The organism is Sporosarcina sp. P25 (assembly GCF_002743235.1).
GTDB classification, from domain to species: Bacteria; Bacillota; Bacilli; order Bacillales_A; family Planococcaceae; genus Sporosarcina; species Sporosarcina ureae_B.
The window spans coordinates 1-115,343 of record NZ_PDYV01000003.1 but is presented as its reverse complement, the minus strand read 5'-3'; the positions used below and the strand labels follow the sequence as shown (position 1 = coordinate 115,343).

119 protein-coding genes, 1 other RNA gene and 1 pseudogene (1 of these 121 running past the window's edge) are annotated in these 115,343 nt (G+C 41.8%); 103 read left to right on the top strand and 18 right to left on the bottom strand.

The window, feature by feature from the left end; all coding sequences use genetic code 11:
• The 7 genes from CSV70_RS03955 to CSV70_RS03925 form a co-directional block, all read left to right on the top strand.
• Nucleotides 1-383 carry the 3' portion of a ReoY family proteolytic degradation factor gene (locus CSV70_RS03955; RefSeq protein WP_085133399.1) on the top strand. The gene continues 178 nt to the left of window position 1, outside the view, so the window shows 383 of its 561 coding nt (coding positions 179-561); its start codon lies beyond the left edge, outside the window; its stop codon occupies nt 381-383.
• An 85-nt stretch (nt 384-468) separates the two neighbouring features.
• A complete protein-coding gene (locus CSV70_RS03950; RefSeq protein ID WP_158232264.1) occupies nt 469-918 on the top strand; it encodes a DUF2487 family protein in 450 nt (149 codons plus the stop codon).
• Between the two features lie 317 nt (nt 919-1,235).
• Complete coding sequence (locus CSV70_RS03945) at nt 1,236-1,739, top strand: QcrA and Rieske domain-containing protein (protein WP_085133401.1); 504 nt, start codon at nt 1,236-1,238, stop codon at nt 1,737-1,739.
• A 22-nt stretch (nt 1,740-1,761) separates the two neighbouring features.
• Entirely contained in the window at nt 1,762-2,436 is a 675-nt protein-coding gene (qcrB, locus tag CSV70_RS03940; protein ID WP_029053030.1) for a menaquinol-cytochrome c reductase cytochrome b subunit, read from the top strand.
• A 51-nt stretch (nt 2,437-2,487) separates the two neighbouring features.
• Nucleotides 2,488-3,255, top strand: a complete 768-nt coding sequence (locus CSV70_RS03935; RefSeq protein ID WP_085133402.1) for a menaquinol-cytochrome c reductase cytochrome b/c subunit — start codon at nt 2,488-2,490, stop codon at nt 3,253-3,255.
• Nucleotides 3,256-3,347: 92 nt separating this feature from the next.
• Nucleotides 3,348-3,959 (top strand): lipoprotein heptaprenylglyceryl N-acetyltransferase LhaT, encoded by a 612-nt coding sequence (gene lhaT / locus CSV70_RS03930; RefSeq protein ID WP_199171591.1) that lies wholly within the window; start codon nt 3,348-3,350, stop codon nt 3,957-3,959.
• 66 nt (nt 3,960-4,025) lie between these two features.
• Entirely contained in the window at nt 4,026-4,694 is a 669-nt protein-coding gene (locus CSV70_RS03925) for a zinc metallopeptidase (RefSeq protein ID WP_085133403.1), read from the top strand.
• Nucleotides 4,695-4,737: 43 nt separating this feature from the next.
• Here CSV70_RS03925 and CSV70_RS03920 read toward each other — a convergent pair whose 3' ends face one another.
• The gene (locus CSV70_RS03920) at nt 4,738-5,577 is read right to left on the bottom strand and encodes a YitT family protein (protein ID WP_369802565.1); all 840 of its coding nucleotides are present in this window, start codon (nt 5,575-5,577) and stop codon (nt 4,738-4,740) included.
• Between the two features lie 198 nt (nt 5,578-5,775).
• Here CSV70_RS03920 and CSV70_RS03915 point away from each other — a divergent pair, with 198 nt between their 5' ends.
• The 14 genes from CSV70_RS03915 (at nt 5,776) to CSV70_RS03850 (ending at nt 19,086) form a co-directional block, all read left to right on the top strand.
• A complete protein-coding gene (locus tag CSV70_RS03915) occupies nt 5,776-6,114 on the top strand; it encodes a nucleotide pyrophosphohydrolase (protein WP_085133405.1) in 339 nt (112 codons plus the stop codon).
• Nucleotides 6,104-6,904 (top strand): 4-hydroxy-tetrahydrodipicolinate reductase, encoded by an 801-nt coding sequence (gene dapB, locus CSV70_RS03910; protein WP_099626431.1) that lies wholly within the window; start codon nt 6,104-6,106, stop codon nt 6,902-6,904. Before CSV70_RS03915 ends, dapB begins: the two co-directional genes overlap by 11 nt.
• Nucleotides 6,905-6,929: 25 nt before the next feature.
• Nucleotides 6,930-8,069: an N-acetyl-alpha-D-glucosaminyl L-malate synthase BshA gene (gene bshA / locus CSV70_RS03905; protein WP_099660781.1), complete on the top strand. Its 1,140-nt coding sequence runs from the start codon at nt 6,930-6,932 to the stop codon at nt 8,067-8,069.
• Complete coding sequence (locus tag CSV70_RS03900; RefSeq protein WP_099660780.1) at nt 8,066-9,244, top strand: CCA tRNA nucleotidyltransferase; 1,179 nt, start codon at nt 8,066-8,068, stop codon at nt 9,242-9,244. Before bshA ends, CSV70_RS03900 begins: the two co-directional genes overlap by 4 nt.
• Nucleotides 9,222-10,205: a biotin--[acetyl-CoA-carboxylase] ligase gene (locus CSV70_RS03895; protein WP_099628146.1), complete on the top strand. Its 984-nt coding sequence runs from the start codon at nt 9,222-9,224 to the stop codon at nt 10,203-10,205. Before CSV70_RS03900 ends, CSV70_RS03895 begins: the two co-directional genes overlap by 23 nt.
• A gap of 245 nt (nt 10,206-10,450) precedes the next feature.
• Nucleotides 10,451-11,290, top strand: a complete 840-nt coding sequence (panB, locus tag CSV70_RS03890) for a 3-methyl-2-oxobutanoate hydroxymethyltransferase (RefSeq protein WP_099660779.1) — start codon at nt 10,451-10,453, stop codon at nt 11,288-11,290.
• A complete protein-coding gene (gene panC / locus CSV70_RS03885) occupies nt 11,287-12,168 on the top strand; it encodes a pantoate--beta-alanine ligase (protein ID WP_332308445.1) in 882 nt (293 codons plus the stop codon). Before panB ends, panC begins: the two co-directional genes overlap by 4 nt.
• Entirely contained in the window at nt 12,161-12,544 is a 384-nt protein-coding gene (gene panD, locus CSV70_RS03880) for an aspartate 1-decarboxylase (protein ID WP_083035608.1), read from the top strand. Before panC ends, panD begins: the two co-directional genes overlap by 8 nt.
• Nucleotides 12,545-12,791: 247 nt before the next feature.
• Complete coding sequence (gene dinG, locus CSV70_RS03875) at nt 12,792-15,563, top strand: ATP-dependent DNA helicase DinG (RefSeq protein WP_099628147.1); 2,772 nt, start codon at nt 12,792-12,794, stop codon at nt 15,561-15,563.
• A gap of 72 nt (nt 15,564-15,635) precedes the next feature.
• Nucleotides 15,636-16,115 (top strand): cell wall elongation regulator TseB-like domain-containing protein, encoded by a 480-nt coding sequence (locus tag CSV70_RS03870; protein WP_099628148.1) that lies wholly within the window; start codon nt 15,636-15,638, stop codon nt 16,113-16,115.
• A 37-nt stretch (nt 16,116-16,152) separates the two neighbouring features.
• Entirely contained in the window at nt 16,153-17,346 is a 1,194-nt protein-coding gene (locus CSV70_RS03865; protein ID WP_099628149.1) for a pyridoxal phosphate-dependent aminotransferase, read from the top strand.
• Between the two features lie 44 nt (nt 17,347-17,390).
• Entirely contained in the window at nt 17,391-18,098 is a 708-nt protein-coding gene (locus CSV70_RS03860) for a DnaD domain-containing protein (protein WP_085133414.1), read from the top strand.
• Between the two features lie 8 nt (nt 18,099-18,106).
• Nucleotides 18,107-18,754 (top strand): endonuclease III, encoded by a 648-nt coding sequence (gene nth, locus CSV70_RS03855; protein WP_085133415.1) that lies wholly within the window; start codon nt 18,107-18,109, stop codon nt 18,752-18,754.
• Nucleotides 18,751-19,086 carry a YpoC family protein gene (locus tag CSV70_RS03850; RefSeq protein ID WP_099628150.1) on the top strand — a complete coding sequence of 112 codons (336 nt, stop codon included), beginning with the start codon at nt 18,751-18,753 and terminating at the stop codon, nt 19,084-19,086. Before nth ends, CSV70_RS03850 begins: the two co-directional genes overlap by 4 nt.
• A gap of 44 nt (nt 19,087-19,130) precedes the next feature.
• Here CSV70_RS03850 and CSV70_RS03845 read toward each other — a convergent pair whose 3' ends face one another.
• Nucleotides 19,131-21,854, bottom strand: coding sequence for a transglycosylase domain-containing protein (locus tag CSV70_RS03845; protein ID WP_099628151.1), 2,724 nt, complete (start codon nt 21,852-21,854; stop codon nt 19,131-19,133).
• Nucleotides 21,855-21,878: 24 nt separating this feature from the next.
• The gene (gene recU, locus CSV70_RS03840) at nt 21,879-22,490 is read right to left on the bottom strand and encodes a Holliday junction resolvase RecU (protein ID WP_099626440.1); all 612 of its coding nucleotides are present in this window, start codon (nt 22,488-22,490) and stop codon (nt 21,879-21,881) included.
• Nucleotides 22,491-22,692: 202 nt separating this feature from the next.
• Between recU and CSV70_RS03835 the strand changes: the two genes are divergently transcribed.
• The 5 genes from CSV70_RS03835 (at nt 22,693) to CSV70_RS03815 (ending at nt 28,819) form a co-directional block, all read left to right on the top strand.
• Nucleotides 22,693-23,070 (top strand): YppE family protein, encoded by a 378-nt coding sequence (locus CSV70_RS03835; RefSeq protein ID WP_099626441.1) that lies wholly within the window; start codon nt 22,693-22,695, stop codon nt 23,068-23,070.
• Nucleotides 23,063-25,327: a DEAD/DEAH box helicase gene (locus CSV70_RS03830; RefSeq protein WP_099628152.1), complete on the top strand. Its 2,265-nt coding sequence runs from the start codon at nt 23,063-23,065 to the stop codon at nt 25,325-25,327. The genes CSV70_RS03835 and CSV70_RS03830 overlap by 8 nt, the downstream gene beginning before the upstream one ends.
• 184 nt (nt 25,328-25,511) lie before the next feature.
• Nucleotides 25,512-27,707, top strand: a complete 2,196-nt coding sequence (locus CSV70_RS03825; protein WP_085133421.1) for a 5'-nucleotidase C-terminal domain-containing protein — start codon at nt 25,512-25,514, stop codon at nt 27,705-27,707.
• A 159-nt stretch (nt 27,708-27,866) separates the two neighbouring features.
• The gene (locus tag CSV70_RS03820) at nt 27,867-28,220 is read left to right on the top strand and encodes a hypothetical protein (RefSeq protein ID WP_085133422.1); all 354 of its coding nucleotides are present in this window, start codon (nt 27,867-27,869) and stop codon (nt 28,218-28,220) included.
• A gap of 230 nt (nt 28,221-28,450) precedes the next feature.
• Nucleotides 28,451-28,819 (top strand): DUF488 domain-containing protein, encoded by a 369-nt coding sequence (locus tag CSV70_RS03815; protein ID WP_085133423.1) that lies wholly within the window; start codon nt 28,451-28,453, stop codon nt 28,817-28,819.
• A 71-nt stretch (nt 28,820-28,890) separates the two neighbouring features.
• On the opposite strand, the gene CSV70_RS03810 is transcribed toward CSV70_RS03815, so the two are convergent.
• The 3 genes from CSV70_RS03810 to CSV70_RS03800 all read right to left on the bottom strand — a co-directional run bounded on the left by CSV70_RS03810 (nt 28,891) and on the right by CSV70_RS03800 (nt 30,642).
• Entirely contained in the window at nt 28,891-29,571 is a 681-nt protein-coding gene (locus tag CSV70_RS03810; protein WP_233191754.1) for a DUF3169 family protein, read from the bottom strand.
• Complete coding sequence (locus tag CSV70_RS03805) at nt 29,571-29,774, bottom strand: helix-turn-helix transcriptional regulator (RefSeq protein ID WP_099628153.1); 204 nt, start codon at nt 29,772-29,774, stop codon at nt 29,571-29,573. The genes CSV70_RS03810 and CSV70_RS03805 overlap by 1 nt, the downstream gene beginning before the upstream one ends.
• A gap of 421 nt (nt 29,775-30,195) precedes the next feature.
• The gene (locus CSV70_RS03800) at nt 30,196-30,642 is read right to left on the bottom strand and encodes a DUF4385 domain-containing protein (RefSeq protein WP_099628154.1); all 447 of its coding nucleotides are present in this window, start codon (nt 30,640-30,642) and stop codon (nt 30,196-30,198) included.
• Nucleotides 30,643-30,767: 125 nt separating this feature from the next.
• On the opposite strand from CSV70_RS03800, the gene CSV70_RS03795 reads away from it, so the two are divergent.
• The 3 genes from CSV70_RS03795 (at nt 30,768) to gpsB (ending at nt 32,921) form a co-directional block, all read left to right on the top strand.
• Nucleotides 30,768-30,989: a transcriptional regulator gene (locus CSV70_RS03795; protein WP_085133426.1), complete on the top strand. Its 222-nt coding sequence runs from the start codon at nt 30,768-30,770 to the stop codon at nt 30,987-30,989.
• Between the two features lie 280 nt (nt 30,990-31,269).
• Nucleotides 31,270-32,544 carry a ribonuclease H-like domain-containing protein gene (locus CSV70_RS03790; protein WP_099628155.1) on the top strand — a complete coding sequence of 425 codons (1,275 nt, stop codon included), beginning with the start codon at nt 31,270-31,272 and terminating at the stop codon, nt 32,542-32,544.
• A gap of 77 nt (nt 32,545-32,621) precedes the next feature.
• Entirely contained in the window at nt 32,622-32,921 is a 300-nt protein-coding gene (gene gpsB / locus CSV70_RS03785) for a cell division regulator GpsB (protein WP_085133428.1), read from the top strand.
• Between the two features lie 55 nt (nt 32,922-32,976).
• On the opposite strand, the gene CSV70_RS03780 is transcribed toward gpsB, so the two are convergent.
• Nucleotides 32,977-33,651, bottom strand: coding sequence for a DNA-3-methyladenine glycosylase family protein (locus CSV70_RS03780; RefSeq protein WP_158232368.1), 675 nt, complete (start codon nt 33,649-33,651; stop codon nt 32,977-32,979).
• Between the two features lie 38 nt (nt 33,652-33,689).
• Nucleotides 33,690-35,951, bottom strand: a complete 2,262-nt coding sequence (locus tag CSV70_RS03775; RefSeq protein ID WP_099628157.1) for an ATP-binding cassette domain-containing protein — start codon at nt 35,949-35,951, stop codon at nt 33,690-33,692.
• Between the two features lie 390 nt (nt 35,952-36,341).
• On the opposite strand from CSV70_RS03775, the gene rnpB reads away from it, so the two are divergent.
• The 3 genes from rnpB (at nt 36,342) to CSV70_RS03760 (ending at nt 39,950) form a co-directional block, all read left to right on the top strand.
• Nucleotides 36,342-36,717, top strand: an RNA gene (rnpB, locus tag CSV70_RS03770) — RNase P RNA component class B.
• Nucleotides 36,718-36,858: 141 nt separating this feature from the next.
• Nucleotides 36,859-37,986 (top strand): THUMP domain-containing class I SAM-dependent RNA methyltransferase, encoded by a 1,128-nt coding sequence (locus CSV70_RS03765; protein ID WP_085133431.1) that lies wholly within the window; start codon nt 36,859-36,861, stop codon nt 37,984-37,986.
• Nucleotides 37,987-38,048: 62 nt separating this feature from the next.
• Complete coding sequence (locus CSV70_RS03760) at nt 38,049-39,950, top strand: ATP-dependent DNA helicase (protein WP_099628158.1); 1,902 nt, start codon at nt 38,049-38,051, stop codon at nt 39,948-39,950.
• 59 nt (nt 39,951-40,009) lie between these two features.
• Here CSV70_RS03760 and CSV70_RS03755 read toward each other — a convergent pair whose 3' ends face one another.
• Nucleotides 40,010-40,468, bottom strand: a complete 459-nt coding sequence (locus tag CSV70_RS03755) for a chemotaxis protein CheX (protein ID WP_099626455.1) — start codon at nt 40,466-40,468, stop codon at nt 40,010-40,012.
• A gap of 257 nt (nt 40,469-40,725) precedes the next feature.
• Between CSV70_RS03755 and CSV70_RS03750 the strand changes: the two genes are divergently transcribed.
• The 9 genes from CSV70_RS03750 to CSV70_RS03710 all read left to right on the top strand — a co-directional run bounded on the left by CSV70_RS03750 (nt 40,726) and on the right by CSV70_RS03710 (nt 49,381).
• Nucleotides 40,726-44,319, top strand: a complete 3,594-nt coding sequence (locus CSV70_RS03750; protein WP_099660778.1) for a dynamin family protein — start codon at nt 40,726-40,728, stop codon at nt 44,317-44,319.
• Complete coding sequence (locus CSV70_RS03745; protein ID WP_099660777.1) at nt 44,316-45,140, top strand: sulfurtransferase; 825 nt, start codon at nt 44,316-44,318, stop codon at nt 45,138-45,140. The genes CSV70_RS03750 and CSV70_RS03745 overlap by 4 nt, the downstream gene beginning before the upstream one ends.
• A gap of 6 nt (nt 45,141-45,146) precedes the next feature.
• Nucleotides 45,147-45,746: a metallophosphoesterase family protein gene (locus tag CSV70_RS03740; RefSeq protein WP_099628162.1), complete on the top strand. Its 600-nt coding sequence runs from the start codon at nt 45,147-45,149 to the stop codon at nt 45,744-45,746.
• Between the two features lie 222 nt (nt 45,747-45,968).
• Nucleotides 45,969-46,757: a glutathione-dependent disulfide-bond oxidoreductase gene (yghU, locus tag CSV70_RS03735; RefSeq protein ID WP_099628163.1), complete on the top strand. Its 789-nt coding sequence runs from the start codon at nt 45,969-45,971 to the stop codon at nt 46,755-46,757.
• A 169-nt stretch (nt 46,758-46,926) separates the two neighbouring features.
• A complete protein-coding gene (locus tag CSV70_RS03730) occupies nt 46,927-47,169 on the top strand; it encodes a hypothetical protein (protein WP_099628164.1) in 243 nt (80 codons plus the stop codon).
• Nucleotides 47,170-47,450: 281 nt separating this feature from the next.
• Nucleotides 47,451-47,615, top strand: a complete 165-nt coding sequence (locus CSV70_RS16425; RefSeq protein ID WP_158232367.1) for a hypothetical protein — start codon at nt 47,451-47,453, stop codon at nt 47,613-47,615.
• 198 nt (nt 47,616-47,813) lie between these two features.
• Complete coding sequence (locus tag CSV70_RS03720; RefSeq protein WP_144038236.1) at nt 47,814-48,266, top strand: hypothetical protein; 453 nt, start codon at nt 47,814-47,816, stop codon at nt 48,264-48,266.
• A 365-nt stretch (nt 48,267-48,631) separates the two neighbouring features.
• A complete protein-coding gene (locus tag CSV70_RS03715; RefSeq protein ID WP_099628167.1) occupies nt 48,632-48,841 on the top strand; it encodes a hypothetical protein in 210 nt (69 codons plus the stop codon).
• 219 nt (nt 48,842-49,060) lie between these two features.
• Nucleotides 49,061-49,381: a hypothetical protein gene (locus CSV70_RS03710; RefSeq protein ID WP_099628168.1), complete on the top strand. Its 321-nt coding sequence runs from the start codon at nt 49,061-49,063 to the stop codon at nt 49,379-49,381.
• A 321-nt stretch (nt 49,382-49,702) separates the two neighbouring features.
• Here CSV70_RS03710 and CSV70_RS03705 read toward each other — a convergent pair whose 3' ends face one another.
• A complete protein-coding gene (locus CSV70_RS03705; RefSeq protein ID WP_099628169.1) occupies nt 49,703-50,104 on the bottom strand; it encodes a reverse transcriptase-like protein in 402 nt (133 codons plus the stop codon).
• A 109-nt stretch (nt 50,105-50,213) separates the two neighbouring features.
• On the opposite strand from CSV70_RS03705, the gene CSV70_RS03700 reads away from it, so the two are divergent.
• Nucleotides 50,214-50,411, top strand: coding sequence for a zinc-finger domain-containing protein (locus tag CSV70_RS03700; RefSeq protein ID WP_099626468.1), 198 nt, complete (start codon nt 50,214-50,216; stop codon nt 50,409-50,411).
• A 52-nt stretch (nt 50,412-50,463) separates the two neighbouring features.
• Here the strand turns inward: CSV70_RS03700 and CSV70_RS03695 are convergent, their stop codons facing one another.
• Complete coding sequence (locus CSV70_RS03695; RefSeq protein WP_085133447.1) at nt 50,464-50,700, bottom strand: cold-shock protein; 237 nt, start codon at nt 50,698-50,700, stop codon at nt 50,464-50,466.
• 242 nt (nt 50,701-50,942) lie between these two features.
• Here CSV70_RS03695 and CSV70_RS03690 point away from each other — a divergent pair, with 242 nt between their 5' ends.
• Together CSV70_RS03690 and CSV70_RS03685 are read left to right on the top strand one after the other, a co-directional pair.
• Nucleotides 50,943-51,320 carry a CidA/LrgA family protein gene (locus tag CSV70_RS03690; RefSeq protein ID WP_099626469.1) on the top strand — a complete coding sequence of 126 codons (378 nt, stop codon included), beginning with the start codon at nt 50,943-50,945 and terminating at the stop codon, nt 51,318-51,320.
• The gene (locus CSV70_RS03685; RefSeq protein ID WP_099628170.1) at nt 51,317-52,009 is read left to right on the top strand and encodes an LrgB family protein; all 693 of its coding nucleotides are present in this window, start codon (nt 51,317-51,319) and stop codon (nt 52,007-52,009) included. The genes CSV70_RS03690 and CSV70_RS03685 overlap by 4 nt, the downstream gene beginning before the upstream one ends.
• A 13-nt stretch (nt 52,010-52,022) precedes the next feature.
• On the opposite strand, the gene CSV70_RS03680 is transcribed toward CSV70_RS03685, so the two are convergent.
• Together CSV70_RS03680 and CSV70_RS03675 are read right to left on the bottom strand one after the other, a co-directional pair.
• Nucleotides 52,023-52,562, bottom strand: coding sequence for a transcription repressor NadR (locus CSV70_RS03680; RefSeq protein WP_085133450.1), 540 nt, complete (start codon nt 52,560-52,562; stop codon nt 52,023-52,025).
• 16 nt (nt 52,563-52,578) lie between these two features.
• On the bottom strand, nt 52,579-53,730 hold the full coding sequence (locus CSV70_RS03675; RefSeq protein ID WP_099628171.1) for an IscS subfamily cysteine desulfurase: 1,152 nt from the start codon (nt 53,728-53,730) through the stop codon (nt 52,579-52,581).
• A 108-nt stretch (nt 53,731-53,838) separates the two neighbouring features.
• Here CSV70_RS03675 and nadC point away from each other — a divergent pair, with 108 nt between their 5' ends.
• From nadC to CSV70_RS03645, 6 genes are all read left to right on the top strand, one after another.
• Nucleotides 53,839-54,687, top strand: a complete 849-nt coding sequence (nadC, locus tag CSV70_RS03670; RefSeq protein ID WP_099628172.1) for a carboxylating nicotinate-nucleotide diphosphorylase — start codon at nt 53,839-53,841, stop codon at nt 54,685-54,687.
• Between the two features lie 5 nt (nt 54,688-54,692).
• Nucleotides 54,693-55,802, top strand: coding sequence for a quinolinate synthase NadA (nadA, locus tag CSV70_RS03665; protein WP_099628173.1), 1,110 nt, complete (start codon nt 54,693-54,695; stop codon nt 55,800-55,802).
• A gap of 333 nt (nt 55,803-56,135) precedes the next feature.
• Nucleotides 56,136-57,227, top strand: a complete 1,092-nt coding sequence (gene proB, locus CSV70_RS03660) for a glutamate 5-kinase (protein ID WP_099628174.1) — start codon at nt 56,136-56,138, stop codon at nt 57,225-57,227.
• 19 nt (nt 57,228-57,246) lie between these two features.
• Nucleotides 57,247-58,491: a glutamate-5-semialdehyde dehydrogenase gene (locus CSV70_RS03655; protein WP_099628175.1), complete on the top strand. Its 1,245-nt coding sequence runs from the start codon at nt 57,247-57,249 to the stop codon at nt 58,489-58,491.
• A gap of 19 nt (nt 58,492-58,510) precedes the next feature.
• On the top strand, nt 58,511-59,590 hold the full coding sequence (locus CSV70_RS03650; protein WP_099628176.1) for a branched-chain amino acid aminotransferase: 1,080 nt from the start codon (nt 58,511-58,513) through the stop codon (nt 59,588-59,590).
• A gap of 90 nt (nt 59,591-59,680) precedes the next feature.
• Nucleotides 59,681-60,481, top strand: coding sequence for a DUF6612 family protein (locus tag CSV70_RS03645; protein WP_099628177.1), 801 nt, complete (start codon nt 59,681-59,683; stop codon nt 60,479-60,481).
• Between the two features lie 66 nt (nt 60,482-60,547).
• Here CSV70_RS03645 and CSV70_RS03640 read toward each other — a convergent pair whose 3' ends face one another.
• Nucleotides 60,548-61,843: a replication-associated recombination protein A gene (locus tag CSV70_RS03640; RefSeq protein WP_099628178.1), complete on the bottom strand. Its 1,296-nt coding sequence runs from the start codon at nt 61,841-61,843 to the stop codon at nt 60,548-60,550.
• A 126-nt stretch (nt 61,844-61,969) separates the two neighbouring features.
• Here CSV70_RS03640 and cymR point away from each other — a divergent pair, with 126 nt between their 5' ends.
• From cymR to mtnN, 15 genes and pseudogenes are all read left to right on the top strand, one after another.
• On the top strand, nt 61,970-62,389 hold the full coding sequence (gene cymR, locus CSV70_RS03635; RefSeq protein ID WP_085133458.1) for a cysteine metabolism transcriptional regulator CymR: 420 nt from the start codon (nt 61,970-61,972) through the stop codon (nt 62,387-62,389).
• A 12-nt stretch (nt 62,390-62,401) separates the two neighbouring features.
• On the top strand, nt 62,402-63,550 hold the full coding sequence (locus CSV70_RS03630) for a cysteine desulfurase family protein (protein WP_099628179.1): 1,149 nt from the start codon (nt 62,402-62,404) through the stop codon (nt 63,548-63,550).
• 21 nt (nt 63,551-63,571) lie between these two features.
• Nucleotides 63,572-64,690, top strand: coding sequence for a tRNA 2-thiouridine(34) synthase MnmA (gene mnmA, locus CSV70_RS03625; RefSeq protein WP_099626479.1), 1,119 nt, complete (start codon nt 63,572-63,574; stop codon nt 64,688-64,690).
• A 12-nt stretch (nt 64,691-64,702) separates the two neighbouring features.
• A complete protein-coding gene (locus CSV70_RS03620) occupies nt 64,703-65,368 on the top strand; it encodes a tetratricopeptide repeat protein (RefSeq protein WP_085133461.1) in 666 nt (221 codons plus the stop codon).
• Nucleotides 65,369-65,400: 32 nt separating this feature from the next.
• On the top strand, nt 65,401-67,827 hold the full coding sequence (gene recD2, locus CSV70_RS03615; RefSeq protein ID WP_099626481.1) for an SF1B family DNA helicase RecD2: 2,427 nt from the start codon (nt 65,401-65,403) through the stop codon (nt 67,825-67,827).
• Between the two features lie 287 nt (nt 67,828-68,114).
• A complete protein-coding gene (alaS, locus tag CSV70_RS03610; protein WP_099628180.1) occupies nt 68,115-70,748 on the top strand; it encodes an alanine--tRNA ligase in 2,634 nt (877 codons plus the stop codon).
• A 199-nt stretch (nt 70,749-70,947) separates the two neighbouring features.
• Nucleotides 70,948-71,220, top strand: coding sequence for an IreB family regulatory phosphoprotein (locus CSV70_RS03605; RefSeq protein WP_029054646.1), 273 nt, complete (start codon nt 70,948-70,950; stop codon nt 71,218-71,220).
• Nucleotides 71,217-71,636, top strand: a complete 420-nt coding sequence (gene ruvX, locus CSV70_RS03600; protein WP_085133464.1) for a Holliday junction resolvase RuvX — start codon at nt 71,217-71,219, stop codon at nt 71,634-71,636. Before CSV70_RS03605 ends, ruvX begins: the two co-directional genes overlap by 4 nt.
• Nucleotides 71,637-71,649: 13 nt before the next feature.
• Complete coding sequence (locus tag CSV70_RS03595) at nt 71,650-71,940, top strand: DUF1292 domain-containing protein (protein WP_085133465.1); 291 nt, start codon at nt 71,650-71,652, stop codon at nt 71,938-71,940.
• Nucleotides 71,941-72,061: 121 nt separating this feature from the next.
• Nucleotides 72,062-73,171: an endolytic transglycosylase MltG gene (gene mltG / locus CSV70_RS03590; protein ID WP_233191756.1), complete on the top strand. Its 1,110-nt coding sequence runs from the start codon at nt 72,062-72,064 to the stop codon at nt 73,169-73,171.
• 23 nt (nt 73,172-73,194) lie between these two features.
• Nucleotides 73,195-73,830 carry an O-methyltransferase gene (locus CSV70_RS03585; RefSeq protein WP_099628181.1) on the top strand — a complete coding sequence of 212 codons (636 nt, stop codon included), beginning with the start codon at nt 73,195-73,197 and terminating at the stop codon, nt 73,828-73,830.
• A 21-nt stretch (nt 73,831-73,851) separates the two neighbouring features.
• A pseudogene (gene udk, locus CSV70_RS03580) lies at nt 73,852-74,496 on the top strand (uridine kinase); the annotation flags it as partial.
• 219 nt (nt 74,497-74,715) lie between these two features.
• On the top strand, nt 74,716-75,192 hold the full coding sequence (gene greA, locus CSV70_RS03575) for a transcription elongation factor GreA (protein ID WP_085133468.1): 477 nt from the start codon (nt 74,716-74,718) through the stop codon (nt 75,190-75,192).
• 98 nt (nt 75,193-75,290) lie between these two features.
• The gene (locus CSV70_RS03570) at nt 75,291-76,013 is read left to right on the top strand and encodes a YrrS family protein (protein ID WP_158232366.1); all 723 of its coding nucleotides are present in this window, start codon (nt 75,291-75,293) and stop codon (nt 76,011-76,013) included.
• Nucleotides 76,014-76,085: 72 nt separating this feature from the next.
• Nucleotides 76,086-76,778, top strand: a complete 693-nt coding sequence (mtnN, locus tag CSV70_RS03565) for a 5'-methylthioadenosine/S-adenosylhomocysteine nucleosidase (RefSeq protein ID WP_085133470.1) — start codon at nt 76,086-76,088, stop codon at nt 76,776-76,778.
• 220 nt (nt 76,779-76,998) lie between these two features.
• Here mtnN and sigK read toward each other — a convergent pair whose 3' ends face one another.
• Entirely contained in the window at nt 76,999-77,697 is a 699-nt protein-coding gene (gene sigK / locus CSV70_RS03560; protein WP_085133471.1) for an RNA polymerase sporulation sigma factor SigK, read from the bottom strand.
• Between the two features lie 113 nt (nt 77,698-77,810).
• Here sigK and CSV70_RS03555 point away from each other — a divergent pair, with 113 nt between their 5' ends.
• From CSV70_RS03555 to CSV70_RS03505, 11 genes are all read left to right on the top strand, one after another.
• Nucleotides 77,811-78,326: a YqeG family HAD IIIA-type phosphatase gene (locus CSV70_RS03555; protein WP_099660775.1), complete on the top strand. Its 516-nt coding sequence runs from the start codon at nt 77,811-77,813 to the stop codon at nt 78,324-78,326.
• Nucleotides 78,327-78,328: 2 nt separating this feature from the next.
• On the top strand, nt 78,329-79,429 hold the full coding sequence (gene yqeH / locus CSV70_RS03550; RefSeq protein ID WP_199171588.1) for a ribosome biogenesis GTPase YqeH: 1,101 nt from the start codon (nt 78,329-78,331) through the stop codon (nt 79,427-79,429).
• A gap of 22 nt (nt 79,430-79,451) precedes the next feature.
• Nucleotides 79,452-80,273, top strand: a complete 822-nt coding sequence (gene aroE / locus CSV70_RS03545) for a shikimate dehydrogenase (protein WP_099628185.1) — start codon at nt 79,452-79,454, stop codon at nt 80,271-80,273.
• A 2-nt stretch (nt 80,274-80,275) separates the two neighbouring features.
• Entirely contained in the window at nt 80,276-80,566 is a 291-nt protein-coding gene (gene yhbY, locus CSV70_RS03540) for a ribosome assembly RNA-binding protein YhbY (protein ID WP_085133475.1), read from the top strand.
• A 10-nt stretch (nt 80,567-80,576) separates the two neighbouring features.
• Entirely contained in the window at nt 80,577-81,155 is a 579-nt protein-coding gene (locus CSV70_RS03535; protein WP_085133476.1) for a nicotinate-nucleotide adenylyltransferase, read from the top strand.
• Complete coding sequence (gene yqeK / locus CSV70_RS03530; protein ID WP_099660773.1) at nt 81,136-81,708, top strand: bis(5'-nucleosyl)-tetraphosphatase (symmetrical) YqeK; 573 nt, start codon at nt 81,136-81,138, stop codon at nt 81,706-81,708. Before CSV70_RS03535 ends, yqeK begins: the two co-directional genes overlap by 20 nt.
• A gap of 3 nt (nt 81,709-81,711) precedes the next feature.
• Nucleotides 81,712-82,056, top strand: a complete 345-nt coding sequence (gene rsfS, locus CSV70_RS03525; RefSeq protein ID WP_085133478.1) for a ribosome silencing factor — start codon at nt 81,712-81,714, stop codon at nt 82,054-82,056.
• Nucleotides 82,053-82,793, top strand: a complete 741-nt coding sequence (locus CSV70_RS03520; protein WP_099660772.1) for a class I SAM-dependent DNA methyltransferase — start codon at nt 82,053-82,055, stop codon at nt 82,791-82,793. Before rsfS ends, CSV70_RS03520 begins: the two co-directional genes overlap by 4 nt.
• Nucleotides 82,794-82,861: 68 nt before the next feature.
• The gene (locus tag CSV70_RS03515) at nt 82,862-83,524 is read left to right on the top strand and encodes a helix-hairpin-helix domain-containing protein (RefSeq protein WP_233191752.1); all 663 of its coding nucleotides are present in this window, start codon (nt 82,862-82,864) and stop codon (nt 83,522-83,524) included.
• Between the two features lie 13 nt (nt 83,525-83,537).
• Nucleotides 83,538-84,101 (top strand): ComE operon protein 2, encoded by a 564-nt coding sequence (locus tag CSV70_RS03510; RefSeq protein WP_085133481.1) that lies wholly within the window; start codon nt 83,538-83,540, stop codon nt 84,099-84,101.
• A gap of 17 nt (nt 84,102-84,118) precedes the next feature.
• On the top strand, nt 84,119-86,380 hold the full coding sequence (locus CSV70_RS03505) for a DNA internalization-related competence protein ComEC/Rec2 (protein ID WP_099660771.1): 2,262 nt from the start codon (nt 84,119-84,121) through the stop codon (nt 86,378-86,380).
• A 59-nt stretch (nt 86,381-86,439) separates the two neighbouring features.
• Here CSV70_RS03505 and CSV70_RS03500 read toward each other — a convergent pair whose 3' ends face one another.
• Together CSV70_RS03500 and CSV70_RS16545 are read right to left on the bottom strand one after the other, a co-directional pair.
• Nucleotides 86,440-86,574: a YqzM family protein gene (locus CSV70_RS03500; RefSeq protein WP_029054667.1), complete on the bottom strand. Its 135-nt coding sequence runs from the start codon at nt 86,572-86,574 to the stop codon at nt 86,440-86,442.
• A 171-nt stretch (nt 86,575-86,745) separates the two neighbouring features.
• Nucleotides 86,746-86,910 carry a hypothetical protein gene (locus tag CSV70_RS16545; protein WP_199171587.1) on the bottom strand — a complete coding sequence of 55 codons (165 nt, stop codon included), beginning with the start codon at nt 86,908-86,910 and terminating at the stop codon, nt 86,746-86,748.
• A 102-nt stretch (nt 86,911-87,012) separates the two neighbouring features.
• Here CSV70_RS16545 and holA point away from each other — a divergent pair, with 102 nt between their 5' ends.
• Complete coding sequence (gene holA, locus CSV70_RS03495; RefSeq protein ID WP_099660770.1) at nt 87,013-88,020, top strand: DNA polymerase III subunit delta; 1,008 nt, start codon at nt 87,013-87,015, stop codon at nt 88,018-88,020.
• Between the two features lie 50 nt (nt 88,021-88,070).
• Here the strand turns inward: holA and rpsT are convergent, their stop codons facing one another.
• Nucleotides 88,071-88,322 (bottom strand): 30S ribosomal protein S20, encoded by a 252-nt coding sequence (rpsT, locus tag CSV70_RS03490; RefSeq protein ID WP_085133484.1) that lies wholly within the window; start codon nt 88,320-88,322, stop codon nt 88,071-88,073.
• Between the two features lie 194 nt (nt 88,323-88,516).
• Here rpsT and gpr point away from each other — a divergent pair, with 194 nt between their 5' ends.
• The 26 genes from gpr to recO all read left to right on the top strand — a co-directional run bounded on the left by gpr (nt 88,517) and on the right by recO (nt 115,203).
• Nucleotides 88,517-89,554, top strand: coding sequence for a GPR endopeptidase (gene gpr / locus CSV70_RS03485; RefSeq protein WP_085133485.1), 1,038 nt, complete (start codon nt 88,517-88,519; stop codon nt 89,552-89,554).
• A 53-nt stretch (nt 89,555-89,607) separates the two neighbouring features.
• On the top strand, nt 89,608-90,408 hold the full coding sequence (gene spoIIP, locus CSV70_RS03480) for a stage II sporulation protein P (protein WP_233191751.1): 801 nt from the start codon (nt 89,608-89,610) through the stop codon (nt 90,406-90,408).
• An 83-nt stretch (nt 90,409-90,491) separates the two neighbouring features.
• On the top strand, nt 90,492-92,315 hold the full coding sequence (gene lepA, locus CSV70_RS03475) for a translation elongation factor 4 (protein ID WP_085133486.1): 1,824 nt from the start codon (nt 90,492-90,494) through the stop codon (nt 92,313-92,315).
• 72 nt (nt 92,316-92,387) lie between these two features.
• Nucleotides 92,388-93,527 carry a radical SAM family heme chaperone HemW gene (hemW, locus tag CSV70_RS03470; protein WP_099660769.1) on the top strand — a complete coding sequence of 380 codons (1,140 nt, stop codon included), beginning with the start codon at nt 92,388-92,390 and terminating at the stop codon, nt 93,525-93,527.
• 90 nt (nt 93,528-93,617) lie between these two features.
• Nucleotides 93,618-94,673, top strand: a complete 1,056-nt coding sequence (gene hrcA / locus CSV70_RS03465) for a heat-inducible transcriptional repressor HrcA (protein WP_099660768.1) — start codon at nt 93,618-93,620, stop codon at nt 94,671-94,673.
• The gene (gene grpE / locus CSV70_RS03460; RefSeq protein WP_085133489.1) at nt 94,670-95,251 is read left to right on the top strand and encodes a nucleotide exchange factor GrpE; all 582 of its coding nucleotides are present in this window, start codon (nt 94,670-94,672) and stop codon (nt 95,249-95,251) included. Before hrcA ends, grpE begins: the two co-directional genes overlap by 4 nt.
• Before the next feature lie 38 nt (nt 95,252-95,289).
• Entirely contained in the window at nt 95,290-97,125 is a 1,836-nt protein-coding gene (gene dnaK / locus CSV70_RS03455; RefSeq protein WP_085133490.1) for a molecular chaperone DnaK, read from the top strand.
• Nucleotides 97,126-97,261: 136 nt separating this feature from the next.
• Nucleotides 97,262-98,383 (top strand): molecular chaperone DnaJ, encoded by a 1,122-nt coding sequence (gene dnaJ, locus CSV70_RS03450; RefSeq protein ID WP_085133491.1) that lies wholly within the window; start codon nt 97,262-97,264, stop codon nt 98,381-98,383.
• Between the two features lie 15 nt (nt 98,384-98,398).
• Entirely contained in the window at nt 98,399-99,343 is a 945-nt protein-coding gene (prmA, locus tag CSV70_RS03445) for a 50S ribosomal protein L11 methyltransferase (RefSeq protein ID WP_099628186.1), read from the top strand.
• Between the two features lie 2 nt (nt 99,344-99,345).
• A complete protein-coding gene (locus CSV70_RS03440) occupies nt 99,346-100,086 on the top strand; it encodes a 16S rRNA (uracil(1498)-N(3))-methyltransferase (RefSeq protein ID WP_099628187.1) in 741 nt (246 codons plus the stop codon).
• A gap of 16 nt (nt 100,087-100,102) precedes the next feature.
• Nucleotides 100,103-101,443 carry a tRNA (N(6)-L-threonylcarbamoyladenosine(37)-C(2))-methylthiotransferase MtaB gene (mtaB, locus tag CSV70_RS03435; RefSeq protein ID WP_099628188.1) on the top strand — a complete coding sequence of 447 codons (1,341 nt, stop codon included), beginning with the start codon at nt 100,103-100,105 and terminating at the stop codon, nt 101,441-101,443.
• A gap of 94 nt (nt 101,444-101,537) precedes the next feature.
• Nucleotides 101,538-102,209: a deoxyribose-phosphate aldolase gene (gene deoC / locus CSV70_RS03430; RefSeq protein WP_099628202.1), complete on the top strand. Its 672-nt coding sequence runs from the start codon at nt 101,538-101,540 to the stop codon at nt 102,207-102,209.
• Nucleotides 102,210-102,353: 144 nt separating this feature from the next.
• A complete protein-coding gene (rpsU, locus tag CSV70_RS03425; RefSeq protein ID WP_029054680.1) occupies nt 102,354-102,527 on the top strand; it encodes a 30S ribosomal protein S21 in 174 nt (57 codons plus the stop codon).
• A gap of 870 nt (nt 102,528-103,397) precedes the next feature.
• Nucleotides 103,398-104,555, top strand: a complete 1,158-nt coding sequence (tnpB, locus tag CSV70_RS03415) for an IS200/IS605 family element RNA-guided endonuclease TnpB (protein WP_099628189.1) — start codon at nt 103,398-103,400, stop codon at nt 104,553-104,555.
• Nucleotides 104,556-104,768: 213 nt separating this feature from the next.
• Nucleotides 104,769-106,103, top strand: coding sequence for an NfeD family protein (locus CSV70_RS03410; protein WP_085133495.1), 1,335 nt, complete (start codon nt 104,769-104,771; stop codon nt 106,101-106,103).
• Complete coding sequence (gene floA / locus CSV70_RS03405; RefSeq protein WP_085133714.1) at nt 106,103-107,095, top strand: flotillin-like protein FloA; 993 nt, start codon at nt 106,103-106,105, stop codon at nt 107,093-107,095. The genes CSV70_RS03410 and floA overlap by 1 nt, the downstream gene beginning before the upstream one ends.
• Nucleotides 107,096-107,128: 33 nt before the next feature.
• Nucleotides 107,129-107,653, top strand: a complete 525-nt coding sequence (locus CSV70_RS03400) for a hypothetical protein (RefSeq protein ID WP_099628190.1) — start codon at nt 107,129-107,131, stop codon at nt 107,651-107,653.
• A gap of 47 nt (nt 107,654-107,700) precedes the next feature.
• The gene (locus CSV70_RS03395) at nt 107,701-107,958 is read left to right on the top strand and encodes a YabP/YqfC family sporulation protein (protein WP_085133497.1); all 258 of its coding nucleotides are present in this window, start codon (nt 107,701-107,703) and stop codon (nt 107,956-107,958) included.
• Nucleotides 107,948-109,039, top strand: coding sequence for a sporulation protein YqfD (locus CSV70_RS03390; RefSeq protein WP_099628191.1), 1,092 nt, complete (start codon nt 107,948-107,950; stop codon nt 109,037-109,039). The genes CSV70_RS03395 and CSV70_RS03390 overlap by 11 nt, the downstream gene beginning before the upstream one ends.
• Nucleotides 109,040-109,044: 5 nt before the next feature.
• Nucleotides 109,045-110,007: a PhoH family protein gene (locus tag CSV70_RS03385; RefSeq protein ID WP_198166038.1), complete on the top strand. Its 963-nt coding sequence runs from the start codon at nt 109,045-109,047 to the stop codon at nt 110,005-110,007.
• Nucleotides 110,008-110,085: 78 nt separating this feature from the next.
• A complete protein-coding gene (locus tag CSV70_RS03380) occupies nt 110,086-112,203 on the top strand; it encodes an HD family phosphohydrolase (RefSeq protein ID WP_099628192.1) in 2,118 nt (705 codons plus the stop codon).
• Between the two features lie 15 nt (nt 112,204-112,218).
• On the top strand, nt 112,219-112,692 hold the full coding sequence (gene ybeY, locus CSV70_RS03375) for an rRNA maturation RNase YbeY (protein ID WP_085133500.1): 474 nt from the start codon (nt 112,219-112,221) through the stop codon (nt 112,690-112,692).
• Between the two features lie 4 nt (nt 112,693-112,696).
• Nucleotides 112,697-113,047 carry a diacylglycerol kinase family protein gene (locus tag CSV70_RS03370; RefSeq protein WP_085133501.1) on the top strand — a complete coding sequence of 117 codons (351 nt, stop codon included), beginning with the start codon at nt 112,697-112,699 and terminating at the stop codon, nt 113,045-113,047.
• A gap of 28 nt (nt 113,048-113,075) precedes the next feature.
• Nucleotides 113,076-113,489, top strand: coding sequence for a cytidine deaminase (locus CSV70_RS03365; RefSeq protein ID WP_099626510.1), 414 nt, complete (start codon nt 113,076-113,078; stop codon nt 113,487-113,489).
• Nucleotides 113,470-114,378 (top strand): GTPase Era, encoded by a 909-nt coding sequence (era, locus tag CSV70_RS03360; RefSeq protein ID WP_029054691.1) that lies wholly within the window; start codon nt 113,470-113,472, stop codon nt 114,376-114,378. The genes CSV70_RS03365 and era overlap by 20 nt, the downstream gene beginning before the upstream one ends.
• A gap of 30 nt (nt 114,379-114,408) precedes the next feature.
• Nucleotides 114,409-115,203, top strand: a complete 795-nt coding sequence (gene recO, locus CSV70_RS03355) for a DNA repair protein RecO (RefSeq protein WP_099628193.1) — start codon at nt 114,409-114,411, stop codon at nt 115,201-115,203.
• Nucleotides 115,204-115,343: the final 140 nt, after the last annotated feature.

Sequence of the window (115,343 nt, the reverse complement as noted above, 5' to 3'; positions counted from 1 at the left end):
TTTCTACAACAGAGGTGGACAGTATCCCTTTTCGCTTTTACAAGGGTAACTTGATGACAGCTGATGCAGAAAAGTCGTTTCACGACCTCAGACTGCATCCTGACGAAGATATGTTCATCCAACTGAATTTCAAACACAGCAACAAATGTCCTGAGTATGCGAGTGTGGCGGAAGAGAATCCTTACTTGCCTGAAGATCTGCTGAAGAAAAAGAAAGACCAACAAATAGCAGAAAAGTTGTTGGAAGAGAGCTTTACCTTAACAACGAATGACATGTTGCTGAAGAAAATCGATGAAGCGCTCGACAACGGAGACCGTGAGCTGTTCATTAGCTTGACAGCTATGTTAAATGAGATGAAAAAAGATAAAGACATTAGCCAATGATTTCGCCCTTTGCGGTGAAATCATTGGTTTGCGTTGAAGGGAAATATAGGCTAAACTTTACTGAGTAATGCAAGGAGGAATGACAATGAACTGGGTTCCAAAAGATGTGGATACATATATAAATCAGAAAGAATATATTGATACTGTCGTAGTACCTTTAATAGCGATAGACACACGACCAGAAACGATGAAAAACAGTGCATCCTCTTCTGAGTTTTTGATGAATCTATCAATGTTCATCGAGAAGCAATTTAAAGGGCGTATGATGTTCTTGCCTCCTGTCTCATACACGCAGTCAACAGACTTGCAGCAAATGGCGGATACGTTATCAAAGGATTTGAAGAAATCTTCCTTCACACATGTCTTCTATCTTACAACGGATCCTAAGTGGACGAGCGTGACGGTGAAAGGTAAGGTCGTCTGGCTTCCGTCTATCCCTCTAGAGACAATGGACAACCATCTACGCCAGACGATCATGGAAGACCAGCTACGGCAAGTACTGACACACTTTATGGAAAGTTGGAATGTGCAGTAAGGTTATCATTAATGAAGGCCGGGTTTAGGATTGCAACCACTTTTGGCTTAGAACTTGAACTAAAACAAATTTAATGTCATGATCAATACAGACGCACTCTAAACACCGTCCTCAAAAGGGTCAAGCACTAATCAAGACTTATTTAAAGGTTGATTGCCGTTTGTCACCAAATCTTAATATTTGTCCACAAACTTAAGTACCTACTAAAAGCATTATTGAATTTAGTTTCATATTGATATATCATAGATATGTCCTAGTATTACAATTAGCAAAAGAATGTCCGTGGGACTGACTTTGGAGTAAGAGGAGGGAAATTACTGATGAGCAATAAAGTGTCAAGACGCACGTTCCTAAGTTATACACTAATGGGAACTGGTGGGTTCATGGCCTCTGCAATGCTGATGCCGATGATTCGTTTCGCAATTGATCCCGTTCTGGCCAGTGCCGGCGGTTCCGACATGATTCCAACACCGCAAAAAGAAGCTGATCTTTCGGAAGTACCGGTTCGTGTAGACTATACAATCAAAGATCGACAAGATGCATGGTATACTTCTGACGAATCTAACACGGCTTGGGTCTACAAAGAAGGCGACAAAGTCATAGCACTTTCTCCGGTCTGTAAACACTTAGGGTGTACAGTAAACTGGGAAGGCGACGAGCATAAAAACGAATTTTTCTGCCCTTGTCACGCTGGACGTTATAAGAAAAATGGTGATAACATTCCAGGAACACCACCGCTTGGACCGCTTGATGAGTTTGAAGTAGACGTCATCGACGGATTTGTCTATCTTGGTGGAGTAATACCGAACACATTAGTCTAAAGGGTAAGGGGGTACGACCGCAGTGTTAAATAAAATTTATGATTGGGTGGATGAACGGTTAGATATCACACCAATTTGGCGAGATATCGCTGACCACGAAGTACCTGAGCACGTAAACCCTGCACATCATTTTTCTGCATTCATCTATTGTTTCGGAGGTTTGACGTTTTTCGTAACGGTTATCCAAATCTTGTCTGGTATGTTCCTGACAATGTATTACACACCGGATATTGAAAACGCATGGAAATCAGTTTTCTACCTTCAGAACGATGTTGCATTCGGTGAACTTGTGCGAGGGATGCACCACTGGGGAGCTTCGTTAGTTATCGTAATGATGTTCCTACATACTTTGCGTGTATTCTTTACAGGGTCTTATAAGAAGCCTCGTGAATTGAACTGGATCGTCGGCGTACTGATTTTTGGCGTCATGCTAGGTCTAGGTTTCACAGGATATCTATTACCTTGGGATATGAAGGCTCTATTTGCAACAAAAGTTGGGATTGAGATTGCCGCGTCAGTACCTTTCATCGGAGAACAGATTAAAATCCTTCTCGCGGGTGATTCCACGATTCTAGGTGCACAGACGTTAACGAGATTCTTCGCGATTCATGTATTTTTCCTACCGGCTGCTTTGCTTGGGTTGCTTGCAGCACACTTTATCATGATCAGAAGACAAGGTATTTCCGGACCACTATAAGAACCAATTTTTTGGTTAGGGTCATCTGAAATTTAAGAAGGAGGGAATAACATGCACCGCGGAAAAGGGATGAAATTTGTTGGGGATTCGCGCATCAAGGCTTCAGGCAAGATGTCGAATACACCAAAGGATTACTCAGAATATCCGGGTAAAACCGAAGCATTCTGGCCAAACTTTCTATTGAAAGAGTGGATGGTTGGATCGATTTTCTTAATCGGCTATCTGATCGTTACTCTTGCACACCCGTCACCGCTTGAGCGTCAAGCGGACCCGACGGATACAATGTATATACCGATACCAGACTGGTATTTCTTATTCATGTATCAGCTATTGAAATATGAATTCGCTTCCGGTCCTTATAACGTGATCGGTGCGATCGTAATTCCTGGTTTGGCATTTATGGCATTAATGCTTGTTCCTTTCATGGATACTACGAAAGAAAGACGTCCGTTTAAACGTCCGTTGCCAACAGGCTTCATGATTCTTTCATTCTTAGCTATTTTCTACTTGACTTGGGAATCAGTCGAAAACCACGACTGGGAAGCAGCAAAAGTTCAAGGTGCTATTGTGGACGAAGTTGAATATGATGAAACGGCAGAAGGGTATGAGATTTATCAGGGCTCTTCCTGTATTGGCTGTCACGGTGACTCCTTCCAAGGTGGACTGGGCTTACCGTTAACTAACACAGGTATGACACCTGAAGAAATCATCGAAATTGCTCATGATGGCCGAGGTTCAATGCCTGCTGGTACATGGGAAGGTTCAGATGAAGATCTTCAAGTACTTGCTGAATTTATAGCTGAGCTAGAAACGAAATAAGAAAAAAGAGTCAGGAAACTGACTCTTTTTTTCTATATATTTATCTATAACTAAACTATACATAAAAGTAGTATATTCCGATGGAAGTGGTGATGTTTTTGCGAATGTTATGGGCTCAAATTTGGATGATCCTTTCACATAAATCATTTTTATGGATTCTTCTTTTTATAAATATATTAGGTTCCGTCTACGGATATGATTGGTATATGTGGCAACTGGAAATCACGGAACCGAAATTTTGGATTTTCGTACCGGATAGTCCTACCGCTACTTTGTTCTTTTGTATTGCTATAATAGGCTGGCTACTTAATCGAAACTTCAAATTGATGGAAGCTCTTGCACTCATCACTTTAGTAAAGTATGGCTTATGGGCAGTCGTTATGAATTTGTTGACTCTCGTTGTAACGGGTTCAATTGGTTGGGTAGGCTGGATGTTGATAGGCTCGCATTTCGCGATGGCATTGCAAGGAATCTTGTACTTGCCAAAATATAAGTTCACAGCTTGGCATATTGCAATTGCCGCAATTTGGACACTTCATAATGACGTCATCGACTATATTTTCGGACAAATGCCGATTTACCATGACCTTACGCAATTTAGCCCTCAAATTGGCTATTTCACATTTTGGTTATCTATGGCTTGTATTGCTATTGCAATGTGGAATTATAAGTCAAGACGGGATTTACAGATGATGAAAGCGTAGTAAATAGTTGCAGTAAGACAGTAAACATTATAAAATTAAGGATAGAGAGAAAGGGGAGAACTAGACGTGTTCTGGATTTACTTTGGTATCATTTTATTGCTTCCTATCTATGCGCAATTTAAAGTGAAAAGCACATATAAAAAGTATTCAAAGATTCGTTCGACTTCTGGAATGACAGGTGCTCAAGTAGCGAGGCTCATTTTAGATCAAAATGGTTTACATGATGTAAAAGTAGTGGAAAGCCAAGGCTTCTTAACGGATCACTATAATCCATTGACCAAGATTGTGGCATTGTCCACAAGTAACTATCATGAATCATCTGTAGCAGGTACTGCGGTAGCGGCGCACGAAGTTGGCCACGCTATTCAAGACAAAGAAGCTTATTCATTCTTGCGTTTCCGCCACAGATTGGCGCCCGTCGCAAGTATAACTTCTAACGCATCATGGGTATTTATCATGATCGGGATTATCTTCTCTAGCATGAATTCTTTGCTAGGTATCGGAATCTTGTTGATGGCAGTTGGAGTACTATTCCAAATTGTTACATTGCCAGTAGAATTTAATGCATCATCACGTGCGATGGATCAAATCGTTCAACTTGGTATCATCCGTAATGATGAAGAACCACAGGCGAAAAAAGTATTGAGTGCGGCCGCTATGACATATGTTGCTGCAACTGCAGTAGCTGTACTTGAGCTAGTGCGTTTGATTTCAATCTTTTTAAACCGCGACTAATAAATAGGGAAAATCCTTCTGCTAAAATAGCAGAAGGATTTTTTTAATCACCGATTGGCCGTTTTTGTTCATCCAATGTAAATCCTTCCCCCATTACATCATGTACTTCCATCATGGAGACGAATGCTTCGGGATCTACAGAAGTGATGAGATTTTTTAATCGAATCATTTCATTTTTACCGACTACGCAATAGAGGATTTCACGATTTTCTTTTGAAAAATGGCCATAACCTTTGAACACGGTTACGCCTCTCTCCATGGAATCTGATATTTTACTGGCGATCTCATCCGGGAAGTTCGTTACAATGAATGCACCTCTCGCAGAGTACGCCCCTTCTTGAACGAAATCAATGACGCGTGCTCCAACGAAGAGCGCAACCAATGTATACATCATTGAGCGATAATCTAAATAGACAGCCCAAGATAATAAAATGATAGCGGCGTCAAAAACAAACATCGTTTTGCCCATCGTAATTCCATATTTCTTATGCACGAGTCTCGCTATGATATCGGAGCCGCCTGTTGTCCCACCGCTTCTAAATATAACACCTAGTCCCACACCGATGAAGACGCCAGCAAAGAGCGCGACTAGGAACAAATCGCCTTCCATATGAATATTCACTTGATACTTCATAAACACTTTAATGAAAACCGACACTGCCACTGTACCGATGATGGTATAGATGAAAGAACGTCTGCCAAGCATTTTCCAGCCTATTAAAAACATAGGGATATTCAGCAATAAATTCATCAAAGCAGGGTCCCAATTGAAAGCAAACAGCAGGATTAACGTAATTCCCGTAAATCCACCTTCTGCCAGTTCATGCTGAATCGTAAAGTTCACAAGTCCAAAACTAAATAGCGCTGCACCTAAAATAATCATTAAAATATTCCGTATGCGAATTCCAGCGAACAAACACAACACTCCCCCTACTAATCGGTTTTTTATGTAATCGAGCTCTTGTCCTATGTACGCGCTTATTATCATTCGATAAAACGTGCAATATACATAGTATGTGCTAAATATTATATTTTGACAATAGCCGGAAGAATGCATACGATAGGAAGGGGAGTGATTGTGATGACTAAAACGATGGAACAATTACAACAAGATGTTGATACATACATAACCGGTTTTAAAGAAGGATACTTTCCCCCGATGGAACTCATCGCACGGCTGACAGAAGAGTTAGGGGAATTATCCCGTGAAGTACAGGATCGCTACGGTATGAAGAAGAAAAAATCTACTGAAGCCGTCCGAACGTTGGAGGAAGAAACAGGCGATTTATTATTCGTCTTAATTTGTTTTGCTAACTCACAACAAATCGATTTATCTGAAGCGCTTGATACCGTATTGACAAAGTTCAATACAAGAGATAAAGACCGCTGGACAAAAAAGGAGGAAAAGAATGATGATTAAATTAGCGATAGCAGGTGCACGTGGAAGAATGGGTGGGACTGCTATAGTAGCAGGAACGGAAGCTGCAGATATTGAAATCGTGGCGGTACTTGATTATAAACATGACGGGGAATATTTACATAATGGAACAGTAACTGATACCAAGGACGGAATACCGATTTATACATCGCTTGAAGCGTTGCATGCCGCACACCATCCTGATGTATTACTCGATGTCACGGACCCCGATGCAGTATTTGCTAACGCAAGTCAAGCCTTGTCACTAGGCATGGATGTAGTAATCGGGACATCTGGTTTGACTCCCGAAATGCTCACAGATTTAGAGAACCTTTCCAATGAACAGCAAAAAAGCTGTATCATTGCACCAAATTTTTCGATTGGCGCTGTCCTCATGATGAAATTTGCTCAACAAGCCGCTCGTTACTTGGGAGACGTTGAAATACTTGAAATGCACCATGATCGGAAATTGGATGCACCGTCCGGAACAGCTGTTAAAACGGCTGAGATGATCCGTGAAGTACGTGCAGCTCACATCCAAGGTCACCCAGAAGAACAAGAGAAGCTTAAAGGTGCACGCGGTGCAGATATAGAAGGAATGAAGATTCACAGTATTCGTTTACCTGGATTACTCGCACATCAGGAAGTACTACTTGGTGGTGAGGGGGAGTTGCTCAAGATCCGTCACGATTCATTCGACCGGAAGTCCTTTATGCCGGGTATATTACTATCGATTCGTGAATCTGTTTCTACTCCGCGATTTATTTACGGGCTTGAAAATATTATAGATTAAACTTTTGCAGTGAGGCGGTTAACATATGCAACAAAGAAAATTAAAAGTAGGTGTCATTTGTTACCCATCGCTTGGAGGTTCAGGTGTAGTAGCGACGGAGTTAGGACTTAAAATGGCGGCCAAAGGTCATGAGATGCACTATATTACATCGAGTAGACCTTTTCGATTTTTAGATATCCACCCGAATATCCAGTTTCATGAAGTGACGATTGAAGGGTATGCAGTTTTTAAGTATCCGCCGTACGACATTGCCCTTGCCAATCGCATAGCGCAAGTCATCGAATCAGAACAGCTGGATTTGCTACACGTTCACTACGCCGTGCCACACGCAATCTCCGCTATTTTGGCGAAAGATATGGCGCAATCATCTATTGGCATCATCACGACCCTACATGGCACCGATGTGACAATTCTTGGTCACGACCCTGCATTAAAAAATACTTTGTCTTACGGTATCAATAAGTCCGATCGTGTGACAGCTGTATCCCGTTCATTACGCAATGAAACGATCGAGTTGTTGCAACCGACGACAGAAATTCGAACAATTTATAATTTCATTGATGAAGAAAAGTATTATCCACGTGAAGTGGGACATCTTCGGGAAGAACTTGGCATTGCGTCGGATGAAAAAGTCCTAATCCATATATCTAATTTCCGTAAAGTGAAGCGTATTCCCGATATTATCGAAAGCTTCCGATTGATTAATAAGCAGCATAAAGCGAAATTATTATTAGTTGGTGAAGGCCCAGAAAAATTCGCTTTGGAAGAGTTTGTTACTACTCACGGGTTGCAAGAAGATATTTACTTCTTAGGAAAGCGTAACGATCTGCCCGAATTATTATCAATCAGTGATGTGATGTTGTTACTTTCCGAGAAAGAAGCATTCGGTCTCGTGCTGCTTGAAGCTTTTGCTTGTGGTGTGCCAGCTATAGCAAATGCGATCGGTGGAATTCCAGAAGTTGTTCAAGACGGCGTTAATGGATTTTTAGTAGAACTAGGTGATGTACAAGCCGTCGCCGATCATGTGACACAGTTACTAAGTGATCCCGATTTGCATCAACACATGAAAAGCAATGCTATACGTACCGTACAGGAAGAATTCAGTTCCGAATCGATTGTAGCGCAATATGAAGAATTATATTATGAAGTGGCGGCGATGAAATGACAACTTCTTTCGGTTCAGCAGCAAGTCGGCAAGTAGTTAGGGAATTGCAAGCAGCGGGTTATGAAGCCGTCTTTGTCGGCGGTGCAGTTCGTGATGCCGAGCTTGGTAAAAAGCCGCTAGATATTGACATTACAACTTCCGCAACACCGTCTCAAGTCAAAGAAGTGTTTAGACGGACAATTGATGTTGGTATTGAACACGGTACGATCCTTGTGCTGATGCATGGAGAGCCGATTGAAGTGACGACATACCGTACAGAAGCTACAACTAGCGATGCTTGTTATCCAGTCTATGTAGCATCATTACGAGAAGATTTGCAACACCGTGACTTTACGATCAATGCACTCGCTATGACGGTAGACGGGGAACTCATTGATTTATTTGATGGACTCGAGGATATACAGCGAAAAGTCATCCGTGCTGTTGGGAAGCCTGAAGAACGCTTTCAAGAAGATCCGTTACGAATTTTCCGTGCCTTGCGCTTTTCATCTGTCTTGGATTTTGATATAGAAATGGAAACATTGCATTCGATGAGGACGCTGCTTCCTTCATTGCATCATGTGGCGATTGAACGGATCAAAACAGAGATGGATAAACTGTTTCAAGGACAGAACCCTTCACGAGCTTTTCATTACGGACGTGAAATTAAATTGCCCGAACAGTTTCCTGAGTTATTTGCAGCGTTTGAATCGCTAGATCGCTATACACCATTTCTTCACGCGCGCCATGGCTTTGCTGCAATGCTTGTAATAACGGACACACCCGCAACAGAACTGGCTCGGCTCTTCAAATTATCTAATGAGGAAAAACGCTTCTTGAAACAATGTGAAGAAGCATATGCTATACGCAAGCATCGAGCGTTTGATTCGTGGGATTTCTATATTTATCCAACTGACATACTAGAAGTAGTGGGGAAAATCTTTAACGCAAATCATGAAGATTATGATACAAGCAAAGAGCAAATTGAACAGTATAAAAAACAATTACCGATTCTGCAACGCACAGACCTGTCTTTCACTGGCAAGGATTTGTTAAAATGGTCAGGAAAAAGTGCTGGCAAATGGACAAGTGATTGGATCATGAAAATTGAACGAGCAGTTGTCTACGGACACATTAAAAATGACGCACTGGCGATAAAGGAATGGTTTATCAATGAAATCTCCCGTGAAAAGTGAATTATTGAAACGATTATTTGCCGCACAAGGCGAGCCGATATCGGGTCAAGATATTGCCGATGAATTCGGTCTTTCGCGCACTGCAATCTGGAAATATATTAAAGAACTTGAAGAAGAGGGCTATGAAATCGGGTCACAGCGTAAAAAAGGCTATTATTTAATCGAAGCACCCGATTTGGTCAACAAAGGGAACATCACCGAGTATTTAACGACAGAACGCTATGGTCGGACTATTAAATATTTCACAACTGTGCCCACTACGCAGACAATAGCTCATGAAGATGCGCAAAATGGTGCGGAAGATGGCACATTGATTATTGCGGAAGAACAGACAGCTGGTAAAGGACGTTTAGCGAGACCATGGACATCTAAGGCCAATCGAGGTGTTTGGATGAGTTTGATCATTCGCCCTGACTTGGCGCCTCAATATGCGCCGCAACTGACATTGGTTGCAGCGGTCGCAATTGTTCGTGCAATTGAAGAAGTAGCGGATATTCAACCAGTTATTAAGTGGCCGAACGATATTTTAATCAATGGCAAAAAAGTCACAGGTATTCTGACAGAGCTTCAGTCAGATCCCGACCGTGTCAAAGCAATTATTTTAGGAATGGGTATTAACGCTAACCAGCAACAGTCTGATTTTCCTGAAGAACTGCAAATGATTGCGACTTCATTACGTATTGAAAAAGGGGAAATGATTGACCGTGCACAATTAGTGGCAGCCATTCTTAAGTATCTTGAGCAATATACAGACTTATATGTTGAAAAAGGATTTGCGCCGATTAAAATTTTATGGGAGAGCTATGCTGCGATAACGGGTAAGAAAATCAAAGCGAGTATGGTCCATGAAACAGTTGAAGGTATTGCACTGGGTATTTCCCATGATGGCATGCTGGAACTACGACTTGCAGATGGCACGGTCCGTGGTATTTATTCCGCAGATATTGAAGTTAAGAATTAAAACTATACAGGTTCTTACAGTTTTGATATAGTGTACGCATAGGGCGGTATCAATTTTAGAGCTGCACCTGTTTGGCAAATGAATTATATAAGAAATCTGCCTTGATCTATTTAGACAGGGACGGAGGAAGCAAAATCAAACGCTTACGCAACCCTTCTGTCCAAATTTGGATCAGTAGGGTTTTATTTTGGTTTTTTTGCCTACCAAACGCCTGCTGAAATCAGACGTAAAGGAGAAGATGAACAATGAAAACCACAACAGATTTTTCCAAAATGAAAGCGAACGGTGAAAAAATTAGTATGTTGACGGCATATGATTATCCGACAGCACAAATTGCAGAACAGGTGGAGATTGATGTACTTCTTGTCGGGGATTCCCTTGGCATGGTCGTGCTTGGCTATGATTCGACAGCACATGTAACGCTGGACGAAATGAGTCACCACGGTAAAGCGGTTCGACGAGGTGCAAAAAATACATTCGTTATTGTAGATATGCCATTTGGTACGTATCACGGATCTGCTGACACAACGTTACAGAATGCTTTACGTTTATTCCAGGAAACTTCTGCGAATGCACTGAAAGTAGAAGGAAGCGGTGCAGTCATCGATAAAATCAAGTTGTTGACGACAGCTGGCATACCAGTATGTGCGCACTTAGGATTGCTTCCGCAGTCTGCTGGAGTCAGTGGCGGATACAAAGTACAAGGGAAAACGGCAGCTGCAGCTAAACAGCTAATTGAAGATGCCAAAGCTTGTGAAGAAGCGGGTGCGTTCATGATTGTACTGGAATGTATTCCTTTCCAATTAGCGAAAGAAGTTGCGCAGGCAGTATCAGTTCCTATCATTGGAATCGGCGCGGGTGCTGAAGCAGATGGGCAAGTACTGGTATTCCATGACATGGTGCGCTACGGCAACCACAAACTACCAAAGTTCGTTGAAAGTTACGCAGAAGTCGGTAAAGATATCGAAGGTGCGATGAAATTATATAATCTAGCAGTTAAGGACGGTTCATTCCCTTCTGAAAGCCATCGTTTTACAATGAAAGAAGAAGAACTTGAAGCATTATACGGAGGCAAAACACTATGAATACTAGTGCCACCATGCAAATTGTCCGCTCCATTGCGGAGTTGCAAAACATTCTGAATCCAAGAAAACGTGAAGGGCGCACAGTAGGTTTCGTACCGACAATGGGCTTCCTTCATGAAGGTCATATGGAATTAGTCGAAGAAGCTAGAAGAGACCATGATATTGTCGTCATGAGTATTTTCGTTAATCCTGCTCAGTTCGGGCCGGGAGAAGATTATGAAGCCTATCCACGCGATGAGCAACATGACGCGGAACTGGCTTCTACAGCAGGTGTCGACTATTTATTTATTCCTTCTGTTGAAGAAATGTATCCTCGTAAGAGTGGGATCAGTATTTTGCCTGGTGAACAAGCTTCGCGTCTTTGCGGAGCTTCAAGACCAGGACATTTCGACGGAGTGTTGAAAGTACTATTAAAGTTATTTAGCATCGTGGATCCAGATGAATCTTATTTTGGGATGAAGGATGCGCAGCAACTAGCGATTATCGAAACATTTGTACGTGATTTCAATCTTCGCACATCAATTGCACGTGTACCTACTGTGCGTGAAAATGACGGACTTGCGAAAAGTTCTCGTAATGTTCGTTTGCTTGAACATGAACGAAATGAAGCGAGTGCAATCTACCGTGCACTGTGTCAGGGGAAACGCAGTTATTATGAAGGCGTTCCGCTGCAAGAAGTAGTGAAGATTGTGCGTAAAGCAATTGAAGAAGAAACATCCGGTACGATTGATTATGTTGAAGCACTTGCCTATCCCTCTCTAGAAGAGAATATCAATGATATGGAAGAAGTGATCTTGGCCGCAGCGGTCCAATTTACTTCCGCAAGATTGATAGATAATATTATTATGTCAACTATAAAGGATGAGAAAAATGTTTAGAATGATGATGAATGGAAAATTACATCGTGCTACTGTTACGGAAGCTAATTTGAATTACGTAGGCAGCATTACAATCGATGGAGCATTATTAGAGGCTGCGGGTATGTTGCCGAATGAGAAGGTACAAATCGTCAATAATAACAATGGTGCGCGCTTCGAGACATATATTATCGAAGGAGAGCCAGGAAGTGGTGTGATTTGTGTCAATGGAGCTGCAGCGCGTCTTGTGCAGCCGGGCGACATTGTGATCATTCTTTCTTATGCGTATGTGTCCGACGAAGAGGCACGTACGCATCAACCGACTGTGCTGATTATGGATGAACAGAATCGTGTGAAGGAAGTAATCACCGAAAAGCCAGGCGTCGCGATATTCTAAAAAGTATTGAACCCCCATTTGAGAGTTATTCGAATGGGGGTTTCATTTGTAGAATAAGTAAGTAGGAAGAGGTAGCAATGTCGATCTGCTTTCCAGGCTGGAGCTACAATCCCGAACCACTACCTAAATATCCCTTTCAATTTGTTTGGTATGATGGGTTTCTTTTATGACCACATGCAAGACGTGAGTCGCCGTGGTAAATGTGATACAATTTGCATTAGAAACCAAATAGGAAGTTGATGATGGTATGTCTACAAGCAAATATGCAGTTGTCGATTTGGAAACGACTGGTCATTCACCTTTAAATGGAGATCGGATCATTCAAATTGCCATTGTATTTATTGAAAACAATAAAATAACAGATACATATATGCGTTACGTACATCCCCAGCGCCCGATTCCACCTTTCATTCACCAGCTGACATCCATTGGTGATGAAGAGTTGAAGGATGCTGCCCCTTTTGAGAAGATTGCTGAAGAAGTGGCTGATTTGCTTACGGGATGTATTTTTGTCGCGCACAATACAGACTTTGATGTATCATTTCTACAAAAAGAATTGGTTCGTTGCGGTATGGCAAAATGGCATGGTAAGACGATCGATACGGTAGAACTAGCGAAGATTATGTATCCTACTTTACCTGGCTATCGTCTGCAAGATATTGCTGAATCATTAAATATTTCATTGAAGCAAGCACATCGGGCAGATGATGATGCAGAAGCGACAGCGTTGTTTTTATTGAAGGCTATTGAGAAAATCAAAACGTTGCCTAAAGAGACGCTGAATCGTATGCATGAGCGTTCATTTGCAATGAAATCGGATGTGTCGACATTATTTTATGAAGCGCTTAAGCATGTACGTGGAAAAGACACGTCCAGTGACTATGCACTATTTCGTGGGATCCCCTATTTGCAATCTAAACCAACCACTACATCGTGGCCACAGCCAATAGAATTTCCTGTCGACAATATGGCGAAAGAACGAGTCATGCAGAAAATTCATCCGTCTTATCATGTTAGGGAAAGTCAAGCACACTTGATGGATTTGACATGGCAAGCTTTTGTTGAAAAGAAGCAAATCGCAGTGGAGATTCCAACGGGTGTTGGTAAGACGATTGGCTACTTAGTGCCTGCTTTGATTCGCGCCTATGAAACGAAACAGCCGGTTGTCATTAGTACGTATACGAATCACTTAGTCGACACACTCGCTGAAGAAGTCCAGAAGCTTGAAAAGGCTTTGCAAATGACGATTCCCACGACTGTTGTTAAAGGTATGGCGAATTATATTTCAGTTGGGAAATTTGAAGAACTTTTGCATTTTAACGATGAGGTTTATGATGATTCCATCACAATTATGCAGTTATTGGTCTGGTTAACGGAAACGACGACTGGCGATTTAGATGAAGTCAATGTATCAGGTGGCGGTCAACTGTTTATCGACCGTATTCGTAAGCGTTCAATGCGGGTAAAGAAAGACGAGCGGGTGGCGGATTTTTATACGCATACATTAAAAAACTGTCAGCAGTCGATGGTGATCTTGACGAATCATTCCATGCTGGTGAATGACCAGCAACGTTATGATCCATTATTCCATTCCATCAGTGGATTGGTGATTGATGAGGCTCATCAAATGAACCAAGCGGCAATTCGGACGCATCAACAAGTATTTTCTTATACGAAATGGAAGTATGTAATGAGTCAGTTGAACGGTTTAGCTAGCTGCCAACTATTGTTTGATATTCAGGATATCTTAAAGCGATTTCATTTCAATCATAAAACGTCTACTGAACGTCTTCAATATTCATTCAATGAATTCATGTTGGCATTTGACGAGTCGATGCTTATACTAGCGAACTCCAATTCAACGAACGACAATAAGTCGACAACGAGAACTGTGAAGCCATTATCCAAACGTTTGCGGACGAATGAAATCTTCGACAAAGTGTTGCGTAAGATGAATGAATATATAAGTGTGACCGAAAACTATGCAATGCCCATCCAAAACTTGTCGAATGAATTGACTTTACATGAGCAAGCAGCACTAAGTGAATGGTTTTATTGGATCAATGAAATGAAAATCAAAGCGGGCGAGTGGATAGAATTATTTTTGGAGCAACCAAACAGAAGCACTACCATTTGGATGGAGAAAGACAGCCGAAGTTTACCTGGCAGTTTACAAATTAAAAAAAGTCCAGTAAATGGTTCAGAAGTGATCCGTAATTTTATTGATACGTTTGAAGGCGAAACGGGCATCGTCTGGACGTCCGGAACATTAACGGCGGGACAACAGGACCGTTTTGTGCTAGACCAGGCAGGATTGCCTTCTAGCGTGCCGCTTTATACATTTGAGGCTCCAGCCAACTTCTATGAAGGTGCGCATACATTGATTGTGGAAGATATGCCGGATATTCAGCAAGTTTCAAATGATGAGTACATCGAAGCGGTAGCAGATGCATTGATCCAAACGGCCGTTGCGATTGAAGGACGCGTATTTGCCTTGTTCTTATCTCATGATATGTTGAAGAAGACATATCAAACGGTACTTGACAGCGAGTCATTACAAGAGGAATACATGCTGATCGCACAAGGTGTCAGCTCGGGAAGCCGTCATAAGTTGCTGAAGACGTTTAAGCAGCAAAAGAAAGCTGTATTATTCGGTACGACAAGCTTTTGGGAAGGTGTGGATGTGCCGGGTGAACAATTAACTGCGGTGGTCATCGTTCGTTTACCGTTTACTTCACCTGAGGAGCCATTATTTAAGGCTCGGTCAGAAGCTTTAGTTGCGGAGCATAAAAATGCATTCACCCATCTTGGTTTACCCGAAGCCATACTGCGTTTCAGACAGGGGTTCGGCAGATTGATTCGTTCAACCGATGAACAAGGATTCTTTATCATATTGGACCGACGCATTGATACTAAATCCTACGGCCAATCCTTTTTACAAGCTTTACCTAAATCATTAGTGAAAAAAGTATCTTTGGAAGGTCTAGTTAACGAGATCGAAAATTGTTATAATGAGTGATGTACAAAAAGAAAGCAGGTTAGAAAATGAATCGAAAAAAATCTGCGGTTCATTCGATAGGGAGTGACACTTATGCTCAACTGGATTAAGTTTCTATTCCTATTTTTACTCGCGCTCGGGTTCACGATTACTATAGTCGTTTTCTATCAAGCGGAAAAACCGTTTACTACATCTGAAAACAGAGCGAAAGAAGCCATATTGGCAAATAACGTTCTTGAAAAAGTAGATAAGATGGATCATTTTCATGGTAAAACGTCATGGATTACCGTTTATGGTACAGATAAAAATAATCATGAAAAAATTATCTTCGTGGAAGAAAAGACGACAAAGATTCTGAAAGCTGTATCAATCAAAGATGGTATTACAAAGCGGAAAGCCAAAGACATCATACAAAAAGAGGAGAACGTCGAAAAAGTCCTCAACGCCTCATTGGGTTTGGAAAATGACACCCCGTTTTGGGAAGTCAGTTATCTCGATAACGAGGATTTCTTACACTACGCGTATCTGAATTTTGCAGATGGAAAATGGTTAAAGCGAATATCAAAGTTATAGAGAAAAATGGGATTAGGACAAAAGGAGAGCGGTCAATTTGAGAAAGCAATTAGCGTCCAGAGTAAGTACTTTATCACCATCTACAACATTAGCGATTACAGCAAAGGCGAAAGAAATGAAGGCAGCGGGCATCGATGTGATCGGACTTGGAGCTGGCGAACCGGATTATAATACGCCTCAAAACATTTTGGAAGCAGCATACCAATCAATGAAGGATGGTAAGACGAAATATACTCCAGCTGGTGGTCTCCCACAATTAAAGGATGCCATAATTGACAAATTGAAAAGAGACCAAGGATTGACTTATACGCGCAAGGAAGTGTTAGTCGGTATTGGAGCGAAGCATGTACTCTATACACTTTTCCAAGTGTTGCTTAATAAAGGCGACGAAGTCATCATACCTTCGCCATTCTGGGTGAGTTATCCTGAACAAGTGAAGCTTGCAGAAGGCACACCGGTGTTCGTTGAAGGAACAGCAGCTGAGCAGTTCAAAGTATCAGCCAAGCAAATCCGTGATGCTATCACGGATCAAACAAAAGCGATTATCATCAACTCACCAGGTAATCCAACAGGTATGATTTATTCAAAAGAAGAACTCACAGCGATTGCGGAAGTTTGCCGTGAAAAAGATGTGTGGATCATTTCAGATGAAATTTATGAGAAGCTTGTTTATGATGATAAAGAGCATGTATCGATCGCACAGCTTTCAGAAGATGCAAAAGATCGTACATTCATTATTAATGGTGTATCGAAATCCCATTCAATGACAGGCTGGAGAATAGGATATATCGCGGGTAATGAAGAAGTGGTAAGCGCGATGACGAATCTTGCAAGCCATTCTACATCCAATCCGACGACGACTTCGCAATACGCAGCAATTGAGGCATATAACGGACCGCAAGACACTGTAGAAGTCATGCGAAAAGATTTTGAATCCCGCTTGAATCAAGCGTACCCTAAACTTTCTGCTATACCAGGTTTCCATGTATTGAAGCCACAAGGCGCATTCTATTTATTGCCTGATGTACAGGAAGCAGTAAAGAAAACGGGCTATGCAAACGTAGATGACTTTGCACAAGCATTATTGACAGAAGCTAAAGTGGCTGTCATCCCAGGCATAGGATTCGGTTCTGATACGACGATCCGTCTTTCCTATGCCACATCAATCGATCTGTTGGAAGAAGGAATTACACGTATTGATAAGTTTGTAAGAGATCATTGGAAAGCGTAAAACAGAAGCGACAAACACGTTGCTGATGAGAGGAAGTTTCAAATATGCAGCAAGATGAACGGCTGAAAATTTGGATGGAGCAGGGAAATGTTTCTATTTCCCAGCTCTTTTTTCAGCATTATAAACAATTGTTGATTTCGGATAGTGACGCCATGGTATTATTGCATTTGATCGCATTTCAAGGAGCGGGGAACTATTTCCCAACGCCTACCGATATTGCGAATCGTATGCAACTGCAAGAGAAAGATGTAACGAATTGCTTACAAAGAATGATGCAAAAAGGATTGTTTTCAATTGAACAAAGTACCGATGAAAATAAAGTATTGCATGAAAAATTTTCATTTTATCCTTTATGGAAACGATTGATAGAAGAAGTCGAAAAACAAGCGGTGGAAACAGAAGAAGAAGTGATCAAGCAGGAAGAGGGAGAAATTTTCTCTTTGTTTGAGCAGGAATTCGGCCGCTTCTTATCCCCTATGGAATTTGAAACCATCGGTATGTGGATTGACAAAGATGGTCATTCAACAGAAATCATTCGGGCAGCATTAAGAGAAGCAGTACTGGCGCAAAAAATGAGTTTGCGCTATATTGACCGAATTCTATTTGAATGGAAAAAGAAAAATGTTAAAACCATGCGTGATGTAGAAAAGCAGACTAAAGCGTTTCGTCCAACAACTGTAGCCACAACACCGCAAGTGAAAACTGCGATTAAAGATGTGCCTTTCTACAATTGGCTCGAAGAACGGGAGTAGGTGAAACGATGCTGACAAAAACACAATGGCAAACATGCCTGCAAACGTTCGAAGAGATGTTTCCTGAAGCTCATTGTGAACTCGTTCATAAAAACGCGTTTGAATTGTTAATTGCGACGCTTTTATCTGCACAATGTACGGACGTATTAGTTAACCGTGTGACGGCAGAGCTGTTTAAAAAATATGAGACTCCGGAAGATTATCTTGCCGTACCGATTGAGGAATTACAGCAAGATATACGTTCGATTGGTTTATTCCGTAATAAATCAAAAAATATCCAAGCGCTTAGCCTTCGGTTGATAGAAGAGTTCGGTGGGGAAGTACCCCCTAATCGAGATATCATGATGACGTTACCAGGTGTAGGTAGGAAAACGGCCAACGTCGTCGTGTCGAATGCGTTCGGTGTGCCGGCACTAGCTGTTGATACACATGTCGAACGTGTAGCAAAAAGATTGGGTATGAATCGCTGGAAAGATCGCCCGATTGATGTAGAAGAAAAAATCATGCGTTGGACGCCGATGGAACTATGGACACAGACTCATCATCAAGTGATTTTCTTTGGTCGCTATCATTGCAAAGCGCAAAATCCCAACTGTCCAGAATGTCCATTATTGGATTTATGCCGCGAAGGACGAAAAAGGATGAAATCCAAATGACATATGAACTATTTAAGAAAAACGTGCAACAAGTACTCGATCTATGGCAACAGCAAAAGCCTGAATTAGAAAAGACATATGCTGTAAATGATACGCGTAAAATGGAATTAATACAGCCGGCTATCGATCAGCTAGAGTGGCTAATTGAGCAAAGTGAACAAGTAGAGAACCCACATACTGGAAAAATGCACTACGCACTTGCGCCAAATAATTACGACGAACGGATCGAGTTCATCAAACTTCAAAAAAGCAGCCATTATGCATTAATTCAACTGACTATGCTATATGATGAGATGAAAAAGAAAGCAGCGCGATTACGCGTTCAACAATAAATAAAAGAGCGATTCCACACGTAATTGTGTGGAATCGCTCTTTTTTAATTAGTAGAGGAGTCAGATGATGTATCACCGGCATCGCTAGGGTTTTGACCTTGTCCTGGATTTCCCTGATTTCCCTGATTGCCTTGGTTCCCTGGATTCCCTTGATTTCCTTGACCTTGGTTAGTTTGACCTTGTCCTTGACCTTGACCTTGATTTTGGTCTTGGTTGTTCTGATCGTTAGGTGGGGTATTGCCATCTTGATTGGTCGAACCGTCTGGATCCGATTGATTTGGATTTTCATTCTCGGAATCATTGTCGTTACTTGGGTCGTTGTCTGACTGATCATCTTCATTATTGTTTTGATCATTATTATTTTCATCAGGCTCAACGATTGGTTCGTCTTCAATGACGGGTTCATCAGCGCCTTTTATCGAAAGGGAAGCTGTAGCCGATCCACTTGTATAACCACCCATATTGGCACTGACATGGAATGTGTAGTTCTTACCGTATTCCACACCAGAGTAAGTCGTTTGTTTATCGGAAGTCGTCGTGATACTTTGTGCTCCACCACCATCAACAGAAACACTGACGTTGAATGTAGGACTTCCTAGACTGCTGTATTTATTCGGCACATCATAATTCCATTGTAATTGAATCGTATTGGAATTCGCATCGAATTGTGCGGTTAATCCATCTGGACTCGGAATTGAAACCTTTTCAGGAATTGATGCTTTTTTAGGTAACGTGCCTCTGACGAATAATTCAGTACTGATGAGATTACGAGAAGTGAAAGAACTAGCAAGCATAATAGGATCGCTGCCTTTGACAATCGAAGCTTCTTCGACTGAGTCCGGTTGACTAAACGTGCCAGGGTCTTTTGCGATACTGCTCATGACATCTCTGAATAAATTTTGTGGTACGTAACGTCCGTGATCATAGGTTTTAATCGGTGAGAAATCTCCGTACCCGCCCCATGTAGAAATGGTGTACTCAGTTGTATAGCCTGTAAACCACGTATCAGGTACATAATGACTTTCCATATTATCTTTCTTCATTCTTTCAGCGGGATAATTGGTTGTACCTGTCTTTCCAGCAATGTCCATATTGCTGATATTCGCTCGTGTTCCTGTCGCTCCATATTCGGTAAGGACGTCACGTAATACATCTGTAATCATGTATGCGGTGGAATCTTTCATTGCGGTTACAGGATCCGGACGTAAATTCTTTTCCGTCTTGCCGTCACGCAATATAAGCTTATTTACAGTATGGGGTTTGGTGTAAATACCGCCATTACCGAAAGCGGCATATGCGCCTGCCATTTGAACGGTAGAGAATTCATCTCCACCACCAAGTGCATTGGATGAATCTATATTTTTATACGTAAAGCCAAGTTTATTAGCAAAGGCTTCTGCTTTTTTCGGTCCTACTTTTTCAAACGTCTTGACTGCGGGTATGTTTCTGGACCAATACAGTGCTTGACGCATAGTCAATGTACCGAGGAATTTACCATCTGCGTTACCGATGGCTGTACCTGAACCTTTATAGCTGTAAGGTTCATCTACCACCTTTTGACCTGTAGACCAATCTAATTCTTCAATTGCTGGACCATACGATAAAATCGGCTTAATACTAGAACCGGGTGCACGTTTGACTTCAGCAAAATTCAAGTTTCGCCCCGAATAATTCCGTCCGCCGCCAATAGCCACGATGGCACTTGTTTTCGTGTCGAGCACCGTCATACCGGCTTCCATTTCATCTGATTCATAATAGCTTGGATCATTGATTGCGGCTTCTACTGTTTCTTGTACTTTCGGATCTAGAGCAGTTTGTACGGTGATTCCTTCAGATAGAAGGTCGGTAAAACCAGCTGCTTCGATTTCATCCAGCACAGCATCTACATAAGCTGGGTATTTACCGAATACTTCACGATCTTCTTCCGCCAGTAGAGTGGAAGTGACTGGTACTTTTTTCGCTTCATTCATTTCAGCAGTCGTGATTTTGCCGTGACGCTCCATTAGTGATAGAACAATATTCCGGCGCTTTTCTGCACGTTCCGGGTTTTTAAATGGATTAAAGCCGTTTGGAGATTGTGGCATACCGGCTAGCATGGCCATTTCAGGTAAATCCAGTTCGCTTACTTTTTTTCCGTAGAAATAAGTTGCGCCTGTCCCGATGCCGTAGCGAGTACCTGACATGAGAACTTTATTGAAGTACATCTCGAAAATTTCTTCTTTTGTATATTCTTTTTCTAGTTTATAGGCAAGCCAAGCTTCCTGTGCTTTACGCTTCAATGTTTTTTCGTTCTTCAGAAACGAGTTTTTAATAACTTGCTGTGTTAATGTCGAAGCACCTTGTGATCCAAACCCACTACGGAAATTGGCGATCACGGCTCCTCCAAGACGATAAAAGTCAATCCCACCATGCTTGAAGAAACGAATGTCTTCTGTAGCTAGAATGGCATCTTTCATTTGTTCAGGGATTTCCTTATACGGTACGAATTCTCGTTTCTCTGCACCGAACTTCATGAACACATCGCCGTCTTTTGTCACGAAGTTAGAGGTAAGTGGATCTTTCAACAGCTCTTCGTCCAAGTCAGGTGCTGTACTTGCATAATAAGCAAATAATGAAGCCCCGCCAACTAGTACTAAGAGGAAAAGCGTTGCAATAGCTAAAAGGATTTTCTTCCATAATTGAGTAGGAAGCTTTTTCTGTGGACGCTTTGGTTTCTCCGTCACTTGTTTCTTTCTTCTTGCTGTTCTCGAGTTTATGTTATCACTCATAATATTTCCTGCCTTTCGCTTTCATTAATCTATCTTGCGCTTGATCCAATCCTTTACAGCTTGTATATAATCTAGCCGAGGGTGAAAACCGGTATTGATTTCGATGGATCGTTGTTCTATTTCAGATAATGTAATGGACTTTCGTCCGCCATCTTCCATGCGTTGCCACAAAGGATAAAATTCCTCGAATGGCAATAAGAAATATCGATCCAACAATGTGAAATTGACAATAAAAAAAGCAAGTCCGGATTGGTCGATTACTTGCTTCATATGCTGTACTTGATGCAAATGAATATTTTGCAGTGGCAATGAAGTTTTATTTTTCGTTTCCTTTGCTTCAAAGTCCACATAATATCCATTCCATACACCATTATAGTCAGTTGTCGAAGGTGTACGGAAATACGCTTCAGTGATCACTGCAGCGCTTCTTGCAGGATAGCGGACATTGACGATTTGTATGGGTACCGGCTTTTTATGGATGACGGCTAGACCATGCGCCAAATAGTATTCGTTTGTGTCGTTCAGTTCGTCTTCTAATGATTTACCCCGATTACTGAAGGAGTAGTCATAGGTTTTCTTTTTCGTAGAAGACACGGAAGGATTGAACTTTTTTCCGTTCGGATAACGTATCGCCAATGTGACCACCTCGTACTCTACATCATATCATACCGACTATTAGACGAGTTACCAAAAAGAAAGTTTCCATCGAGTTGAAAGTAGTCGAATTGGTGACGGCTTGGAATGTTTGTTCGTAGAAAGTGGAGCTGAAGTGGAATATCTGATAAAATGAAAAAAAGTACGTTTTTTTTACAATGAATCCTAAAGGAGTTTTATATACATGAGCAAGATAGAAGACACTAAGTTATTGCTGACAATTTGTGATGAATGTGAACAGCGGTTTTATCGTATGAGAGAAACAGATCATGAACCAGATTTCTTTGAAGAAGTGAAGCCGTATGCTGATAATAGCCACCAGGCAATTGCGCAGTGGGCGGAAGAGATGAAAGTGTGGATACAGAAGAAAAAGCCGCGCTATGTGCATGAAGTGCAAGTAGATTCGTTGAAAGACTCGATGACGCAATTCGTCGTGCAGTCTTTCTACAAAGCCACCGGTAAAAAGCGCTTTATTCTTTCTATCCGTGCAGCACGCTATACATTGCAAACTGTTTTGGACGCAATGAACGCGGATCAAGGAGAGGACCATGTGAATGAATAAACAAAGTATACCTGAAACGATTCAAGAACTATTTGCTGATTCACGCTTTGGGCCGAATATCGCCTATATCGAAACGCTAAAGGAGCAAGAAGCCATCCTAGCGGAGTTTCCTCCTATATTGCATTCGTCGATTCGTAAAGCGTTGGCAACGAAGGGAATTACTCAGTTATATAGTCACCAGCGACAAGCATTTGACAAAGTGAGTGAAGGACATTCGATTACCGCCATCACTCCGACTGCCTCGGGAAAGTCACTATGTTATCATTTGCCGGTACTGCAGTCGATTTTGGATGACCCATCTTCACGGGCACTGTATTTATTCCCAACTAAAGCATTGGCTCAAGATCAGCTAGCCGATTTGCATGATTTGATTGAAGCGAGTGGCGAAACCATTTTAAGTCACACCTATGACGGAGATACGGCACCTGGCTTGCGAACTAAGGTTAGAAAATCTGGCCATATTATACTGACAAATCCGGATATGCTTCACTCAGCGATATTGCCCCATCATACTAAATGGATTTCATTGTTCGAGAACTTAAAATATATTGTGGTCGATGAACTTCATACATATAAAGGTGTGTTTGGCAGTCACGTGGCACATGTCTTAAGGAGATTACAGCGTATTTGCCGATTTTATGGTAGTGATCCAATTTTTATTTGTACGTCCGCAACGATTTCAAATGCCAAAAATTTAGCGGATAATCTGACAAATAAGGAAATGGTGCTTATTGATCAAAACGGGGCACCACGCGGCAAGAAACATTTCGTTTTTTATAATCCACCAATTGTCCATGATGTGTTTGGCATACGGAGAAGTGCAGTGCTTGAAGTCCGTGATCTCGGCGCATTTTTATATCAAAAACATATTCAGACGATCATTTTTGCGCGAAGTCGGGTACGTGTAGAAATGCTTGTGACGTATATGAAAGAACTGACAAAGAAAAAGTTATTCGATAAGACGGTAATGGGTTATCGTGGCGGTTATTTACCATCAGAACGCAGAACAATCGAAAGTGGTTTAAAAAATGGTGATATTCGCACCGTGGTCAGTACAAACGCATTGGAGCTGGGGATTGATATCGGGCAATTACAAGCATGTATCATGACAGGTTACCCGGGAAATATTGCCAGTGCTTTGCAGCAAGCGGGGCGTGCGGGCAGACGCCAGGAAGATGCGTTGATTATTTATGTAGCACAATCGATGCCGCTTGATCAATATATTATTCAACATCCGCAATATTTGCTCGGACGGCAGCCGGAAGAAATTCATATTCATCCGGACAATATGCTGATACTGATGGATCATCTGAAATGTGCTTCATTCGAACTGCCATTTAGCTCTACTGAGACGTATGGTGAATTTGAAGTACAGGAATTATTGGCGTTTTTACAAAGTGAAGGCGTCTTATTACAAACATCGGATAAATGGCATTGGATGACCGAGCGTTTTCCCGCTGGAGAAATCAGTTTGCGTTCCGCGTCACAAGAAAACGTCATCATCATTGACCAATCAATTCCAAAAGAGACACGTGTCATAGGAGAGATGGACCGGTTCAGTGCCATGACGTTGTTGCATGAAGAAGCGATTTACTTGCATCAAGGAACGCAATATCAAGTAGAGGAACTGGATTGGGAAGAGAAGAAAGCATACGTTACAGTGGTCGATGTAGATTATTTCACCGATGCAAATCTCGCGGTGGAACTGAAAGTCATCAGTGAAGACAAGCGGATGGAAGACGGGGAGCGTACGCTAGCTTACGGAGACTTAGCAGTACTCGCGATTCCGACGATCTTTAAGAAAATCAAGTTCGATACACATGACAATATTGGATCAGGCCCTATTTCGTTGCCTGCGGAAGAAATGCATACGTCAGGTACGTGGTTAACGTTTGATGTCCCCGAAGGCTGGGAGAAATCCGACTTGACTGACGCGATGACAGCTGCAGCGTTTGCGATTCAATCACTGGTACCGCTATTCATCAAGTGTGATCGAAATGATATCCATGTTGTACCGCAAGTGAAGGCGATTCACATGGAGCGGCCGACATTCTTTATTTACGACAGCTATCCAGGTGGAATTGGTTTAAGTGAAAATATTTATAGTCGTTGGAAAGAATTATTAATGCTCGCAGCGGATCATGTGGCGGAGTGTCGCTGTGAATACGGCTGTCCCGTCTGTATTGGAGCTCAAGAAGCAGGACAAAAGAATAACAAACATCGTGCACATAGCTTGCTAGCAGAGTTGGCAAAGTGAGTAGAAAGAGAGTCGAAGAGAAGTACTTCGACTCTTTTTTATGTAGAAAGAGAAAGTAGTTGGCGGAACCGGTAGAAGTTTCCAAATTCAATAAAAAATATCGACCCTCTATCTAAATAGCAGTGCATTCTGATAATATGAATATGTACAACTATCAGTCTAGTAAAATGAGGGGGTAAAACAGATGAATAAAAGATCAGTTCATAGGTTTGGTGCTACATTTGCTGTCGCTAGCGCTATTGTATTGGCGGGAGGCTCTGTCAGTGCAGCAGAGCAATGGTATACCGACGTATCAAAGGAAAATACGCATTATGAAGCGATTAAAGCGTTGACGGACCAACATATCATTCGTGGCTATTCCGAAAATCAGTTCAAGCCCGGGAATTCCATTGAGCGTCGTCACGCGGCATTAATTTTGGCAAAGTTAGGGGACTTTGAAGAACCAACTAATGTGGCGGATGTATTAAAAAAGTTTAAAGATATTTCAGAAGACAGTTTCTACGCTAAAGAAATGGCGACTCTAGCGAACGCGAATGTATTTAAAGGAGACTCCAATGGGAATTTCAAACCGACAGCTGCCCTAACGCGTCAACAAATGGCGAATGTGCTAGTGAATGCATTGGATCTTGAGAAATACGATACAGGTAAGAAAGTGGAAATTAACTTATCGAATGTAGGAGAGTCACACAGAAGAGGTGTGCAAATCCTTGCGAATCTTGGTTTAACGGATCAACTGAGTAATTTCAGACCGAATGAGCCCGTCACACGAGGTGCATTCTCCTCATTCATTCACCGTGCCAATCAGCTGCAACCAAACGATTACACCTTATCATTGATGCATATGAACGACACACATGCACGTGTAGCGGAAATGCCAAAAGCTATTACCGCTATCAAAGAAGTTCGAAATGAAAAGCCAGATGCTTTGCTTCTTCATGGAGGAGATGTGTTCTCGGGAACATTATATTTCTCGGAGTTTGAAGGACAAGCGGATCTAGAACTGATGAATTTAATGGGTCTAGATGCAATGGTATTTGGTAATCATGAATTTGATTTAGGCGATAGTACGAATGGCCACAAGTCACTGGCGAATTTTGTGAAAGGTGCTAATTTCCCTGTAATCGGAGCGAATATAGATTTTTCCAAAGACCCCGCCTTGAAAAATCTAGTAAGCAAAACAGAATTCACTAGCACGCCGGCATTTGGAGAGATTCATAAAGGCTTGATCAAAGAAGTGAATGGAGAAAAGGTTGGAATCTTCGGATTGACTACTGAAAGTACAGCATTTGTCGCGAGTCCAGGAGCAGTAGAGTTTTTAGAGTATAAAGAGTCAGCTGAAAAAGCCGTAGCCTACTTTGAGAGCCAAGGCGTCAATAAAATTATTTCGCTAAATCATCTTGGATTCGATAGTGATCCATCTGTAGGTAATGATTTGCTTCTAGCTCAAGCAGTTGAAGGCATCGATATTATTGTGGGCGGACATTCACATACGAAATTGTCGGAACCAGTGATAGTTGATAAAAAGGCAAGTGGAGAAAGCAAAGATCCTACAGTCATTGTTCAAGCGGATCAATACTTGACGCATCTTGGAACACTGGACGTAGAATTTGATGATCAAGGTGTCATTACAGGTCATGCTGGAAAATTAATCAGCTTAAAAGACAAAGCGAATGATGTAGAAGCAGCGGAAGCACTTCTCAAATATTCCGGAAAAATTGATGAAACGTTTGGTAAAGAAATCGGAGCGACTTTAGAAGTGGATTTGCCAAACCCGAGAAGTCGTGAAGGAGAGAATTCTACGGATAGTGTCCGTGCGAATGAAACAGCACTCGGTAATTTAATAACGGACGGAATGCTAGAAAAAGCAAAAGAATATGATCCGAAAACGGTAATTGCTCTACAAAACGGTGGAGGAATCCGCAATCATTTAAATAAAGGACAAGTCACGGTCGGAGCAGTAATTGAAGTGCTGCCATTCGGTAATACTTTATCCCTTGTTACGCTTACGGGTGAAGAAATTAAAAATACGCTTGAGCATAGTGTGCGAAATGTACCTAAAGAAGAGGGCGGTTTCTTGCATATGTCAGGAATGAAAATGACATTCGATAGCAGTAAAGAAGTGGGTAATCGAGTTCAGACTATGCAAGTAAAAACGAATGACGAGTTCGTTGATGTAGAGATGGATAAAGAGTATGTGATCACGACAAATGCCTTTACAGCAAGAGGCGGAGATGGTTTTAAAGTGCTTGGTGAAGCATACGAAAATGGCCGTGTGACCGATCTTGGTTTGGATGATTGGGTGAACTTACGGGATCACATGATCAAGCTTGGAACAGTCAAGCCTGAAATTGAAGGTCGAATTGTTGATGTGAATAAGTAATATACATGAATGTAAAAGAGTTGGAGCCCAAAAAGCTTCGACTCTTTTTATGTAAAAAATATTTTTCTTAGGTGTATCCTTTTTACAATATGTAACTATATAGCATATGAAGAGAGAGAAATGCTTCTCTAACATTCGAATCCATTAGGAGGAAATACTATGTATTTATTACTCGATGAACCTTCATTTACTTTGCAAACTACTTTAGTTATGGAAATCGGGCTTAATGAAGCCTTTTTACTGCAACATCTTCATTATCGTTCGCTCATTTCAAAAAATGAACGGGATGGATACAAATGGGTGTACAAAACGTATACGGACTGGAAGGAAGAGATTCCATTTTGGTCACTCAATAAAATACGGCGTACTATTTACAGTTTAGAGTCACAAGGCTATTTGATCTCCAATTCCTCGTATAATAAAATGAAAATTGATAGAACGAAATGGTATCGCGTCGATTATACGAAACCGATTTTTCAAAAACAAAATAGCACGGTGGACGTATCAAGTTGAAACGTCGACGGCACAAATAGAAACGACGGATTTGCTCGGAATTGACAAATGAAGTTGCCCGAACTGAGCATACCAATAACCAATGTACTATTAAATAAATTAAAAATAAAGATATTGTCGAGATGAATCTCGACGTTGCATTTTTGGTAATATATCCTAAAACAAATAATTTGTTAACTTGAAGAATTTAGGGTAGAAGTATTCTGAGAACCGAATAGGAGGAAATCTACATGCCAGTTCAGATCAAACGGGTTTATGAGGATGCAGAGAAAGATGATGGATTGCGAGTTCTAGTGGATCGTCTATGGCCACGAGGAATGAGTAAGGAAGATGCACAAGTGGATGAATGGTTAAAAGAAGTAGGACCGAGCACAGAACTTCGCCAATGGTTTGACCATGATCCCGATAAATTTGAAGGTTTCAAGGAAAAGTATAAAGAAGAATTGAAAAACAATGAAGCACAGCAAGAAGAGTTAGAAAAGCTGAAGGACTGGACAAAAGAATATAAGAAGAATATAACGCTAGTATTTGGAGCGAAGGATGAAAAGAATAATCAAGCTGTAGTATTAAAAGAAATCTTGGATCATCAGCAAGTGTAATGATCGAATACAAAACGCTGTTCAAGGAAACAAACACTTGAACAGCAAATTTCAATATATCGATTGATTTATTATTTATTACGTATTGTCAGCAAATACTGTGCGTTCGTTACAATCAGTATGATTCCTACAATGAAAATAGAGAATAACTGGGAATTACCTGTGCCCACGGAGTACAGAATAAATAACATCAATGCGATGATCAATGACAGATTCATTGTGTTAAACGTTTTATAAAAGCCTTGAAGCATGACGAACCTCTCGCCTTCATCCGAAGCGGCTAGCAACTTCTTGGCAAAGTTTTTTTCAGAAGCCGAGGGTAGATCACGGTCCGGATAAACGGTTTTCATCAAACCGGGGACCAACATAGAAAATAAGATGGATACTAGTAGAACGCCTCCGGAAGTTAGTAATAACCACGTTGGCTGATCGGTGATGATAGAGATCCCAATCGCCATGATACTTACAATTAGCGCAACATTATTACATAAATTCATGTCACTGAATCGTTTATATTGCCAAACATCGCGTTCGTCTTCGTCAACACCTGTCAGTATGAGATGGGCTTTCTTTTTCATTTGAGTAGAACTGATAGCAATAAAGACAAAAAGCAATAAAGTGATGGCGATCAACACACTATTTACTTCTAATCCAATAGGTGGAAAGCCTGCTTTGAAATCAATAGATAATGCGGCATACATTCCAAAAAATCCGACTACTGCTCCTATGAGCGTCCAAATTATCATTCTCATTATAATTCCTCCTCATCAAAAATAAAAATACTTTCAATTGTCTCATCAAAAATATGTGCAATCCGTTTCGCTATAAGCAAGGAGGGCACAAATTCTTCCCTTTCAATTAAACTAATCGTCTGCCTAGATACTTTTGCTCGCTTGGCAAGTTCTGTCTGATTGAGCCCGTCACGCGCTCGTAATTCTTTTAATCTTGTTCTCACTAGCCTCACCTCTTACTGGTATTGTAACGTATGATGTTCACTTTGACAAGTTTAATTGTCAAAGTGACTATTTTACACGTCTTTTGAGGTGTTTATACGATATTCAATTTGGTTATTAATCGATAATAAAGGGGACGAGGTTCATGCTTAAATGATTAGTAGTGAAGATATGTGAAAGTATTTGGTTTATTCCGAGCGTTAATATGATGTCACATCCTTATTTTACGAGTATTTCGGAAGATCAAAAGACGAGAGATTTTGTATGGTGGATGACCAATTATGTGTGGAACCTTCTTACTCGTTCTGTACGCGAGCCATTGGAAAGCTAAAGGTTCCAAGAGAAACGTCAAGTAATCTATGAACTAACTCAATAAATAAAGCGGTGAATGTGTGCTAGACATTCATTGCTTTTTCATGCGTATTACCCATATGCTTTCTGATGTGCTTTTTTCCGCTTAATATACTCTTCATCTTTGCGAATGGCGTCCCATCGTTCTTTGAAAATTTGTGCAGACTCTGCCTTGACAGAATCCATATCGCGCTCTTTTACCGTTCCATCTTCATTATATTTTCTTCCGCTTTTATGATTCGCATAACGACGTGCACGAGTATATCCCATTTGAATGAACTTACGTGCCATATCCATTCCAACAAAGTCATCCTGCTTTCGGTATTCTTCAAAAAGCGCACAAATTTGATCTGCAGACTCTTTTGCGATTTCAGGTGTCTTAAAGCGCCAATGAGGTAAAATTTCACTTTTGTAAGGCTCAACCAACAACACGCCTTGTTCGCCTCTTCCGACTTTATATAATTCGGGGTGTTTGCGTAAGTCTAACGTACTATAATCTACATCATAATCGAATGGCATATATTCACGTCCTTTTTCTTCTACTTTACCCCTAAAAGAATGGGGAAAAACAGGAGAATTCATATATAAAATACTTTACAACAGAACATACATTCTTTATACTGGAACAAAGGGAGGGAACGAACGTGCGGTGTTCATTAGAAAAAGCATTACGATACGATGATATTCTTGAAGTGATTTATGAAGCGAAAGATGGCTCCATTAGCAAGCGGAAAATACGTGTACTGAATTTACATGGCAAAACATTTACAGCGTACTGTTTTCTGCGTAACTCCAAACGGACTTTCCTGATTGATCATGTACTGGCAGTCGTTCCTGTGGGTGTGAAAGAAACGGTTATAGTTTAATCGAATAAATATATAATCAACTCAAGCGATCTGTCCTATTTTCGGGGATACATCGCTTTTTTATTGTTCAAGATATGAAGTAATGCAACGTCAGAAAATCAAATTTCATATAAAACAAGACATTTCATGTATAATTTATATCATAATGATCTTTTTTGAGGTGAAGTTATGATAGACCAGGAGATAACTAAAGTGAAATTTACTTGGTACTATAGACAAGAAGTTCAACATATAGTGGATAGCCAACAAATAGAGGAACAGATAGATGAGTTGAAACGTCATGTCATATGAGCAGAAACTAATGGCGATGAAATCACTTTTGAAGAAGACGACAGTTGTTCAGGAAGTGGAAGAGACGTTCACAACACCACCAGCACCAAGCTATGAAAAACGCTGGTTGACGACGGGTATGGAGAAAATTGAAAATCAATTTGGTGTCGTCTATAAACGTGTTATTCATTATCCGCTCGATACGATGCACGGTGATTTTCGTTTGGGTGATGTGAAGCAGAAGTTGATGAAATGGTCTGAAGCTAACTACTTGCACCCATTATCCCCAAATGCCGGTAAGCTACTATTTTTTGATACGGAGACAACAGGTTTAAAAGGCGCCGGTGCTGTCATTTTTTTAATTGGGCTATTGGAATTAAAGTCCGATGAATTCGTTATGACACAGTACGTGTTGCCGAACCCTGATCATGAAGCGGCATTTCTTTATGCATCAGAATTATGGAGAGAAGGACTTACACTCGTCACATTTAACGGCAAAAGCTTTGATTTCCCCCAACTACAAACGCGTTGGTCATTACATCGGAAGTTGTTGCCGCCACTACCTATCCCACATCAAATCGATTTGTTGCATGGATCGCGCCGTATTTGGAAAGGGCAAATGGAATCATTCAAGTTGACCGAAGTGGAGAGAACACAGCTAGGCTTTCATCGTAAAGACGATATACCTGGACATATGGCGCCTATTATTTATCAAGATGCGGTGAAAAACGGTCGTGCGGAAATTTTAATGAAAGTTATGTGGCATAATGAATGGGATATTCTATCGCTTGTGACGCTGTTTAGTCTTTCGACCGATATCGTCATGGAAGAAGCTAGTCAGCAAAATGCTCAAATTGCAACGAATATCGCTAAATGGTTCCAAGATCTTGGTTTGAAAGATCATAGTTTTATAGAACTTCAACGAATTGCGGAAGTGTACGGGACGAGTTATCCAATGACGCATTATCATCTAGGTTTTTTACTGAAGCGTCATAAAGAATTCGATCGGGCGATTCGGTCATTTGATATTGTCGCAACGCATGGTACAGGCAGGGAACAGCTACTAGCGTATGAGGAACTGGCAAAGTTATATGAGCACCAAGTAAAGGATTATTCGCTCGCATATGAACACATACTAAGTGCGGGTCAACTATTGCAACAATCCAATGAATTTACACAACGTTTCAGCAATCGCATGAAGAAGTCATTAACGAAACGGGAAATGCGAGTAAATAGAAAATTATTTCCTGGGCAAGCGCAAGAAGCGACGGATGAAGAGCAATAGCCTTTTTCAGTAAGACAAAGAATGACAACATATGCTATAATGGCCTTATGGAATCATAGACGGAAGGACGTTTTGTCATGGAATTAAAGCTAGAAACGAAAACGATTTTAGAAAAAGAATTTAAACAAGCCATTCGAGGCTATAAGCAAGAAGAAGTGGACTGGTTTTTGGATGATGTCATCCAAGACTATGAAACATTTAAGAAAGAAATTGCACGTCTACAAGAGGAAAATATTAGATTAAAGTCGGAAGTAAACTCTTCACAAAGACGTTCTGCAACACCGGCTCCTCAAACGACGAATATTGATATCATTCAGCGTATCGCAAATCTTGAAAGAGAAGTATTTGGTGATAAATTGGTTCAGCCTGAAGAGTAAAAAGTAATTTGACATAGGAGAACCGTCACAGTAAAATGTGGCGGTTCTTTTTGGATTATGGAAGTCTATTTCTCGTTTCCATTAATTCCTCCATTGAGTCAAAGTCTTGAACAAAGCCCAGATGAATTGCTTCCCAAAGATAATGGGACACAATCGAGCGATAAGGCATCCATTGAGGGGATTTCTCAACAAGTAATTGACGCCGCTCCGACTTTTCAACGCCATACAGCCATTGTGCAGACCGTTGGATTCCTACATCGTCGATCGCAAGCACGTCTTGGCGGCCGAGTGATAAAATCAAAAACATTTCTGCTGTCCATTTACCAATGCCTTTGACATTAGTTAATTGTTTGAGAATTGCGTCATCATCATAGGCTGCAATATTCCTGAGATCCAGTTCACGATTCACAATTTTATCCGCAAGATCTTTTACATATTCCGCTTTTCTCATAGTTAATCCAACTTCTCTCAACTCTTCTTTAGAAGTGACTAACAATCCGTCAACCGTTATATGTCCTCCAAGCAAATCCAACAAACGTGTGTAGATGGCACTTGCAGCACTGACTGAGATCTGTTGGCCGATAATCGAACGTACAATGGAAGATAAATAATCTGATCGTAACGGAACTTCAAAATCACCAATTAGTGAAATCAACTGTTTAAGCTTTGGATCTGTTGCACATATAGATTGAACTGCTGGATCCTGTGTACGTATATGAAGTTTCTCCAAGTCGCTCACCTCTTCTATTGATGGCAGATGGTAAAGAGTCAGACACCATCCTTTAACCACTTCGCCGTTAGCGTGTCTGCCGACAAGATTTCTTGCGGTGTCCCTTCAAAAAGTATGGTTCCTCCACGTTTGCCACCGCCTGGACCTAGTTCGATTATCCAGTCACTCGCTGCAATGAAGTCTAGATTATGTTCAATGATTAGTACCGAATTTCCTTTGTTTACAAGTTTTTGGAACAATTCGAGTAGTTTACTATTATCGCTCATATGCAATCCTAATGAAGGTTCATCCAATAAATAGATTTGCCCTTCATTCTGTAAGTGACTCGCCAGTTTGAGTCGTTGTATTTCTCCACCGCTCAATGAACTGGTTGTTTGTCCTAATGTAAGATAATCTAAACCAACTTCAGCTAGCATATCCATTCTTTTTACTATCTTGGGCATGACAAAATACTCTTTAGACTCGTCTACTGTCAACTCTAAGATGTCTGCGATGTTTTTCCCTTGGTACATATAGGAAAGAGCCTCATCGGAATAGCGTAATCCATCACAAGATTCGCATACAACAGTTACGGGATCCGCAAATGCCACATCTGGAGTGGTGACTCCTTTCCCATCACATACTGGGCAAGCCCCTAACGAGTTAAAGCTGAATAGTCCAGCAGGCTGTCCCGTTTCTTTCGCGAGGATCTGCCGGATGTCGTCCATGATTCCCATATAGGTAGCTAGCGTGGAGCGACTAGAAATTCCGATACGGCCTTGACTTACTTTGATTAGATCGGGATATTTTGCCGAGAATGCGTCAAAAAGTAGAGAACTTTTACCTGAACCTGACACGCCGCAGACGGTAACGAAAACGTTTTTAGGGATGTCAATCGATACATCCATTAAATTGTTATTATTCGCCCTAGTAATGGTGAAATAATCGTTTGACCGACGTGGATGCTGATTGATTTTCAGCTTGTGATCCAGTTTTGTTAAAGCAGAAGCTGACAATCCATCAGGCTCTCCTTGATAGACAATTTCTCCACCCGCGGCACCTGCACCCGGACCCATTTCCACAATCTCATCCGCTACCTTTATAACGGATAGATCGTGTTCAATGACAATAACAGTATTATGATTAGCTTTCAGACTTCTGAGCATCTGAATGAGCATATCCACTTCTTCCGGATGAAGCCCCGCGCTTGGCTCATCGAAAATATAGGTGATATTGTTTAAGCTGCTACCTAAATGCCGAGCAATTTTCACTCGTTGTGCTTCTCCGCCCGAAAGAGTTCCCATTTTTCTTGATAGACTTAAATAGCCGAGTCCTAAGTCTATCAATTGCTGTACATTCGGGATCGCCTGTTGCGCAATGGACTCACCTAGAGGATCACGTATGTTTTTCAGTTCGGGCAGAAGCTCTGTCAGTTCCAATTTATCGTATTCGGCAATATTAAAACCGTTAATTTTGCACTTCAATACTTCTGGATTCAATCCTGAACCATCACAAGTAGGGCATAATGCATGTGTAGATACTGCCAGTACATCCTCTTGCGAAGTTTGTTTAAGTTTTGTGATATCCCGATTAATATAAAGACGTACGAATCTAGGCAATAAACCATCCCACTCATGATCATGCGGACCATCTTTCGTATGGAAGGGTGCAAACACCCTTTCACCTTCAGGAGGTCCATAGATCAATAAATTATATTGATCTTGTGGATACTCTTTGATTGGCAGATCGGGGTCAAATAATCCACCTGTCATCATCCACCTACCTTGCCAACCAGAAGGGGACAGTGGCTTAAACTTTACAGCGTACTCTCGAAGTGACTGGTCCAGATCAATCATTTTATGTAAGTCAGGGTACACGACTTCGCCGAATCCATTACACTCTGGACATTTGCCAAATGAACTTTGACTCGAGAAATCCGTAGCTGAACCAATGGCAGGTGTCCCGATGCGTGAAAACAAAAGACGAATTAATGGATGAATATCCATATACGTCCCGACTGACGAGCGAGAATTGCCTCCAACAGGCTTTTGTTCCACAACAATAACTGGACTCAAATGCTGCATTAAATCAGCACGTGGCCTTTCATAACGAGGCATCTGGTTTCGTACATACAGCGGATAGTTCAACGTCATCTGTCGTCTACTTTCCGTAGCCAGCGTGTCGAACACAACCGAGCTCTTCCCCGATCCTGATAAACCAGTAAATACCGTGATTTTTTCCTTCGGCAAGTTCAAATCTATATGTTTTAAATTGTTTTCTCGGAGTCCCCGTAAAACAATTTCATCTTTGACTTCTTTCATAATAATAGTCCTCCTTCAAACCATAATTACTAGTCTTGCTAGATGATTTCCCTATTTTGACGAAGTTACACTATACGATTAAATTTGTGTCGTTATTAGTTGGAGAATTGAATAATTACTGTGTAAGAACTTATCTGCGCTCATTAATTCGTAGATGCGCTCATACTTTCGCTTCAACCGCTCTTAACTTCCAATAATCGCTCATACCTCATCCAAATCCGCTCTATACTCAACTCTAACCGCTCACTAACTGTATTTAACCGCTCATTACGCAAAAAAATCTACACTAATTCATTCTCCACATCACGCCAACTAATTAATCTGCCTTATTCCAAACGAATTTATTGTATAACTAACTGATTTGGTGTATACTCAGGAGTGCCATAGAGAGTATTCAGGTAATCGCTGCAACTTCGGTTGTAGAGGAAAGTCCATGCTCACACGGATCTGAGATGACCGTAGTGTTCGTGCTCGGTGAAAAAATAAGCCGGGGCAATGCATTTGCATTGATGGCGGGAATAACTCCTAAGTCTTCGGATATGGACTAGATTCTCTGAAAGTGCCACAGTGACGTAGTCGGCATGGAAACATGTCGAGTGGAACGGGTAAACCCCACGAGTGAGAAACCCAAATTATGGTAGGGGCGTTCTTCCGAAAGAATTCAATGGAGGAAGGAACAGGCAATTGTCTGTAGATAGATGATTACCACTTCAAGTACGAGGCGCGAGCCGTTTGAGTACCGAAGAACAAAACATGGCTTACAGAATACTCTATGGCATTTACCTTACAATTAGCTCTCCTACAGTTTTGGGAGAGTTTTTCTTTTTATAGAAACGAACGAATACATATACCTTTCCAAAGATCGAAAGGACATATTGACCAGAAGTGAAGAATGGAGTGTAGAAACATGAGTGAATACAATTTAGTAGCAACTGCTGCGATGGGACTTGAATCTATCGTCGCGTCTGAAATAAAAGATCTTGGCTACGATTGCCAAACAGAGAACGGGAAAGTCTATTTTACGGGTGACGAAGAAGCGATTGCGAGAACGAATATGTGGTTGCGTGTAGGCGACCGTGTACGAATTATTGTGGGCGAATTCAAAGCCTTTACATTTGATGAGTTATTCGAACGGACGAAAGCTTTGCCCTGGGAAGAGTTCTTGCCGGTAGATGCAGCATTCCCCGTTTCAGGTAAATCGGTTAAGTCAAAATTATTCAGTGTACCTGACTGTCAGGCGATTGTGAAAAAAGCGATCGTTGAACGATTGAATAGTGCGTATAAACGAACTGGATTTTTAAGTGAATCAGGACCACTTTTTAAATTAGAAGTTTCTATATTAAAAGATCAAGTAACATTGACAATAGACTCAAGCGGCCAAGGCTTGCATAAACGCGGCTACCGTATGGCACAAGGGGATGCACCGCTAAAGGAAACGATGGCTGCTGCACTCGTTAAACTTTCTAAGTGGAGTCCGAATCGTCCATTTGTAGATCCGTTCTGTGGTTCTGGTACGATTGCTATCGAAGCGGCCATGATTGGACAAAATTTAGCGCCAGGTTATAATCGTTCCTTCTTAAGTGAAGAATGGCCTTGGATGAAAGCGGATGTGTGGGATCGTGTTCGCGAAGAAGTCGAGGACGTGGCGAAGTATGATTTAGCACTTGATATTCGCGGGTTTGATGTAGATCACAATATCGTCTCTGTTGCACAGCGTAATGCTATGGAAGCAGGATTTACAGACTTGATTTCATTCGAACAGCGAGACGTGCGTGATTTGATACTGGAAGGACAAAATGGAGTCTTGATCGCCAATCCGCCATATGGTGAACGACTTGGTGAAGTGGAAGAAGCAGAAGATATTGCCGGAGTACTTGGTGAGATTATGAAACAGTATCCATCATGGTCAGTATATATTTTATCTTCACTTGAAAACTATGAAACGATGTATGGCAAACGTGCAACCAAAAAACGTAAACTATTTAACGGCTTCATCCGTACTGATTTATATCAGTTCTGGGGACAGCGTTCATAATTAGACGGGCAGGAAGAGGAGTAGATCCCTCTTCCTTTCGCTTGCATTCAGGAGGAGTCAGTATGAATACAAAAATTCCATTTGAGTTGGATAAAGGGCAAACGTTTTATGAATCTCTCAACGATTGGCTCGGGGATACGTTATATGACGATTTAACAGAAAAAGGATTCGAATGCCGTGATGAGCAAATTTATATGGCATTTCAAATAGAAAAAGCACTCAAAGAAAAAAACGTCTTGCTTGCAGAAGCGGGAGTGGGTACGGGGAAAACGATTGCGTACTTATTGCCAGCTATTGCGTATGCGCGTTATACAGGGAAGCCAGCGGTGATTTCTTGTGCTGATGAAACTTTGATCGATCAATTGATCAAAGAAGAAGGCGATATTCAGAAGTTGAGTACCGCACTCAATATGACAGTGGACGTCCGTTTGGCGAAAGCACGTAATCAGTATATTTGTTTAAAACGTCTGGAAGAAACTAGTATGAAGACGAACGAAGATTTTGTCGATTTAGTTGAAGATCAATTGCCAGAATTTGTCCATGCAGAGCGTTCATTGCAGTCGGTATATCCTTACGGCGAGCGTTCAGATTATCCATATTTGGCTGATGAAGAGTGGGAAATGATCAATTACCACCCGATTATGCAATGTGCGGCTTGTGATATTCGTAATCGTTGTGGGCAAACGATTCATCGTAATCATTATCGGGAAGCTGCTGACTTGATCATTTGCTCACATGACTTCTATATGGAGCATTTGTGGACGAAAGAATCACGTGCTAGACAAGGGCAACTGCCTTTATTACCGGAAGTATCGATGGTCGTGTTTGATGAAGGACATTTACTTGAGTATTCCGCTCAGCGTGCATTGACATATGAAGTACAAGAACAAACGATTATCAACTTGCTAGAACGTATTATGGTGGACGGCATCCGAGAGAAAACATTGCAGTTAATGGAGCAATTGCTCGAGACGCATGAATTATTTTTCAAGCAGTTGAAAAGTAATGCCATTCAACATGACAATGAGCGCTTAACAATTGATAAGAATCAGGAAATGATGAAGTATGCTAAAACAGCAGTTTCATTATCTCATGAACTTCTTGAAGAATTTGTTTTTGAAGGTGAATTATATGTTATTCCTGAATATGACTTGAAAATTGTCGAAGAGTATTTGGAACAGTACATTTATTCAATGGAGCTATTTGCGGGTGACAACGATGCGGTAGATTGGCTTGAAAATCGCCGTGAAGAAAGCACACTGCTCATTATGCCAAGACTTGTAACGTCCATCTTGAAAGAGAAGTTATTTACAGGAACGATGCCGATTATCTTCTCTTCAGCTACTTTGTCAGTTGAGAAATCATTTGATTACTTAGCGTACAGTTTAGGAATTGTAGATTATCAATCATTCTCTATTGCATCGCCATTCGACTATGAAAATGTTATGAAAATTCATTTGGAACAAGGGAATACGGATGAGAACATCACACGTCTTTCCGAACTACTTGAAGAAGAGGAACAGACATTGGTATTGTTCGGTTCCAAGCAATCGATGATGGAAGCCTACGATCAATTACCACTCGAACAAAGCGTCATGGTGACCTATGAAGGGGAACGCTCACTCTCATCATTGGTGAAAGATTTCCAGCAACGTAAAGTAAATGTCTTCTTCTCCTATCATTTGTGGGAAGGTCTAGATTTGCCAAACGAAGCGTTAACTCGTGTTATCATCTTTGACTTGCCGTTTCCACCGCATGATCCGCTATTCCAAGCTAGAAGGGAATTTGCGGAAGATCCGTTTGACGAAGTGGATCTACCATTTATGCTGTTGCGTTTGCGACAGGGAATTGGTCGATTGATCAGAACGAGTGATGATTACGGTTCGATTCATTTATTTGTAAAACCGGAGAGTATTGAATTACTGCCAGTTATTGAACGTGTACTGCCTGTACCATTTTCGTGAACAGTATAGAAAAAGCGTGCAGACGTCGGAGGTTCGACATCTGCACGCTTTTTTGTCTGTTATCGTTCTTCGTCAATGGTAAGCAATAAATTTAACGTCTGACCATCTTCAAATTTTACAGGGATTTTAAATGCTTGCTTAAAGCCATAAAATTTTGTTTGTCCCGTCATGACAGTAGGCGGTGAAATATCTAGCGTCAGATCCGCTTTTTCCAATACAGTACAAAGATTTCCCGCAATCATATTCCCGAGTTCTCCAGTGAATGACTCAGCCATTTCCCCTTCGATCTGCATACCGAACATGGCTAAACCAATGTCACTAATAATGGAATGTGTAGGCTCTACAATTAAACGACCTTTAATATCTCCAATTAGGCCGATCAATACACTGATTTCACGTTGTTCATACGGTTGCTGTATAAGGGCGGGGGAAAGCACTTGGAACTTTAATGGAACTACGGTAGTAAGAGAAGCTATCGTTGCATGTAAAACTTTTTGTACATTTGTTGCTGTATCCATCTAAAGAAACACCCTTTCGCGAACGGTTAATTAGTTCAATTATATCACTTGTAGTGTCTAAAAGACTAGATAATTTTAACGGAGTAGTTACAGCTCCACTCTTCATTCGAATTCTTCAAGATTCGCTGACTTTATTTCATTTAGAACAACTGCATCATACCTCCTTGGTTTTAAAAGTAATACTTATAAAGTAACTATCTATTTTTTCACGCATTAATGGTATGATGAGATGAGTTAAAATTGAAAGGACGACGATTATGTCTACAAACCATGAATTTTTACAGCAATCCGCTACATATGGACAGATTTTTTCCAACAATGAAGATGATGAACGCAAAGCAAAGACGACATTACTTGCTAATAAAATAATCGACAAAGAATATACGATTGCTTTTGCCGGACACTTTTCGGCAGGAAAATCTTCGACAATTAATGCTTTAACAGGAGACGACCTTTTACCATCCAGTCCTATTCCGACAAGCGCGAATATTGTGAAGGTACATAAGGCGGATGAAGATTATGCGATTATCCATCGCGTCGATGGAAGTGCAGTGAAATTCAGTGGCCATGGTTTCTCTGAAGGTGTGAAAGCGTACAGTAAGGATGGCGCTGAAGTCTCATTGGTTGAAATCGGCCATACCGAATCCAATTTACCTGAAGGAATTACGGTAATGGATACACCAGGCGTTGACTCAACAGATGATGCACATAGACTATCTACCGAGTCTTCATTGCACTTAGCGGATCTTGTATTCTATACGATGGATTATAACCACGTACAATCTGAAATGAACTTCCGATTTACAAAAGAATTAATGCGCTATAATAGTAATGTTTATTTAATTATTAATCAGATCGATAAGCATCGTGACAGTGAATTATCATTCGATGAGTTCAAAAAGTCTGTTGAAGACTCGTTTAAGTTATGGGGGGTAGAACCAAAAGGGATTTTCTACACGTCATTGAAACAACTGGATCACCCGCATAATGATTTTGAAAAAGTCAAAGCGATTGTTGACGGTTCAATTGAACACCGAGAAGAGAATTTCGAACAAAATATTGAGCAATCGTTATTGAAATTAAAAGATGAGCATATGAAATATCTTCAGCAGCAAGTGGATGACTTGAAAGAGAATCATTCAGAAATCCTTAGCGAACCCGAGTGGGATCAGTTTGAAGAGTTGAATCAAGATTTGAAAGATGCAAAAAAACGTTTGGAATTAGTCTCAGGTGACGAATTCTATGTGAATTTCGAGAAAGAACGCAATGAATTATTGTCGAACGCAGGACTGGCACCGTTTGAAACGAGAGAATTACTGAAAGATCATTTGGAAGCCAAGTCACCGAAATTCAAAGTAGGCTTACTATTTGGTGCGAAGAAGACAGCGGAAGAGCGCGAAAAACGTCGTCAAAAGCTAGATGATAATATTTCAGGTTTAGCGCATACACAAATCGAAATTTATATGAAAACGTTGATGAAAAGCTCACTAAAGCAAGCCGGAATCTTAACAGATGAGCGTTCACTTGCGATTGACAATATGGATCTGACACTACCGTTTGACAAAGTAGATGAGCAACTGCATGTACAAGAAGTGATTACTGGCGAAACCATTTTGAATTATGCAGAGCAAATGAAGCGTGCCATTCATTTAGTGTATAAACGTAAAACGGATAAATGGAAACAAGAGATGTCTGTCATCGCGAAAGAATCGGGTGGTGAGCAATCGGGACCTCTTGTTGAAACGATTGCCGTGCTACAAGAAAAAGTAGATGCACTAAAAGAAATGAATAAGTGGAAAGAGCGTATGGAATGGGTTGATAAAGAAATTGCTAATCCTTCAGCGCCGACACGTATGGGCCGCGATCAACTCGTTACTAAGTGGGAACAGCCTAAAACAATCGAAACAATCGATTATGTAGCGAAAGTAGAACAGCAAGAAACGACTGCTGAAGAAGTGGAAGAAATAGTGGAAGAAGAACGTCAACTGGTTGATTCAGAAACAGCTATCGTACATGCGCAACACATTGCCGAGTCGGTCGAGGCCATTCCTGGTTTTGCAGAAACGGCATCGTATTTGATGACGAAAGCAGACCGCTTAAAAGGACAGGAATTTACAGTGGCATTGTTTGGCGCATTCAGTGCGGGGAAATCTTCCTTCTCAAACGCGTTGATTGGTGAAAAAGTGTTACCTGTTTCACCGAATCCTACAACGGCTGCGATCAACCGAATTCGTCCAGTAAGTGAAACGCATTTGCATAATACTGCGGATATTCACTTGAAGGATGAAGCGACGATGACAGAAGACGTCGCGTTGTCATTCGGTGCACTCGGTATCACTATTTCTTCACTGGAAGACGCCTTCAATAAAACAGATGTCGCTATGAAGCAACCTCTTGAAGATGAGAACTTGCACATCCATAAGTCATTCATCAGCGCATTTCAGAGAGGGTATCCACTTTATACGCCTGCACTTGGGACGACGTTGACGGTAGAGCGTGAAGAGTTTACGAAATTCGTTGCACAGGAAGAGCGTAGCTGTTTCGTCGACTCCATCGATTTCTTCTATGATTGTCCGTTAACTCGCCACGGAATCACATTGGTGGATACACCAGGAGCGGATTCCATCAACGCGCGTCATACCGACGTAGCGTTTGAATATATCCGTAATGCCGATGCAATTCTTTTCGTAACATACTATAACCACGCATTCGCACGTGCTGACCGTGAATTCCTTATCCAACTGGGCCGTGTCAAAGATGCATTTGAACTCGATAAAATGTTCTTTATCGTCAACGCGATCGATCTTGCTTCGAATGAAGAAGAAGGCGAAGAAGTAAAAGGCTTCGTTGCCAATGAATTGCAGAAATTTGGAATCCGCAATCCACGCGTACACGGTATTTCAAGCCTTGAGGCATTGGAAGGCAAATTGACACAACAACCGAATCCATTGATGGCCGATTTTGAAGAGAAGTTTTATTCATTCCTCGAGCATGATCTACGTGCGCAAGTCGTGCAAGCACTGGAAGAAGAAACGACGAAAACGATCGATCGTCTAGCTTCATTGATCGACAGAACGATTCAGAACCGTTCACGTAAAGCAGAAAGACTAGAAGAACTCGCGACTGCTGAAGTTGCAATAAAAGAACGTTTCGAAAAGAGTGCAAGTGAGATTTTAGTGAAATCCACTCAAGATGAATTGAGTGAACTTGTCTATTATATTTTACAGCGTGTATTCTTACGTTTCGGAGATTTCTTCAAAGAGGGATATAGTCCGTCGACATTCGCGAAGAACTCATCGGATAAAGCATTGAAAATCGCATTGGCGGAAACAGTCAATATGGTAGGCTTTGACTTGACGCAAGAATTAAAAGTAACAAATTTACGTATTCTTCAGTACATGAAGAAACAATTGCTAGAACGTCAACGCATGGAAGTTCGTTCATTAGCCGATATGGACCAGTCGATCGTGCCTTCTCCATACGAGCCGAACGATAAAGATATGTTGTCATTTGAGACGCCATATGAAGATCCTATGGTCTACAGCGCAGTGAATAAATCGTTCAAAAATCAAAAGGCGTTCTTTGAACGCGGTGATCGCGATATCTTGAAAGTGAAGCTGGAAGAAATATTGAAAAAAGATGCGTCGAGCTATCTTGGCGATCAGAAAGAACGTATTGAAAAGTGGGCAGACTTATGGATTGACGACGAAGCAGAAGCATTACGCGTTCATTTATTGCAGGAAAGTCTTGTGCAAATTGAATCGGAGCGTACATTGCTTGATGGTTCGGAGCAGCTGGAACACTGGCAAAAAATCTATGAAAAAATCCGTCAAGAGGAGTTGGTTCAATGACACAAGTATTTGTATCTATTCACCATATAGAGACAAGTCACGCGAAATGGATCGATGCACGCTTTTCATTGCAAGATGAAAAACAAGGGAAACGTGATTATCAAAAAGAGCACGTAAAAGACGCGATTCATTGGGATCTAGAAGAAGACCTATCCGGTGCTTCTGTAGAAGGTGGACGTCATCCCTTGCCTTCTGCTGAACAACTGACTGAATTATTTCGTAAGAGTGGACTGGAACGTACAGATACGATTTTGATCTATGATGAGGGCGGCGGTCCTTTCGCAACACGTGCTTGGTGGATGTTGCAGTATGGAGGTTTCACGAATGTGCATGTCGTAACAGAAAGTTATACAGAATTACGCAAAAACGTGGACGTAACGTCTGATTCTGCTACGCCTGTACGCTCAACGGTGGATCCAGATTGGCAAGAGCACCTATACGCTAGTAGAAGTGAAGTTGAAGAAGTTGTGGCGGGCAATCGACCGTCTCAACTTGTCGACGCACGTTCTGAAGTTCGCTACCGTGGGGAAAAAGAGCCGCTTTATCATAAAGCAGGCCATATACCGACAGCGCGAAACTTCGATTGGGAACAACTGAAGCGAGACGGACAGTATGATGTGCAGCACGCAAAAGAGCAATTACAACAGATTGTCTCTCCTGAAGATGATGTCATCGTCTACTGTGGCAGCGGCGTAACGGCTTCCCCTTTATTCGCGGCACTTAAAGAGCTGGACTATTCAAATGTGAAATTATATGTGGGCAGTTTCAGCGACTGGATATCTAAAGATGATGCACCAATTGAAACCGCAATAAGGGGTTGATACACGATGCAATTCGCATTGCTGGGAGATATACATTCATCCAAAGAAGATTTGCAAGCCGTACTGGCACACGTTGCTGATGAAGCACCTGAAGCAACTATCATCGGGACGGGCGATTTATATGAATGCACAGTCAGCAAAAAAGACCTTCATGGGCAGATTTATCCTACTGTCGAAGAAGTGATTAAACATTCAGCTGGCATCGAAAAGCTGTTAACTTTTCCATCCATCTATGGCAATCAAGAAGAACGTATTCTGTTGCTGACAAAGCAATCAGAACCTATACGAAACGTCCTAAATGGCTTGCCTGAAACTCTGATCGCTGATGAAGCGACGATCATTCATGGTCACCAGTGGCCGCATAAGCAAGCTGACGCATGGCTGGCTGAGCATCTACCGGAAGCACACCTTGTCTTTCACGGGCATACCCACCAATCAGGCTTCACGAGCGAAGGACAATCCGTACCAATTAGCTGGAACGACGAGATGTCAGTGAAAGGTTCTCGAACTGTTATCAACGTAGGGGCTGTAGTGGGTTCTAGAGAATGGGTGTTATTTGATTCTGAAAAACAAAATGTTAGATTTATGAAAGCGTCAAATAGCTAAGGGATTCATGTCTAGCTCTTTTAGTTGAGTAGTGAATAGTAAAATAGTAAGTGAAGCATCGCATTTTGCGGTGCTTTTTTTATTTTTTGAAATATATTTGGATATCTTTGGTTTAATGACGTTGAAGGTTAAAGAATTATAAATGGTAAACTAAATAGTAGGAATAGTTTTATACTGTTAGTATGATGGAGTCAATAAATAGATAGTAGGAGGAGTGTTCAGATGACAAAATATGAATTATCAAACGTGTGGAAGTGGGAAGCAGAGAATTCGAATAGAGGTGGAAATCGTCCGACAGCCGGTGAACGTTTTGAACAAAAACTACCTGTCGGAGAGGCGCCGTTCCAACTCTATTCACTCGGAACGCCGAACGGTATTAAAGTGACGATTATGTTGGAAGAATTAAAAGAGTTGGATGTCGATGGTGCAGACTATGATTTGTATGAAATCAATATTGGTGCCGACGAACAATTTGGTTCAGATTTTGTCAACATCAATCCTAATTCTAAGATCCCAGCCCTAGTCGATCAAAGTCAAAGTCCACGTGTGGAAATTTTTGAATCAGGGTCGATTTTGCTTTACTTGGCTGAGAAATTTAATAAACTGATTCCGACAGATATTCACGGACGGACAGAAACCCTTAATTGGCTCTTCTGGCAAATTGGGGCGGGTCCTTATATTGGTGGAGGGTTTGGTCACTTTTTCGCTTATGCGCCAGAGCCTATGAAATACCCAATTGATCGTTTTACTATGGAAACGAAACGTCAATTAGACTTACTAGATAAAATATTAGCTCAGCGCTCTTATATTGCTGGTGATACCTATACTATTGCAGATATTACGATATGGTCTTGGTACGGACGTTTAGCTTTAGGGGAATTGTATGAAGGCTCTTATGAATTTTTAAACATGGATGAATATACCCATCTCTTGGAATGGTCTCATCGCATTGCGAAACGACCAGGCGTTCAAAAAGGTCTTGCAGCAGAGTATCAGTCGCTTGGGGAGTAATTTTTAAAAAATAATGTATTGAGGTTTTTCTTTTTTACAATAGAATTGAACCCTTATATAGACATATCAAAGACAACGGAATAGTGGTTTATTTAACAATGGGTGCGATTCTTGTATAAGAGTTTTGCACCCAATCCCTATATTGGGCTATTTAAAGGAGTTCAAACGAATGAATTACAGCTACGAGGAATTTCTTGAAGACTTAGATGCAGAAAGAGAGATTCATTTTATTTATAAAAATGAAAAGTACTATATGGATGCCGGAACAGGTAGATTTATGTTTTGGAAGTTCTATGATGCCGCAAGTGAAATTATAGGAGAAGACAGCAATGATTTACTTCGAAAAGTTATTCTGGAGGGGAAACAAATAAAGGAAGTATGGAACTTACTGGAGATTGATGGCACTTTCTAGATGGCAAGTGGTTCAATCAGCAATCGGGCCAAAAAGTACGGAAAAGGTGATTTGGACGGATACAAAGAAAAGGATGGAAATATCTATACGCATTTGCTCCTTTCACTCTGGAAAGGTTCGAAGTACGATAGTAAATTGCGTGAATTATCTACAGAAGAGTTGTTGAATTTAATAAAAGGGCTGTATATATTGAGGAGAATAAAAAGTTAGGATGAGGGGTGAGTATTTGCATATTTTTTCTGGAAAACTTTTTCAGAAAACTATATAAAGGAGTGCTTGGAATGAATGAAAAAGAGTCTTCAAATAAAAACTTTTTAAACACCACGCTTACTTTCTTTGGGCTTATCTCAATTTATACACTTATTCTTAATCCAGATGTAGGTATAAAAGAAATAAGTTTAATGTTGTTTTTTACACTGATTTTCTGGCTACTTAATAAGTTTTAAGAAAAAAGAAAAGACCAGGAAAAACAAAAAACACACTTGCTTTTTATGGTATTATCATCTGGAATAATATAGAAAAGGGGAGGTGTCATGTCAAATAAAAATGTAAAAACGCTCAAAGTGGTATTTCTTTGTTTTATGTTACTACTTACTGGAGTATTTTTTACTGCCTGTTCAAACGCTGAGGCAGAGGGGCAAAACGTGGGTATTGTCGAGAAAGTCCTTAAGCTTCAATTCAACAGGCCTGACCAAAAGATTATAGATTTGCTTCAGAATCCTGATTACACAAAGGTCGTAGATGGAAAGGAAGTCAATGATGAGTTAGACCAGTACATCACAGAAGTATACGGAGATTATTTCACGAAAGACTATCTAGTCCCATTCTTTCAAACATCAGGGCTAGTTTATCCGGTTGCGGCAGAACTTTCTGGTTACGAATTAAATTTGAAAGACACAGTCGTTAAACAATCTGAGAAGGCTTCCAACAGATATACATTCACTGCAACTGTCGGTTATATACAAGATGGTGAGAAAGAAAAGACGGCAGATGTATCAGGAGTTGTCCTGTTCTCTACTAATGAAAAGGGAAAGATCGGCAAGTTTGAATATGTTGAAGACAACGGATTTTATAAAGAATTATCTTCAGGTGAATAAAGACTTTTCTTCAATCCGGGGCAATTTTTGAATAAGGATTATGCCGTTAAAGGGTCAAATTTAATGAATCAGTATGAATTTCAGGTTTCTAAATAGGTGATAAGATGGCAAACAATAATTGTTTAAAAATATGTTTTTAGCAATATCAGGCATGATTCTAAGTTGGATAGTCATCCGCTTCTTCACAAACGAATTTGGAATAGGCTACCTGACATTTTCGCTATTCGGTTTCCAGCTAGGCTTTCTAGTTAAAAGAGATAAGAAGGAAGAATGAAAAGAGTGTACGACTATCGGTGGCAATAACGGAAATTGAGTTGTGCTTTAAACGGGCCATTTTATGCAGAACAAGTGCGAGGGGGATTATTATGTTATTTAATAAAGAACATCCGTGGCGTTGGGCTATCGGAGGTTGGGGAGCGTTTATTGTGGCAACAATTTTGTTCCTAATATTTGATTTTAATATTTTAAATATATATTGGGTACTTGGTTTATTAACAGCAGCAATAATTCTAACAATTGGAAACGCCGTTTACGTTATTTATACAAAGCGAAAGTCCAAGGAAGGTAAAATATGAAATCTTAGTTTTAGTTAATAATATATGGGTTTGTTTGGAGTAATTCAAGATAGTATTTTTGCAATAAGGCACTTTACTTGAAGATTGTTGAGCTGCTTCAGGCAAATTAGATACTGAATCCCTATTTGCGATTCTAATTGAAGATTAGTAACTTAAAACTGAAAAGGTTAGGTCAATAGACTATACCTTTTATTTTCATTTTAGAGGAGGAAAGTGATTATGTTAGATGGTTTTTTTGATTGTAATCCACTTGCCATAATCCGTTTTAAGATTGACGACGAAAAAGAAGAGCATGGGGAGTATATGGGTGGATTTTCAACTTGGGTTCCCGATGAATTGACTGAACACCTAGAACATAATTTCGGTAAGGTCACACTTGTTCAACAAACCGAAACCAGGATTCGGTACACTTACAAGTTTGGGGAAAAAGGCAGGAAGAGAGAAGGGAAAATACTTGTGACGTTCGATTACTTGTGGGATCAGAAAGCGGAGAGGGTTGATAAACTTGTCCCTTATTGGATTCCAAAGGGGCGGCAGTAACATGGGACAGTAATTAGGAAATTAATTCGTAAGCCTAATTACCGAATGCTCAATTATTCTAGCTCAATCAACGGGCGCGGCTGTGGCACAAGATTAACCTAGTCGCTTAGTTGATCTTCGCTACAGCCGGCGACTCCGGGAGGTTCACTGCCCGCCCATAGGACGCGCGTCCGGCTGCAACGCAGATCAACGGGTTGCAGCCATTTAACCCCTACACGTAAGCTCATCATGAAAAACGACCTGTACGAATAAAAGTAAAGCACAAGCAGTACACTCTTTTAGTGTCGAATTCTCAAATGACAACAAAACATCCCGCCTAGTTTATTCCTTTTTCTTCTTCTGCAACAAAATCGCTTGCCGCGCAAGTGTATCTGCCGTCTTGTTTGTACTGTCCGCAATCCACTTAATAAAGAAAAAATCAAACGTCGCCGCGAGTCTTAATGCCTCCTTCAAATGAGGTACATACTGCTCGTTCTTGACAAATTCCTTCTCCATCGACTTGACGACCACCGTCGAATCCGATCGCACCGACACCATGCCTGTTGTCAGCTTAGATGCCTCCTCAAGACCTCTCACAAGCGCTTGAAACTCCGCATGATGATTATTCGTCGGATCAATCGACTCACTAATCCGGACATCCTGACCTTCCCCTTTAATATATACACCAATTCCGCTCAACCCAGGATTACCTGCGCTAGCACCGTCTATGTACACTTCCAACATGAGATTTTTCTCTCCAATCTGGTAATAAAATGTAAAAAACGTAGAAACACTTGCAACATCCCGTTAGCCGACTTAAAATAGAAAGAAGAAAGGTGGGAGTTCTTTTCTAATGAATAAAGTAGTTGTCATGAAAGAAATCAATCAATTGCTCGATATATATTGTGAAGGTTGTTACGTGAAAAAACAACTAACAAACGAACGTGGCAAAACAGGCGCTCACCAATTTTGTATTTCTGACTGTACTGTAGGAAACCAGTTGCAATTCCTTGGAAGAGAAATCAACAAGATCAGTACTGCATCCAAATAAATAACGAAAAAGCATCCCGCAACTGCGTGGATGCTTTGTTTATGTTATAAATTCAGCTGTTTACGTCGAGATGAGGTTGCACTTCATCCTCAAGAGTCGATACGTTAGCCGCCTGTGGACCACGATTTCCTTCAATTACTTCAAAAGAAACTGTTTGACCTTCAGCCAGTGTCTTAAATCCATCTGTAGCAATTCCTGTGAAATGCACAAAAACATCTTCACCATCATCTGCTTCGATAAATCCATACCCTTTGTCACTGCTGAACCACTTCACTTTACCTTGGTGCATAATAATTCCTCCTCGGCAATTAGAAATCCATCTCCACACGTAACGTACAAGTCTACTACTGACAACTTGCCCAATACGGCTTCTTACACTATACATGAGTGGGCCGAGCGTGTCAATGTTAGAAGGAATATTCTGATTACTATTCAAAAATAGCAAGGAATGTATTGGTTTTTATCTGACTATTCCCTATAATGAAGAAGTATTCATTTTTATACATAAGAATCAGATAAGGAAGTGTTGGAGTGAAAATTGTCATCCCGCTTTTGCAAGTAGGAATTTTATACATACTATTTCTAACAGGTGAGTTTTTACGCGCCAAACTATCCATTCCTTTGCCGGGGAGCATTATCGGTTTGCTCGTGTTATGGGGACTGTTATCGATCAAAATCATTCCACTGCGCTGGGTGGAAAAAGGTGCATATGTATTTCTATCGACTTTGCCACTGTATTTGATTCCCGCAACGGTTGGCGTGATGGATTATGGTCATGTGTTCGCAGGTAAGGGAAGTCTACTGATCGTGATCACAATCGGTAGTACGTTGATTACGATGATCGTCGCCAGTCTGGTTAGCCAATTTATGGCCAAGCGCCATGTGAAAGAGGAGGGGACTCTTTCATGAATACAGTAGTACTTGCCTTCACGATGATAGTGTTAACGGTTATTCTTTATTTTGTGATGAACGTCGTCTACGTAAGGTTACGTTCGCCGTTTCTAGTACCTATCCTGACAACGACTATCGCAGTCATTGTCTTGTTATCGTTATTCGATGCGTCATATGAAACGTATATGGTAGGTGGTAAATGGATTGACGCGTTGCTTGGCCCTGCGATCGTCTCACTTTGTATTCCACTCTATAAGCAACGGGATGTCATCAAAAAGAATGTATTGCCCATCTTTGGTGGAGTCGTGGTTGGAGGTGTGGTCGGAATGTTGACAGGTGTCCTCGCAGCGAGATGGGTCGGATTTTCGACCGAACTTCTAGCGAGTATTTTACCAAAATCCATTACTTCCCCAATCGCCATGCAAATAGCGGAAGAACTCGGTGGCATACCTTCGCTAGCGACGGTATTTGTCATTATCGCCGGACTTGCTGGAATCCCCATGGGTCCTTGGATTAATCGCTGGTTCAAGATTGATACAGCGATTGGTCAGGGCATTGGCCTTGGAGTGGGTGCGCACGCGATTGGAACTTCTAAAGCGCTTGAATACGGGGAACAAACGGCTTCCATGAGTTCGGTTGCCATGACTTTATCGGCGATTATCGGCGCGCTTGTCGGTCCTATATTTGGTATTTGGTTGTTTCCATAGAAAAGCGGAATTCCTATTCAATTAGGAATCCCGCTTTTTTTAATGCTTCTTCCGCATCGTGTAGTTGTTCTGGTCGTGGAGCAGAAATAGCGTGTAAATGAATCCCGCTTTCGTCCAAATTCAATAGATAAGGAGCTTGTGCCTGCTGGATCTGTTCGATAAACGTTTTGACTTCTTGCCGGTTCGATACCATGATCGATGCGCGCACATCGCCGTACACAGGATGTTCTACCCGTACATCTCTGACAGTTACACCGTGATCGACTAAAATATGCAATTCTTCTTCAGTTTGTTCAGGAGCGTGTTTACAGACGATGATTTTTTCAATGTCTTTTACACTTTTAGTTGACTGCGTGTATAAGTATCCTTGATTCGTCGCCATGATGGGTTCGTCTTTTGCTTTCAACAAATTAATATCACTAACGATTACTTGTCTGCTGACTTTTGTTAAATCACCTAATTCTGCACCTGTAACGGGATGATTTGCTTCCTTTAACGTTTGGAGAATCAAATTTCGACGCTGCTCTCCTGCCACTTTTGCTTTTTGTCGCAAAAATCTCACCTGCCATCTATAAAATATCTATCGGGATTTGTGCAGTAGGTGTTAATACTGCAACTTCAAGCAACGCTTTTGCCAGTTGGGTGACGTTTTCACTAGTTGATGTCTCACCAAATGAAATCCGAATGAATCCTTTCGCCAAATGGGCGGGGATATTCATCGCAGTCATTGTCATTGATGACTGTTGTTGACCGACCTGACAAGCACTACCTGTCGATATCGCAAATCCTCTTCTATTTAATTCTAACATAATGAGTTGTCCTTCTGAGTGTTTGGCGCATAGACCGATAATTTGCAGAAGTTGATCAGATGTCTGGAGACCGCCATAGAAAGTGAATACATCTTGCTGGGTAGAGAGTATATCAATAAAGAGAGAGCGTAATGTAGCGTACTTGACTTCATTACTATTTGCCAGCTCAGCTGCCGTAACGAATGCGGCAATTCCCGGTACATTCATCGTTCCACCTCTAAATCCTTTCTCTTGTGTAGCTCCTGGAAATAGCGGAACTGCACGAATATGTGGATCGATATAGACTGCACCAACCCCTTTTGGACCATGCACTTTATGGCTTGATACGGACAGGCTGTCTACATATGGAGAGATGGCGCGCACAGATAATTTACCAAAAGATTGTACACAGTCACTATGCAAATAAATCCCTTTAGGTTTTATTAGTTCAGATATAGATCGGATCGGTTGAATGGTACCGATTTCTGGATTGCAGTGTTGCACGGATACGACAGTCGTTTGTTCTGTAATGGCATTTTCGAGAGCTAGTAAATCGATGAAGCCTTTCGTTGTAAAAGGAATGAACGTAACAAAGAACCCTTGTCTTTCCAGGTACGCTGCAGCTGAATGGAGAGAAGGATGTTCTGCAGCGGAAAGAATAATATGCTGTCCTTTTTTCTTTGCCGACTCAGCTAAAGATAATAGTGCAAGAATGTTACTTTCCGTACCACCCGAAGTGAAGTATATCCCTTCAGGACGTACCCCTAAAAGTGCAGAAAGGTTTTGTCTGCTATGAGACAAGATGTTTTGCGCAGCCCCTCCTGCGTCGTGGAGGCTCGTTGTGTTACCAAACTGTTGTTGAGAGACCGACACATAGACCGAGGCGGCTTCCTCACGGAGAGGCGTCGTGGCTGCGTAATCAAAGTAATGCAATTGAATGACCTCCTGCAATAAATAGTATATTCATCTTGTCATATAACTGTTTATATGTAAAGATAGATGTAAAGACACTAAGTAAAAAGAAGGGTCGTAGGACTGCACATGAATAGAATCAAATTGGTCTCAATGCTTGAACAGTTTTTCATAGAAGACGTGGGAGATGGAGATCTATCGGCTAATACATTATTTCCTGCTGATGCGATAGGTGAAATGCAAATCATCTCTAAAACTTCAGGAGTATTTTGTGGAGTAGATGTCATCACGACAGGTTTTCAAGTGATGAATCCATCTATAGAAGTCGAATGTCTAGTAGAAGATGGTGAAAGAATAACAGATAAGCAAGTACTCGCGATTGTTAAAGGTTGTGTTAGAGATCTATTAACTGCGGAACGAGTAGTACTGAATTGTATTCAGCGGATGAGTGCCATTGCAACGAAAACTGCTGATCTAACTGCATTATTGTCCAGAACGAAGACGAGAGTTTGTGACACACGCAAAACAGCTCCTGGGCTCCGCATGTTAGATAAATATGCAGTCCGTACAGGCGGTGGATTTAATCATCGCAATGGCTTGTATGACGCAGTGATGCTAAAAGATAATCACTTGGCTTACGCGGGTTCTATTACGAATGCCGTGCAACTACTGAGAACACGTTTAGGTCACACAGTGAAAATAGAAGTAGAAATCGAATCTCTAACGCAACTACAAGAAGCTATCGAAGCAAACGTGGATATTATTATGTTTGATAACCGGTCGCCACAAGAAATTACTGACTGGTTGCCATTAGTACCTGCTCATATCATGACAGAAGCTTCGGGCATGATTACAGAAGACACCATCGCTTCTTATGGCAAGACAGGAATTGATTACATATCGGTCGGCGCACTGACACATTCCGTAATGGCAGCTGACATTAGTGCTACTATACAACTCACTACGCAGGAGGACTGAAGAACATGTCGATGATGGAACTTGTAAGAGAACAGGCAAACGCTATGTTGCCAGAACAGTATAAACAGTTTACGGTTAGTGAAATGGAAGAAAAGATTCGGACCATTAAACAAACATTAGGGAACAAATTATTTATTCCTGGCCATCACTACCAAAAAAATGAAGTGATTCAATTTGCAGATGCTACGGGAGATTCTTTGCAATTAGCGCAAATCTGCGCAGCAAACGAAGATGCCGAACATATTGTGTTTTGTGGCGTGCACTTCATGGCGGAAACGGCGGATATCCTAACAACGGAAAATCAAAAAGTCTATTTGCCTGATATGCGTGCTGGTTGTTCGATGGCTGATATGGCGGATATCTACCAGACGGAACGAGCGTGGATTGACTTGCAAGCACGTTTTGGAGATACGATTCTTCCATTGACGTACGTCAATTCAACGGCAGCAATCAAAGCATTTGTCGGACGTAATGGCGGTGCAACAGTGACATCGTCAAATGCCAAAGAAATCGTTCAATGGGCTTTCACTCAGAAAAAACGTATTTTATTCTTACCTGATCAGCATTTAGGGCGCAACACAGCGTATGGACTTGGTGTGCCTCTCGATCACATGGCTTTATGGAATCCTATTACAGATACTCTCGAATACGCTGGACAAAACGAAGAGTGTCAAGTGATATTATGGAAAGGACATTGCTCGGTCCACGAAAACTTCACGGTAGAAAATATTCGACAGTTACGTGAAAATGATCCTGATCGTCGTATTATTGTTCACCCGGAATGTTCTCACGAAGTCGTGATGAAATCTGATGATAATGGTTCAACGAAGTATATTATTGATCAAATTGAATCCGCCGCTCCTGGAACGAAATGGGCGATCGGAACAGAAATGAATTTAGTCAACCGTCTGATGGAAAATCATCCGGATCAAGATATCATTTCATTAAACCCTTTAATGTGTCCTTGTTTGACAATGAACCGTATTGATTTACCTCATTTACTTTGGAGTCTTGAAAGTATCATAGAAGGCGCGGAGCAAAATATTATCCAAGTGGATGAAGCTACTTCCGCGGATGCGATTGATGCGCTAAACCGTATGTTGCAACGAAACTAACGTAGCTGCGCTTGACAATTACTCTGAATATTGTATGATTGGGAAAATGATATTGAATGTTGAAGAAGGATCAGTAGATAAATAGCATGTGTTAGAGAGCGGAATCCATCGGCTGGAAGTTTCCGTCGCAATGCCTTGTCGAACCTGCCTTTTGAGTCCTGTGAAAACACAGGCGCGCACCTTGGCGTTAGAAGGAAAGCGGGATTCATATAAATGGATCCAATGATGGTGGCACCGCGGAAGTTATGTCCTTTCGTCCTGATTATATCGGGACGATTGGGCTTTTTTATTTCCTAAAAGCAGATGATATGGAGAAATGGAAGGCGAATGTATATGAAAAGACAACGAATCGTTGTGAAAATCGGTAGCAGCTCGTTAACGAATGATAATGGAGAAATCGATCAAGTGAAATTCAATGATCATGTCGATGCCTTGGCGATGCTAAAAAACGTTGGACATGAAGTCATTGTCGTCTCTTCAGGAGCGGTCGCGGCAGGCTTTGCCCGTCTCGGTTATTCTTCCCGTCCACAGACCATAAAAGGTAAGCAAGCCGCAGCGGCAGTAGGGCAGAGCTTATTGATACAGTCCTATATTGAAAGATTTAGCGCACATAAAGTAATACCAGCACAGATCTTATTGACGCGTCATGACTTTGCCGATCGTGATCGATACCGCAACGCATTTGCGGCGATGTCTGAATTACTTGACCGTGGTATTATGCCGATCATTAATGAAAATGATACGGTGTCCATTGACGAGTTAACATTCGGTGATAATGATATGCTATCCGCATTAGTCAGTGGTTTTCTACACGCGGATCAGTTGATTATTTTAACCGATGTCAATGGCATCTACACAAGTAATCCACGAACAGATCCAGACGCTATACGATTGACTAAGTTGGATGAAATTACAGATGAATTACTGGGCGGTGCTGATGATGTCGGCTCAAAAGTCGGTACAGGGGGCATGCGTTCGAAGATACTGGCTGCAAAAACTGCTCACACATTGGCAGTTCCAGTATTCATTGGAACAGGGCGTGGTCCATCAAAATTACTGGACATTTTAAAAGGTCATGGAGATGGTACATATATTTCCAGTCCTGTTGCCAATACGATCAATACGAACCGTCAATGGATTGCACTTCATTCCGAATCAACTGGACGTCTATATGTGGATAAAGGTGCCGAAGAAGCCATTGTGCATAACGGCCGCAGTTTATTACCCGCGGGTGTCTTTAAAGTACAAGGTGACTTTGGTATTGGCGAAGTCGTGGAAGTGTTCGGTTTAGATGGTTTGATCGGTAAAGGGGAAGTCACCTATTCATCTGAACAATTAAAACAAACGATATCCAATAAGGATAAATTGGAAGAGTTCAAACCGATGCTAGAAGTCATTCACCGAGATCGCTGGGTACAAGTATAATTAAAGGAGAGAAGTTATTATGAGTGAAATTAAAGCTAAAGGCAAGGCTGCTAAAGAAGCGAGTATTGAACTGAACGTGGCAACGACAGAAGAGAAAAACCATGCATTGCAATTGATTGCCGATCAATTATTGGAAGAACAGGATCAATTGCTCACGGAGAATAAAAAGGATATTGAAGAAGGTCGTGAAAGAGGAATTGACTCGGCGGTTCTCGATCGTATTTTATTGACGCCTGATCGTATTGAAGCGATGGCGGAAGGTGTTCGTCTACTAATTGATTTACAAGATCCAATTGGAGAAACGCTTGAAGAAATCCACAAAGAGAACGGATTACATATTGTCAAGAAGCGCGTGCCGATTGGCGTCATTGCAATGATTTATGAAGCACGACCGAATGTCACGATAGATGCTGCGTCCTTGGCTTTGAAAACAGGGAATGCGGTCGTGTTGCGCGGAAGTTCGTCTGCGAAATATTCCAATTTGGCCCTATGGCGTGTTATTCAACGCGGACTCGAAAAAAGTTCATTACCAGTCGATTCTGTTCAATTAATAGAAGACACGAGTCGAGAAACAGCGAAAGAATTGTTCACACTCAATGACTATTTAGATGTCTTGATTCCACGTGGCGGAGCTAAGTTGATACAGACTGTTATCCGTGAGTCTACAGTACCGGTGATTGAAACAGGGGCGGGGAACTGCCATGTGTTTATCGATGAATCCGCAGATGAGAAAATGGCGATTGATATAGTAGTCAATGCCAAAACCCATCGCCCGTCGGTTTGCAACGCGATCGAAACCGTTTTGATCGATTCCAACTGGTTGGCGCGACATGGAAAGCGTTTGATTAAAGCATTACGTGACCAAGACGTGCAACTACAAGGGGACGATCAACTACAGGCATTTGATTCAGATGTCGCAGCGGTTGAACAAAATGATTGGTCAAATGAATACCTGGACTTGACATTACGCTTGAAGAGCGTGGAAAATGTACAGCAAGCATTAGATCATATAGCAACATTCAGTACGAAGCATTCAGAAAGCATTATTACACAGACGGATGCACATGCTGAGCAATTTTTAAATAACGTAGATGCGGCAGCTGTTTACGTTAATGCTTCCACACGCTTTACGGATGGTTTTGAATTCGGTTATGGTGCTGAAATCGGTATCAGTACACAAAAGCTTCACGCGAGAGGTCCAATGGGATTAGAAGCATTGACTTCTTCGAAATTTGTAATTCGGGGAACTGGACAAATCAGATAATATTTAGGAGGGTTTATTTATGGCCAATGAAAAACATATTTTACACTATGAAACTTCCGCACCAAAAGACAAACCAGCAGCGGATGATTCACTCGCTTTCGGAACGATTTTCACAGATCACATGTTTGTAATGGACTATACAGATGGAACGGGATGGCATGATCCTCGTATTGAGCCGTATAAGCCGTTTCTTTTAGATCCAGCCGCTATCGTGTTGCATTATGGGCAAACGGTTTTCGAAGGGTTGAAAGCCTATTTAAACGAAGACAAGGAAGTAGTTTTGTTCCGTCCAGAGGAAAATATGAAACGCCTGAACCGTTCAAATGATAGATTATGCATGCCGATGTTCGATGAGAAATTCGTATTAAGCGCACTAAAGGAATTGATTTCTGTTGATAAAGATTGGATTCCGGATAGAGCAGGGACATCACTTTACGTCCGTCCTTTCATTTTCGCTACACAGCCTTATTTAGGTGTAGCTCCTTCTAAAACGTACCGCCTAATGATCATTTTATCGCCGGTAGGCCCATATTATAAAGAAGGAGTTAATCCGGTCAAAATTGCAGTTGAATCAGAATATGTCCGTGCCGCAGTAGGTGGTACAGGCTCTGCGAAAACAGCTGGTAACTATGCAGGCGCGATGAAAGCTCAAGAAGTGGCGGAAGCGGAAGGGTATTCACAAGTTCTGTGGCTGGATGCAAAAGAACATCGTTATATAGAAGAAGTGGGAGCGATGAATGTATTCTTCAAAATCAATGGAGAAGTTATCACCCCAAGCCTCAATGGCAGTATTTTGGAAGGTATCACGCGTAAGTCCGTTATCGAGTTATTGATCGCTTGGGATATTCCAGTTACAGAACGTAAAGTGTCCATCGATGAAATTATGGAAGCCAATCGAGAAGGCACATTGGAAGAGGCATTCGGTACAGGAACAGCTGCTGTTATTTCTCCGATAGGTGAACTATTCTTTGAAGGTGAAAAATGCGAGATCAATCAGAATGAGATCGGTGAACTTTCGCTAAAGCTTTATGAGACGATTACAGGCATCCAGACTGGAAGAATAGAAGATCCATTTAACTGGGTCGTGCCGGTAGACTAATTTCCTTCACAAATCAGGTGGAATGGTCCGTGACAACTGCGGTGCTGTGAAGTACACTGTTAATAGTTTTGATTGAAGGGGAGTTTCCTGATGAACAAAAGTTTGATCGTTCTATTCCTGGCAGTGATGCTATTTACAGTGACAGGATGCGGAAAAACGTCTTCCGCCCCGTCGAGTGCGGAAGATTTATTGAAGAAAGCGGAACAAGCGATGGATGAATTGGAATCGGTCCATGCCAATATCGCGTACGACGAAAGTAGTGTCACATCCGATCCTGCAAAGCGTACAAGCAAAAATGTACAAGTCCAGGCGGATATTGAACAGAATCCACTGAAGGTATCAGAGGAAGTCGTCTGGAAAATTCCAAAACAAGGCGCGAAAAACATTCAACTATTCCGCCAAGGTAATGAATTGGCTATGCAAGAGACAGTTGAAACAGAAAAAAGTGAATGGCAAGAGCTAACAGATGAGCAACGCATAGAATTGCTTGGTGTGTGGGTGCCGTTTGTTTCTCCTGTAATGGACTTTTCGCTGTTAAAACCTTTTTTGCATGATGCAGAAATAGAAAAAATTGATTATGGCTATGCAGTGCAGTTTTCTCTATCTCCTGCTGATTATCGTCAGTTGATGGAAGTTGTATCAGTGAATAGTCCGCAACCAGAAAAATTTGTCCATACGCATGGCGGATTTCCTGTAGTGGAGAAACTGGATGTAGAGCTGACGGTAAACGAAAAGACCATGTTTGTGACGGGCATGAAGATGTCGGCGAATGTTACGAGTTATTTCGGACGGGATTATATTCGTTATAAGCAGAAGCTCGATGCAAAGTATAGTTATTTTAATGATATTGATTCGATTTCCACACCGAAAAATGCAGAGATGTTCAAGTAATACGAGAAAATCCACACTGACCTAGCAAAGGTTGGCGTGGATTTTTTGTACTATCTAGCTAAATTCCTAACGTGGATTCTTTTGGCCTTTGAATGATTGAAGACGCTTGTGAATGGCGGCCATTCTAGTTTCTTCACCGGCTTCCACAGGGGTATAGAACTTAGAGTTTACTAGGCTGTCAGGCAAGTACTGCTGGTCTGTCCAACCGCCAAATGTGCCTACCGGTGTTGCGTGTGGATAGACGTATCCGCCATGACCAAGTGCGGCAGACCCGCTGTAGTGTGTATCACGTAAATGCATGGGGATTTCGCCTGTTGGTTTCTCATGCAGTGTTTTTGTAGCCGCATCGATAGCTTTATAAGCGGAGTTTGATTTAGAAGCCAAACACATCTCTATAATTGCCGTGGCAAGTGGAATACGTGCTTCTGGCATGCCAAGACGTTGTGCGGCGTCTGTGGCCGCGAGAACCCGGCTTCCGACATCCGGCGCTGCCAATCCGATATCTTCGTAACTCATGACGAGCATCCGTCTTGTAACAGCAGTTAGGTCACCAATTTCGAGTAGTTGGGCCAAATAATAAAGCGCGGCATCGACATCGCTTCCGCGTACACTTTTTTGCAAAGCAGATAATAAATTAAAATGATGCGAGCCCTTTTTATCGCCTAGTAAACTAATTCTAGTTAATAATTGAGCAAGCAATGCATCTTCAATAATAATCTTACCGTCCTCTTCATCACTTGCAGCAAGTAATGATTCAAGGAAAGTTAAAGCTTTTCGCGCATCACCATTCACGCCTTCTGAGATTTTCTCCAATTGTTCTGTGGTGATTTCAATCGTTTCCTTACCGAGTCCTTTTTTCTCGTCTTTCAATGTACGCTCGAGTAATTCCAGTAAATCTTTTGGTTGCAATCGTTTTAATTGGACGATTTCTCCACAACGTGAACGAATAGCGGGATTGACATCATGGAATGGATTTTCCGTTGTCGCACCGATCAAGACAATCGCACCGCTTTCTACATGAGGAAGTAGTGTATCCTGCTGCAATTTATTGAAACGATGGATTTCATCTAAGAATAGCAACACTTTGCCAGTCATCCGCGCTTCTTTCACTACATCTTCTACGTCTTTTTTTCCTGCTACTGTGGCATTCAATGCAATGAAAGGTAGTTTTGACGTGCCTGCGATTGCGTATGCGAGAGACGTTTTTCCGATACCTGGTTCACCATATAATAAAAGGGACGGGACATGCCCGTTCTTGATCATCCGATATAAGGGAGTATTATTGCCGATGACGTGGTCTTGTCCAATCACTTCATCAATCGTCTCAGGCCGCATGCGAAAAGCCAAAGGTTCATTATGCATGTACATCCTCCTAGCGTACGTTTGTTCTTTCATTATACCGTAAAACATTAGTGAAGTCATTTGCAAGAACCAGTGATACAATTATGCTATACTGATTTCAGCAATTTTAGTAAAGGACGATGCCCAATGAAAATATCCACTAAAGGACGATACGGACTTACAGTAATAGTAGAATTAGGACGAAAATATGGAGAGGGTCCTGTGCCTTTGCGTAAAATCGCAGAAGAGCAAAATCTCTCTGAAGCATACCTGGAACAACTGATCCCGCCTTTACGCAACAGCGGAATGGTGAAAAGTGTTCGCGGTGCCTACGGTGGCTATAAACTCGCAAAAGATCCTTCTGAAATCGTGGCAGGAGACGTAATTCGTTTGCTTGAAGGACCGATCCAATTAGTCGAAGGGCTTGATGACGATGATATTCCGCAACGAGAACTATGGAAACGAATCGGAGACGCAATCCGAGGAGTATTGGATCATACGACGATCAAAGATTTAATTGAATTTGAAGATACGTCAACTGCTGATGAATACATGTTCTATATTTAAAGGAGTTTAGTTATGAAACCAGCTATATATTTAGACTATGCTGCCACGACACCGATACATCCAACTGTATTGGAGCGATTCACCACTGCGCTGCAGGATACATATGGTAATCCTTCAAGTACACATCAATTCGGTCGTCACGCGAGGAAAGTGCTGGAAGATGCACGCAAAACGTTAGCCTCTTCGATCAATGCATCACCTAATGAAATCATTCTTACTTCTGGAGGAACAGAAGCGGATAACTTGGCGATTTTTGGGTGTGTACGATCGTCGGAAACAGAAGGCAAACATATTATTACAACGGAAATCGAACATCATGCGGTGTTAAATCCGTGTAAACAACTGGAGTCACAAGGCTATAAAGTGACCTATCTTTCACCTGACCGCAATGGGGTCATAACTACAGAGCAAGTTCAGCACGCATTAACAGATGAAACCATTTTGGTGTCCATCATGTATGGAAACAACGAGGTGGGGACAATACAGCCAATTGCGGAGATCGGCCAGCTTCTTTCCACACATCAGGCCGTCTTCCATACAGATGCAGTGCAAGCTTACGGTACGTGCCAACTGGATGTCGAGGAACTGCAAGTCGATTTATTATCAGTTTCAGCACATAAACTTAATGGGCCAAAAGGAATCGGCTTTCTTTATCAGCGAAAAGGTAAGATGCTATCGAGCCAAGTATTCGGAGGTTCACAAGAGAGGAAACGCCGTGCAGGTACAGAAAATGTACCAGCTGTAGTTGCATTTGCAGAAGCGGTCTCCATTGCCGAGCAATCAAAGCTCGTTAAACAAAAAAACTATTCTACGTATAAACAAATAATGGCGGATGTCTTTGAGAAACATCAAATTGATTTCCAACCGACCATCCCCCAGGCAGTAGCATCTTTACCGCATATTTATCACGTATCGTTTCCTGGCACGGATGTGGAGACATTTTTGATGAGTTTGGATTTAAACGGCATAGCCGTATCAAGCGGTTCTGCTTGTACTGCAGGATCATTTGAACCGTCACATGTCGTAACGGCTATGTTCGGTACGGAATCAGATAACGCTAGAAACTCGATCCGCATCAGTTTCGGCTATGATTTGGATGAATCCATTATAGAAGAAGCAGCCAATCGAATCGCAAGTGTAGTCAAACGACTAGTGAAATGAATTAAGTAAAGGATGAACAATATGACAACGAAAAAAGCACCTGCCGATACACGTGTAGTCATTGGAATGTCAGGCGGAGTGGACTCTTCGGTTGCGGCATTACTATTAAAACAGCAAGGCTATGAAGTGATCGGAATATTTATGAAAAACTGGGATGACACGGATGAATCTGGACATTGTACCGCGACGGAAGATTTCGAAGACGTACGCAGTGTCTGTGATCAAATCGGCATTCCGTATTACTCTGTCAATTTTGAAAAGCAATATTGGGATAAAGTATTCACGTATTTCTTGGATGAATATAAAAAAGGCCGTACGCCGAATCCGGATGTAATGTGTAATAAAGAAATCAAATTCAAGGCATTCCTCGAGCACGCAAAAAGTCTAGGTGCCGATTATTTGGCGACTGGACATTATGCACAAGTCGTAGAACGCGAAAACGGTGTAGCGATGCTCCGCGGTGTAGACAATAATAAAGATCAAACCTACTTCTTGAATCAATTAACGCAAGAACAACTTCAGCAAGTACTGTTTCCTCTTGGTCATATGGAGAAAAGCGAAGTCCGTGAAATCGCCGAACAAGCAGGACTCGCAACAGCAAAGAAAAAAGATTCAACAGGGATCTGTTTCATCGGCGAGCGCAATTTCAAGGAATTCCTTGGCGAGTACTTGCCTGCACGTCCAGGTGAGATGCAGACAATGGCTGGAGTGAAGATGGGTAAGCATGACGGACTCATGTATCACACAATTGGCCAACGTCATGGTCTAGGCATCGGTGGAGCTGGTGAACCTTGGTTTGCGGTCGGTAAAGACTTGGAGCGCAACGTCTTGCTAGTTGAACAAGGCTTCTATCATGACACATTGTTCTCAACTAGTTTGCAAGCGACTGACATGAATATTTGTTCACCGAAAGAATTACCCGAAACATTCACTTGTACAGCTAAATTCCGTTATCGCCAACCGGATACTAAAGTAACTGTGCAATTATTGGGTGATCAAGCGATCGTCACTTTCGATGAACCTGTTCGCGCAGTCACACCAGGACAAGCTGTTGTGCTGTATGACGGTGACGAGTGCCTCGGTGGCGGCACGATCAATGAAGTATATAAAGACGGTAAAAAACTGACGTACGTAGGATAAGGAGGCAACAGCATGTCGATTCATCAAGATGCAATTAAAGAAATGCAAGAAGGCAATTATGAGAAAGCAATTGAGCTTTTCATGAAAGCAGTAGAAGAAAATCCGGAAGAGCCTACAGGCTATATCAATATTGGAAACATTTTTGCGTCTCTTGGAGATGCTGAACAGGCGGAACCATTTTTCCAAAAAGCGTTGACGCTTGATGAAAATGCAGGAACCGCTTTTTATGGACTGGCGAATCTGTATTACAATCAAGAGCGCTTTGAAGAAGCAGCAAAATTATATGAAAAAGCAATCAATACAGGATTGGATTCTGCCGATGCCTATTTCATGCTCGGTAAAAGCATTGAACAAACAGGTAATGACCGTTTAGCACTGCCATATTTGCAGCGTGCTGTTGAATTAAATCCGGATGATCAGGAAGTGGCATTGTCCTACGGAATTTTACTAGCTAAGCTTGAATTATTTAAAGAGGCTAAGCCGGTATTCGAATCTATTTTGGCAGTAGCTCCTGATCATGCGGATAGCCATTATAATTTGGGTGTTTTATATGCAGTCTCCACAGAAGACAAAACAAGTGCGCTATCACACTTAGAGCAAGCCTTCACTTCGGAACCTGAGCACACACAAGCGCGTTATTTGTTCGATATGATCAAGCTCGGCGAACAGGGCGAGTAATCCATTAGGTGAAAAAGGAGGGAGACCTAGCGATGAGTGAAACAGAACCATATTTAATCGGTAGGCCGGTCGTGACAATTTTCCATAATACGACGAATCTATTTTCCATCGTCAAGTTGAAAGTCACTTCCACCAATACCGATTACCGCGACAGTGAAATAGTGATCAAAGGGTCATTCCCTCCTTTAGTTGCGGAAGAAGATTATAAATTTACGGGTCGACTTGTTACCCATCCTGTACATGGACAGCAGTTTGATGTGCAGACGTTTTCGAAAGAGTTACCTGCGACGGAGGCGGGTCTGATTCATTATCTTTCTGGTGATTTATTTCCTGGAATTGGGAAGAAAACGGCGAGTGATATTGTCAAAACACTCGGCAATAATGTCATTCAGAAAATTCTTGAAGACCGCAGTGTTCTTGACCAAATCCCACGTTTGAGCGACGAGCGGAAAGATACGCTCGTTTCGGTGTTGCAGGAAAATCTAGGTCTTGAGCGTACAATGGTGCAACTCAATGAATGGGGCTTCGGTCCACAAGTGGCCATGCGTATATATCAAGCGTATCAAGATGATGCGATCACCATTCTGACAGAAAATCCATACCGTTTAATTCAGGAGATCGAAGGAATCGGCTTTCAACGAGCAGACGATCTCGCAAAGCAACTGGGGCTCGTCGGGGATCATCCCGCGCGTATTAAGGCAGCTGTTTATTACAGCGTACATAGTGAAGTACAGTCTGCAGGACATGTCTACGTAGAATCGGAGACGATCTTGCCACAAGCGAAGCTGTTGCTTGAATCGAGTCAGGCTCATATCATCTCGTACGAATCGATTACCCAAGCAGTGATTGAACTCGTCGAAGAAGGTGCACTGTCTGCTGAAATGCAACGTCTTTATTTACCCTCTCTTTATTTTTCGGAAATCGGTATTGCAGCAAAAGTAAATAAAATTCTTGAAAATGAAGTTGCTGATCAATTTCCTGCTTCTGAAATTAGAAAAGCTATAGGTGAAATTGAGGAACGTTTGGAAGTGCAATATGCCGAAACGCAAGTCGAAGCCATCGAGCGCGCCCTTCATTCTTCACTGCTCGTGTTAACGGGTGGCCCAGGGACGGGGAAGACCACTGTGATTAGAGGGTTGGTTGAGGCCTATGCAGAACTGCATGGTCTCTCACTCGACATCGAAGAGTATGCACGGAAAAAAGAACCGTTTCCAATCATTTTGGCAGCCCCTACAGGACGCGCTGCGAAACGTATGTCTGAATCGACCGGATTACCTGCGATGACGATCCACCGTCTACTCGGTTTTACGGGTCAGGAAGCTGAAGAAGAGACTGAACGAGAAGTGGATGGCAATCTCATCATCATTGATGAAACATCCATGGTGGATACTTGGCTCATGCATCAGCTGTTAAAAGCTGTCCGCAACGATGCGCAGTTATTGTTCGTTGGTGACCAGGACCAACTACCTTCCGTTGGACCTGGGCAAGTGTTGCATGACTTCATGCAGTCTGGGAGAATTCCGGTTGTTGAACTGACTGATGTTTTTCGACAAAGTGAAGGCTCGACAATTATCGAAATGGCACATATGATCAAGCACAAAGAATGGACGCTGGATGTCACAAAGAAAACATCGGACCGTTCATTTATCAAAGCATCAAGTGATCAAATACTGCCTGCGGTCAAACAAATCATTGAAAATGCGACATCAAAAGGACATTCCATTAAAGACATCCAAGTACTGGCACCGATGTATAAAGGTCCAGCAGGTATAGATGGCTTGAATAAAATGATCCAAGAAGTAACGAATCCACCTGCAGAGGGTAGAAAAGAAATGGTTTTCGGTGAAACGACGTATCGCATAGGAGATAAAGTACTACAACTCGTCAACCAACCTGAAAGTAATGTCTTCAATGGGGATATGGGGGAAGTCGTTGCGATCATGTTAGCGAAAGAAACTACTGACAAAAAAGCGATCATGGTGGTTTCCTATGATGGCAATGAAGTGCAGTATGAGCGAAGTGATTTGAATCAGCTGACACTTGCGTATTGTTGTTCTATCCATAAATCCCAAGGCAGTGAATTTCCGATTGTGGTCATGCCGATCGTGAGAAGTCAGCGGAAAATGTTGCGACGGAATCTCCTTTACACTGGGATTACGCGCGCTAAGAACTTCTTAATACTGTGCGGTGAAGCGGAAGAATTTAAGGCGGGTATTGCGCGCACTGACGAAACAGAACGACAGACGACGCTAAAAGAACGCATTACGGGGGAAACGCAAGAAAATCTAGCAATACATCACAAGGAACCCATCTCAGTCGATGAAGCACCCGCAAAAGTGACGGTTGAACCACAAGACACGGCACCGGCAAAGTTAACGATGGACAATTTTACTGGAATCGACCCGCTCGTGGGCATGAACAATGTGTCACCATTCGACTTTCTTGAAGTGACGGATTGACAAAGCGAGAGAACTTTCCTATAATTCGTTTAGAAATAATCAAAACGTTGAAGGAACAAGTACCTGTTTATTCTGTGTCATAGAAAAGAGCTTCTTGGCTGAAAAAGCTCCCTCAGATCTACAGCGAACGCTATTCCGAAGTTGCAGGCTAATCCCTGCCGTCTTGCCGCGTTAAGGCAACTCGAGATACCGCGTTATGCGGTAATTAGGGTGGTACCGCGATCAATGAAACCTTCGCCCCTTTATACAAGGGGTGGAGTTTTTTTAATTTTAGGAGGAGTAAAACGATGAGAAAACTCACGGCATCTGAAATTCGCCAAATGTTTTTAGACTATTTTAAAGAGCACGGGCATAATGTAGAACCATCAGCAGCATTAGTGCCAGTTGATGATGCATCACTATTATGGATTAACAGTGGAGTCGCTACATTGAAGAAGTATTTTGATGGACGAGTGATTCCTGAAAACCCGCGGATTGCTAATGCGCAAAAATCTATCCGCACAAACGATATTGAAAATGTCGGCTATACAGCACGTCACCATACGTTCTTTGAAATGCTCGGCAACTTTTCTATTGGTGATTATTTCAAAGAAGAAGCAATTATTCGTGCGTGGGATTTCCTGACAAATGAGCAATGGATCGGTTTTGATCCCGAACGCTTATCCGTTACTATCCATCCGGAAGACGAAGAAGCGTATGCTATCTGGAAAGATCAGATTGGTATTCCGGTTGAGCGCATCATTCGCCTCGAAGGCAACTTCTGGGATATCGGTGAAGGCCCAAGTGGTCCAAACTCTGAAATCTTCTACGACCGCGGACCGAGTTATGGCGACGATTTCTCCGATCCTGAATTATATCCAGGTGGAGAAAACGAACGGTATTTGGAAATCTGGAACTTAGTATTCTCTGAGTTCAATCATAATCCTGATAACACGTACACACCGTTACCAAAGAAAAACATCGATACAGGAATGGGTCTTGAGCGCATGGCATCCGTTATCCAAGATGTGCCAACAAACTTCGATACAGACTTGTTCTTACCGATCATTGAAGCAGTTGAAAATGTTTCAGGCAGAAAATACGGTGAAACTACTCAGGCAGACACGGCATTTAAAGTCATTTCAGATCATATCCGCACAGTAGCATTCGCTATTGGCGACGGAGCACTTCCATCCAATGAAGGCCGTGGCTATGTTCTGCGTCGTCTATTAAGAAGAGCGGTTCGATTCGCGAAACAATTAGGTATTGACAAGCCATTTATGTACATGCTGGTACCTATTGTTGGGGATATCATGAAAGACTTCTACCCCGAAGTCCACGATAAACAAGCGTTCATTATGAAAGTCGTGAAAAACGAAGAGGACCGTTTCCACGAAACATTGCATGACGGTATGGCGATCTTAACGACGATCATTGAAAAGGCTAAAGCTTCAGGCTTACCAATCGTTTCAGGCTCTGATGCGTTCAAACTCTATGACACATACGGCTTCCCGTTTGAACTAACAGAGGAATTTGCCCTCGAAGAAGATGTGGCAGTCGACCGTATCGGATTTGACGAAGAAATGGCTGCACAACGAAACCGTGCGCGTGCTGCGCGTGCGACTTCAGACTCCATGCATATTCAATCGGGCGTTCTTGGTGAAATTCATGAAGCGAGTGAATTCATCGGCTATGGCCAACTAGAAACAACTGCGATCGTCAGTGTCCTGGTTCAAGACGGTCAACGTATCGCACATGCATCTGAAGGAGAAACGGTACAAATTATTTTGGATCAGACTCCGTTCTATGCAGAAAGTGGCGGTCAAGTAGCTGATAAAGGAATGATTACAAACGAGTCGTTCACTGCGGAAGTTCGCGACGTCAAAAAAGCGCCAAATGGACAGAACTTGCACACAGTCTTCATCAGTTCCGGTGAATTGAATGAAGGCGTATCAGTTAGCGCGAAAGTGGACGAGTTCTCACGCAAGCTGACGATCAAAAATCATACGGCTACACACTTATTGCACCGCGCATTGAAAGATGTTCTTGGTGAACATGTCAATCAAGCAGGTTCATATGTTGGTCCCGATCGCCTTCGCTTTGACTTCTCCCATTTTGGACAAGTCACAAAAGAAGAACTCGAGCGCATCGAATTCCAAGTCAATGAACAAATTTGGGCAGGTACATCTGTCCATACGATCATTTCACCAATTGCTGAGGCGAAAGAAATGGGTGCGATGGCATTGTTCGGCGAGAAATACGGCGATATCGTTCGCGTTGTTAAAGTCGGAGACTACTCTGTCGAGCTTTGTGGAGGGTGTCACGTTAACAACACGTCCGACATCAACGTATTCAAAATCGTTTCTGAAAGCGGTATTGGAGCGGGCACACGACGTATTGAAGCCTTCACGGGTGGACAAGCATTCCGTTCATTTAAAGAAGACCAAGCAATCATTGATCAAGTCGCAACAACTGCAAAAGCTACTCCGAAAACAGTTGTCACAAAAGTCGAATCGATTCTTGCTGACTTTAAAGAACTTCAACGTGAAAATGAATCATTGCAAGCGAAAATGGGCAACAGCCAATTGGCCAGTATCATGGAAACGGCTCAGCAGATCGATGACGTCACAGTCATTTCTGCAAATGTGGAAGTGAAAGACAATAACGGTTTACGTCAATTGATCGACGAAATGAAACAAAAAACTTCCAAAGGCGTCATTGTACTTGGTACAGTAACGGATGGAAAAGTTATGCTAGCGGCTGGTGTTACCGATGATTTACGAGGCGGCAACTACCACGCGGGTAAAATCGTCAACCATGTGGCGTCACTTTGTGGCGGAAAAGGTGGCGGCCGTCCAGACATGGCGATGGCGGGGGCGAAAGATGCGTCAAAACTTGATGATGCGCTTCAATCCGTGTATGATTATGTAAAATCTGTTTAACCATTTCGGAGAACGATTCATCATAAATTGCAGATACATGTTACTAGTTAATTTTCATTTGGGTGGCTAAATTGCCTACCCGGATGATTGAACTAGAATGAATACGTGCGGTGATTTAATCACAAATCTATGTACTATGTATATTATGACGGTAGATCGTTACACACATAAATGGAAATCGGAAAGCGGGGTGTCGAGTATGAATTCGTCCGATGAAACGATGAAGTTTAACTTTCCTGAAGAATCGATGGAGGAAGAAGTCAAAACAGTCATGCTCCACGTTTACAAATCATTAGAAGAAAAAGGTTACAATCCAATTAACCAGATGGTTGGCTATTTACTGTCTGGAGATCCAGCCTACATTCCACGCCACGAAGACGCCCGTAGTTTGATTCGGAAACTGGAACGAGACGAAATTCTAGAAGAATTAGTTAAGTTCTATATCCGAGAAAACAGAGGTAAAACAGAATGAGAATTATGGGATTGGACGTTGGCACGAAAACCGTTGGTATTGCGATAAGCGATAGTCTCGGTTGGACAGCCCAAGGAATCGAAACCATCAAAATTGATGAAGCGGTAGGTTCTTTCGGGATGAAGCGAGTCAAACAATTGACAGAAGAGTACGAAGTGACGGAGTTTGTCGTCGGGTACCCTAAGAATATGAATAATACAATAGGGCCCCGTGGAGAAGCATCTGAACAGTACGCTGAGAAGTTACGCGAGAAGTTCGGTTTACCTGTCGTTTTATGGGATGAGCGATTAACTACTATGGCTGCTGAACGTGTTTTGATTGATGCGGATGTCAGCCGAAAAAAACGTAAATTGGTCATCGATAAAATGGCAGCTGTCATGATTTTACAAGGGTATTTGGATTCACAAAAAAACTAGAGGTGATTAAACAATGGAACACGGACAAGAAACAATGACAATCGTAGATGAGAACGGCGAAGAGCACGTATGTGAGGTAATTTTAACATTTGATTCAAAAGAATATGAAAGATCGTATGTACTTTACCATATTTTAGATGGCGAAGAGACAGATGATGACGAGGAAGTTGAAATTCATGCATCCGCATTTATTCCGACTGAAGAAGGAGAAGATGGCGGATCACTTCTTGAAATTGAATCCGATGAAGAATGGGATATGATCGAAGAAGTGCTGAACACATTCCTTGATGAAGAAGACGAGTAAGCGATAATATCATGTGACGGGCGGAATGGTGCTGACCGTTCCGTCTTTTTTAATGGATTTATCTATAGCGGAAGAAGAGGTGAGGCTTGTGGAAAAAGAGCCCCAAAGAAAAAAAGATGTCATGTTTGAACGTATGTTAGAACAGAAGGAAGAAGTGAGAACTGTTAGAAAAATAGTGCTTTGGATTGTAGCCGTTGTATTGGTTGTAGGGATAGTTGGAGGTTTTTCGGTCTATACATACATAAAAAGTGCGTTAGAGCCTGTTGATCCGGATTCAGAAAAAGTCGTAGAAGTAGAAATTCCGATCGGTTCAGGTTTGGATATGATTTCAGAAAAGCTAGAAGAGTCGGGTATTATCAAAAATGCGCGGATTTTCAAATACTATGCAAAAGTAAACAACGAAGCAGATTTCCAGGCTGGCACGTATGGATTAACACAGTCCATGACGCCAGATGAATTGATTAAGAGCCTGAAAACAGGTGTAGTCTATCGCACACCGGCATTTACACTAACGATTCCAGAAGGGTTAACGATTGATCAGATTGCAGAAAGAACAAGCAAAAAGACCACGATTACCAAAGAGCAGTTTATGGAATATGTGACGAATGAACAAGTCATTCAGGAATATATGGCCAAGTATCCAGATATCATAACAAAAGAAATTCTTAATGAAAATATACGTTATGCACTGGAAGGTTATTTATTCCCAGCTACTTACCCGTTCTTTGAGGAAAAGCCTACTGTCAAAGAAGTGGTCGATACGATGGTCGATGCCACCGTACAGAATGTCATCCCGTATAAGGCGTATTGGGCCGAGGAAGGCAAAGACCGTTCAGTTCATAAAATGCTGACATTTGCTTCCTTGTTAGAAAAAGAAGCAACAGGCCAAGCAGATCGCGAAACGATCGCAAGCGTCTTTAATAACCGTATTGAACAAGGTATGCCGTTACAGACAGATCCAACAGTTTTATATGCGTTAGGCGAACATAAAGCCCGTGTCATGAATGAAGATTTGAAAGTGGATAATGTCTATAATACGTATAAAAATAAGGGATTACCGCCAGGGCCCATTGCGAATGCCGGAACTGCTTCTCTCCAGGCAACTGTCGAACCCTCCAAAACTGGATACTTGTTCTTCTTGGCAGACAAAAATGGCGTTAATCACTTTGCTAAAACCTATGAAGATCATCTGAAAAACAAAGCAAAGTATATCGACAGCCAACATAAATAACACGTCGTAAAGGGGAAGTAGATATGACGGACTATAACACGTACATTAGCCGCTTTGCGGAAGAAAAAGAGCCGCTTATCCTAGAGATGGAGGATTACGCTGCAGGGCATCGTGTGCCCATCATGGATGATACGGGCTTGTATACGTTAATCGGACTGCTACAAATACAGCAGCCGAAACGTATTCTTGAAATTGGAAGCGCGATCGGCTATTCGGCTATTCGATTGGCGAAAGCTTTTCCAGACGCCATCATTTATACAGTCGAGCGCGATACAGAGCGGTATGAGAAAGCGGTCGAGTATATTGTACGCAGTGGACTGAAGGAACGTATTATAATTATTCATCATGATGCGCTCGAGTTAGATGAAACGAAGTTACCACAAGAACCATTTGATGCACTGTTCATTGATGCAGCAAAAGGACAATATCGAAAGTTTTTCGACAAATATAGCCCACTGGTCGGTCCTGCAGGTGTAATCTATTGTGATAATATGTTCATGCATGGTATGGTGCTGTTGGAAGATGCGGACATACCGAAACGCAACCGCACGATGATACGAAATTTGCAACAATTCACGAGCTGGGCGATGCAAAACGATCACTATGAAACATCACTAGTACCAATAGGTGACGGCATTCTACTAGCTGTGAAAAAATAATAAACAGTAGATCGTAAAAGGGGAATCACTGTGAAGAAAAAACCTGTCGTAATTGGTATTACCGGTGGTTCTGGCTCCGGTAAGACAAGTGTCACAAAAAAGATACATGAAGTATTCCAAGGTCATTCAGTCGTCGTCATTGAACAAGATGATTATTATAAAGACCAATCCCATTTAGTATTTGAGGAAAGATTAACGACGAATTATGATCATCCTTTGGCGTTCGATACCGACCTATTGATTCAACATATCCATCAGTTGATCAATAGACAGGCAATCGAAAAGCCTACTTATGATTACACATTGCATACACGTTCAGCTGAAAAAGTACCTGTAGATTCACAAGACGTCATCATCCTTGAAGGGATCTTAGTATTGGAAGATGAACGATTGCGAGATCTTATGGATATCAAGCTGTTTGTTGATACGGACTCTGATATTCGCATTATTCGTCGGATTTTACGGGATATTCATGACCGTGGACGTACGGTAGATTCTGTCGTCGAGCAATATGTAAAGGTTGTGCGTCCGATGCATAATCAATTTATTGAACCTACAAAAAAGTATGCTGATATAATCATTCCCGAAGGCGGAGAAAACGCGGTCGCAATCGATTTGATGGTAACGAAGATAAAAACAATTCTTGCTTCTGTTGACGAAGTATAATATGATGATGACATAATTTTAAATTAATTCAGCATCTGCGAGAGTTTGTATAGAAAAACCTAGGATGCACGCAAGATGAGCAAGGACTTTTTTTCGTCCAAATCAGAATAGTGAACGGAAAAAGTGTAGTCAAAACTAAAATAGTTCTGCTATGTCACATAATTAAAGCTAGTGTGACATAGTATTTTTTATGAACAGACATTTGAGGAGTGTTATTACATGGTTTCAGAAAAGAAATTTCCAATGACAGCTGCAGGAAAAGCAAAGTTAGAAGAAGAACTAGAGTATTTGAAAACGGTGAAACGTGTGGAAGTAGTAGAACGCATCAAAATCGCGCGTAGCTACGGTGATTTATCGGAAAACTCCGAGTACGATTCAGCGAAAGAAGATCAGGCATTTGTCGAAGGGAAGATTTCTTCTATTGAAGGAATGATTCGTAATGCGGTCATTATTACTGAAGATGAATTGAATACGGATGAAGTACAATTAGGTAAAACAGTTACATTTAAAGAAATTCCTGATGGTGAAAAAGAGACGTATACGATTGTTGGTTCTGCTGAAGCTAATCCGTTAGAAGGTATGATCTCAAACGATTCGCCAATTGCGAAAGCATTAATTGGTCGAAAAAAAGATGATAAAGTAAAGATCCAGACTCCCGGCGGTGAAATGTCAGTAGAGATACTTGAGATAAAGTGATACACGTACCGTCTTCTCGCTAGCAGAAGACGGTATTGCTAATTTTCATTCCAACCGCGGTATACGCTTTCCATTTCATAGTAAAGGAGATGTCTGAAATGGCAGATCAAGATCCAAAATATTCGAGAACGTCAAGAAAACAAGGCAGTAAAGCAAGCAAAGTGAATAAAGCATTGAATATTTCAATTGGTGTAGTAGTTTTTCTTATTGTAGTTGTTGCCGTAATTTTCATCACGGGTGATGGCGATCAGAAAGAAGTGGCAATCGACAAGCCTAAGCAATCCACTCAGTCCGACACAGCTCCAATTGAACCTATCGTTTTAGACGATGAGGACGAGATGGACAAGCCTGAAACTGAAGATGATGTGCCAGAAGATGCAGATGAACCAGAAGTTCAGGACCAAGAAGAAAATAACGAAGTGATAAATGAAGTAGTTGAAGAACCGGAAGCGCCAGTGGTAGAAGACCCTAAAGTAGAAGAACCAAAAAAGGATAAACCGAAGAAAGAAACTTCATCGGATTCTAACAAGAAAGTGGTTGTAAATCCTGACTGGAAACCTATTGGAACAAAACAATCAGGCGAGCACGTCTCGAAATACGATGGTCAGTCCGATGACTGGTATGAAAAAAAGAAAGCCATATCCTATGCAACCGGTTTGTCTGAAGATCAATTGTATTTTGATCGTATTCAAAATGGCGGCAGTCCTCAAAAATCAGAGGGTATTGTAAGAAGTAAGGACAATTCCAAAAAATACAAAGTATATATTGAGTGGGTTGATGGCCAAGGTTGGAAACCTGTGAGAATGGATGTATTGAAGTAAGTGAATCGAACTACCGATGTGCTGCCTATCGTGCAGCACATTCTAGTAAGTAGAAAAGAGGAGAGGACATAAATGAAAATAGCAATCGTTGGTGCAATGGAGGAAGAAGTCGAAATACTTCGCAGAGAAATTGGGTTTGGAAAAATCACAACCATTGGAAACTGTGAATTTATTGAAGGCAAAGTAGGCAAGCATCAAGTGATTGTGACGAAAAGTGGCATCGGAAAAGTAAACGCTGCCATGGCAACGACAATCCTTTTGCAGAACTTTAAACCAGATATCGTGTTGAATACGGGTTCTGCGGGTGGAACTAACCCTGAACTTGAAGTGGGAACGATTGTAATATCTGATTATGTCTTGCATCATGATGTTGATGTAACTGCATTCGGCTATGAGTTGGGTCAAGTGCCCCAACTTCCTGCAAGCTTTCCATCAGATCCTAACCTAATAGAATTCGCTAAAGAAGCTGTAATGGAGTTAGATACATATGAACATGCTGTAGGAACCATCGCTTCAGCTGATATTTTCATGGCTGACCCTGAAAAAGTCCTGCAAGTCAAAAATAGATTTCCGCGTGTAATTGCTGTAGAGATGGAAGCTGCCGCTGTTGCGCAAGTCTGTTATCAATTTAACACGCGATTTGTGGTGATCCGCGCCCTTTCTGATATTGCCGGAAAAGAATCGACAGTCAGTTTTGATGAATTTTTACCGCTGGCTGCCAAACACTCGTCACAGATTGTTTTGCGTGTCATCTCGAAACTTTGAGTGTTCTATGATAAAATGTCTAAGTAGACAGATTAGCAGTTCGTTTGGTTGAGAGGAGGGACATTCAATGACATTTTTAATGGGCGGAGTATTTATCGTCACAGCATTATTGGCAGCAATTATTTTACGCGAGGTTAAAGCGGACTGAGAAAAGAAACAAAGCGTTTCCGATGTGCGGGGGCTGTGGGCCTCTGTTGCACAATCGGAAACGCTTTTTGCATTATTGATATTCATGCTTAAATGATTGATATAATTTGACGATTGCTCGTTTCTCGATACGTGAAACATAACTCCTGGAAATATTCAATTGCTCAGCAATTTCTTTTTGTGTCATAGGCTGATCGTCCAGCAAGCCGTAGCGTCTTTGAATGATTTCCAACTCACGAGAGTCGAGTTTATCCAAATGACGGTAGAGCCGCTCTTTTTGTTCATTTTGTTCTACGGTTGTTTGTGGAGGTATGTCGTTTGTTTGAAGGAGGTCTGCGATTTCTAGGGATTGGCCATCTTTATCCATACCGATTGGTTCGTAGAGGGAAACATCTTTTTGCACCTTTTTCTGTGTTCGTAAATACATAAGGATTTCATTTTCTATACAGCGTGCAGCGTACGTTGCGAGCTTGGTTTTTCGATCTGGTGTAAAGCTGTTGACTGCTTTCATCAGACCGATCGCTCCTATAGAAATATAATCATCGAGTAGTTCGTGCTTCGGCTGGAACTTCTTGACGATATGGGCGACCAAACGCATATTGTGTTCAATAAGTTCATTACGTGCACTTTCATCACCTTCAGCTAATCGTCTCAGGCACTCTGCTTCTTCTTTTTTGGACAACGGACGAAGGAAAGCTTGCCCTCTGATATAACCGATTAGCGCGGGGATCTCTAACCATAATTGCATGACGGCCAGGAAAAACCCGCTCATGTGACCACCTCCGATTATTAGTAGTTTACTCTATGCAAACGGCGGAAGGTCTATCACTGATAAGAAAAGCGATAAAATCAGACAAGAATTTGTTGTAGGGCGGAGAGGATAATGTGTTAAATCAATTTTTACCAAGTGCTTATGTAAAATCCGTTTTGTTGATTAAACCGGAAGACCTTCTTGAAAATGGTTTTAAGGGCATCATTACAGATTTAGATAACACACTTGTTGAATGGGATCGTGCGGATGCTACGCAAGATATTATGGCGTGGTTCAAATCTATGCGCGATGCTGGTTTGCAAATTATAGTTGTTTCCAATAACCATATTGAGCGCGTCAGTCACTTTTGTGATCCACTAGGTATTCCGTATATTTGTGAAGCGCGTAAGCCGATGAAAAAATCATTTCATCAAGCACTTGCTACGTTAGGTTTGCCAAAAAAAGAAGTCGTCATGATTGGCGATCAATTGTTAACGGATGTCTTGGGTGCGAATCGAGTGGGACTGCAGACGATATTAGTCGTCCCTGTGGCAAGTTCCGATGCGACGATTACGAAGTTCAACCGTGCGATTGAACGACGGATTATGGCAAGGTTTAAAAGAAAAGGATTACTTACGTGGGAGGACTAAATTTGGAATTGATCAAGTGTATTGGATGCGGAATCACGATCCAAACGACGGATAAAACAATGGAAGGCTATGCGCCACCAGCTTCATTAGAAAAAGAAGATGTCATATGTCAACGTTGTTTTAAATTACGAAACTATAATGAATTACAGCCAGTATCCCTATCAGGAGATGATTTTCTAGCGATTTTAAACGGAATCGGTGAAAAACAAGGCCTGATCGTGAAAGTGGTAGATATCTTTGATTTCAACGGTAGTTGGATCAATGGCTTGCATCGTTTTGTAGGCAAGAAAGATATTTTATTAATTGGTAACAAGGCGGATATCCTTCCGAAAGCGATTAATCCGCAACGTGTGAAAAATTGGATGAAAACAGAAGCTGCAAAGCTCGGTCTGAAACCAATTGACGTATTGCTTGTATCGGCTGTAAAAGGCAACGGCATGAGTGAAGCACTCGACGCGATTGAGAAATATCGTAAGGGTAAAGATGTCTATGTAGTTGGCTGTACGAATGTAGGGAAATCTACGTTCATTAACCGTATCATCAAAGATGCAACAGGAATGAATGATGTGATTACGACGTCTTATTTCCCAGGAACAACTCTTGATGTAGTGGAAATTCCATTGGATGATGGAAAAATGCTGATAGATACACCAGGGATTATCAACGATCATCAAATGGCTCATCACTTGGATCCACATGATTTAAAGTTGATTACACCGAAGAAAGAACTTAAACCGAAAGTCTATCAATTGAACGCTGAACAAACATTATTCATTGGCGGACTTGCACGTTTTGATTTCATCCAAGGTGGTCGCTCATCTTTCAACATTTACGCAGCAAACGGTTTGCCAGTTCACCGGACGAAGTTAGAAAATGCCGATGAGTTGTACAATAACCATCTAGGTGACATGCTATCTCCACCGGGACCTGCATCACTTGAGAAGTTGCCGTCACTTGTACGTCATGAATTTTCGATTAAGGACGCGAAGACGGACTTAGTAATTTCAGGCCTTGGTTGGATTACGATTCAACACGCTGATGTACAAGTGGCTGTACATGCACCCAAAGGTGTGAATGTCGAAATCAGACCTTCATTGATTTAAGAGGGACAGGAGGAAAGACCAAATGAAAAAATGGTATGCGGTTATAGGCGATCCCATCGCGCAATCGATGTCACCGGTCATGCATGATCAGTGGTTTAAAGAAAACGCTTTGGACGCAACGTATATACCGATTCATGCAACAGTGGGAAGTTTAGAACAAACGATAAACAGCTTGCGTTCACTTGGATGCTGCGGCTTCAATGTGACAGTACCCCATAAGCAGGCGATTCTTCCTTTCCTCGACGAAGTGGACGAATCAGCAACGGTTATGAATGCGGTCAACACAGTTTATCAAACAGCTGATGGTAAATTAATCGGTGCCAATACGGATGGAGCGGGGTTCGTGAAATCGCTAGAAGAGTTTTCAGATTCAGTGAAAGGCTCGGTATTACTTATTGGTGCTGGCGGTGCGGCTAGAGGCATTGCCTTCGCGCTACAGTCAGCTGGCTATGGACCTCTTTATTTCACGAATCGGACCGCTTCAAGAGCTGCGGAACTGGCGACAGATATGATCGATGGCCATGCGCTTTCTATTGAAGACGCTGAAGCTCGTCTCGGCGAGTTTGGACTTGTAGTACAAACGACATCTGTCGGTATGAACTTTGCACAAGAAGGACTACCGCTAGATCCAAAGAATGTCGCAGACGGTGCAGTAGTAGCGGACATAATTTACAATCCGCTTGAAACGGAATTTTTACGACAAGCAAAACAAGCAGGCGCCAAGACGATGAACGGTATAGGAATGTTCGTCCATCAAGGAGCTCTGGCTTTTGAAAAGTGGACAGGCGTCTATCCTGACACAAAAAAGATGAACGATATGATTACAATGAAAGTTGGCGGGTAAACATGTTAACAGGTAAACAAAAAAGATTTTTACGCAGCGAAGCACATCATTTGGATGCATTATTCCAAATTGGGAAAAGTGGTTTGACTGACGCAATTCTCGTACAAATCGACGAAGCACTCGAAGCACGTGAATTACTTAAAGTGAGTGTCCTTCAAAATTGTGATGAAGATAAAAAGGAAATTGCTGAAAAGATTGGCGCGTACAAAGGTATTCACGTAGTCCAAATCATCGGTAGCACAATTGTTTTATACAGAGAATCGACAGAGAAGAAACGCATACAATTACCGTAAGGAGAATCAGATGAAACAAATCGGCATTTTGGGCGGAACTTTCAACCCGCCGCATACTGGACATTTATTGATTGCCAATGAAGTGCGCTATGCACTACAGTTAGATGAAGTATGGTTGATGCCTACTGCCGTTGCGCCACACAAGATTGCGACAGGTGATGCGTCGGCCGAGCAGCGCCTGCAAATGGTGAAACTAGCAGTAGATGAAGTGGAAGGTTTGCGTGCGTCATCATTTGAAATTGAGCGTGGCGGAGTATCTTTTACATATGATACGATGTCGCAGTTAATACAAAATGAAACAGATGTTCATTTTCATTTCATTATTGGCGGAGATATGATTGATCAGTTACCGACATGGTACCGAATTGAGGATTTACTCGAAATGGTTACGTTTATCGGTGTAAAACGTCCAGGTGCTGATAACGCTTCTGCAATCCCGGTACAATTGGTAGAAACACCACAACTTGATTTGTCATCCACATTGATCCGCCAACGTTTTGTAGAAGGTGGAACCGTGCAACTTTTGATTCCCCCGGCTGTCGAAGCTTACATTCGAGAGGAGAGATTATATGGATCTTCAACAAGTTAGAAATGACCTAGAACAACGATTACCGAAAGCGCGTTATGAACACGTACTGCGAGTCACGGAAACAGCAATGAAATTAGCTGAAGAGATGGGTGTGTCAGTAGAAAAGGCTGAAATTGCTGGCCTCTTCCATGATTACGCCAAGTTTATGGATAAAGATGAATTACTCGAATTACTAAAACGGGACGAAGAGTATGAGCTCTATGCACAGTATCACTCCGAATTGTGGCATGCCCCGGTTGGCGCTATGCTTGCGGAAGAGCGGTATGGCGTAGAAGATCAAGATATCTTGCAAGCCATCCGTTTTCATACGACGGGACGCTCGAAAATGAGTGATTTAGAGAAAGTGATCTATATCGCTGATTTAATCGAACCAGGAAGAAAATTTCCGGGTATCGAAGAGCTACGCCAACGTATTGATGGAGAAACACTGGAAGATCAAATGACAGAATGCATCCAGCATACATTTAAATTTTTAGTTCAGCGATACGCAGTCATTTTTCCACATTCATTTGACTGCTATAATGAACATGTACGTAGAAGAAAGGAACAGTGAAATATGCCAACATTATTAGAATTAGCTTATGAAGCAGTAGATAGTAAGAAAGCGGAAGACATCGTAGTATTAAACATGGAGGGCATTTCACTAATTGCTGATCAATTCATCATTTGTCATGCTAACTCTGAACGACAAGTACAAGCCATCGCGCGTGAAGTGGCAGATGTGGCTTCAAAAGAAGGGTACACAGTGAAACGTTTGGAAGGATTCGATGCGGGTCGTTGGATTTTAGTCGATCTTCTGGATGTAGTCGTTCATGTATTCCACAGAGACGAACGCGGATTCTATAACTTGGAAAAGCTATGGGGAGACGCACAACTACTAAACGTTGAGGATGAAGTATGAGCTCATCCTATTCAGCGTTCGCATCAATTTATGACGAACTAATGAATGATATTCCGTATGACGCCTATGTCGAGTTACTCGATTTGGCGTCTGCTGGCGTTTCAGGGAAAAAGGTATTGGATATAGGCTGCGGAACCGGTTTGCTTTCTGCGAAACTCGCGAAAAAAGGGGCATATGTAACTGCTATTGATCTTTCCGCTGATATGCTGGAGGTCGCTTCACATCGTGCACAGTCCCTTTCTCTAGATATTCAGTTTATCGAACAACCTATGCAGCGACTAGAAATAGAAGGTACATTTGATGCCGCCATCATCTCAATTGATTCACTGAATTATGTAATCCAACAGCAAGATGTCGTGGAGACGTTCCGACGAATTTATGGAGCGCTTGCTAGAGGTGGCGTGTTGCTATTTGATGTGCATTCATTATGTAAGATGGATGAGATCTTTCTTGAAGGGCCTTTTGTTTTTGATAATCGACGTATTGCGTATATATGGCAAACGGCCCCTGGAGATGAGAATCACTCCATTTATTCCGAGCTGGCGTTTTTCGTAAAACAAGAAGATCATTCCTATCAACGTTTTGATGAAGTACATATGCAACGATCGTTTGCAGTACCGGAATATGTTCAAATGCTGGAAGAAGTTGGATTCCACATTGAAAGAATTTTTGCAGATTGGGAAGATGAAGCACCCGAAGAAGAGAGCGAAAGAATATTCTTTCAAGTTCGAAAATAGGGCTACCATAGTAATTCGGAATCGGGTATAGTTAATAGGACTCCATACGGTGCTGAAAGAAAGGATGGTTGCTTATCCGTTCATTCCTTACCGAAAAATGGCGTACATTGATCATTCCTATTGCAGCATTCGCTGTGCTATCCACCGTTTTGTTCTTTCCCCCAAGACCGGATCAACTTTCCGAAGAACGTGGACAATCCCTATTTGAACCAATTGAATCTATTGAAATCGCTGAACAAAATAAAGAACTGGAAGCACCTGTTGAATTAGTCGCTGAAGCGGTCTCTGTTACTATTCTCGTAGACGTTAAAGGCGCTGTGAAACATCCTGGACTGTATTCGATGCAAGATGGCGATCGCTTGCTTGATGCGGTCGACAAAGCAGGAGGCTACACAGAGGCCGCTGATACCAGGCTATTGAATCACGCTCAAAGACTGCAAGATGAATCTGTCGTCTATGTACCGATCGCAGGAGAAGAGCCTCCCGTATACGAGCAGCCGGCTACAGCTTCATCTTCATCAACTGACAGTTCCACTTCAAAAGTCAATATCAATACTGCGAATGAAAGTGATTTTCAGACGCTTCCTGGCATCGGCCCAGCAAAAGCTATGGCGATTGTCCAATACCGTGAAGAGCATGGACCTTTTTCGCAATTGGACGGAATAAAAAATGTGTCAGGCATTGGTGACAAAACATTTGAAAAATTAGAACCAAATATTATTCTTAATTGATGGAGGCAACCGTATGGAGCGAATTACTTGGGATCAGTTCTTCATGGCGCAAAGTCATTTGCTGGCGATGCGCAGTACATGCACACGACTCTCGGTAGGTTCCATTTTAGTACGCGATCAACGCATTATTGCTGGCGGCTACAATGGTTCGATATCGGGGGGAGACCATTGTATTGAACACGACTGTTATGTCGTGGATAATCATTGTGTTCGAACGATACACTCGGAAATGAACGCATTATTGCAATGTGCTAAATATGGCATACCGGTTGCAAAAGCGACCATATATGTCACTCACTTCCCGTGTTTACAGTGTAGTAAAGCATTGATTCAGGCGGGGATTGAACGCGTTAAATATGCGGAAGATTATCGGAACAGCGAGTATGCACTCGAGCTATTTGCTCAAGCAGGTGTAGAGATTGAAAAAGTGCCCTTTGATGAGCGTTCGATTGACTTCGCTAGTGAAGAGAAATTTTCATTATTCAACGAGATGTTGACTAAAATGCAAGAACTTGGCGCTGAACCTGAAGAACTGGATGCCCTTTTGCAAAGGGTGAATCATTTATTTGGCAATTAATCCGATCGATACGATGGATGTATATAGCGATTCCTGTTGCGATTTCTGCGTTTGCAGCTGAGCTTTCAGGATCGCTTTTATTTTTGAATGCATTATTCCTCATACCGTTCTACTTTTTACGCAAAGATTATATACACCTACTCCTTTGCACACTTCTTGCAAGTCTCTCTTTTTTCTATTTCTCGAGTCAATTCACATCACTTCCTGACGCTTCGGTCGTGACATTTCATTGGAAAGATCAAGTGAAAATCGATGGTGCTAAAGTGAAAGGTTTCGCTACACTGACTGATGGCACAATCGTCTATATGATGTATTCATTTCCTTCTGAAGTGCAAAAAAGTCAATTTCAATCTGCACGATTAGCGACCTATCAGTTCACGGCTGAAGTAGAGCCAAAAGAATTGGAACCGGCAGCTCATGATTATTCGTTCGATATGGCACGCTATTTACGAATGAATGGCGCGGCGGGAGTTCTAGAAGCCACTCGTATCACTTCGAGCGTACCACTCGCCACAATACGTTCACGACTCTCTCCCTACCGCTCTACAATCAAACAACATATTCACGACCGATTTCCACCCTCACTTGTTACAGAAGCTGAAGCGTTATTGATTGGTGACCGTTCGGGGATGGATCGTATCTTGCAGAAAGAGTATCAGACGCTTGGTATTACGCATCTCTTTGCGATATCTGGGCTGCATGTCGGTTTATTAACGTTTTTCTTTCGAGCTATTTTGCTACGTATCGGTTTCCGCAAAGAATGGGTGACCTACGGATTACTCATGTTTTTACCAGTCTACGCATGTATTGCAGGTGGAGCACCGTCTGTCTGGCGTGCGGTGACGGTGACAATGATTGTATTGCTTGCTGTTTCAGGAAATTTGAGATTGCGCCTTGATGATGCGCTTGCTATAAGTGCATTATTTTTTATCGTAATGCAACCATATATTGTCTTTCAACCGGGATTTCAGCTATCGTATTTAGCTGCATTTTCTTTATTGTATTCGTCAGCTATTTTTAGCCAAGCGAAAAATGGAATGGTCGTTTCGTTCCTTGTTACTGTCATCACGCAAGTCGCGCTTTATCCTATTTTGCTATATCACTTCTACGAGTTGTCGATTTCTTCTTTTATTGCGAATTTGTTCTATGTTCCGTTGTATTCTATATTTATTTTGCCTGCTAATTTACTGTTGCTGATTTGTACGTACGTAGCACCACCATTGGAAAATTTCCTATTCATTATTTATGAACCCGTGAGGCAATGGATTGGTAGTATGACGACATGGTTTGCTTCGTTCCCCTACCAAATGTGGACACCCGGACAACCGGATGGGGTTGGGGCAGCGCTTGCCGTCATTGGTATTCTCATCTTCCTTGTCTGTCTGGAAAGGAAGAAGTTCGTCGTGTTCGGTCTTATTTGCTTACTACTCCCAGCACTCTATCTGGAAATTAAGCCGATGCTTCATCGTGATGTGGTCATTTCCTATATAGATGTCGGGCAAGGGGATAGCACGATAATCGAAATGCCTTATCGGAAAGCGGTGTATGTGATAGATACAGGTGGAGTAGTCCGCTTTGGCGAAACGGACTGGAAAACACCCAAGCAGCCTTTTGAAATCGGACGAAATATTGTCGTGCCCTACTTAAAAGCAAAAGGGATCACGAAAATTGACCGGCTGATCATATCCCATGCCGATTTGGATCATATGGAGGGGGCCGACGAAGTCTTGGAAGAGTTAAAAGTACAGGAAATTCATTTGTCGCCTGGAAGTGAACAAGAGAATGCAATGGAGGAAATGTTGCCACTGGCAAAAAGACAGAGCATTTCAGTGCAATTAGTCGGAGAAGGCATGAATTGGAAAATAGGAGACTATCAATTCCAATATGTAGCACCTGAAGAGCGTGTATATGACGGTAATGATAGTTCATTAGTACTTGTGATGAAGGAAAAAGACCTTCATTTCATCTTTCCAGGAGATCTCGAAAAAGAGGGGGAGCAACGATTTTTAGAAAGATATATTGCCGCTGATTTTCAACGAGTCGTACTAAAAGCCGGCCATCATGGAAGTAAGACGTCGAGTACGGAGCCGTTTATTAATTTTCTTAAGCCGGAGTTTATTATTGTATCAGCAGGGAGGAATAGTCCATACGGGCATCCACATGCAGAAGTGACCGACCGTTTCCGTGAACACAGCATTCCGTTTTGGTCAACTGCTGAACAAGGAACTATTGAATTACGTGTGAAAGACGGAGTGTATACTGCCACTTCAAGTCGATAGAAAAACAAATAGACACATCCGCCAGTTTGGTGGATGTGTCTATTTTATACAACAGTTGATTAGAGAGCGACGATATCGATGATCGTAGCAACAACAAAAATTGCAGAAAAACCGATAAACGCTACTATAAAGCCGATGCCACTGTCAATCGCATCATTACGTTTGGATTGGACATCATGTTCAAATTCATTCATTGCTACACCTCCTAATTCCATACTAAGTATAGATGAAAGTGAAAGAAAAATCCATTAAAATCGCAGTTTTTAGGAGTTGCAACGTATGTTGACACAAATTGTTCATAGAGTAAGTATGTTGTAAGTTACAAGAGCGGAGTTGCTTATAGCAAACTCCACCTCATCTCAGAATTAATAATATTTGTCCTTTTCTGCTGTCTCCCGATGGTTCGGAGTCATCGGTTCCTGTTTCGGCGCTAAATGATCGAGTTCTGTTAACTCAAGTGATATTTCCTCTTTCTCTACAGGCTTCGAATTTTTATGAGAATTTGTTTTTAGACGCTCAGACTTTTTCATTAAAAAACCTCCTTTACATGCTAGTATGGAGAAAGGATTGATTTTCATGTATAGTTATCACAGGTTTTTATTAGCAAGCAATCGGTAATTGAGGTGAAAAAAGTGATTACAAAAATTTGGAGTCAAATTGAAAAAGGTGATGTGCAACCAGTTTATCTACTAACAGGCACAGAGCAGCACTTATTGGACGAAACGATTAAGAAATTAATCAAAGCAATCCCAGGTATGACATCTTCTGAAGTGAATCGTTTTGATTTAGAAGAGATTCCCATCCAAGCCGTACTTGAAGTAGCGAATGAATTTCCATTTTTAGTGGACCATAAATTAATCGTCGCAAAAAACTGTTCATTCTTGAAAGCGACGGATCAATCGAAGGAAAAGCAGAACCATCAACTAGAACTGTTGGAAAAATGGCTTGAAAATCCATCACCTACGGCTACCGTAGTTTTCGTGGCACCATATGAAAAATTGGATGCGCGGAAGAAAATCACGAAAAAAATAAAAAAGCATGCGGTTATTGTAGAAGCGGTTGCTTTACAAGGGCAAGATGTATCCACGTGGATTATGCAGCAAGGTAAGGATAAAGGTATTGAATTCGATAAAAAGACAGCTGAATTTCTTATGGAGATGTCTGGAACCGACTTACTGACATTGTCGACAGAAGTGGACAAGCTCGCTGGCTACTTAGCGTTTAAAGGTACGGTGGATACGAATACGATTGAGCAATTAGTAGCCAGGACACCTGAGATGGATGTATTCCGCCTAACAGATTCATTCGTCAACAATAAACGAGCGGAATCAATCGCGGTCTATCATGATTTATTACGTAATGGTGAAGAGCCAATCATGCTGGTATCACTCGTTGCGAGTCAAGTACGTTTAATGATTCATGTGACGAATTTACGTAAAAAAGGTTATCAGCAACAACAAATTGCTACAACGCTTCGGATCCACCCGTATCGTGTTAAATTGATGATGCAACGTCAGCTACCTCCTTTGCAAGTGTTGCTGAAAGCATTGGATGATTTAGCGACTATTGATCTGCAACTTAAAACAACGAGTGGTAACCGTCAGCGTAAATTAGAATTATTTTTAATGAATGGATTATAAGAACGCAAAAAAAGACTGCCGTCACGAAGAGGCAGTCTTTTAACATATCATTATTGAGCTTTTTTAGTTAGACGTGATTTTTGACGAGCAGCAGTGTTTCTTGGGATAAGACCTTTACGGGCAGCAGTATCCAATTGTTTCACAGCATCTCTCAAAAGTTCTTCAGCGTTCTCTTCTTTATTAATAAGAGCCGCATCCGCTTTACGGATTGCAGTACGCATAGAAGCTTTTACGTGAGAGTTTTGCTCGTTAGCAGCAGCACTTTGCTTCACGCGTTTAATAGCACCTTTAATGTTTGGCATTTCATTCACCTCCAGCTTTCAGGTAAGGCAAGAGTGTTTCCACAATCATCCGGATATCTCTTTACAACAAGCATAATTTTATCAAAGCTACCGCCAGATTGCAAGAAAAAAAGTAAAGTGATTCAACTTTACAGTAATCTATTTGAGAATAAACGCCGATAAATTGCACAAACTTACTAGTAGAGGTGAAGAAAATGAGTGAAATCAACTATTACCGCACAGATTTAATTGATGAAAGTGATGAGTTTGTCAGACATCAGACCGAGCAAGAAGAAAAAAAATTGAAGGAAATGTCCGGAATATGTGTCGAAGAACAAACAATCGGTCGAATTAAGGCGACAACTGTAAAAGTGACAGCGGAAGGGGAAGAAGAAATCGGAAAAGCGAAAGGTACATATATTACGCTGACGATTCCGACACTTGCTGTTCACGAAATCGATGAGCTCCAAGCATTATGTGAACTTGTGGTGGAAAAAATGGACACATTGATTAAAGAAAAGTTACCGGGTGACGTGAAAAAAGTATTGTGTGTCGGTCTCGGCAACCGAGAGATTACACCAGACGCTGTTGGACCCGCCGTTATGGATTATGTGAAGGAAGTTATACCAGATTATTACGAAGCAGACGAGAGCGGTGTAATGGTGTATGCGCCGGGTGTAACCATTCAGACTGGTTTGGAAACTGCTTCATTCGTTAAAGCGATTGTGGATCAAAGTAAGCCCGATTTATTGCTGGTCGTCGATGCGCTTGCTGCAAGGAGTAGCGCAAGGCTTTGCCGCACGGTTCAGCTGACGGATACCGGTATTCATCCTGGTTCAGGTGTAGGGAACAGCCGCAAAGAGTTATCGGAAAAAAGTCTTGGCATCCCTGTGATTGCAATAGGTGTACCAACAGTAGTGGACGGACCTGTATTGGTGGCAGATGCTATCGATACGATGTTCGGCTATATTGCAGCCAGAATAGAAGAAGAGAGTATGCCTTCGTCTAAACTTTCAACGGGTCGTTTCCCCCAACGTTCAACAAAAGATGCGGATCGTACAGCGCTTGGCCCTATATTTGGTGATTGGTCATCGTGGACGCATGAAGAACGAATCCAATTATTTGAAGAAGTACTGACAAATCAGGAGTTGGCGACATTTATTTCTCCAAAAGAAATTGATTCATGGGTGGCAAATTACGCAATTGCATTATCCTCTTCATTAATTACCTGGATTCACAAAGTAAATGCATGAACTAGTCATTGACCTTTTTTCTTCCGCATAGTGTGGAAGATGGAGGGATTACTATGAAAAAAACTTTGCAAATCTGGATGAGCGTTATTTTTGTATTGTTCATCTTTCCTGTTGTATTGCAGTACATTCCCAAACAGCCAACCATTTCCACTGCCCTCTCGTTAAAGGAACCGAGCACAATTGTCTACGCATCCAATGTGTTGGAAGAAGATATTCGACCGAAGACAGAAGGAAATGTGTTGATTTATTCGACTCACTCACATGAAGCGTATGAACCTATTACGCAAGCGGCGAATGGAAAAGTGGCGGTATCTCATCATTCTGAGAATATTTTAAAAGTGGGCGAGAGGCTAAAAGAGAATTTAATTTCACATGGCCTTGCAGCAGAACAGCTCGATATCGATATTGTGAAAATCATGCAACAAAAGAAGATACCGTATCATCGCTCTTATGCTGCGATTAGACCCTATGTGGAAAAGAAGGTTAACGAGCAATCTTATGACTTAGTCATCGACATGCATAGAGATTCGCTAGGGCCTTCAAAAACGACGATAACACACGCCGGTCAACGCTATGCAAAAGTAGCATTTGTAATTGGAAGAGACCACCCGTATTACGAACGGAACCTGGCCAAAGCGAAGCAATTGAAAAATGAGATGGAAAAATTAGTGCCTGGCATTACACGGGAGATCATTATTAAAGGTGGACGTGGTGTCGATGGTAAATACAATCAAGATCTAAATACAAGCATCATTTTACTCGAAATGGGTGGGGTGGGTAATACAGAAATGGAGATCAACCAAACGATCTCTGTTATTGGTGAATCTGTTTCCGCTATGATGATTGTGCAATAATCTTTCAAATATTGAAGTCTGAACCGTTCACTGCTATAATTCAAGTAGCTTAAATAGGTACGTACATGTAGGAGTGAACAGTGATGAATCAAGAGCAGAGAGCAGCACGTCAAAAAAACATTCGAAATTTTTCTATCATTGCCCATATCGACCACGGGAAATCAACGCTGGCGGATCGGATATTAGAAAAAACAGAAATAGTGAAAACACGTAACATGAAGGCCCAATCATTGGATTCGATGGACCTGGAACGTGAACGCGGTATCACCATTAAATTGAATGCCGTTCAGTTAGTCTATACAGCATTGAATGGTGAAGACTATACATTCCATTTGATCGATACACCAGGACACGTAGACTTCACATATGAAGTATCAAGAAGTTTAGCTGCTTGTGAAGGGGCTATTCTTGTAGTAGATTCTGCGCAAGGCATCGAAGCGCAAACATTGGCGAACGTTTATCTGGCGTTAGACAATGATTTAGAAATATTACCCGTTATTAATAAAATCGACCTCCCGGCAGCTGATCCGGATCGTGTGAAAAGAGAAATTGAAGATGTGATTGGATTAGATGCATCTGAAGCAGTTTTAGCTTCTGCGAAAGCGGGAATTGGAATTGATGAAATCTTAGAACAGATCGTAGAAAAAGTGCCAGCACCTCAAGGAGATCCGGAAGCGCCATTGAAAGCGTTGATCTTTGACTCTCACTATGATCAGTATAAAGGTGTTATTGTCAATATTCGTATCGTAGAAGGAAAAGTAAAGCCTGGCGATATGATTCGCATGATGGCAACAGGTAAAGAATTTGAAGTACTGGAACTAGGTGTTTTCACTCCAAGTATTTCTCCACGTGACGAATTGACAGTTGGAGATGTAGGATTCTTATCTGCTTCCATTAAAACGGTAGGCGATACTCAAGTGGGGGATACGATAACACTTGTCAATGATCCTGCAGAGGAAGCATTGCCGGGTTACCGTCGTATGAATCCGATGGTGTTCTGTGGACTGTATCCAATCGATACATCCAAATACAACGATTTGCGTGAAGCGCTTGAAAAGCTCGAACTGAATGATTCTGCACTTGAATATGAGCCAGAGACATCTCAAGCGTTAGGCTTCGGTTACCGTTGTGGTTTCCTTGGACTGTTGCATATGGAGATCATTCAAGAACGAATCGAACGCGAATTCAACATCGACTTGATCACGACAGCGCCGAGCGTTATTTATAAAGTAAACTTAACGGATGGTTCGACGATGAACGTCGATAACCCATCGATGATGCCTAGTGCACAAAAAGTAGACTTTGTTGAAGAACCATATGTTAAAGCTTCCATTATGGTACCGAATGATTACGTAGGATCCGTCATGGAGCTCTGTCAGCGTAAACGTGGAGATTTCATGACAATGGATTATATGGACGCATCCCGTGTCAATATCATTTATGAACTGCCATTAGCTGAAATTGTTTATGACTTCTTTGACCAATTAAAGTCTAGTACAAAAGGATACGCCTCCCTTGATTATGAATTGATTGGCTATAAGCGATCGAAACTCGTTAAGATGGACATTTTGTTAAACGGGGAAACTGTCGATGCGTTGAGCTTTATCGTGCACAATGACTTTAGCTACGAACGTGGGAAGGCAATCGTTGAAAAACTGAAGTCGTTAATTCCAAGACAACAGTTTGAGGTTCCTGTGCAAGCAGCAATCGGGCAGAAAATCGTTGCACGTTCAACTATCAAATCGATGGGGAAAAACGTTTTAGCAAAATGTTACGGTGGAGATATTTCTCGTAAGCGTAAACTGCTTGAGAAACAAAAAGAAGGTAAGAAAAAGATGAAGCAAGTAGGCTCAGTGGAAGTTCCACAAGAAGCATTCATGGCGGTTTTGAAGATGGATGAAGATTAATTAAATTCAGCGAAAAGGGGGCAAATCGCCCTCTTTTTGCCGTTTACATACTTACACAAAGGAAGTGACTGCATGCGGGGAGTGTATATCCATATACCGTTTTGCCAGCAAATTTGTCATTATTGCGATTTCAATAAAGTATTTCTAAAAAACCAACCAGTCGATCAATACATCGAATCGATTGGCAAAGAGTTTTATTATATGAAAGAAGCGGGTTATTCTTTTGATGAAGTGGAAACCGTTTTCTTAGGCGGTGGCACACCGACAGCACTCAACATCGCCCAGCTCGACCGGTTACTGACGATCGTTTCACAGTATATCGATGTCGAGGCATTGAAGGAATTTACAACGGAAGCAAATCCGGATGATTTATCGGAAGGGCAACTTTCTATATTGAAGGAAAAAGGTGTGAATCGCTTGTCTATCGGTGTGCAAACCTTCAACGAACGATTACTGAAACAAATTGGACGCACGCATTCCAATGAAGACGTAGAGAAAGTTATTAATGCTGCGCGTAAAGTTGGCTTTGAAAACATTAGTATCGATTTAATGTACAGCTTACCAACACAGACAGTGAAGGAGTGGGAGGAAACACTCGATCGTGCATTAGCGCTTGACCTGCCTCATTATTCCGCCTATTCATTAATCGTGGAACCGAAAACGGTTTTTTACAATCGCATGGTCAAAGGGAAATTACCGTTACCGGGGGAGGATATTGAAGCAGAAATGTTCTCCATGGTGATCGAACGCATGAATGCAGCAGGCCGCGATCAATATGAAATCAGTAATTTTGCAAAAACTGATCATCCTTCGTTTCATAATCTGATTTATTGGGAAAACTCTCACTATGCAGGTATTGGTGCAGGTGCGCACGGTTATATAGGAAAAGAACGTTATGCGAACGTCGGACCGTTAACACATTACATTAATCTATTGGAGGAAGGGAAGCTACCTCGTAAAGAAGTACACGAAGTAACTCTTGCTGAATCAATGGAAGAAGAAATGTTTCTAGGTTTACGAATCATTGAGGGAGTTTCGATGCGAGAATTCGAGCAGAAATTTCAGCGGCCGATTGATAAAGTATTCAGCAAACCGATAGAAAAAATGCAACAGCAAGGGCTTCTAGAAATGGATGGAGACCATCTTCGCTTGACTAGAAAAGGTGTTTTTCAAGGGAATTCGGTATTTCAGGAATTTTTATTAGGAGATTGAGTTTGATTCGTTGACATATAAAATAGAATTTGATAAATTATGAGTAGTATTAGCACTCGAGGTTAATGAGTGCTAACAGGAGTGATGATCATGTTGACAAACAGACAATTGCTCATACTACAATTGACAGTGAAAGATTTCATCGAGTCTGCACAACCGGTTGGTTCCAGACAACTGTCGAAAAAGCCGGAAGCGCCATTTAGTTCGGCAACGATTCGGAATGACATGGCGGATCTGGAGGATATGGGTTATTTAGAAAAGACTCACACATCATCTGGAAGAGTGCCTTCCGAAAAAGGCTATCGGTTCTTTGTGGACCATTTATTGCAACCACAAGCTCTAGGCCTGGAGGACAGCTTGCAGTTGCGTACAGTGTTTCAGGAGAGAGTTGGAGAGTCGGAAGAATTAATTCGGAAATCCGCAACCATTCTATCTGACTTGACGAATTATACGTCCATCCTACTTGGACCTGACACATCTACACATGCCGTGAAGAAATTCTCTATTGTTCCATTAGATCAACAACGAGCAGTGGCGATTATCGTAACTGATAACGGACATGTGGAAAATCGGATTTTTGATGTACCACATGGTCTTACTGCTTCGGAAATTGAGAAGACGGTAAATATTTTAAATGACCGCCTAATCGGCACATCGCTTGTGCAGTTGCAACAAAAATTGCAACTCGAAGCGAAGTATGTTTTTGAACAGCATATTCACCAAGCTGAACAATTATTCAGCTCATTGCAACAAGCAATGGCAGTGGAGCCGGAAGAGCGATTGTATTTTGGTGGGAAATTGAATATGTGGAAACAACCGGAATTTCACGACTTCCAGAAGATGCAATCATTTTTTGAGTTGATAGAGAAAGGCAATCCTGCCATGGGGCTTTTCCAAAAAAACGAACAAGGTATTCAAGTTCGGATTGGTTCTGAAAATAATGTGATTGATATGGAAGACTATAGCGTGATTACTTCCACGTACTCGGCAGGAGAGAATATGGAAGGTTCCATCGCAATTATCGGTCCGAAGCGGATGGATTACGGAAGAGTCATTACATTGCTCGATATACTAAGCAGTGATTTATCTTCTGCACTTCATCGGTTAACCATCGGAAAAGACGGGAACGGGAGGCAAGACAAGTGAAAGAAAACCAAGAGTTTGAAGAGCAACTAGATGAAAATCTTTCCGAAAATGAGCTAGAGCAAACGGAAGCGACAGAACAGCAAGATGTTGAAGAAGTCGTCGAAGAGCTCACTAGAGAACAAGAACTTGAGAAAAAAATAGATGAATTAACGAAAGCTCTTGAAGAAGAAGAGGGTAAGAAATTACGCGTATTGGCAGACATGGAAAACGTTAAGAGACGAGCTTCACTCGACTATCAAACGTTGCAAACATACCGTGCGCAAAACGTACTGGTTAATGTGTTGCCTGTACTTGATAACTTTGAACGCGCACTTTCTGTTGAAGCAAAAGAGGAAGAGACGAAAGCACTATTAACAGGGATGGAAATGGTCTACCGTTCATTAGTAGAAGCGTTGAAATCTGATGGATTGGAAGAAATCGAAGCCCTTGATCAAGAATTTGATCCGAACTTCCATCAGGCAGTGATGACAGGCAATGAAGAAGATAAAGATTCTGGAATTGTTTTGGAAGAGCTGCAAAAAGGATATAAACTTAAAGAACGTGTACTACGACCGTCAATGGTTAAAGTAAACGAATAAAAAATTACAGCATTCACATTATAGGAGGAAAATTACACATGAGTAAAATTATCGGTATTGACTTAGGAACAACAAACTCGGTAGTAGCAGTATATGAAGGCGGAGAAGCGAAAGTAATTCCGAACCCTGAAGGTAACAGAACTTCACCATCTGTTGTGGCATTCAAAAATGGCGAACGTCAAGTAGGAGAAGTAGCTAAACGTCAATCCATCACAAACCCTAACACAATTATGTCTGTTAAGAGACATATGGGTACGGATTATAAAGTGGAAGTGGATGGCCAAGAATATTCTCCACAAGAAGTTTCTGCTATGATCCTTCAATACATGAAGGGCTATGCTGAAGAATACTTAGGCGAAAAAGTAACGAAGGCTGTAATTACAGTTCCTGCGTACTTTAACGATGCACAGCGTCAAGCAACAAAAGATGCTGGTAAAATCGCTGGTCTTGAAGTAGAGCGTATCATCAACGAGCCAACAGCAGCAGCACTTGCTTATGGTTTGGATAAAACAGAAGAAGATCAAACGATCCTAGTATATGACCTAGGTGGCGGTACGTTTGACGTATCCATTCTTGAGCTTGGTGACGGAGTATTCCAAGTGCGTTCAACAGCAGGTGACAATAAACTTGGTGGAGACGACTTTGATGATATCATCATGGATTACTTGGTACAGGAATTCCGTAAAGAGAACTCCATTGATCTTTCTAAAGACAAAATGGCTATGCAACGTCTGAAAGATGCAGCTGAAAAAGCGAAGAAAGACTTGTCTGGTGTAACATCCACTTCAATCTCTCTTCCATTCATCACAGCTGGAGAAGCAGGCCCATTACACATGGAAATCACATTAACTCGCGGTAAATTCGATGAGTTGACTGCAAACCTAGTAGAACGTTCTATGATTCCAACTCGTCAAGCATTAAAAGATGCAGATCTATCAGCATCTGACATCGACCGTGTCATCTTAGTTGGTGGTTCTACACGTATTCCAGCAGTACAAGAAGCAATTAAAAATGTAACAGGCAAAGAGCCATTCAAAGGCGTAAACCCAGATGAAGTAGTGGCAATGGGGGCAGCAGTTCAAGGTTCCATCCTAACTGGAGACGTAAAAGACGTTGTACTTCTTGACGTAACACCTCTATCATTAGGTATCGAAACAATGGGCTCTGTTTTCACAAAACTAATCGACCGCAACACGACAATCCCTACAAGTAAATCACAAGTGTTCTCTACAGCAGCTGACAACCAGCCAGCAGTAGATATCCATGTATTGCAAGGTGAGCGTCCGATGGCAACTGACAATAAAACATTAGGTCGTTTCCAATTGACGGATATTCCACCAGCACCACGTGGTGTACCACAAATCGAAGTAACATTCGACATCGACAAAAACGGTATCGTAAATGTTAAAGCGAAAGATATGGGTACACAGAAAGAACAGAACATCACGATCCAATCTAGCTCAGGCCTTTCTGATGAAGAGATCGATCAAATGGTTAAAGATGCAGAAGCGCACGCTGAAGAAGATAAAAAGCGTAAAGAAGAAGCAGAACTTCGCAACGAAGCGGATCAGCTAGTATTTATGGCTGAAAAGACACTTAAAGATATAGAAGGAAAAGTGGATGAAGCGGAAGTGAAAGAAGCAGAAGCGGCGTTGGAAGAATTGAAAGCTGCTAATGAATCTGGAGACCTTGATCAAATTCGTACGAAGAAAGAAAAACTTGACGAATTAGTCCAAGCTCTATCTGTAAAACTATATGAGCAAGCTGCTGCAGAAGCACAAGCTGCTCAAGGCGATGCACAACCAGGTCAAGAAGACGACGGTGTAGTGGATGCAGATTTCGAAGAAGTAGAAGACGACAAAGACAATAAATAAGTAAATTGAAATAGCTATTGACGGAAAAGTCAAAGTCCGAAATTCCGGCTTTGACTTTTTCGTTTGTTAACTTAACAAAATTCAATATCAACGTGTTACAATGGACAACAGGTAAAATGCGATGAGGGGTGCAATGATGAGTAAACGAGATTACTATGAGGTGCTGGGCGTATCTAAATCCGCTACGAAGGAAGAGATCCGCAAAGCATACCGTACACTTTCTAAGAAGTTCCATCCGGATTTAAATAAAGAAGCGGATGCGGAAGTGAAATTTAAAGAAGTAACAGAAGCATTTGAAGTGTTGAGCGATGAGAACAAAAGAGCCGAATATGATCAATACGGTCATAATGGACCAGGTGCAGGCTTCGGAGGATTCGGTGGCGGAGGTGCAGATGGCTTCGGCTTTGAAGATATTTTTAGTACGTTCTTCGGTGGCAGTGCAAGAAGAAGAGATCCAAATGCTCCGCAAAAAGGTAATGACTTGCAATATACTATGACAGTCGAATTTATGGATGCAATTTTCGGTAAAGAAACAGAAATCGACATCCCTCGCGAGGAAGAATGCGATACGTGTGACGGCACTGGTGCTAAAAAAGGTACAAGCGTTAAAACTTGTACGGAATGTAATGGTGCGGGTGAGGTTTCATTCGCTCAAAACACACCATTTGGTCAAGTTGTCAACCGCAGAACATGCCCTACATGCCAGGGTACAGGGAAAATTATTCCTGAAAAATGTGAAGCATGCCGTGGTAAAGGTCGCGTAACGAAAAACAAAGTCATCAAAATAACGATCCCTGCTGGTGTAGATCAAGGACAACGTTTACGGGTAGGCGGTCAAGGTGAAGCAGGAATTAATGGAGGACCTCCTGGAGACTTGTACATCGTCTTTAATGTTCGTCCACATAAACGTTTCATTCGAGAAGAAGATGATATTATATTAGAGTTGAACTTGACGTTCCCACAAGCATCATTAGGAGACGAACTCGAAGTCCAGACGGTGCATGGAAAAGTGAAGTTGAAGATACCGGCGGGTACACAAAACGGCACAACTTTCCGCCTCCGTGGAAAAGGGGTTCCAAACGTACACGGTCATGGAACAGGCGACCAACATGTCATCGTCAAAGTGATTACACCGAAAAAGATGACGGAGCGCCAAAAGGAATTACTGCGTGAGTTTGCATCCATTGAGGGTGAATCACCTGATGAGTATTCTAGCTCATTCTTCGATAAAATCAAACGCACTTTTAAAGGTGAATGAAAGGATTGACTAACTGTGAAATGGTCTGAAGTTTCCGTGCACACGACACATGAAGCAACTGAGGCGGTAGCGAACATCTTGCATGAAGCGGGTGCGAGCGGAGTTGTAATTGAAGACTCCGAAGAACCTGGTAAAGAACGGGTAGACCAGTACGGTGAAATATATGCACTAGATAAAGGTGACTTCCCAATCGAAGGTGTCATTATAAAAGCCTATTTGCCTGTCACTAGCTTCATCAATGAAACAGTTGAAAATCTTGAATTGGAAATTGAAGGCCTTCGTCAATTTTCATTAAATCCTGGACGCTTTACTATTGGCATCACAGAGGTGGATGAAGAAGATTGGGCTAACTCGTGGAAACAATATTTCCATCCGGTGAAAATATCGAAACGTTTTACAATTGTACCTACATGGGAAGAGTATACACCAGTGGAATCTGATGAGTTGATCATCGAATTGGATCCGGGAATGGCATTCGGTACGGGTACACATCCTACGACAGTCCTCTGTTTACAAGCTTTGGAGAAATACCTTCAACCTGATCAAATGATTGTCGATGTAGGAACAGGTTCAGGAGTACTAGCAATCGGTGCTGCCTTACTTGGAGCAAAGCACATTACTGCACTTGACTTGGATGAAGTAGCTGTACGTGCTGCACAGGAGAATGTGACGTATAACGATGCAGATGAACGCATTACCGTCTTGAAAGGTAATCTTCTCGATTCGATAGAAGAACCACCAGACATGATTATTGCGAATATACTAGCGGAAGTTATCATGTCGTTTTCCCAAGATGCATATCAACTCGTTAAACCAGGTGGACTATTCATTACATCCGGTATTATTGGTGCGAAACGGGACGAAGTGCGAAACGACCTAATGGCGCAAGGCTTTGAGATTTTGGAAACGGTTCTCATGGAAGATTGGGTAGCGATCATTGCGCGTAAGGGTAGTGAATAATCATGCAACGTTATTTTCTGAATCAACCATTTAATGAGCAGCGTCAAGTAGCAATCGGCGGGGATGATTATAAGCATATTGTCAAAGTGATGCGCATGACGCCGGGTCAGGAAATCCTGACTGTCTATGATGGCGAAGCTTCGATAGCAATGATCGACAGTATTTCTGAAGACATCGTTACCGTTTCGCAGCAGAGACAACTGGATAAAGATAACGAGTTACCGATATCTGTAACGATTGCCTGCGGGTTGCCTAAAGGCGATAAACTTGATTTGATAACGCAAAAAAGTACCGAACTAGGTATGAGTCGATTGATTCCTTTTGCTGCAAGTCGTTCTATCGTCAAATGGGATACTAAAAAAGGCGATAAACGTATAGAACGTTTGCAAAAAATTGCTAAGGAAGCTGCTGAACAAAGTCATCGTAACCGAGTACCGGAGATTTTATCCGTCCAAAGCGTCAAGCAACTGATCATGTATACAGATTCCTTTGATGTCAAATTGTTTGCGGATGAAGAAGATGCGAAAAGTGATATGCCGCATAAGATTGCGGACCGTCTGAAAAACGTGTATCATGGACAATCGATAGTAGTTGTTTTTGGACCGGAAGGCGGATTAGCGCGGGAAGAAGCCGCTTTACTTCAAGATGCAGGTTTCCTCCCAGTGTCGTTAGGACCTAGAATCTTACGCACGGAAACAGCACCTTTATATGTATTGTCCGCTATGTCTTATGAATTTGAATGAAAGAAGTGAACAACTTATGTCTTCAGTTGCTTTTCATACACTGGGCTGCAAAGTGAATCATTATGAAACAGAAGCTATTTGGCAACTGTTTCAAGAAGCAGACTATGAAAGAGTAGAGTTTGATAAGAATTCTGATGTCTATGTTATTAATACATGTACCGTAACGAATACGGGTGATAAAAAGAGCCGACAAGTAATTCGTCGTGCTATTCGTAAAAATCCAGACGCAGTAATCTGTGTAACTGGTTGTTATGCACAAACATCACCAGCAGAAATTATGGCAATTCCAGGTGTGGACATTGTTGTAGGTACACAAGATCGTTCGAAACTACTTGGGCTGATCGAACAATTCCGTGAAGAGCGCCAACCGATTAATGCGGTGCGCAACATTATGAAAAACCGTGTCTATGAAGAACTCGACGTACCGTCATTTACAGATCGCACACGTGCTTCATTAAAAATACAAGAAGGTTGTAATAACTTCTGTACGTTCTGTATCATTCCATGGGCTAGAGGGTTAATGCGCTCACGTGATCCTGAAGAAGTTATTCATCAGGCACAGCAACTCGTCGACGCAGGCTATCTTGAAATCGTCTTAACAGGTATTCATACAGGTGGTTACGGTGAAGATCTAAAAGGCTATAACTTAGCTCGTCTGTTGCGTGACTTGGAGCAGCAAGTAAAAGGATTGAAACGTCTTCGTATTAGTTCAATCGAAGCGAGCCAATTAACAGACGAAGTAATTGATGTATTACGCGACTCTAATATTGTTGTACGCCACTTGCATATCCCTATTCAGTCAGGTTCAGATACTGTACTAAAACGGATGCGCCGTAAATACACAATGGAGTTCTTCTCTGATCGTTTAACTCGTCTGAACGAAGCGTTGCCTGACCTTGCTATTACTTCTGATGTCATCGTAGGCTTCCCTGGTGAGACGGAAGAAGAGTTCATGGAGACGTATAATTTCATTCGTGACCATAAATTTTCTGAACTCCATGTGTTCCCTTATTCGAAAAGAACTGGCACACCTGCTGCTCGTATGGAAGATCAAATTGACGAAAGCGTGAAAAACGAACGCGTCCACCGCTTATTAACGTTGAACGATCAGTTAGCAAAAAATTATGCTGCTCGTTTTGAAGGCGAAGTACTCGAAGTTATTCCAGAAGAAATCTTTAAGGACGACACTGAACAGAATCTCTATGTAGGCTATACAGATAATTATTTGAAAGTAGTCTTGCCTGCAGATGAAACGATGATTGGACAAATTGTAAAAGTGAAAATCACGAAAGCGGGCTATCCTTACAATGAAGGTCAACCGGTTCGTGTGCTTACAGAAGAAAAAATCATGATTTAATTTGGACCACCTGTAATGGGTGGTCTTTTTCGTGCAACAAAAAGTAAGCTTTGTTATACTGAAAAAAACGGTACGTAAAAAAGGAGCGCTTTCATTGACTACAAACTATGCTGCTTATATCGATCATACGCTGTTAAAGGCAGAAGCAACAAAACAGCAAGTACTGGCATTATGTGAAGAAGCCAAAAAATATTCCTTTGCTTCAGTCTGTATTAATCCGACTTGGGTGAAAACAGCTGCAGAGGCTTTACATGGTACGGAGGTAAAAGTATGTACCGTGATCGGTTTTCCTTTAGGCGCAAGCACACCCGAAGTTAAAGCTTTTGAGGCTAAAGACGCGATTGCTAACGGTGCCACAGAAGTGGATATGGTGATCAATATTGGTGCATTACAAAGTGGATTGCTTGAACAAGTGCAAAATGACATTGTAGCCGTCGTGGAAGCAGCAAAAGATCAGGCTTTAGTAAAAGTGATCATCGAAACCTCATTGTTGGACGATATCCAAAAACGTACGGCATGTGAACTTGCGGTGCTCGCAGGAGCGGACTTTGTCAAAACGTCGACTGGATTCTCTACTGGCGGTGCAACTCCGGAAGACGTGAAGCTGATGCGTGCTGTAGTAGGTCCGGCAATTGGAGTTAAGGCAAGTGGCGGTGTGCGCAGTGCAGAAGACGTAGATCGTATGATGGAGTCGGGTGCAACACGTATTGGTGCGAGTTCGGGTGTTTCCATCATGCAAGGCCTATCGTCATCGAGCGATTATTGATCACTTTAAAAGAGTAATTCATAAAACTTCTCATGATATTCTAATAGTTTTTATTGACCAAACAGAAAATATACGATATAATTTTATAGTACATAGCAAAGTGCTATGTTTCGAAGTGTGTGTTTGGAGGGAGGGACAAGAGATATGACTAAGACAGTCGTTCGCAAAAATGAATCACTTGAAGACGCTCTTCGCCGCTTCAAACGTACTGTATCCAAGAGTGGTACAATACAAGAGAGTAGAAAGCGTGAATTCTATGATAAGCCAAGTGTAAAACGTAAAAAGAAATCAGAAGCTGCTCGTAAGCGCAAGTTCTAATTTCTGCCTACATTGAATTTTGATATTACCTACTAATGTAATTTCTTATAAACCGAAAGTCCATCCTTGGATTTTCGGTTTATTTTATTGTCTGGAATTTACTAAGCCATTTATAGGAGTTGTTGGCGAAGGTCTAGGGGTGGGGATTGGCACTTCGGAGGGGACGCTTCCTGAGGGTTCGCGGCGAGCCAACCAGTCACAAGCTCCCTTGGTTGTCTCGCCTGTCGAACTGATCCCCTGGGAGCCCTCCTACGCGCCACTCCCTTGCAATGTAAATGGATGATACTTTTTGTTGTGCATTGAGGTTATGTTTATAATCTATTTTGAACTTGAACTTGAACTTGAACTTGAACTTGAACTTGAACTTAATTAAGTTTAGGCACAAAAATAATTCACTCACTAGCTCCGATGAATATTCTAAGTATCTCCACTCAATAAGTAGGATGGAAGCGGAAGCTGGCGGTGACTCCCGATGGATCAGCCTGATCAGGTGAGACAACTAAGAGAGCGAGAGCCGTCACAAAGAACGGCTTTTGCGAGTAAAAGCGAAGCGTTAGGAGCATATCTTTGCACTTGCGAACAGTTGATTCACCGAAGGCCCATGGGAAAGCGTCCGCCATCTGGAGCTTCCATCCTTTCATAGACACTAATTCAGTCTTCTAATTCAACCCCCATCCTCTACAACTTTAAACAAGGCTTCAACTATTTGCTCATTTTTATTTAATTACCGACAGAAGACTCCCGCTTCAAGGAATGAATCGAGCACGGCTCAATGAGTAAGCGGGAGATGCATGTCGGTTGGCGCTAGCCAAAGAGTGTATCAGTCTGCTATAATGAAAACATACGTTCCCTACGATGGAGGTGCACTTCATGCTGATTCACAAAGCGTTTCGGTTCCGAATCTATCCAACGAAAGAACAGCAGGTGTTGATCGCCAAAACCATTGGTTGCAGCCGGTTTGTCTTTAATCACTTCTTGTCCAAGTGGGAACACACTTTTAAGGAAACCGGCAAAGGGCTTTCTTATGGCATCTGTTCTGCTGAATTAACGCAATTAAAAAAGCAAGAAGATACGATTTGGCTGAAAGAAGTCGATAGTATTTCTCTTCAGTCTTCCTTGAAAAATCTAGCAGACGCTTTTGAAAGATTTTTCAAAAAACAAAATGCTATACCGCGCTTTAAATCGAAAAAACATCCTGTTCAATCGTACACAACCAAACAAACGAACGGCAATATCGCCATTGTCGGCCATGCGATTAAACTCCCGAAGCTCGGTTTGGTAAAGCTCGCCAAAAGTCGGGAAGTAGATGGACGAATCATGAATGCGACCATCCGACGCACTGCCACTGGAAAATATTTTGTGTCCGTCCTGGTGGAAACCGTAATGTCCGAACTGCCCAAGACACACTCTGTCGTAGGGATAGATGTCGGATTGAAGGATTTCGCTGTCTTGTCTGACGGAACGGTATACGAAAACCTAAAGTTCTTTCGCTCGATGGAGAAAAAATTAGCGAAAGCAGAACGGATTCTTTCAAGACGGAAGGAATCGGCTCGTAAAAGAACGTGCCCATTGAGCGAGGCGAAAAATTATCAGAAACAACGGATCGTAGTCGCGCGCATCCAAGAAACGATCGCCAATAAAAGAAAAGATTACTTGCATAAACGATCAACCGAAATCATCAAAAACCACGATGTCATCGGAGTCGAGGATTTGCAAGTAGCGAAACTGCTTAAAAATCCCCAATTGGCGAAAGCGATCAGCGACGTGAGCTGGTCACAGTTTCGTTCCATGCTGGAATATAAGGCGAAATGGTATGGCAAACATGTGGTAGTGGTCGGAAAAACATTTCCTTCCAGCCAGCTTTGTTCGGGATGTGGGGCTAGAAACCAAGACGTGAAGCATCTTGCCTTGCGTGAATGGGACTGTCCGAATTGCGGATGCCATCATGACCGGGATCTGAACGCAAGTATAAACCTTAAAAACGAAGCCATAAGACTTCGAACCGCAGGGACTGCGGGGATCGCCTAATCCATAACTAGTGGTTACGCTGGTGTTCTTAGGAATCTCCCCCTTCTAAACACAGTGAAAGTGGGAGTAGTTCAACCATATATAATCCATATACTAACAAGCTATGACACAACAGAAAGAAAAACTTTTATTTAATTACGATTAAATGAAACCAAATGCTTCTTCAAACGTAAATAGTAAGTATAATAGGCAGTAGAGAGAGGTGAGAAAATAATGTCTAAAATGATTAGGTCAGTTTTTCTGCTCATTTTATTCATCGGTACAATCGCATTGCCTTTTATACACTCAGATGCAGCTGAAACAAAAGTATATCGAGTACCCCTTCATCAAGAAGTAGAAAAGGGGCTGCATGCTTTCCTACAGCGTTCGTTCAAAGAAGCCAAAGCTGAAGGTGCAGAGACGATTGTGCTGGATATAGACACTCCAGGAGGGTTTGTAGACGCTGCTGATCAAATCGCAAAACTGATGGAAACAACGGATGATGTGAAAATTGTTGCTTTCATCAACGATCGTGCACTATCTGCCGGAGCTTTCCTTGCGCTCTATGCAGATGAAATCTACATGACACCAAACGGTTCGATCGGTGCTGCACAAGTCATCGATGGTTCTGGAAATGCAGCAGAAACGAAAGCCAATAGTTATTGGTTGGCGCAAATGAAAAATGCCGCAAAGCACTCAGACCGTGATCCACAATATGCACTAGCAATGGCAAATCCTGAAATTGATCTGCCGGACTTGCGTGCGCAAAAAGGGGAACTTCTGACTCTCACTGCTGACGAAGCAGAACAGGTAGGGTACAGTGAAGGTACAGTGGCTTCATTTGATGAGTTACTCAAGAAGCTAGATTTGGAAGACGCGCAAGTTATTTCTACAACGGAAACATTTACAGAGAAAATGGCGCGATTCATCACCAATCCGGTCGTTGTACCGATTTTACTTTCTGTTGCAAGTCTCGGACTGATTGTAGAATTATATTCACCAGGCTTCGGTGTGCCGGGAAGTATGGGGTTAACAGCTCTGTTTTTATTCTTCTATGGACATACAGTAGCGGGGCTCGCGGGTTATGAAACATTGTTATTATTCCTGCTCGGCGTTGCACTCATTATTGCCGAATTCTTTGTAGCGGGGGGAATAGCGGGTATCTTCGGGATCTTGGCTATCATAGGAAGTATTTTATTGGCAGGCACAAACTTGGCATTCATGGCAATCTCGGTGCTAATTGCGATAGCCGTAGCATGTATAGGAGCAGTGGTTATTATGAAATTCTTCGGTAAAAAACTTCATCTGTTGAATAAAATCATTTTAATGGATACGATGGATACTGAAAGCGGTTATGTCTCCAATAAAAATCGTAATGAATTGTTGCAGAAAGTTGCCACAACCATTACACCACTTTATCCATCGGGTGTTGCCGAGTTGGACGGTGAACGAATCGATGTAGTATCAGAAGGTCGGTATATCGAGAGTGGTAAAAAAGTAGTTGTCGTAGCAGTAGAAGGCTTTAGAATTGTAGTTAGAGAGATGAAAGAGGAGGAACAAGGCTTATGATGGGACTAGGAACAATCGGACTGGTAGCTGCAGTCTTCATTATCATCATCGTACTGGCGGTATTCTTTACATTTGTGCCAGTCACGCTATGGATTTCCGCAATGGCGGCAGGCGTACGAGTAAGTATCTTCACGTTAGTCGGTATGCGTTTACGTCGGGTTATCCCAAGCAGAGTAGTTAACCCGTTAATTAAAGCACATAAAGCGGGTCTGACAGTATCGATCAACCAGCTTGAAAGCCATTACTTGGCAGGTGGTAACGTAGACCGCGTTGTGAATGCATTGATTGCTGCACAACGTGCGAACATTGATTTGACTTTCGAAAGAGCGCAAGCAATTGACTTGGCAGGACGTGACGTATTGGAAGCAGTTCAAATGTCCGTTAACCCGAAAGTGATCGAAACACCATTTATCGCAGGTGTTGCGATGAATGGTATCGAAGTAAAAGCGAAAGCCCGTATCACAGTCCGTGCAAACATCGACCGTCTCGTCGGTGGTGCAGGTGAAGAAACTGTCGTTGCCCGTGTTGGTGAAGGTATCGTATCGACAATTGGTTCTTCTATCAGCCACGCAAAAGTACTGGAAAATCCGGATATGATTTCTCAAACCGTTCTGAAAAAAGGTTTGGATTCAGGTACTGCGTTTGAAATTCTTTCGATTGATATTGCCGACGTGGATATCGGTAAAAACATCGGCGCGGAACTTCAGACTGAACAAGCGATGGCGGATAAAAACATTGCCCAAGCAAAAGCGGAAGAACGCCGTGCGATGGCTGTTGCGAATGAACAAGAGATGAAGGCAAAAACTCAGGAAATGCGCTCGAAAGTTGTGGGTGCAGAAGCCGAAGTACCTTTAGCTATGGCAGAAGCTTTGCGTTCAGGAAATATCGGAATCATGGATTATATGAATTATAAAAATATCCAAGCAGATACAAGCATGCGAGATTCTATCAGCAAAACAGGTTCGGATCAACAACCAAAGAAAGATCAATAATAACGAGATGAATTCCCGGGAAGGGGATGCATAATGGAACAACTGATAATTTTGGTCATTATGCTGGCTCTGGGATCTCTATTCGGTAAAAAGAAAGACCAAGAGAAACCAGATCGACAACCGAAGCGACCGCCTAGTCAGCAATGGCCAGCTCAACCAACTCAACGCCAAATGAATCAAAGAGAAACTCAGCGGACTAATGCAACTCCAGAAGAGAAGCCGCGTTCATTGAAGGAATTATCTAGGAACCTATTCGAAGATATTCAAAAGGAATTCCAAGATCTCCAACAAGAAACGAAGGAACCTGGACAGCCTGTAAAGTCGCAGGCGCCTCAGTCGGAAGTCTTCTATGCAGAACCTAAGAAACCGGCTAAACCCGTTTCTGCGTCACGTCCGGAGCGTCAAACGGGCAGAGGTAGACTGCACGGAGAGAACCAGTCCATCATGTTAGAAGATGAACAAATTTTGCAAGAAGACTTGATTCCAAGAACATCTCAGCAGATCATGCAAGGAATCGTCTATGCAGAAATTTTAGGTCCACCAAAATCAAAACGGTAATCATGCCGCCCCCTGTCTTTTCATAGGATGAGACAGGGGGTTTTTTCATGAAAAAATTATTCGCACTTCATCCATCTATTATTCTAGATGAATTCAACTCATTGCGGATTACTGGCAACTATCGCTTGCTCGCATTAAGCGAACAATCCGTATCCTTTCAAACGAATGACTATGTCATGACTGTTAAAGGAGAAGATGTAACGGTTCTAATGCTGACTGAACAACACGCCCATATATCGATCGATGAACTACAGGAAGTGACGGTGCGTTTTACGCCTGAAGAAGGAAACAGCCATGAGTCCTAAACGATTTGAAGTTCAGGTGAAAGATGTTCGTAACGGTTCTGTTTTTCTAAGTAGATTACAAAGAGAACACGTCAAGATCAGCAGCTTGTATGTCACTGGAAGTGCTATGTTTTTTGAAACGGATTCAAAAGGAATTCATATTATCCGTCGTTACAGAAGAAAGTACCGTGTGAAAGTACAAATCAGACGTAAAGGTCAGGATACTGTTCAGCATCGGCTATTCGCATCATTCTTGTTTTTAATCGTCTGTTTCATCCCACTAGTTGCCTCGCTGTTTCTTTGGAATATCACGGTGGAGAGTGATGTCCCAGAAATTGCGCAACGAATGGAAACCAAGATGAAGAAAGCGCGAATTACTGCGCCTACTTTATTATCCAAATTACCGGAGGAAGATGAAATTCGTCGACTGTTGATGCAAGATGAACCCTCGCTATCTTGGATCCGGTTCTCAAAGGCAGGTACTTCGTTAACGGTTTCACCGATGCTTGCACCACTGTCCACTGAAGTGAAAGAAGAAGTGAAAGAAAAGCCCTCCCATCTAGTAGCAAAAACAGGAGGAGTAATTACACGCTTTGCATTAACAAGAGGAGAAAGAGCGAGTATCATTCATCAGACCGTAAAAAAAGGTGATATGTTGGCAACAGGTATTCTAGAACAAGGAGAGAAAACGGCAGTAGTAGGGGCGGATGGAGAAGTATTTGCTGATTACTGGTTAGAATGTCATTTTGAATTACCCCGGACGATTAGTTATTCGATTCAAGGAGAAGAAAACGTGAATATCAGTTGGCAAAAGCCGTGGATAGGTAACCAGATAAAAGATATAAGTATTAGAAATCCTATTATTATTGATAAGGTGAAAGAAAATCACATTCAGGAAGTATTTCTGAAAAAAGGAATGGAAGAGACCATCATATTGCCATTGATTAAGTACGATTTATTGTCAAAGAAAACAGATGAGCGCATAATTAAGGAAGAAAATATTTTACATGTATCCTTCACTAATGATAAAGTGAGTGGGACTATACTATTTTTACTTAATGAAAACATTGCTGAAAAACGACCTATAACTCAAGGAGACTGAAAATATTGAGCGAACATTTACTTCAACTTCATATTGAAGAACCGAACGAAGCGATTATGCTTCTTGGCATTTCCGATCAGAACATGAATTTAATTGAAGAGGAATTGAAAGTTTCAATCCACACTAGAGGTGAAAATATCTCGATCAGTGGGGCAGAAGAACAAGCGGTAGCCGCGAAAACATTGCTCGAGCAGTTACTGAAAGTTATCCGTAAAGGGATTAATATCAATTTACGCGACGTGGCAACAGCGATCGAAATGGCGAAAAACGGTACGATTGAATATTTCTCTTCTTTATACGAAGAAGAAATCGCACGCAACACAAAAGGGAAAGTCATTCGTGCAAAGACGATCGGCCAAAGAGAATACGTCCAAGCAATTCGTTCAAGAGATCTAGTATTTTGTATCGGACCTGCCGGAACAGGAAAGACGTATCTCGCTGTCGTGATGGCTGTGCAGGCAATGAAAACAGGTTCAGTAAAGCGAATTGTGTTGACCCGACCTGCTGTTGAAGCTGGAGAGAGCTTAGGATTCCTTCCGGGCGATTTGAAAGAAAAAGTCGACCCATACCTTCGCCCTCTTTACGATGCGTTACACGATGTGCTGGGAGCCGAACATACAGAACGTCTTATGGAACGTGGCGTCATTGAAATTGCACCATTGGCGTACATGCGTGGCAGAACGCTTGACGATGCATTCGTTATTTTGGACGAAGCTCAAAATACAACGAAAGCTCAAATGAAAATGTTTTTAACTCGTCTCGGTTTTGGATCGAAAATGGTCATCACAGGTGATAAAACGCAAATTGATTTACCTCGCGGTGTAGATTCCGGTCTCAATGTTGCAGAACATATTTTGAAGAATGTGCAAGATATCCAATTCATGTATTTGGAACAAGGTGACGTAGTCCGACATCCGATTGTAGCGAAGATCATTGATGCATATGAGAAAGAGCAGTCAACTAATTAATTGACTGCTTTTTTTGAATGATGAATATACATAGTTACACCATCATGTGAGGAACATTTGCTGAAAGGAGGCAACTGCATGATAGCTTTAAAGGAACTACTTTCACAACTAAGAAAAGTGAAATTTACATTTCTTTTGCTTCTTGTCGTCTCTCTTTCAAGTATCTTATTATTTTTTCTGATGTATGGCAGCACGCAAAACGAAACGTACGAAATTTCAGCTTTTGAGATTTCACCGAAAACTATACGTTCACCTAAAACAATAGAAGATATCGAGAAAACCGAACTTGAACGTGTACGGGCAGAACAGGCGGTACCTAATTCCTATCGTTTTTCAGAAGATGTCATGAAAAACCGCCAAGCTATCCTCGGTTCAATCTTTACTGCAGTGAGTGATGTCAAAGTCGAAGCGAAAGAAGATCCAGACATGACCTCGGGATCTAAAATGAAATTGCTCCAAAAGAAGTTGGAAGGACTTGAAAAAGAACAGACTTTTTTACCCGTTACAAGTGACCAACTTAAACAGCTGCTCTCGGCTGAACAAGATGATCTAAATAATTTGCATGAATTATTGACACTTGTAGTGGGAAGAGAATTATCGAAGCCGTTTAAAGCTGAACAGGTGCCGATGCATCGCTATGAAGTGGAGCGTAGAATTCGAGAAACTACTACACTGCCAAGAGATTTGCTTGATGTTGCACTATCCCTAGGACGAATGGCAGTAGTGGAAACGGAAGTAATCGATGAAGAATTGACAGTCAAAAATCAGGCGGATGCGCGAGCTTCAGTTGAAGCCATCCGTATTTTGCAAGGACAAGTCATCGTACGTGAAGGACAGTTGATCGATCGTGATGTGTATCACCAACTAAAGCTTTCTGGAGTCCTTAATAATCAATCTTCACTTAAACCGATGTTCGGAACGGTGTTGTTTATTTTGTTTGTGTCAGGTTTGATTGCTATACACTTCGGCAAGTCCAAAAGAGATGAGGCATTTAAAAAGAAAGCTCTGGTTATTTTCTGTATTATTTTATTACTGGCGGTCGTATTAATGAAAATCGTCAGCTACATCGATTATGAGTTTGATGTCCTCATTGCATTTTTATTTCCAACGGCTCTTGTACCGATGTTGATCAAGTTATTGATTAATGAGCGTTCAGCAGTACTTGCGACGATTATTACTTCTGCGACAGCTGGTATCATGCTGCAGGAAGGCTTGGCTGCAATCATGCAAATGGAAGTAGCGCTGTATATTTTATTTGGTGGGATTGTGAGTATTTATTTACTAAGTGAACATGGCAGACGTTCAACGATTCTGCAGACGAGTGTTGGTGTTGCGGGATCAAATAGTATGTTCATCATATTTTATTTGTTAATGACGCAGACTAGTTATACAACGCCAGAGCTGATTTTCTATGCCGTGGCAGCTATCACATCTGGCTTGTTATCTGGAGCTTTGACAATGGGATTATTGCCATTCTTCGAGTCGAGTTTCCACTTGCTTTCTAATATGCGTTTAGTGGAGCTTTCGAATCCTAATCATCCGCTACTAAAGAAAATTTTAGTGGAGACGCCGGGCACATATCATCACAGCATTATGGTTGCGAATATAGCTGATGCGGCGTGTGAAGCAATTGGAGCCAACGGATTGCTCGCGCGTGTCGGCAGTTATTATCATGATATTGGGAAAACTATACATCCGGGATTCTTCATTGAAAATCAACATAATGATCGTAATCTACATGATGCACTGACACCCGAGAAAAGTCGTGATATGATTATAGCCCACGCGGAAGATGGCGCGAAAATTTTGGAGAAGCATCGTATGCCAAAAGAGCTTATAGCTATTGCAAGACAGCATCATGGAACGAGTAGCGTCCGGTTCTTTTATCAGAAAGCGAAAGAAATCAATCCCGATGTGAATGAAGACGATTTTCGCTATCCCGGCCCGAAACCGCAAACGAAAGAAAATGCGGTCATTATGATTGCAGACAGTGTGGAAGCGGCGGTCCGTTCTATGAAAGAACCGACTCCTGAAAAAATTGCTACGCTCGTCAACGCGATTGTACGAGGGAAATTAGAGGATGATCAATTTGACGAATGTGATTTGTCGTTAAAAGAAATTAAATTAGTGAAACAAGCAATTAATGAAACGTTAAACGGGATATTTCATAATCGTATTGAATACCCCGATAAGTAAAGGAGCAGAGCGACTATGATAGATTTTTATTTCGAAGATGAAACAGAAATCGTGGAACCAAGTTCGGAAACATTGATCAAGGATTTGTTGACTCACGCGTCCATAATGGAGAAAATGGAAGGTCTGTATGAGTTGTCTATTACGTTTATGGACGATGAATCCATTCAAGCTGTGAATGCTGAATACAGAGGCAAAGACCGTCCAACTGACGTTATTTCATTTGCGCTAGAAGAGTTGTCTGAAGGAGAAGTGGCGATTGTTCATGAAAGCGATATGCCTGTTGTGCTAGGGGACATCTTGATTTCCATCGATACTGCAAAACGTCAGGCGATTGAGTACAATCATTCGTTCGAGCGGGAACTCGGGTTTCTTGCTTTACATGGATTCTTGCATCTACTCGGATATGATCATCTCGATGAAGAACAAGAACGTGAGATGTTCGGCAGACAGACAGAGATTTTAACTGCATTCGGTTTGGATCGGCAGTGAGTCTATGCAAAATTTCTTGAAATCTTTCATCTTTGCGTGGGAAGGCATTAAAGACGGCTTTAGACAAGGCCGGAATATGAAATCGCACGGTTTGTCAGCTATGATCGTGTTGATTGCAGGCTGGTTCACCGGCCTTTCACAAATAGAATGGATGATCATTTTTATCGTCATTGCAGGTGTAATGGCGCTTGAATTAATGAATACTGCAGTGGAATACGTTGTGGATCTTGTCACAACCGAATTCCATCCGCTAGCTAAAAAAGCAAAAGATATTGCAGCTGGTTCCGTTTTCGTGTTTGCCATAGCCAGTGCAATCATCGGCTGTATAATTTTCTTTCCAAAATGGTTTGGATAATAAGATCGAATGAAGAGGTGGTAATTAGATGCAAGTAGAACAATTAATGAATGAAGCAAAGCAAGCGATGAAAACGGCCTATGTACCTTATTCAAAATTTCCAGTAGGTGCTGCATTAGAGGCAAGCGACGGTACTATTTATCATGGATGCAATATTGAAAACTCTGCGTATGGCTTATCTAATTGTGCAGAGAGAACAGCTATTTTCAAAGCGGTATCTGAAGGTGTCACGTCGTTCAAGTCGATTACAGTAATTGGCGATACGGAAGGACCGATCGCGCCGTGCGGTTCTTGCCGTCAAGTCATTGCAGAATTTTGTGCGCCGAACATGCCTGTATACTTGACGAATTTGAAAGGTCATATACAAGAAACAACAGTAGACCAGCTATTGCCGGGTGCTTTTTCCAAGGAGGATTTAGATTATGCAGAAGAACAACTTTAAGTCAGGCTTTATTTCCATCATCGGACGTCCCAATGTAGGGAAATCTACATTTATCAACCGCATGGTCGGTCAAAAAATTGCGATCATGAGCGACAAGCCACAAACAACACGAAACAAAGTACAGGGAATTGTCACAACCGATACGTCTCAGATGATTTTTATAGATACACCAGGTGTCCACAAACCGAAACATCGACTTGGCGACTTCATGTTGAAAGTGACACGCAGTACGCTGAGCGAAGTCGATGTGATCATGTTTATGGTCAATGCGGATGAAAAAATCGGAACAGGTGACAGATTTATTATGGAGTGGCTCGTGAAATCGGAGACGCCTGTATTTTTGGTCATCAATAAAATCGACTTAGTGCATCCTGATCAATTATTCGAGATCATCACATCATATACAAATGAAATGAAATTTGCAGAAGTCGTTCCAATCTCTGCACTAAATGGCAATAATATTGAACGATTGGTGGAAACGCTAGAAAGTTATTTAGAAGAAGGTCCACAATTTTATGATGCAGAGCAAGTAACGGATCACCCAGAGCGTTTCATCATTTCCGAAATGATTCGTGAAAAAGTATTGCACACTACACGCGAAGAAATTCCGCACTCGATTGCGGTGGCGATTGAAAGTATTGAGCAAGATCCAGTAACCGACAAAACGCATATCCGCGCGACCATTATAGTGGAACGAGATTCACAAAAAGGGATTGTCATTGGTAAAGGTGGAAAGCTCCTAAAAGAAGTCGGCGTGAAAGCAAGAAAAGATATCGAAATGTTGCTGGGCCATAAAGTGTATTTAGAGCTATGGGTGAAAGTCCAAAAAGACTGGCGTAATCGTCCAAGTCGTTTAAAAGAGTTTGGATTTAACGAGGAAGACTACTAAGCTGTCTGTCCTGCTAAAGGAGAGAGCGTGTTGCTGAATAAATTGGAAGGCTATATTATCAAAAGTATCCCTTACGGAGAATCCAATAAAATTGTGACGATCTATACGAAAGAAGCGGGGAAGATCACGGCGATGGCAAGAGGTGCGAAAAAGCCTGCGAGTCGCTTAGCAGCCATTACACAAACCTTTACTCATGGCTATTTTCTTGTTCGTGCAAGCAGGGGCATGGGGTCGCTTGAGCAAGGTGAGCTCATCAGCAGTGTTCGGCACATTCGTTCGGATCTAGAGACGACGGCATATGCGGGGTTGATTGTAGAATTGCTTGATCGTCTCACAGAATCTGAACAGCCAAATGCGAGCATATTTCGTTTGCTTGACGAGTCTTTTAATGCTCTGGAAGAGGGCTATGACGCGGAAGCCATATCACTTTTCTTTCAGTGGAAGATGTTGCCGGTTGCAGGAATACATCCTATACTTCATGAGTGTGCAAGTTGCGGCGCTACAGAAGGAGAATTTGCTTTTTCTTTCCAACAGATAGGTTTTCTCTGTCATCGTTGCTTTAACGTCGATCCGTATATCATTCGTCTATCCCCTACACAAATCAAATTGATCCGAATGTTTTACAATGTTCCACTTGATCAGATTGGCAAACTGACGTTGAAGAAACCGACGAAGACGTTTATGGCGAAGCTTGTTTCAACGATTTATCAAGAACAAACAGGAATCTTTCTGAAATCCAGAAAGTTCATTGAGCAACTGGAACGTACACCTGAATTGCAAAAACCAAAAGAACGAACGAAAGAAAGCCCAGAAGAGGAAGGCTGATGCCAACTTTAAAATGTACCCTTTGTAAAGGACAATTATAAAAAAAGCCTAAGCTGCTTGTTGAAGCTGTCGTCTGTATTCTGCAGGCGGCAGCTTTTTCAAGTTCCACTGCCCGCGATAATGGTTATAGTACGTCATAT

What these genes read in the sequence shown, in the direction of transcription:
- nadC (WP_099628172.1), top strand. Translation starts at nt 53,839, where the DNA reads ATGAATAGAATCAAATTGGTCTCAATGCTTGAACAGTTTTTCATAGAA.
- alaS (WP_099628180.1), top strand. Translation starts at nt 68,115, where the DNA reads ATGAGAAAACTCACGGCATCTGAAATTCGCCAAATGTTTTTAGACTAT.
- CSV70_RS03585 (WP_099628181.1), top strand. Translation starts at nt 73,195, where the DNA reads ATGACGGACTATAACACGTACATTAGCCGCTTTGCGGAAGAAAAAGAG.
- tnpB (WP_099628189.1), top strand. Translation starts at nt 103,398, where the DNA reads ATGCTGATTCACAAAGCGTTTCGGTTCCGAATCTATCCAACGAAAGAA.
- lhaT (WP_199171591.1), top strand. Translation starts at nt 3,348, where the DNA reads ATGTTTTTGCGAATGTTATGGGCTCAAATTTGGATGATCCTTTCACAT.
- CSV70_RS03395 (WP_085133497.1), top strand. Translation starts at nt 107,701, where the DNA reads ATGAAAAAATTATTCGCACTTCATCCATCTATTATTCTAGATGAATTC.
- mtaB (WP_099628188.1), top strand. Translation starts at nt 100,103, where the DNA reads ATGTCTTCAGTTGCTTTTCATACACTGGGCTGCAAAGTGAATCATTAT.
- CSV70_RS03595 (WP_085133465.1), top strand. Translation starts at nt 71,650, where the DNA reads ATGGAACACGGACAAGAAACAATGACAATCGTAGATGAGAACGGCGAA.
- CSV70_RS03700 (WP_099626468.1), top strand. Translation starts at nt 50,214, where the DNA reads ATGAATAAAGTAGTTGTCATGAAAGAAATCAATCAATTGCTCGATATA.
- CSV70_RS03715 (WP_099628167.1), top strand. Translation starts at nt 48,632, where the DNA reads ATGTTATTTAATAAAGAACATCCGTGGCGTTGGGCTATCGGAGGTTGG.
- CSV70_RS03380 (WP_099628192.1), top strand. Translation starts at nt 110,086, where the DNA reads ATGATAGCTTTAAAGGAACTACTTTCACAACTAAGAAAAGTGAAATTT.
- CSV70_RS03815 (WP_085133423.1), top strand. Translation starts at nt 28,451, where the DNA reads ATGCCAGTTCAGATCAAACGGGTTTATGAGGATGCAGAGAAAGATGAT.
- CSV70_RS03745 (WP_099660777.1), top strand. Translation starts at nt 44,316, where the DNA reads ATGACACAAGTATTTGTATCTATTCACCATATAGAGACAAGTCACGCG.
- CSV70_RS03500 (WP_029054667.1), bottom strand. Translation starts at nt 86,574, where the DNA reads ATGAATGAATTTGAACATGATGTCCAATCCAAACGTAATGATGCGATT.
- proB (WP_099628174.1), top strand. Translation starts at nt 56,136, where the DNA reads ATGAAAAGACAACGAATCGTTGTGAAAATCGGTAGCAGCTCGTTAACG.
- CSV70_RS03845 (WP_099628151.1), bottom strand. Translation starts at nt 21,854, where the DNA reads ATGAGTGATAACATAAACTCGAGAACAGCAAGAAGAAAGAAACAAGTG.
- CSV70_RS03505 (WP_099660771.1), top strand. Translation starts at nt 84,119, where the DNA reads ATGTATATAGCGATTCCTGTTGCGATTTCTGCGTTTGCAGCTGAGCTT.
- CSV70_RS03520 (WP_099660772.1), top strand. Translation starts at nt 82,053, where the DNA reads ATGAGCTCATCCTATTCAGCGTTCGCATCAATTTATGACGAACTAATG.
- cymR (WP_085133458.1), top strand. Translation starts at nt 61,970, where the DNA reads ATGAAAATATCCACTAAAGGACGATACGGACTTACAGTAATAGTAGAA.
- CSV70_RS03850 (WP_099628150.1), top strand. Translation starts at nt 18,751, where the DNA reads ATGACATATGAACTATTTAAGAAAAACGTGCAACAAGTACTCGATCTA.
- panB (WP_099660779.1), top strand. Translation starts at nt 10,451, where the DNA reads ATGAAAACCACAACAGATTTTTCCAAAATGAAAGCGAACGGTGAAAAA.
- CSV70_RS03835 (WP_099626441.1), top strand. Translation starts at nt 22,693, where the DNA reads ATGAGCAAGATAGAAGACACTAAGTTATTGCTGACAATTTGTGATGAA.
- CSV70_RS03765 (WP_085133431.1), top strand. Translation starts at nt 36,859, where the DNA reads ATGAGTGAATACAATTTAGTAGCAACTGCTGCGATGGGACTTGAATCT.
- CSV70_RS03790 (WP_099628155.1), top strand. Translation starts at nt 31,270, where the DNA reads ATGTCATATGAGCAGAAACTAATGGCGATGAAATCACTTTTGAAGAAG.
- CSV70_RS03630 (WP_099628179.1), top strand. Translation starts at nt 62,402, where the DNA reads ATGAAACCAGCTATATATTTAGACTATGCTGCCACGACACCGATACAT.
- era (WP_029054691.1), top strand. Translation starts at nt 113,470, where the DNA reads ATGCAGAAGAACAACTTTAAGTCAGGCTTTATTTCCATCATCGGACGT.
- CSV70_RS16425 (WP_158232367.1), top strand. Translation starts at nt 47,451, where the DNA reads ATGAATGAAAAAGAGTCTTCAAATAAAAACTTTTTAAACACCACGCTT.
- CSV70_RS03390 (WP_099628191.1), top strand. Translation starts at nt 107,948, where the DNA reads ATGAGTCCTAAACGATTTGAAGTTCAGGTGAAAGATGTTCGTAACGGT.
- dnaK (WP_085133490.1), top strand. Translation starts at nt 95,290, where the DNA reads ATGAGTAAAATTATCGGTATTGACTTAGGAACAACAAACTCGGTAGTA.
- CSV70_RS03410 (WP_085133495.1), top strand. Translation starts at nt 104,769, where the DNA reads ATGTCTAAAATGATTAGGTCAGTTTTTCTGCTCATTTTATTCATCGGT.
- mtnN (WP_085133470.1), top strand. Translation starts at nt 76,086, where the DNA reads ATGAAAATAGCAATCGTTGGTGCAATGGAGGAAGAAGTCGAAATACTT.
- CSV70_RS03920 (WP_369802565.1), bottom strand. Translation starts at nt 5,577, where the DNA reads ATGATTATTTTAGGTGCAGCGCTATTTAGTTTTGGACTTGTGAACTTT.
- nth (WP_085133415.1), top strand. Translation starts at nt 18,107, where the DNA reads ATGCTGACAAAAACACAATGGCAAACATGCCTGCAAACGTTCGAAGAG.
- spoIIP (WP_233191751.1), top strand. Translation starts at nt 89,608, where the DNA reads ATGAAAAAAACTTTGCAAATCTGGATGAGCGTTATTTTTGTATTGTTC.
- hrcA (WP_099660768.1), top strand. Translation starts at nt 93,618, where the DNA reads ATGTTGACAAACAGACAATTGCTCATACTACAATTGACAGTGAAAGAT.
- CSV70_RS03860 (WP_085133414.1), top strand. Translation starts at nt 17,391, where the DNA reads ATGCAGCAAGATGAACGGCTGAAAATTTGGATGGAGCAGGGAAATGTT.
- CSV70_RS03800 (WP_099628154.1), bottom strand. Translation starts at nt 30,642, where the DNA reads ATGCCATTCGATTATGATGTAGATTATAGTACGTTAGACTTACGCAAA.
- CSV70_RS03655 (WP_099628175.1), top strand. Translation starts at nt 57,247, where the DNA reads ATGAGTGAAATTAAAGCTAAAGGCAAGGCTGCTAAAGAAGCGAGTATT.
- CSV70_RS03820 (WP_085133422.1), top strand. Translation starts at nt 27,867, where the DNA reads ATGTATTTATTACTCGATGAACCTTCATTTACTTTGCAAACTACTTTA.
- CSV70_RS03365 (WP_099626510.1), top strand. Translation starts at nt 113,076, where the DNA reads ATGCAAGTAGAACAATTAATGAATGAAGCAAAGCAAGCGATGAAAACG.
- CSV70_RS03830 (WP_099628152.1), top strand. Translation starts at nt 23,063, where the DNA reads ATGAATAAACAAAGTATACCTGAAACGATTCAAGAACTATTTGCTGAT.
- lepA (WP_085133486.1), top strand. Translation starts at nt 90,492, where the DNA reads ATGAATCAAGAGCAGAGAGCAGCACGTCAAAAAAACATTCGAAATTTT.
- panC (WP_332308445.1), top strand. Translation starts at nt 11,287, where the DNA reads ATGAATACTAGTGCCACCATGCAAATTGTCCGCTCCATTGCGGAGTTG.
- CSV70_RS03740 (WP_099628162.1), top strand. Translation starts at nt 45,147, where the DNA reads ATGCAATTCGCATTGCTGGGAGATATACATTCATCCAAAGAAGATTTG.
- CSV70_RS03535 (WP_085133476.1), top strand. Translation starts at nt 80,577, where the DNA reads ATGAAACAAATCGGCATTTTGGGCGGAACTTTCAACCCGCCGCATACT.
- recD2 (WP_099626481.1), top strand. Translation starts at nt 65,401, where the DNA reads ATGAGTGAAACAGAACCATATTTAATCGGTAGGCCGGTCGTGACAATT.
- CSV70_RS03695 (WP_085133447.1), bottom strand. Translation starts at nt 50,700, where the DNA reads ATGCACCAAGGTAAAGTGAAGTGGTTCAGCAGTGACAAAGGGTATGGA.
- CSV70_RS03810 (WP_233191754.1), bottom strand. Translation starts at nt 29,571, where the DNA reads ATGAGAATGATAATTTGGACGCTCATAGGAGCAGTAGTCGGATTTTTT.
- rpsU (WP_029054680.1), top strand. Translation starts at nt 102,354, where the DNA reads ATGACTAAGACAGTCGTTCGCAAAAATGAATCACTTGAAGACGCTCTT.
- CSV70_RS03440 (WP_099628187.1), top strand. Translation starts at nt 99,346, where the DNA reads ATGCAACGTTATTTTCTGAATCAACCATTTAATGAGCAGCGTCAAGTA.
- mnmA (WP_099626479.1), top strand. Translation starts at nt 63,572, where the DNA reads ATGACAACGAAAAAAGCACCTGCCGATACACGTGTAGTCATTGGAATG.
- ruvX (WP_085133464.1), top strand. Translation starts at nt 71,217, where the DNA reads ATGAGAATTATGGGATTGGACGTTGGCACGAAAACCGTTGGTATTGCG.
- CSV70_RS03705 (WP_099628169.1), bottom strand. Translation starts at nt 50,104, where the DNA reads ATGTTGGAAGTGTACATAGACGGTGCTAGCGCAGGTAATCCTGGGTTG.
- panD (WP_083035608.1), top strand. Translation starts at nt 12,161, where the DNA reads ATGTTTAGAATGATGATGAATGGAAAATTACATCGTGCTACTGTTACG.
- hemW (WP_099660769.1), top strand. Translation starts at nt 92,388, where the DNA reads ATGCGGGGAGTGTATATCCATATACCGTTTTGCCAGCAAATTTGTCAT.
- dinG (WP_099628147.1), top strand. Translation starts at nt 12,792, where the DNA reads ATGTCTACAAGCAAATATGCAGTTGTCGATTTGGAAACGACTGGTCAT.
- ybeY (WP_085133500.1), top strand. Translation starts at nt 112,219, where the DNA reads ATGATAGATTTTTATTTCGAAGATGAAACAGAAATCGTGGAACCAAGT.
- CSV70_RS16545 (WP_199171587.1), bottom strand. Translation starts at nt 86,910, where the DNA reads ATGAAAAAGTCTGAGCGTCTAAAAACAAATTCTCATAAAAATTCGAAG.
- CSV70_RS03755 (WP_099626455.1), bottom strand. Translation starts at nt 40,468, where the DNA reads ATGGATACAGCAACAAATGTACAAAAAGTTTTACATGCAACGATAGCT.
- CSV70_RS03710 (WP_099628168.1), top strand. Translation starts at nt 49,061, where the DNA reads ATGTTAGATGGTTTTTTTGATTGTAATCCACTTGCCATAATCCGTTTT.
- CSV70_RS03650 (WP_099628176.1), top strand. Translation starts at nt 58,511, where the DNA reads ATGGCCAATGAAAAACATATTTTACACTATGAAACTTCCGCACCAAAA.
- CSV70_RS03760 (WP_099628158.1), top strand. Translation starts at nt 38,049, where the DNA reads ATGAATACAAAAATTCCATTTGAGTTGGATAAAGGGCAAACGTTTTAT.
- dapB (WP_099626431.1), top strand. Translation starts at nt 6,104, where the DNA reads ATGATGATTAAATTAGCGATAGCAGGTGCACGTGGAAGAATGGGTGGG.
- CSV70_RS03605 (WP_029054646.1), top strand. Translation starts at nt 70,948, where the DNA reads ATGAATTCGTCCGATGAAACGATGAAGTTTAACTTTCCTGAAGAATCG.
- CSV70_RS03870 (WP_099628148.1), top strand. Translation starts at nt 15,636, where the DNA reads ATGCTCAACTGGATTAAGTTTCTATTCCTATTTTTACTCGCGCTCGGG.
- aroE (WP_099628185.1), top strand. Translation starts at nt 79,452, where the DNA reads ATGAAAAAATGGTATGCGGTTATAGGCGATCCCATCGCGCAATCGATG.
- mltG (WP_233191756.1), top strand. Translation starts at nt 72,062, where the DNA reads ATGTTTGAACGTATGTTAGAACAGAAGGAAGAAGTGAGAACTGTTAGA.
- CSV70_RS03685 (WP_099628170.1), top strand. Translation starts at nt 51,317, where the DNA reads ATGAATACAGTAGTACTTGCCTTCACGATGATAGTGTTAACGGTTATT.
- yhbY (WP_085133475.1), top strand. Translation starts at nt 80,276, where the DNA reads ATGTTAACAGGTAAACAAAAAAGATTTTTACGCAGCGAAGCACATCAT.
- CSV70_RS03370 (WP_085133501.1), top strand. Translation starts at nt 112,697, where the DNA reads ATGCAAAATTTCTTGAAATCTTTCATCTTTGCGTGGGAAGGCATTAAA.
- yghU (WP_099628163.1), top strand. Translation starts at nt 45,969, where the DNA reads ATGACAAAATATGAATTATCAAACGTGTGGAAGTGGGAAGCAGAGAAT.
- CSV70_RS03645 (WP_099628177.1), top strand. Translation starts at nt 59,681, where the DNA reads ATGAACAAAAGTTTGATCGTTCTATTCCTGGCAGTGATGCTATTTACA.
- CSV70_RS03640 (WP_099628178.1), bottom strand. Translation starts at nt 61,843, where the DNA reads ATGCATAATGAACCTTTGGCTTTTCGCATGCGGCCTGAGACGATTGAT.
- gpsB (WP_085133428.1), top strand. Translation starts at nt 32,622, where the DNA reads ATGGAATTAAAGCTAGAAACGAAAACGATTTTAGAAAAAGAATTTAAA.
- CSV70_RS03935 (WP_085133402.1), top strand. Translation starts at nt 2,488, where the DNA reads ATGCACCGCGGAAAAGGGATGAAATTTGTTGGGGATTCGCGCATCAAG.
- nadA (WP_099628173.1), top strand. Translation starts at nt 54,693, where the DNA reads ATGTCGATGATGGAACTTGTAAGAGAACAGGCAAACGCTATGTTGCCA.
- CSV70_RS03620 (WP_085133461.1), top strand. Translation starts at nt 64,703, where the DNA reads ATGTCGATTCATCAAGATGCAATTAAAGAAATGCAAGAAGGCAATTAT.
- CSV70_RS03950 (WP_158232264.1), top strand. Translation starts at nt 469, where the DNA reads ATGAACTGGGTTCCAAAAGATGTGGATACATATATAAATCAGAAAGAA.
- CSV70_RS03775 (WP_099628157.1), bottom strand. Translation starts at nt 35,951, where the DNA reads ATGAAAGAAGTCAAAGATGAAATTGTTTTACGGGGACTCCGAGAAAAC.
- CSV70_RS03570 (WP_158232366.1), top strand. Translation starts at nt 75,291, where the DNA reads ATGGCAGATCAAGATCCAAAATATTCGAGAACGTCAAGAAAACAAGGC.
- rpsT (WP_085133484.1), bottom strand. Translation starts at nt 88,322, where the DNA reads ATGCCAAACATTAAAGGTGCTATTAAACGCGTGAAGCAAAGTGCTGCT.
- CSV70_RS03895 (WP_099628146.1), top strand. Translation starts at nt 9,222, where the DNA reads ATGAAATCTCCCGTGAAAAGTGAATTATTGAAACGATTATTTGCCGCA.
- floA (WP_085133714.1), top strand. Translation starts at nt 106,103, where the DNA reads ATGGGACTAGGAACAATCGGACTGGTAGCTGCAGTCTTCATTATCATC.
- gpr (WP_085133485.1), top strand. Translation starts at nt 88,517, where the DNA reads ATGAGTGAAATCAACTATTACCGCACAGATTTAATTGATGAAAGTGAT.
- CSV70_RS03915 (WP_085133405.1), top strand. Translation starts at nt 5,776, where the DNA reads ATGACTAAAACGATGGAACAATTACAACAAGATGTTGATACATACATA.
- CSV70_RS03750 (WP_099660778.1), top strand. Translation starts at nt 40,726, where the DNA reads ATGTCTACAAACCATGAATTTTTACAGCAATCCGCTACATATGGACAG.
- yqeK (WP_099660773.1), top strand. Translation starts at nt 81,136, where the DNA reads ATGGATCTTCAACAAGTTAGAAATGACCTAGAACAACGATTACCGAAA.
- CSV70_RS03730 (WP_099628164.1), top strand. Translation starts at nt 46,927, where the DNA reads ATGAATTACAGCTACGAGGAATTTCTTGAAGACTTAGATGCAGAAAGA.
- sigK (WP_085133471.1), bottom strand. Translation starts at nt 77,697, where the DNA reads ATGAGCGGGTTTTTCCTGGCCGTCATGCAATTATGGTTAGAGATCCCC.
- CSV70_RS03825 (WP_085133421.1), top strand. Translation starts at nt 25,512, where the DNA reads ATGAATAAAAGATCAGTTCATAGGTTTGGTGCTACATTTGCTGTCGCT.
- bshA (WP_099660781.1), top strand. Translation starts at nt 6,930, where the DNA reads ATGCAACAAAGAAAATTAAAAGTAGGTGTCATTTGTTACCCATCGCTT.
- CSV70_RS03400 (WP_099628190.1), top strand. Translation starts at nt 107,129, where the DNA reads ATGGAACAACTGATAATTTTGGTCATTATGCTGGCTCTGGGATCTCTA.
- CSV70_RS03510 (WP_085133481.1), top strand. Translation starts at nt 83,538, where the DNA reads ATGGAGCGAATTACTTGGGATCAGTTCTTCATGGCGCAAAGTCATTTG.
- rsfS (WP_085133478.1), top strand. Translation starts at nt 81,712, where the DNA reads ATGCCAACATTATTAGAATTAGCTTATGAAGCAGTAGATAGTAAGAAA.
- dnaJ (WP_085133491.1), top strand. Translation starts at nt 97,262, where the DNA reads ATGAGTAAACGAGATTACTATGAGGTGCTGGGCGTATCTAAATCCGCT.
- CSV70_RS03900 (WP_099660780.1), top strand. Translation starts at nt 8,066, where the DNA reads ATGACAACTTCTTTCGGTTCAGCAGCAAGTCGGCAAGTAGTTAGGGAA.
- greA (WP_085133468.1), top strand. Translation starts at nt 74,716, where the DNA reads ATGGTTTCAGAAAAGAAATTTCCAATGACAGCTGCAGGAAAAGCAAAG.